Origin of the sequence: Bacillus cereus group sp. BfR-BA-01522, assembly GCF_022662635.1 — a bacterium.
Lineage (GTDB): Bacteria > Bacillota > Bacilli > Bacillales > Bacillaceae_G > Bacillus_A > Bacillus_A cytotoxicus.
Window position 1 is genome coordinate 287,607 of sequence record NZ_JAKUDY010000001.1, and the last position, 115,343, is coordinate 402,949.

Here is a 115,343-nt window from a genome sequence, read left to right on the forward strand (position 1 = left end):
ACAGCGATGGATTGTATAAAATAGGAAACAGCAAGCCATATTGTTTGGCTTGCTGTTTTATGATGAAGATTATGCACTTTGCTTTAACTGCTTATCTTTCACACCGAAAGAGTACTTCAGCATTGGCGGTGTAATCATTGTTGTCAAAATAACGACGATTACAATGGCTGTAAAGTAGTCTTTTGCTAATAATCCAGACGTTAATCCTTGCCCGGCGATAATAAGAGCAACTTCTCCACGTGAAATCATACCAGATCCAATGATTGTAGAGGACTGTAAATCAAATCCTGTTATACGTGCCCCAAATCCACAGCCGATTAGCTTTGTTAAAACAGCAATTACCGTTAAGGCTAAGATAAACCACACCTTATCTCCAATACCTGCAAATGTAATGTTCATGCCAATACTTACAAAGAAAATAGGAACGAACATTGCATAGGCAATTGGTTCTACTTTCTTTTCGACTTCATGTTTATAATCTGTTTGAGAAATCGCGATACCTGCTGCAAATGCACCGATAATACCTGCAATTCCTAATATTTCACCGAAATACGCAAATGCAAAACAAATAATAAGAGCTGCGCTAATAATGGATTCTGAGACGCGCAGTGGTGATAACCAGCGCATAATCATTGGAACGCCTTTCCAACCAATTAAAATAATAGAGGCAAAGAAGACAACTTTCTTCAAGACAACCATTGTTAAGTTTACATCATCAGCACCTAAGAAGCTCATTGCAAATGCTAATAAAATGACAACTAAAATGTCATCAAATACAGCCGCGCCAAGCATCGTTGTACTTTCACGTGTTTTCATCTTCCCTAAATCTCTAAGTGTTTGGACAGAGATACTTACGCTTGTCGCACATAGCAGGAGGCCTAAAAAGACTGCGTGTGCTTGATCCATACCGATTACAAGACCAGCTACATAGCCGCCTACAAATGGAAGAACAATCCCGCCGACAGCAACTGCAAAAGAAGAATTGCGATTTTCATTCAGTTCTTTTAAATCCGTTTCCAGTCCAGCCATAAACATAAGAAGGATAACGCCGACTTCACTTAATTGTGTAAGTAAATCTGAGTTGTTTACCCATCCTAATACTGCAGGACCGATTATAATACCGACAAGTAATTTTCCAAGCACAGACGGTTGCCCAAGTCTAACACTAATATCCCCTGCGATTTTTGTACTTAATAAAATTAAGGCAATTTGAAAGAAAAATTCCATCTCATCTCTCCTTTTCGTTTTTTGTTTTATATAACGATTTCTCGGAATTTGCTTAATGTAAGATTGTATGTACACATTAAACAAGGGTTCTTAATACAGGTTCTTTTGAACTTGTAATTTGAACCTGTAACAAATATATAATACATTTTCAAAAAAATCAATGTTAATTTTAAAGATTTTCATAGTTTTCATGATTTAGTGATAGTATCTTTTTACGAAAAAATTCATGTTCTTATATGTATGGAACGTCTTTTCATAGCAGATAATAACCCTTAAATGGAATGGTTTTATAAAAAGGATACTATGCTTATGTAGATATTCTTTAATCGGTAGAAAGGGAGGATATTGAATTTGAGCATGTCAGAAAATACATTATCAATTTTTGCGTTAGGCGGAGTGAATGAGATAGGGAAAAATATGTATGCCCTTCAATATAAAAATGAGATTGTAGTAGTAGATTGTGGTTCTAAATTTCCAGATGAAAGCTTATTAGGCATTGACCTCATTATTCCAGATATTACATATTTACAAGAAAATAAAGAAAAGATTCGAGGACTCTTTGTTACACATGGACATGAAGATCATATTGGGGGAATACCGTATATATTAAAACAATTAAACATCCCCATTTATGCAAGCAAATTGACGCTCGGCTTAATCGAACTGAAATTAAAAGAACATCACTTACAAAATCAAACAAAACTGATTATGATTGATTCTGAATCTGAAATTGAGTTGGAGACAATGCGTCTTACTTTTTTTAAAACAAATCATAGTATTCCTGATTGTCTCGGGATTGCATTTCATACAGATGAAGGAATAGTCGTACATACAGGGGACTTTAAATTTGATTTAACACCTGTAAATGAGCAATATCCGGATATTCATAAAATGGCGAATATTGGGGAGAAAGGAGTACTAGCGTTACTCTCTGAAAGTACAAATGCGGAGCGAGCCGGATTTAGCCCCTCAGAGCGCTTGGTAGGTGAACGAATAGAAGAAGCGTTTCAGAAAGCGCCAAGAAAAGTGATCCTCTCCACTTTTGCTTCGAATGTGAATCGTGTGCAACAAGTAGTGAAAGCTTGTTTAAAAACAAAAAGGAAATTGGCGTTACTAGGAAGAAGTATGGTAAATGTAGTATCTGTCGCAATGGAGCAAAGATATTTAACGATTCCTGAAGGAATGTTAATTGAAGCGGATGAGATCAATAGGTTAGATCCAGAGAAAGTAGCAATTCTCTGTACAGGCAGCCAAGGGGAACCGATGGCAGCACTTGCTCGTTTAGCTAGTGGAAGTTATCGTCAAGTGGAAATTTTGCCGGAGGATACGGTCATTATTGCGGCAACGCCTATACCTGGAAATGAACGTAACGTGTCACGTATTATCGATAATTTATTTGTATTAGGTGCCAATGTGATTTACGGTACGGGAAGTTCGACAGGGATGCATGTGTCCGGGCATGCATATCAGGAAGAATTAAAACTAATGTTAACTTTAATGAAACCGAAATATTTCATTCCAATTCATGGTGAATTTAGAATGTTACACCATCATAGTTTGTTAGCGGAGTCTGTTGGGGTTCAAAAAGAGAACATTTTTATCATTAAAAATGGGGATGTAGTGGATATAAGGAAACAAGTCGCCTATCAATCAAGAAGGATACCTGCTGGGAACATATATGTAGATGGACTGGGAATTGGTGATGTAGGAAATGCTCTTTTGCGTGATCGCAAACAACTTTCGGAAGATGGTATGCTTATTATTGTAATTACTTTGAGCAAAACAGACGGAGATATGATTTCAGAACCAGACATTATTTCACGTGGTTTCATATATGTTCGTGATTCAGAAGAATTTCTGAAGGAGATTAATCACTCCGTTGTAGAAACGATTCAGCGCCTGCAGCAATCTTATACGGGCCAATGGTCGATTTTGAAAAAGGAAATAAGAGAAAAGTTAGGTCAATTCATATATACGAGTACAAAACGAAAACCAATGATTCTGCCGATTATTATTGAAGTGTGAGGAAAATAATATCAACAATATGATGAGTAATGGATTCCAAGAAAAGCTTGTGAATCCATTGTCCTTTTGACATGAAATAAGGAATTTAAGTTTATCCTGCTATTTTCGGGCAGTAAGACTCCCACCTCAAGATTCAGAAAGAAGCAAGGAAGATAGGTGGGAGTAGGGCTGCCCGTAACAGCGCGATTCGTGAGGGCTCATAATCAACAGGGATGAAGAAAACCCCGCTGATTAAAGTTTCACTTTATTTTACAAGCTCGGGTTTATAATGAAAAATTGATTATTAGGTAAAATAAATATGAAATGGGATAAATTAAATGAAATGCAACAAATCGAAATTGATAAAGAGGTTTTTTTATCTTTTGATGCCCAAAAACGTTTTAATATTAACGGCAGTGATTATCCACCGCAGTTATTTAAAGAATTACTTATAGCTCTTACAAATTCGTTCCACAATTCAAAGCAAAATGATATACATCCAGTTATAAAAATTGACGATATAAAATCAAGCTGCTCTTTGTTTGAGACGTATGATGAATTATTAGAACCTGATAATCGTTTATTTGTAGACACTCATATTTCAGACAAAAAGCGAAAGGAAATTTGGGTACGATATATTGTTTTAAAAGAAGAAATCATTGCTTTTTTAGATACCTCTGTCCTTGGTAATTTGAGTAAAGGATCGGATGGCGTATTAATTTGTCAATCGGGTATATATTTTAGAGAAACTTTTGTACACTTGTATTTTCTATGGCATGTCTTTAGAAATATCCCTATTACATTGAATTTAAACGAGTTAGAAATTGGAAAAGGAAACATATTTCATCTTCAACATGCTAGAATGTCTAGCCAAGAGATTCTATTATTCATCAAAAATTTAAAACAGCATGTTAATACGTTATATGAGGAAAACAGGTGTTTAACCACTTAATATAATTTAATATTTTATTTAATCTAATATAAAAAAACATAATCCTTTCTATATATATCTACAAAAAGAATAGCTTCTTTTTCCTTTATATAGATACAAATTTCATTTAACTTGAAATACATAAGGCTAATCTCTATAGGTATTTGAATTTAAAAGCAAAAAGGAATAAAATAAATTATATATCATACGTACTCTATTTCTTAGAAAGAAGGGATGATCATGAAAATAAAAATAGCTAAATCAATTGAAAGTTTACAAGCGAAAACATTTGAAATGATGACAAATTCTGTTTCTCTTAAATCTATTTTACGTGGAGCTGGTGTAACTTTTGTAATTATTTTTGGATCAGCCTGGGCTAAACAATCTACTTTCTTTTCATTGAATTCTTTGATGATAATATTCGGCTTCTTTTTAATTTTTATGCCATATATCTTTAATGATGCTGGGAAGACTGGAATATGATTTGATTTCCAATACTTAGCCATCGATTTTAAAAATTTTATGATACCCCAAAACCAAAAAATCCTTCACATAATATATGAGAGAAAAGGATAGATAAAGGCATTTTAGCCTTATCTATCCTTTTCTGTACTACAAATGATTACGTTTATTACTACTTCAAAACTTCTATTACTATTTTTATACACCATAACGAATTTAATTAGGTTGTGGTGTACTTTAAAGGCGGTAAACTATCATATCTTAATAGTTCAGAATGTCTTCTAATAAAAGGAATAATCCACATTAATCCAGTTTCTATTAGCGCAACAGACATAAAAAGAATGATAGTTAATTCAGGTTGTGCTGAAGGTGTGTTTGTAGTTGTAGACTTTAAAGCAGAAAAGATATTTCTTGAAGCTACAATTATATTATTAACCATGTGAGCTATTATAGAAAGGAATAAACTTTTAGTTTTCAAGTACATTAAACAAGAAATAATCCCAAATATTGTGGTTCCAAATACATTGTTTAAATGTAAAACACCGAAGCAGATGGAAGAGAATATAACTGTTTTTTTATTCCGAATTTATATGTAAAACGACTAAGAATAAAGCCTCTAAACAAAATTTCTTCACAAATAGGAGCGATGAAAGAAAGAATTATAGCTTTCATTCAAACAAACCACATACTTTGGGCTTTAACTATTTCGTTTGTATCCTCTAGCGAAGTGCTCTTGGGTATTAATGAGAATATCATTCCGATTAGCGATCACATATCTAACCCGAAAATCATAGTCATAATTGCTAATGCAAAAATTTTTCTGAAAGAAAAGGAAGATAGTTTTGACAAGTAAGTTCTAAACGAGATATTATATCTTTTAAACTTAAAACCAATCCAAAACATAGGAATAGCATAAATTGAAATAATAAGAGCAATATTCAACTTTACATCTTTGGGAATTTCTGTGAATAATAAAGGCAAAATAAATATCATTATTACAAAAGAGATAATAGCCCACATTAAAATGAAACTGGTTTTCATATGTTCGAAAATTTTATTTTTCCTTCAATATGTATTTTTAGATTACAATATTGTATATGAGGAATATTTACAATCGGTAAGGCAAACAAAAAATTCTATTTTTATTGTTATAAGCCGTGGTTTATTGATCATTATCCCACTTTTATGAATTATACCAAAAGCTATTTGAGGTAAATGGAATATGGCTTGTCATGCCTGTTGCTGAATTATTAACAGCTATCATCATACTTTGTATGAATCGTATCTCTCATCCAGTAAGGATACGAAATATAAAAAAGAGAACGTGCAGTGTAATAAAAAACCCCTTCACGTTAAGGGGTTTTTTCGTTTTTGAGGCTAATGGCAAAAGAACCATCGATTTCTTGAACAGAAGCAAATGCGATGCCTTTTATTGTATCAAATCCTTTTGCTTTTAATTCTTTTTTTAGCCAATCTACATTTTTATGGATTAGTTTTAAATTGTCATATTGAATTTGTTCATCAACAATAACTGCTACTGGTAAGCCAGCGTATGGAACATCTATATGTATATCTTTTGGAGTAAGCGGGATGAGTTCTCTTTTTGGTAAAATACTAATAGAGCCATTTGCCTCTAAAATCGCATATTCAATATCACTGACATTGGGATATCCAGCTACTCTTAAGTTAGAGAGTAGTTCTGCAATCGGATATCTGCTTTCTTTTAAGTTTTTAAATAAAATATTTCCATGTTTGATGAGAAGTGTTGGATGTCCAAGAATAAAAGGATTCAGTTTGTTTAACAAGCTAAGCTTTGTAATGAGAAGATGGAGAAATGTAACAATGATAATGCCCATAATGGCCTGAAATAGGTTGTCTATTTTAATCGCTCCGAAAGCTAAATAAGATAAAAAGATGATAGCGCCAAAATCATGCGGTGTGAGCTGTGCTAATGCTGACTTTCCTAATAGTTTAATCACTATAATAAATAATATATATAAGAAAGTTACTGTACTTAAAAAAACAAACAACGTTGATCCCCCTTAAGACAAATTTGCATGATAAATGGTAGACACTTTCTTTACTATGCCCTGCATAGATGATAAATATTACATTTTGAGAGTTGATTTATTTTGTTGGGATTTTATATATGAAAATATTAATAGTGGCACTATAATGAAAAGTAGAAAAATAGGAGATTAATCGTAAATGTTAACAAAGAAAAAAAGTATAAAATATAGCCTGATTACAATGTTCATTATCATTGGTTATATAAGCTTCTTGCAGTACGAAATATATAGGCATGGACATATGGAAGTGAAAAATGATGCAGATTATATGATTGTGCTTGGAACGAGTGTGAAAGGAAGTAAACCATCATATGCGTTACAATATCGAATTGATGCCGCGGCGAACTATTTAAAACAGAATGAGCGAACAATCGCAATTCTATCGGGAGGACAAGGGAAGAAGGAACATATTTCAGAAGCATTAGCAATGAAACGTGGACTTATGAAACAGGGCATTTCAGAGGAAAGAATGATACTGGAAGATCGCTCGACAAATACAGATGAAAATATTACGTTCTCTAAAGAGCTGATTCCACCGGATCGAAAAAAGGGTCTTCTTGTTACAAATGATTTTCATATGTTTCGTGCTAAGAAAATTGCTGAGAAACAGGGCTTACATTTAGAAGGGCTTTCTGCTAGAACCCCGAAACCAATTGTCATCAAATCGAATATTCGCGAATATTTTGCAATCACAAAATATTGGATGTTGAATCGAATATAATACCTTATTATGATGTCACTTTACTTGGAAGGAAAAAATAGTTTTTGCTACAATTTAAGTGTTAATTTTTCATTAGGAAGAGGGGCGATTTTGATGAATGAAATGATACAGAAAATGAAGAGTCATACGTCAGTACGAAAATATAAAAAGGAATCGGTTCCTAAAAATATAATAGAACGAATGGTACAGGCAGCTCAGCATGCAGCATCATCTCATTTTGTTCAAGCGTATTCCGTTCTCTATGTAACAGATGAAACATTAAAAGTAAAGCTAGCAGAGCAATCTGGAAATCGACATGTGCAACATTGCGGAGCATTCGTTGTTTGTTGTGCCGATTTAAAACGTTTAGAAATTGCTTGTGAGAAACATGGAGCAGAGATCAAGCACGATAGCGTAGAAGATTTTATCGTTGCTACAGTAGATGTATCATTATTTGCTCAAAACTTAGCGCCTGCTGCAGAATCATTGGGATATGGTATTTGTTATATTGGGGGTATTCGAAATAACCCAGAAGAAGTGAGTGAGTTGCTTCATTTACCAGATAAAGTATATCCAGTCTTTGGGATGACAATTGGAGTGCCAGATCAAGAACATGAGGTAAAACCGCGCTTGCCAGTCGAAGCCATTTTACATGAAAATACATACGATGTAGCGAAATATGAATCATTATTAGAAAAATATGACGAAACGATGAGTGCATATTATAGTGCTCGATCTAGCAATCAAAAAAATGTAACATGGACAGAATCGATGAGCACATTCATGTCAAACGAAAAACGAATGCATATGAAGGAATTTTTAAATAAAAGGGGTTTAAATAAAAGGTAGTGTGATAAGAGCTTACCTCAAAAGTATAGATTTTGAGATAGGCTCTTTTTATAAGTGCTAGTCCTATTTCTATTTTGGGTAGCGGAGAAATAAGAAAAAAGGGCGCTCAGCTGAGTGCCCTTTTAATATCCAAATCCGCCGCCCCAGCAGCTGCATCCGATAATAATTAAAAGGATAAACAGCACAACGAGTAAAGCAAATCCGCCACTAAAACCAAAGCCACTAGCTTCATAACCCATGATTTTTTCCTCCTTTCCCAATGTGCATTTGTATAACAAGGGGGGTACTTCATACGTTATGTTTGTTGACCAAAAAGGAGCAGGTCCATTTAAAAAAATGAATGGGATAAAGCAAAACTTTTTGAATCGATGGGGATTTTTTATTCTGACTGATTCAAAACTCAACTTCCAGCTGGATGTTTTATTTTTGCGCAGAATAATGAAAAAGTTCTATCTCATGCAAATGTATTAGCCACGAATAGAATGATACAATATAAGGCTGAATGAAATGAAAAAACAACTATTTCTTCCCATACGTTTAGAGAATTTAATGAAGAGCAGTGAGTACAATAAAGGGTGTTTCTATAACTATGAATTTTAATTTATAAATTTTTAAATAAATTCTTGTTTTTTTATTTTTTTATATGAGCGGATGTATTATACTTTAAAAGTAATAATATGGAAAAGGAGTTTTTATTATAGATATGGAGATGAGACAATTACAAGAGAAAATAGAAAATCAGAAGCAAGAGCTAAGTGTACTTGTGGCTCAATATGGATTAGCGCACAATAAAGTGTTGTTGTTTAGTAGAGAGTTGGATGCATTAATTAATAGATTTATGAATGAACAGAAAGAATCGTATGAAATATAGTTCTAAATAAAGAAAGACACTCTTTAGAGTGTCTTGATAGGAAACTATTGTTTACAAGCCTCAACATCAATGCCAGCGGCAATTAATTTCTTTTCGCCTTCTCGTTCAATTATTTTTTGTAATTTTGATAAGAAGGAATCGAAGTTTGTGTGCTTAGCAACTTGAAATGTCATTTTATGTTCAATAGGGAGCCAAGTGCGAATATCTGCTTCATTATGTTGGATCTTTACTTCCAGTTTATCTAAAGCATTTGCAACTTTTGCTTCATATGTTTCTTTTTCTTCAAATTCCATCCATAAATGATACAATTCTTCACCAAGAGGACCTTCTAGTGTGTGTTTAATATTTAACATAGCTTGTTGTTCATTTTCTTGTTTTTTTAATTGTAATTCTTGACTATTCATTGTATCAAAAGCGGGAATATCTCCGGCTTCTGCTTCCACAAGATCATGAATAATGACCATTTTAAGTAATTTTTCCATATTTACTTCTTTATCCAAATAAGGCTGAACTAAGATTGCCATAAGCGACATGCGCCATGTATGTTCAGCAACACTTTCTTGACGACCGTTTGAAAGCCAGCTATGTCTCATTTCATATTTTAATTTTTCTGCAAGTGCAATGACTTGTAAAACATTATTTTCCATATGGTTCCTCCTTATATGGTTATATTGTAATTTTAATATAAAAAAGAAATGTGTCAATTTTATGAGGTTATTGCGATAAATAGATAAGGGAAGTATAATAAGAAAGGAATGAGAAAACGTGTTATCAAAATAAAAAAATGAAAAAATAGAAAAAGGAAGGGGCGGAAATATGAGGGAAGAAAATCAACTATTAGCTAGACCACAAAAGAAAAAAAGAAAATTTGATATTTCTAGCCCATTTGGGATTATAGTAGCATTGGCTGTTTTAATTACGGCTATTATGCTTGGCGGAGGTGGAATGAAAGGATTTAAAAATTTCTTGGACGTTTCATCTATTTTAATTGTTGTAGGAGGAACAATCGCAACAATTATTATTGCTTATAGATTTAGTGAAATAAAAAAATATGTAAAAAGTATATTTTCTGTATTGCATAGAAAAGAAGAGGATTTAGAACAATTAACTGAGATGTTTGTGGAGTTTTCCAAAAAATCGAAAAAGTATGGGCTGTTATCATTAGAAGCGGATGGAGAACAGATAGATAATGCGTTTATTCAAAAAGGAATTCGCTTAATGCTAAGCGGGTACGATGAAGATGAGTTAAGAGAAATATTAACAAAAGATATTGAAACAGAAGTATATGAATTAAAAAAAGGTGCAATATTGTTAGATAAAATTGGTGATTTTGCACCAGCTTGGGGAATGATTGGGACATTAATTGGTCTCATTATTATGCTGCAAAATCTACAGGATACGACTCAAATTGGAACAGGGATGGCAGTTGCGATGTTAACAACACTATATGGATCTGTTATTGCCAATATGATTGCTATTCCGTTTGCTGAAAAAGTGTATCGTGGTATTGAAGATATATACATTGAAAAGAAATTTATTATAGAGGCTATTTCAGAAGTTTACCGTGGACAAATCCCATCTAAATTAAAATTGAAACTTGATACGTATGTATATGAAACGAAAATAAAAAAAGAAAAACGCGCAGCGTAGCTTTTTAGGAGTGGGATAATGATGAAACGACCGCCAAAAGGCTCGCCACGATGGATGACGACCTTTACTGATTTAACAATGTTATTGCTTACTTTTTTTGTATTATTAGTTGCGACATCAAAACAAGATACAGTGAAATTATCAAAAATGCTTGAGAAGTTTAGCGATGCAGAACAAGTAGATGCGGAAGTGATGGAAAATACAATACCGGATATTTCTCATGAAAAAAATAGTGAAAAAGTATCGTCTAAAAAAAGAATGGATAATTTGTATAAGAAGTTAAAAGGTTATGTAACAGAGAATGGAATCCAGGAGGTACAGGTATACCGCGAAGATACAGGGGTTAGCATTGTTATTGTTGATAATTTAATATTTGATACTGGTGATGCAAACGTAAAACCAGAAGCGAAAGAGATTATTAGTAGATTAGCAGGATTTTTTCAATCTGTTCCGAACCCAATTGTTGTAGAAGGACATACGGATAGTAGACCGATTCGTAATGCGAAATTCCCATCAAATTGGGAGTTATCTTCTGCACGCGCTGCGAATATGATTCACCATCTGATTGAAGTATATGAAATAGATCCTAACAGGTTAGCAGCGGTTGGATATGCCGATACAAAACCAGTCGCGCCAAATGATTCGCCAGATAATTGGGCAAAGAATCGTCGTGTTGTTATATATGTGAAAGAATAATATATTTTCTATTTCAGCAAAAAAAATAAAAATACAAAAATTCTTTAAAAAAATATTAAATTTTATCGTTTTATTTTGTATAATGAGTGAGAATGATAAGCTGAAATATTATGATATATTTATACATAGAAGGAGAGAATTAAAAAGAATGGCACATAAAATTTTGGTTGTAGACGATGCAATGTTTATGAGAACAATGATTAAAAATTTATTAAAAAGCAATCCGGAGTTTGAAATTATCGGTGAAGCAGAAAATGGAGTAGAAGCAATTCAAAAATATAAAGAGCTTCAACCAGATATTGTTACATTAGATATTACAATGCCAGAAATGGATGGATTAGAGGCATTGAAAGAAATTATGAAAATGGATGCGAATGCCAAAGTTATCATTTGCTCTGCAATGGGACAACAAGGCATGGTATTAGATGCGATTAAAGGCGGCGCAAAAGACTTTATTGTTAAGCCGTTCCAAGCCGATCGTGTGATTGAAGCATTAACAAAAGTAGTAGCAGGTTAATTTATATAGGAAGGGGTGCCACAAAGAATCGAACAAGAGAGGTAGAGAAGGGTGGTACCCTCTTTTTCTGTTGTTTTTAAAACATTAAATTGTGATACATAAATGAAGTGTTTGACAAGGCAGGGGGGTTGAAAATGCAAACAGATTTATTAAATATATTTTTTGAAGAGGCAGAAGAGCATTTACAATCATTAAATGAAAATGTCTTAAACTTAGAACAAAATCCTGAAGATATGGATGTTGTCGGTGAAATTTTCCGTTCTGCTCATACATTTAAAGGCATGTCTGCTAGTATGGAATTTACAGAGATGGCTGATTTAACACATAAGATGGAAAATGTTCTTGATGAAATTCGTCATGGAAATATGGCAGTTAATGCTGATATTATAGATGTTATTTTTGAATGCATTGATAATTTAGAAAAAATGGTCGCTGATGTACAACAAGGTGGTGTAGGGAATTTAGATGTTACGGCTACAAAACAGAAGTTAGAAGCTTTGTTAAATGGTGATGTAGTCAGTACAACAGATAACCAGCAACAAATCGAAGTACCTGAGAAGGAAACAGTTTCGCATGAGATTCATATTACAATTGAACAACAAGCGATGTTAAAAGCAGTGCGAGCCATTATGTGTATAGAGGCATTGCAAAATTTAGGAGATATTGAAAAAACAGTTCCGAGTATAGAGGAAATTGAAGCAGATGCTTTTGGATTTGAGTTCACAGTCTATATGAATACAGAGCGGAGCGAGGAAGAGCTAACGCAAGCTGCACTTCATGTTTCTGAAATTGAAAAAGTGGAAGTGAAACAGGAGCAACCAGTCGTAGGAGCACAAGCTGAGAAAGAAGCGAAGCAGAGTGCCACATCTTCTTCACGACTAGCTAACAAAGGAACATCTTCTAAAGGAAATGCAAAGGGAAAAAACACGAAAGTAGAAAATCGTTCTATTCGTGTTCAGTTAGAAAAGATAGAGCGATTAATGAATATGTTTGAAGAAAGTGTCATTGAACGTGGACGCATCGATGAATTAGCAGAGAAGATTCAAAATAAAGAACTAATAGAGCATTTAAATCGTTTGGGGGACATTTCGAAAGATATTCAAAATGTATTACTAAATATGCGCATGGTACCGATTGAGACGGTCTTCAATCGTTTTCCACGCATGGTGCGCATGCTAGCGAAAGATTTAGGAAAAAAAATTGATTTACAGATTACGGGTGAAGATACAGAAGTCGATAAGATTGTCATTGATGAGATTGGAGATCCGCTTGTTCATTTAATTCGTAATGCAATAGATCATGGCATTGAAACGGTTGAAAAACGTCGTGATGCAGGGAAGAATGAGACAGGAACAATACAATTAGAAGCTTTTCATAGTGGAAATCACGTTGTCATTCAAATTACTGATGATGGAAACGGAATTCATAAAGGAAAAGTATTAGAGAAAGCAATTAAAAATGGAGTTGTAACAGAAGCGGAAGCGAATAAATTAACAGACCGTGAAGTATTTGATCTTATTTTTCAACCTGGATTTAGTACAGCGGAAGTTGTTTCCGATCTTTCAGGAAGAGGTGTTGGATTAGATGTTGTAAAACATACACTCAATAGTCTCGGCGGCCATTTAATTGTTGATTCAGAAGAAGGAAAAGGTAGCACATTCCGCATTGAGCTTCCTTTAACACTATCTATTATTCAATCTATGCTTATTCAAACGAATGAAACGCGCTATGCGTTACCGCTCGGTAATATTGTTGAAGCAATTCGAATTCGAAAAGAAGATATACAATCATTGCAAGGGAAAGATGTTTTAAATTATCGCGATCAAATTATTGAAGTGAAACATTTAAGTGTGATTTTCGGTGAAAAAACTGCAGATGAGGTATTTGCATCATATGATAGCCAAATGATTCCAGTTTTAATCGTGCGCAATACGCATCGCAGCTACGGACTTATCGTAAACACAATTATCGGTCAAAGAGAAATTGTCTTAAAGTCATTAGGGGACTTTTTTGCAGAGAGTGCAAAGCATTTTTCAGGTGCAACAATTCTTGGTGACGGACGGGTAGTCCTCATTTTAAACCCTGAAGGTTTATAATAGAAAGGAAACTCCCCAATGTTTAAAGTTGGGGAGTTTTTTGTGACTGAAAGAATAAAGTACATATTTATGTTTACAATTTTCATGATAAGTTTGTTAAAATATAACGGGTGCAAAAGAGAATTTTTATAACAAATGGAAATGAGGAGGCGAGAAAAATGTCTGAACAGCATACAAAAGAGGACAAGGCTACGTCTGTGCTCAAAAAGGAAAATCAATTACTCACATCCCAGGAATATGATATTCTTGGAGAAATTGCAAATATATCATTTGGTTCAGCCTCAACAGTATTATCTACCATTTTAAATCGGCAAGTTAGTATTACGACTCCCCATGTGGAAGTGGTAGATTTATATGATACGAGAGATATCGAAGTTCCACATGTTGTATTAAATATTCAATTTACAAAAGGTTTGGATATGGAAAATCTTCTTGTTCTTCAGCAGGATGTCGCTTTAGCTATCGCTGATTTGATGATGATGGGAACAGGTGAAGTAGAAGAAGGAAAAGAGCTTGGTGAACTGGAATTAAGTGCAGTCCAAGAGGCAATGAATCAAATGATGGGCTTTGCTGCAACATCTATGTCAGAGTTCTTTCAAGATACAGTTGATATGTCACCACCGACGATTAAGGTTGTGAAATTATTTGAAGAGATAGAGAAAATATCAGGTGTGGATGAAAGTAATACAATTATTAAAGTGTCATTTGACCTGAAAATCGACCATCTTGTCAACTCTAAACTTGTACAAATCGTTTCAGTTGAACATGCGAAACAAATGATAAGTAAATTGTTACAACTGTCTGGGGGAGGAGAACAAGAACTTATAGAAGAAGTGCAAGAGGAAGAAAACAAACAGGAATTAGTAGAAGAGCCGCCTTTCCAAGAGAAGTTAACACAAGAAGAGAAAGATGTACTCGGAGAAATTGCTAACATTTCAATTGGCTCAGCTTCCACGGTATTATCGACATTGTTAAATCAACCTGTTAGCATTAGTACACCGAATGTAGAAACGATTGATGTTCGTTATTATGATGGGGTACCTGTTCCGTTTGTTATTTTAAATGTTGATTTTGTTGAAGGATTAAAAAGTGAAAATGTCTTTGTCTTTACGAAAGATGTCGCTTTAACAATGGTAGATCTTATGATGATGGGAACAGGTGAAATTGATTCAGAGCAAGAATTGACAGAAATGGAACTAAGTGGTGTTAAGGAGATCATGAATCAAATGATGGGGCATGCTGCAACGGCCATGTCAGAGATGTTTATGGAAAAGATGGATATCACGCCACCAACTGTAAAGTTTGTTACATTAAAAGAAGAGATGGAGTATTTAGGAAAAGAAGCCGATTCTGATGAACTTGTCCAAATTACATTTAATCTTGAAATCGGAGATCTCGTTCAATCCAAAATGTATCAAATTTTACCGCTTTCAGAAGCAAAAGAAATGGTAAAACGTCTTTTACATGTAGATGTAGAAGAAAGCATTGAACTGGAAGAAGAAGCGAGTATCAAGGAAGAAAACGTGGAAGAGATTCCAGAACCAGCGGTAGAACCAATTGAACTACTAGAGATTCATACGGGCGAACCGGAATATATAGATACATCTATCCTCCAAAATGTTGAAATGAATGTGCGGTTTGTATTTGGTAGTACAGTGAGAACAATTGAAGATATATTGAGTTTACATGAAAACGATGCGGTTGTACTAGATGAAGAGGTGGATGAACCAATTCGAATTTATGTGAACAATGTATTAGTTGCATATGGTGAACTTGTAAATGTTGATGGATTTTTTGGCGTGAAAGTTACAAAGTCGTTATAAGACGTTACAATAGGAGCTTGAACAAATAGATGAATAGTATGAGATATGTTCTCGTTTGCTGGATGATATTACAGCTACTTCTCTTATTTCCAATCCAAAGTAAAGCAGAAGAGGGTATACAAGAAAGTGATATCGGAACAACTAATCAACAAGATGTGCAAAATAATAAACAACCGAGAGAAGAAATAGAATACCAAGAAAAGCAGCAAGAGGAGCAAGAACAAAAGATTGAAACAGAGTTAGGTGTAGTGACGGTGAGTAAGCAGCAGCTTATTCCAAGAGAAAAGCTAGAAATTGCGATTGAACCAAAAGAACAAAATGTAAAAAGTATAACCGGAGCATTGCAATTGCAAGTGAAAGAAGGACAATATGAGCAAAAGAGGCCGTTAACGTTTCAGTATGAAGAAGAAACGAAAAAATGGGTTACGTCTTATACGGTTGGAGCTTATGATTTAGAAGGAGAGTGGCATCTTCAACTCATGCAGCAGTACGAAGACGAAGAGAGTAAAGGAATCATAGAAAAAGAAACACGAATTCCACTCGTTAACATTAAAAATGAAGCTCCGACTTTAGACAAAGAATTGCCGAGGTTAGAACAACTTATTGTTGCAAATGCAAAGGATGGGGTAATAGAGCGAAAAAATGGTGATATGATAGAGATTCGTGTGGAAGCCTCCGATGCAGAATCAATAGTAAAAGAAGTACGTGTTATATTAAAAGGGGAAGAACCGAATAATGATATTACTTTTTTACTAGATTATCAAAAGCATAAACAGGATTGGCGGAAAGTTTATGAAGTAACAGAAGCGATGAAAGCGGGGAGATACCATCTTCATCTTGAAATCGTTGATGCTGTTGGTAACCGATTTGTGCACGAAAGTTCGTATATTATCTCCGTTTTAGAACAAGTATCTAAAGAGAGCGAAGAGCCAAAAGAACAAGTTCAAGAAGAGGAGCAAACGGAAGAGCCGATCAAAGAAGAGAAAGTTGCTGCAAAGGAAGAGATGATTGACCCAATTGCTGATGTGCCGAAGAAACAGGAGGAGCCAAAACAGCCTGAGCAAGAAGTGAAACAAGTGCAGCAAAAAAAAGGTGAAAAGGACAATCAAACAGTTTCTAAACAGAAAAAACAAGTCGAAAGTAAAAAAGAGAAAAAGCAGCCAAAAGAAGAAGGATTGGAAGCTTCACAAATCTTTCTGATAATGGCGGGCTTGTTCGCGTTATTCTTTGTTGTAAAAAGTAATAAAGAGTGGAGCTAGCATAATAATGAAATGCGAAAGTGCTTAAAAAGGAGCATGGAAATGGAGATGAAGCGCATTGGTGTTGAAAGTAAGACGTTACACCCGTTCAAACAGCCTGCAACTATTTCTAAACAGGAAATACATAAAGAGCGAAAACAAAGTAATCTAGCAATTACAACTCAATCTCAAATTATTACAAAGAATCATGAAATCGGTATTTTACTTGCAAGCCTTGATGATGGAAAAGCGCTAACAGCATTTCTCACCAAGGAAATAGATACGATACTTCAGTTGTTCTCAAAACTTCATGCATTAGCGCAGGAAGGGAAACAATCAGAAGGAATGTATGAACAGATCATGAGAAGTATGGAAGGGATTATAAAACAAGCGCATATAAAAAGAATTCCTTTATTAGATGGAACATACGATTTCGCTGAAGTGAAGCTTACCTTTGGAAAGAAAGTATCTATACCATTATTAGATGTAAGCGGGCTTCTTTCTTTGGCAAGGCAGAATCATTCGCAAGACAATTTGAATATGATTATGAGCGTTATTACGACGTATATAGCAAAACTCTCAAATGAAACTTCAGTGATAAATGGCGTCCATCCTTCTCAAAACCGTGATGCAAGTGTATGGCGTGCATTAGCCGAAATGAATATGACACAGTTATCACAGCAATTCAAGAAAGCGATGCAAGAACATAAGTGGTCGATTACGATTTGTTTTTTACTTATATGGATTGTTTGTCTTATTTTCATACGGTTATTATAGATAAAAAGGTCGCTGCTTTTTTAGAAAGCAGCGACCTTTTTATATTTTTTCATAAAAGAATGTATCAAAGCGCTGAAGATTATAGCGTTCAGGATTTAAAATTTGTTCTGTACTACCGACAAATAATACACCGCCTTTTTTTAAGGAACGACTAAATTTTTCATAAAGTAGCGCTCTTGCTTCTTCAGTAAAGTAAATCATAACGTTGCGACAAATAATTAAGTCGAAATTTGTATCAAAACTTTGCGTTAATAAGTCGTGCTGTTTAAAGGTTACATGCTGTTTTATGCTAGGATTTATTGTATATATATCATTTTCTTTTATAAAATGACGATTTTTGAAAGAGTCTGGTAACTCTTTCAAAGACCGTTCGGTATATTGCCCTTGTTTTGCTTTTTCTAAAATATGAAAATCGAGATCTGTTGCTTGAATTTCAAATCGAAAAGCTGGCAATCGCTCTGATAAAATGAGCGAAAGGGTATACGGTTCCTCACCAGCTGCACATGCAGCACTCCATGCTTTTAACTTTCCGGTATTTTGTTGGAGCAGCTTTGGTAAAACTTTTGTTTCAAGCGTTTGCCAACGTTCTTTATTGCGAAAAAATTCCGATACATTGATCGTAATGTGATCGATAAAATTTGTAAACAATTCTTGCTCGCTTCGCAGAGCATTGATAAAATGAGTGTAATTTTCAAAGCCTTTGCGAGAGAGGAAAGAATCAATTCTCCGCCTCATTCTATCCTGTTTATATAAGGAAATGTCTATATGGAATTGTTGTTTCAAATTTGCTATAAAATAATCATAATTCTGTTCATTTATCATCGTTACATAGGCACAACATATCGTATTGTGCCTCCCCCTTTTTTACATGTATTACATCATGCGGATTTTTTGTTGGAAGCTTTTTTTGGTTTGCTTTTCATGTAAGCCTGGTAAATCATAAATCACTGCATCAATTCCTGCATCTTTTGCAACATCGACAGGAATGACAGAAGTATGTTTATCTCCATTATAGAAGCAAAGAACTAATTGACTGTCTTCAACAATTTGTTTGACAAAAGATATATATTCTGACCGATATATGGAATTATAAGGATAATCGAAAGTAATATACTCTGCTCCGTGAGTTTTTAAATAGTCGACGACTTCTTGGAATTCATCTGTTAATAAATGAAAGGGTTGTAATGTGTACAAACATAAATTTTGAGCTAATCGTTCATTTTCAACAAAGAAGCGAAGTACTTCATTTTCGATAGATTTATAGCATAATATGTGAATTTTGTGTTTATGAGCATAGTCTAATAAAAATTTTTTTATTTCTTCTCGATCTAATGCTGTTAATTGATTTGAACCACAGAGAAAAATATTCATAAATTTGTGCCACCTCATGCTAAATTGTAACATATCTTCTACAAAAAATAACTGCAAAATATCATTATAAAGAGTATAATTATAAATAATTAGATTTTATGATTAAGTAAATACAAAAATGAAAAAATGGATACATAGGTGATACATATGCTACGATCGATTTCGCATAACCCAATTTTATCGCATGTACCCCTTGCTAACCAAATGCCGAAAGAAGCAAATGCAAGAGCGGGACTAGGTTTTTCAAATCATTTGCATGTAGATCAAAAGAAAGACAAGTTATTAGAACAAATGGAAGAGCTTGTTGATAATATTGGGGAAATTAAAGAAAAACTTGAATTAGAATTAACACTTGATAACGTAATGGAATATAAAAATACGGTGAAGTCATTTTTGAATTTTTACGTTGATCATGTATTACAGTACAAAGATGTCATGTCGCGTCATCCAAGGTACGGTTATTCGCAAAAAATGACGATTGTAAAGCAAGCTGAAATGGGTTTAAATGAATTAGAAGACGTGATGAATGTTATTAACACAAAAACAGGTCATTTAGAAATGTTAAATCAAATTGGTGAAATTCATGGTTTGATTGTGAATTTAGTATTATAAAAAAGGAAGGAAGTTATATGTACATACAATTATATGAAAAGCTCATTGTCATTCAAAAGGCATATGAGAATATTAGTGTGCTTGGGGAAAAAATTTATGAGAATTTAAAACAAAGAAATGTAAGTGCTGTGCAAAAGTTGCAAGTAGAGCAACTGCAGTATATAGATGGTGTGAAGCAATTGACAATTTCTTTTCAAGGTATGATTGTTCAGTTGTGCAAAGAAAAGGGGATAGATTCATACCGTATACGCTCGCTATTTTCTTATTTCTCTGATGAAGAAATTAAGAAAATAGAAGAATTACAAAAAACATTAACTTTGCTAGAAGAAAATGTAAAAATGAGTTTATTAAAAAACCAATATTATTTAAACGTATTATTAAAAACTACAGAAAGTATTGTCGATTCAGTTTCTGAATACAATTTAGAAAGAAACCATAATTCACAAATATTTATCAATGAATTATTGTAAGGGAGAAGTGAAATAATATGCGGTTATCAAATTATAATATACCGTTATCAGGTATGTTAGCGGCACAAGTAGGTTTAAAAACAACGCAGCAAAACCTTTCGAATATTCATACACCAGGTTATGTGCGTCAAATGGTGAATTACGGAGCTGTTGGGGCAAGTAATGGCTATACACCAGAACAAAAAATAGGATACGGTGTTCAAACTTTAGGAGTGGACCGTATTACAGATGAAGTGAAAGCAAAGCAATATAATGAGCAATTTTCTCAGTTTTCTTATTATGAATATATGAATTCTACTTTAGCGCGAGTAGAGTCTATGGTTGGGACAACTGGAAAGAATTCATTATCTAGCTTAATGGACGGTTTCTTTAATGCGTTTCGTGAAGTTGCTAAAAATCCGGTACAGCCAAATTATTATGATACACTCATTGCAGAAACTGGAAAGTTTACGAATCAATTAAACCGTCTTGCGAAAGATTTTGCTCAAGCTGAAACGCAAACAGCAGAAGATATTGAAGGGCATGTAAATGAATTGAATCGCCTTGCTGTAAATTTAGCAGAAGCCAATCGGAAAATTGGTCAAGGTGGTACGCAAGTGCCAAACCAGTTGTTAGATGAAAGAGATCGTATTATTACGGAAATGTCTAAGTATTCCAATATAGAAGTGTCTTATGAATCTATGAATCCTAATATCGCGAGTGTTCGAATTAATGGTGTATTAACGGTAAATGGTCAAGATACATATCCTCTTGAATTGCAAAAAGACCATGAGCCAATGAGCGTGCAAATTTATGGCACAGATATTCCATTAAACGGGGGCATGATTCAAGCGGCAATGGATGCAAAAGAAAAGATTGCCGGCTATAAAAAAGATTTAGATGAACTTATGAGTACTGTAAAAGAGAAAGTAAATAGCATGATGGAAAAGGACTTCTTTGTTGGCGATTACGCAAGTGATATGCAGTTAAATCCAGAGATGAAAAATGACGTTTCAAAAATGAAAATTTCTGCTGAAACAGCAAATAAGCTAGCAGAAATTACCGAGGAAGAGTATAAAGATGGTCTTTCTTATAAACAAGCATTAGATCAACTGCTCGTTAAAGTAGCGTCTGATAAAAGCGCTGCGAATGCTTTTAAAGACATTCATCAAGACTTAATGCAAGGGATTGAGCAAGCGAAAATGGGCATTGAAGGCGTCAATATGGAAGAAGAAATGGTGAACTTAATGGCATTTCAGAAATATTTCGTTTCCAATTCTAAGGCGATTACAACGATGAATGAAGTGTTTGATAGTTTATTCTCGATTATACGATAAGGAATATCTAATAGATTGAAATATATGAAGAGGGAGATTATATGAGAGTATCTACATTTCAAAATGCAAGTTGGGCAAAAAATCACTTAATGGATTTGAGTGTGCAACAGCAATATCATCGCAACCAAGTGACTTCTGGTAAAAAGAATTTACGAATGAGTGAAGACCCACTAGCAGCAAGTAAATCATTTGCGATTCAGCATTCACTTGCAAACATTGAACAAATGCAAAAAGATTTAGCAGATTCGAAAAATGTATTAACGCAAACAGAGAATACGTTGCAAGGTATTTTTAAGTCGTTAACAAGAGCAAATCAATTAACGGTGCAAGCATTAAATGGAACAAATGGTCCAAATGAGTTAAAAGCAATTGGCGCTGAAGTGGACCAAATTTTAAAACAAGTTGTGTATTTAGCCAATACAAAAGAGCAAGGCCGCTACCTTTTTGGAGGAGATCGTGTGCAGCAAGCGCCATTTACAGAAGATGGCACATATCAAGGCGGAGAAAAAGATGTAACGTGGACATTAAATGATGGCTACGAAATCAAGGCATTTCGGAATGGAAAAGGGTTATTATCTCCTGCAATTGAAACGTTAGTAAAAATGAGAGATGCACTGCAAAATGGCGACCAAGAAGCTTTGCAACCGACCTTGGAGGAGAATAAACAAAATTTAGATAGAGTGTTAAATCGTACAACTGAAGTTGGTGCAACGATGAACACAATGGAAACGTTTCAAACGATTTTAAATGAACAAAATTTAGCATTGCAAGAAAATCGCAAAGAAATTGAAGATGTTGATTTAGCGGTAGCGATTTCTGATTTAGCATATATTAATGCAACATATGAAGCGACATTAAAAGCAGTTAGCACCATGAGTAAACTGAGTATTTTAGATTATATGTAAAGAAAGAGGAGTGAGGAAATATGGCAGGTACATCTATATCTAATTTTGGAGATCGGCAACAGATTTGGAACCTTGGTAACAATATCATTGATACGAAAAATCTTGTCGATTTAGAGATGACAGCGTTAGAAATGAAAAAAACGCCATATAGTAATGAGAAAAATCAACTTTCACAAGATAAATTATTATATACAAGTTTAAAATCTGAATTTAAATCCTTTACACAAACGTTTAAAGACTTAGCAGCTTTTAAAGGGAATGAAAAAAAGGTTACAACATCTCAAGACGGCTATATAAATGTCAAAGCAGATAGTAATGCAATTGCAGGGACATTTCACTTGCAAATTATGCAACTTGCACAGCGCCATCAAATTTCATCAGCTATAGATCAAACAATTGATATGAACGAAAAAATCGGGGTAGATGATACGTTACAAATCGGGGATGAAAAACTAAAAGTAACAGCTGATATGACATATAAAGATTTCATTAATCGAATTAATGATGGAAACTATGGGGTATCAGCTTATACGCTTGGCGGTAGAATTTTTATATCTGCTAATAAAGAAGGAACACAAAACGCAATTCGCTTAGAAGATGGAGCATCAAAATTATTTCAGAAGCTAGGATTCTATAAAGAAGAGTCTGGCACAAAAATTATGAATACAGTCCCTGGGGCGGAGGCACTGGATGCTAAATTTAGCATTAACGGTATTGAAGACACAAGTCCTACAAATACAATTGAAGCACTTCCAGGTGTGAAAATTGAATTATTAAAAGAAACAGAGGGGAAAGCTGGCGATCAACCAACTGAAATAAAGTTTACAGTTAGTGATTCGAATATAACAGATGCCGCAAATATGATAAAAAAAATGGTAGCTGAGTACAATAAAGCAGTTTCTACAGAAGATATTTTTGCCGGTAAGGGCGGTGCGTTTCAAGGACAATCGATTATGCAAAGTATTCGCCAAATAATGAATGACGTTGTGACATTTTCGCAAGATGGCAACTATTTATTTACATTTGGTATTCAAATCAAACAAGATGGAACGCTGCAAGTAGATGACGAGAAACTGACGAAAACGTTAAAAGAGAAGCCGGATGTCGCGAAACAATTTTTCTTTAGTTCGAAAGGGTTAGGGAAAATGATGGAAGAACCTTTAGACAAACTTTTTGGTGATAAAGGTGTTGTAGCGGAGCGCGTCAAAAATATTGATTCACGCGTAAGTGATTTAGATAAAAAAATTAATGATATTGATATACAGAATCAGCAAAAACAAGATGATATTATTAAGAAATATCAAAAGTTAGAAAGTACATTAGCTCTTCTTGATAGTCAATTAAAAACAATTAAAGCAATGACAAAACAAAAAAGTGATGATTAATGAAAGATAAGGAAGTGGAAGTATGCAAGCGTGGCAACGTTATATGCAAAATGACATTATGACGAGTAATCCAATTAAAAATACAATTTTTATTTATGAAAGATGCATCGTTGAGTTTCGAAAATTAGAAGACTTATTGAATACGTTTCAATTTCAAGAAGGAGATGTGCTTCTTGAAAAATTAGAGCGTATTTTTGAAGAGTTAAAATTACAATTAAATCCAGAAATTACAAAAGACTTATATGATAGTCTTTTCGGCTTATATGATTGGATCAGTGTGCAAATTCAAACAATGAAAATAACGCGAGAAGCAACCGAGATTGATGCAATTGTGAAAGTGTTGCAAGATTTAATAGATGGCTATCGCGGGGCGTTAGAAAATGCACAATGATATTTACCAAATGTTTATCGGTTGTTTTAATGAAATAGGTGAGCTAAAGGTAACAGAGGAAGAGTTTGCGGAAAAGAGTGAAATGCTAAACCGCTGGATGATGACGTTAGATGAGAAAGAGCGAGCGGAAGTTGCGGAAAAAGTGAGCCCATATATTATAAAAGCAGCGCAGCATATTCGAGATAAACAAAAGATTTTAGAAGAAATGATTTTATCGAATGAAGGACAAATGAAAGCAAACTCAGTTTATGGGAAATATTAATTTGGTTGTATAAATAAAAAACAAAGGATTCACTTCATCCATTCGTAAGCGAATCCTTTGTTTTCAACGAAATAGGATTCCGCTGATAGAGGTTTCATTTTATGTGCATAAATAGATAGTTTTTTATGTTCTTTTTTCTATTTTTTTATTTTTATAAAGACAATATTAGAAAAATGACATAAAATATTGAAGAGTACATATTAAGATATTATTTTAATAATCAGATACATATAAAAAAATGAATTATGAAGTGAAACTTCCATCAGTGGATGATTGTACTGAGGCAGAGAATGATACAAAGAAAGGGTGTGGAATATGCCAGATTTCATAAATGATGTAGGTCATTATATGAATTATTTAGTCACAAAACGAAATGCGATTTCTAGCAATATTTCAAATGCAAATACACCTGGCTATAAAGCACAGGAGGTTACATTTTCTGAACAAATGCAAAAAAGTAGTACATTATACAAAAAAAATGCAGCGGATTTGAACACAAATCCAGAGCTGTACCGAACAAATGCTATGCATTTACCAACAACGAGTACGAACAATACAGGGACTATGCATGTACCAACAGCAAGTACAAACAATACATATGCAAAGATTCAGAAAAAAATGATGCAAACAAATAACGATGGAAATAGTGTTGATGTCACAACACAAATGTTAGATTTAATGAAAACAAATCAATTATACGGTATTTCAATCAATGCAATTAATACGCAGTATACGATTGATCAAGCAGCACGAGGACGTTAAGGATAAAGGAGAGACAGTTTATGTTTCAAGCAATTCATGCAAGCGGATCAGGATTAACAGCCGCACGAAAATGGATGGAAGTTACTTCTAATAATATCGTGAATGCCAATACAACCGGAGCGCCAGATGGAGCACCGTACCGTCGCCGCAGCGTTGTATTAGAGTCAGATCATGACTTTGCTAGCATGTTAAAGGGAACTACGACAAGCGGCGTGAAAATTAAGAGTATCGAATCAGATGCGAATGAAAAACTTGTCTACAATCCAGCGCATCCACATGCAAATGCAGAAGGATATGTACGGTATCCCAATATTGACGTGACAGCAGAAATGACAAATATGATCGTTGCGCAAAAGATGTATGAAACAAATGCAAGTGTATTAAATGCAAATAAAAAAATACTCGATAAAGATTTAGAAATCGGCCGAGGATAATAGAGGAGAGGGAGATTATGAAAATTGTACCATTGATCAATAGCCAGCCATTTGGGACCATTCAACCCATTCGTACGCCAGATACTTCACAAGCGCCTACTGTTGAGGGGAAAAGATTTATTGATTTATTGGAAGATATGAATCAAACGCAAAACAATGCTCAAACAGCAGTGTATGATTTACTGACAAAAGGTGTTGGTCAAACGCATGATGTGCTCATTCAACAGAAGAAAGCAGAAGCACAAATGAAAACAGCAGCTGTTGTGCGTGATCATTTAATCGAAAATTATAAACAACTACTTAATATGCAAATTTAGGAAAATGGACGGGTGTGTTTAAATGGAAAAGATAAAGAATGTTTTCCAATCGTTAAAAACATGGCATAAGATGGTAATTGGTGCCGCACTTTTAGCGATTGTAACAGGAGTGCTTCTATACTTCACCTTGCCAGATAAATACGTTGTTGTATATCAAAATTTAAATGATGCAGATAAGCAAGAGATTACAGCAGAATTATCAAAGCTAGGTGTAGATTATCAGCTAGCCAATGATGGGTCGATTCAAGTTCCGACGAAAGATGCCCCGTGGATTCGAAAAGAAATGAATGGAATGGGGTTACCGTTTAATTCGAAAAGCGGTGAAGAAATTTTATTAGAAAGCTCTCTTGGCTCTAGTGAACAAGATAAGAAAATGAAACAGATTGTTGGTACAAAGAAACAACTTGAACAAGATATTGTAAGAAACTTTGCGACAGTGGAAAGTGCAAATGTACAAATTACATTGCCGGAGAAAGAAACAATTTTTGATGAAGAAAAAGCGAAGGGAACAGCAGCGATTACAGTAGGGGTAAAACGCGGGCAAATGTTAACAGAAGACCAAGTTGCAGGTATTCAGCAAATGATTAGTGCAGCGGTTCCTGGAGTAAAGCCAGAAGAAGTTAGTGTAATTGACAGTAAAAAAGGGATTATTTCAAAAGGTGCAGAGGCATCCAAGCATGCAAGTTCATCGTCTTATGAGAAAGAAGTAGAAATGCAGCAACAAATTGAAAATAAGCTAAAACAAGATATTGATGCAACGTTAATGACGATGTTTAAGCCAAATGAATTTAAAGTAAATACGAAAGTAACTGTCAATTATGATGAAGTGACACGACAAACTGAAAAATACGGTGATAAAGGCGTTCTTCGTAGCAAACAAGATCAGCAGGAACGCTCTACAGCTCAAGAAGGTGCAGAACCAAAAGAAGGCGCAGGTATTACAGCAAATGGTGAAGTGCCAAACTATGAAACAAGTAGTAAACAAAATGGCAAAGTCATTTATGATAATAATAATGGAAATAAAATAGAAAACTATGAAATTGATAAAACAGTTGAAACAATAAAAAAGCATCCAGAGTTAACAAAAACAAATGTAGTTGTATGGGTTGATAACGATACGTTAGTAAAGCGTAAAATGGATATGACTACATTTAAAGAAGCAATTGGAACAGCAGCAGGTTTACAAATTGATCCAAATGGTCAATTTACAAATGGACAAGTCAATGTTGTTACGGTTCAATTTGACCAACCAAAAGTAGAAAAAACAAAAGAGCCAGAAACAAGTGATTTTAACTGGTGGCTAATCGGAGGAATTGCTGGAGGGCTTCTTGCACTTGGTGGTTTCGTATGGTATTTCTTAGCAAGACGGAAGAAAAAGAAAGAAGAGGAATTAGAAGAGAATGCAGCGTTAGCGGAAGAAGAAGTAGCAGCTGCTAGTGAAACGATTCTGGAAATTCCAGAGGAAAAATTAGAACCAGAGCCAGAAGAAGAAACAGAACCAACATTGGATGAACAAGTAAAAGAAGCTTCGCAAGAACATATTGAAGGCACTGCAAAAGTGATTAAAAAATGGCTAAACGGACAGTAAGGGAGGAAAAGCGATGTTTGATGAAATATCCTCCAAAGAAAAAGCTGCCATCCTCATTCGTACATTAGACGAAGAGGTGGCAGCGAAAGTCATCGAATATATGACGGCTGAGGAAAAAGAGGTATTGCTTCGCGAAATTGCTAAGTTTCATGTATATAAACCTGAAATATTAGAAAATGTTTTAGGGGAATTTTTATATGAATTAAATGTGAAAGAACTAAATTTAGTTACACCAGATAAAGAGTATATTCGCCGCATCTTTAAAAATATGCCGGAAGAAGAATTAGAAAAACTATTAGAGGACCTTTGGTATAATAAAGATAATCCTTTTGAGTTCTTAAATTCCATTACGGATTTAGAACCGCTTTTAACAGTATTAAATGATGAATCACCGCAAACGATTGCCATTATTGCCTCTTACATTAAACCGCAGCTCGCTTCGCGATTAATTGAGAGATTGCCAGATTATAAGCGAGTAGAGACGGTAAGGGGTATCGCCAAACTTGAACAAGTGGATAGCGAATTAATTAGCCAAATTGGTGAACTCTTAAAAACGAAATTAAATAATATGGCATTTAGCGCCATTAATAAAACAGATGGCTTGAAGACGATTGTGAACATTTTAAATAATGTTTCCCGAGGTGTTGAAAAAACAGTCTTTCAAAAGCTGGATGAAGTGGATTATGAACTATCCGAAAAAATTAAAGAAAACATGTTTGTCTTTGAAGATCTACTTGGTCTTGACGACCTTGCACTTCGCCGCGTTCTAGAAGAAATTACAGATAATGGTGTAATCGCAAAAGCATTAAAAATTGCGAAAGAAGAAATCAAAGAAAAATTATTTACATGTATGTCTTCAAACCGTAGAGATATGATTCTCGAAGAATTAGATGGCTTAGGACCGCTTAAAATGACGGATGCTGAGAAAGCACAACAAATCATTACCGGTACGGTGAAAAAGCTAGAGAAAGAAGGACGAATTGTTATTCAAAGAGGTGAAGATGATGTCCTTATTTAAAAACAGAATTCCTAAGAATTCTGTTTCTTTTTCTAAAGAAACGTATGAATTACAATTTCCAAAACCAGATCCTATCTTGGTAGAGCATGAAGAAGTAAATGTCGATCATGCAGAATTACGTGCGCAGCAAGAAGCGCTGCATATAGAAATGAATGAGTTACGCAATCAGAAACAACTGCTAGAAGCAGAGCGCAATCAGCTTCAGGTCGAAAAAGAACAGTTTCAGCTACATGTTCAAGAGCAAATGAGACAACTGGAAGAAGCACGCAATCAGTTTCAAATCGAGCAAAAGGAAACAGCATATGAGTGGGCTGAATTATTATGGGAGCAATCGTTGCAACTTGCTGAAAAGATTGTAAATCAAGCGGTTGAGACAAAAGAATTAGACATACTTCCTATTTTAAAAGGAATTGTTCAAACGCTCCCAACCTCATTTGAAAAGTTAGTTATCACAGTTCATCCAGAAACATTTGAGCGCATGGAAGAAGAAAAGGAAAATACAAAAGAATATTGGCTATTAGAGCTTGTCGAATGGAAATATGATTTTTCATTGCAATTTGGTGAATTTGTCATTGAGGAAGAAAAAGAGTTTTTCGAATTTAAATTTAAACCTATATTTGAAAAACTTCGTCAAAAGTGGGAAGAACAAAAGATATTTGAGGAGCAAAATGTATGAGCAGATTGATGAATGAACATCGGAAGTGGAATGCATTTATCGAAACGCCGTTTTATACGAAAACAGGAAAAGTACATAGCGTGCAGGAACAGTTCTTTATTTCTAAAGGACCAAAAGCGAAAATCGGCGATGTTTGTCTTGTAGGAGAACATCGTGTGTTATGTGAAGTCATTGCGATTGAAAAGGAAAACAATATGTTGCTTCCATTTGAACAGACTGAGAAAGTATGCTATGGGGATTCTGTTACGTTAATTGCAGAAGACGTTGCAGTGCCTCGGGGAGAGCATTTACTAGGGAAAGTATTAAGTGCAAATGGTAAGATTTTAAACGAATCAAGCGAGAATGTCCCGCTTCAAAAAATGAAACTAGATGCACCGCCAATTCATGCGTTTGAGCGTGAGGAGATTACCGAAGTATTCGAAACAGGAATTAAATCGATTGATTCGATGTTAACGATTGGTATTGGTCAAAAAATTGGGATTTTCGCTGGTTCCGGTGTTGGGAAATCGACATTATTAGGAATGATTGCCAAAAACGCGAAAGCTGATATGAATGTCATTAGTTTAGTAGGAGAGCGTGGGCGCGAGGTAAAAGATTTCATTCGAAAGGAACTTGGCGAAGAGGGCATGAAGAAAAGTGTAATTGTTGTAGCAACTTCAGATGAAAGTCATCTCATGCAGCTTCGTGCTGCAAAACTAGCAACGTCTATTGCTGAATATTTTCGAGATCAAGGAAATAATGTTTTACTTATGATGGATTCTGTAACACGTTTTGCTGATGCAAGACGCAGCGTTGATATTGCAGTGAAAGAATTGCCGATTGGTGGAAAAACACTTTTAATGGAAAGTTATATGAAAAAATTATTGGAGCGTTCTGGAAAAACAAAAAAAGGATCTATAACGGGAATTTATACCGTTTTAGTTGATGGGGATGATTTAAATGGTCCCGTACCAGACTTAGCTCGCGGTATTTTAGATGGGCATATTGTATTAAAAAGAGAGCTAGCAACGCTTAATCATTATCCAGCTATTTCTGTATTAGATTCAGTAAGTAGGATTATGGAAGAAATCGTTTCGCCAGATCATTGGAAACTTGCGAATGAAATTAGAAAAATAATGTCTATTTATAAAGAAAACGAATTATATTTTAAATTAGGAACGATTCAAGAAAATGAAGAAAATGCTTACATTTTTGCATGTAAAAATAAAATAGAAGATATTTATACATTTTTAAAACAAGGTCGAACAGACAGTTATCCATTTCAAGAAACGGTACAAGCAATGGCTCATATTGTATAAAAGTCTTAAGGGTGCAATTGTATCTTTGTTTTTGAATATTTCACAGATTTTTTTTGAAAAAAACTATATAATAGAAAAAGGGAGCGTTATAATAGAAAGGGGCTATGAAAACAGGTGAATAAGCAGCAGTATGATACGATTAAATGGCAAATCAATCAAGAAAAAGAGCATATTTTGAAAGAAGTATATGAATTAACAACAGAAAAAAGAAAAATCGAACAGAAAAAAGAATATGATCTTTATGTTGTTCAGTCGCGCAGTCACATTGTTCAAGCTGAGAGACAAGTTATGGTTGGCATGCTTTCTTCTCATACTTTTTCACCTGAAAGAATAGAAGAATGGAATAGAAAAATACAAAAGATCGCTGGATTTATTAAGAAAAATGAAAGTTTTTTAGAACAAATAAAAGAAAAAGAACGTATCATTGATGAAATGTATCAAGAAGAATGTAAAAAAATCGCAAAAGAGCAAGAAAAATTAGAAGAAAAAACACTTCTTGATTTAAAAATGTGTATGAATAGATGAGGTGAATGTAGTGATTGATGCAGTATTGCCGGTACAAACGAGTTTACCTCCACAATCTAAAGAGCGAATCGTACGGCAAAAAGATGAGAATTCTTCTTTTGTAAGCAAAATGAATGAACAAGGTGAAAAAAAAACGACAACGAAGCGTGTAAAACAAGATGAAGTAAGAAGAGAAGAAGTGGGAGAAACGCCACTTGTAAAGAAAAAGGTAAGCAAAGAGAAAGAGCATGCCGCTGTGGAAACAAAAGAGCAGAAAACAACAACAGAATTACTGCTCGCTGTGTCAGAACAAATGGTTGCAATTGAGCAGTTACGTGTTCAACCAGAATTGTTATATCAATACATACAAAAAATACAGACGTTATACGAAACATACGGGAATATAAAATTAGAACAATTACCCCAAGCTGAATTACAAGAGTTACAAGCGTTTCTGGCTAACATAGATAGTAAGAATGCAATATGTTTAGAAGATACAATTCAAACGGTTTTAGAGAAAGTAACAATGCCGAATAACTTGTTACAAGTAGCGAATATGGTAGAGACAGAAACTTGTGATATTACAAAGAAGCAAGATGATATAGAGAAGGTAGAGGAACCGAACGTAGTGCGTGAAGAGCAACCAAAACAGGAGTTGCCAGAAATAGATTCTGTACGAACAGGAAGTGAATCGTTTGGTAAGCTTCATGTACAGGGGGCCGATCAAATGTACAAACAAAGTGGACAGGGAGAAAAAGTGACTCTTTCTGATTTAGGGAACAAGATGCGGGCACAAGTAGAGGCATTGCAAAAATTTGTTGTGAAGCAAGAGCGCGTGTTATTCCAATTAAACCCTGAAAAATTGGGGACGCTAACTGTGTTTATGAAAAAGCATGGAGAGCAAATTGAGGTGCATGTCGAGCTTGAAAAACATGATTCGAAAAAACGAGTGGAAATCATCTTTGATGAATTAAAACTAAAATTAAAAGAAAAAAATATTCATATTCAGCTTACTTATACAAATAAAGATGGAGAGCGAAAAGAACAAGAACAGCAGCAAAGGCAAAAACAAAGAAATACTTCTGAAAAGAAAAGAGTAGAAGAAAGCCGAAAATTTGCTGGACTATTGGAGGAATAAAGTATGCCAACAGTTGGATTACATACAACAAATACAAACCATCTTCCATTGCAAGCAGGAGTACAGACGAAGGATACAAAGGCCGTTAGTGGAACAGATGGGACAAAATCAGCAAATACGCAGCAAACACCTGGTGTTATGGGGAAGGACGATTTTCTTAAACTGTTTCTAACGAGCTTGCAATATCAAGATCCCTTTAATGCGATGGATATGAATCAAATGATGAATCAAATGTCACAGATGTCAATTATGGAACAAGTACAAAATATGACAAAGGCTGTAGATTCTCTTCGTACAACGATGTATACGACAGCGCTTGATGGAGGAATGAAGTTTCTTGGTAAGTATGTAAGAGGTGTTGATAATAATGGTCAGAAAGTGTCTGGTCAAGTAGATATTGTTCGCCTCGCTGCAAATAATGAAGTGCAACTTGTAGTTGACAAGCACGTTGTTTCGCTTCGCTTTGTTGAAAGTGTTTCTGATGAACCAATTTCTGAAACAAACTTAGTAGATGAAAAACAAGAGGGTACAGAAGAAACAGAAAAAGTGAAAGCAGAGCAAAAATAAGGAGGTATAGGAAAGATGATTAAATCATTGTATACAAGTATTACTGGAATGAATGCAACGCAAAATGCATTAAGTGTAACATCAAATAATATTGCGAACGCACAAACAATTGGCTATAAAAAACAAAAAGCAGTGTTTGATGACTTATTATACAATAATGCAATTGGGTCTAGAGGCGATGAAAATTACGCTGGAACGAATCCGAGAAGTATTGGTAACGGTGTAAAATTAAGCGGTACAGTTACAGATTTTAGCGATGGTACCATTTCATTAAACGGCGGAAAAATGCAAACAGCAATTGAAGGAAATGGATTTTTTGTTCTAGGTGATATAAAAGGTGGAAATATGGAATTTACACGAAAGGGTACGTTTGATATATCGTCTGATTATTATATTGTGAATTCAGAAGGGAAATATGTATTTGCGTATCCAGTTGATCCAGCTACAGGTCAAATAGATTCATCTGGTATTCCAGGACCGCTTCAAGTGCCAATGGGCACAGCAGTTGGCGGAATTCAAACAACAAAAGGAATCATTAAAGGGAACATTCCAGCGAATGAAACAGCAAAAGTGACACAAGAATTACCAATCTATGATGATGCCGGAAATACGTGGACGATGCGCGTAGAATTTACCAAAACGGGTGAACATCATTACAGCTACAAAGTACAATTACGTAACGATTCAAAAAAAGGTAACTTTGAGGATGTTCCAAATGGAACAGGTGAACTGAATTTTAATGACGTTGGAAATCCTGAGCCAAAACAACAAGGTGCGGATGTTCCGTTTAACGGTGGCAATATTCATTTAGATTTTAGTTCGATTACAAATCATCCAACAGATAAAACGTTATCTCCAGAAGGTGTAGACGGACGAGCTGCTGCAACAGTAAAAGATTGTTTCATTTCTGATGGTGGTTACGTAATGGTAAAATACTCTGACGGTAGTTTGAAAGCAGCTGGACAATTAGCAATCGCAATGTTTCCGAATAACGGTGGATTAATGAAAACAGGTAATGGAAACTATACAGCGACAAATTCAACGGGAATTTTAACATTAGGTGTATCTGGTCAAAACGGTTCCGGTCAAGTGCGCGGTAGTGCACAAGAAGCTTCAAATGTCGACTTATCTGTTGAGTTTGTTGATTTAATGCTATATCAACGTGGTTTCCAAGGAAATGCAAAAGTAATTAAAGTATCAGATGAAGTATTAAATGAAGTTGTCAATCTAATTAGATAGTGGATAAGTGTATCATATATCCAGTAGAGAGGGTTTCACATTTATATGACAAGACAAGAACGCATTTTACAATTGCCTTTTTTTCAAGATAAACAAGAACTTGCTCAGCAAATTATTCAGTTCGAGCGAACAGAGCATATATATTTACCGGATCAATTTATAATTAAGCAAGTTCCGCCGTACACATTTGGAGAAAAGAAGGCAGCGATTGGGCGCATTCATGAATTTTATTTTGTGGGCATTTGTCGTGAGAATCAATGGAAATATCAAGCATTTAAAGATGAAATGAAATGCCGTGAGTTTTTCGTTTCATTGCCTAACATTACAGATCAACAACTTGCTTTTTGGTTTAACAATATTGAACTATTAAAGACCGCGTAAAATCTATTCTGTAGTAGAAGGAGTGAAAAGGCATGGCATCAAATAAATATCGCGTTACATTTATTTCACCAAGTGAAAGCGAACAGCGCACTGTGATGACAGCAAATAGTTTACCGGATTTGATTCGAAAAGTAGAAAATATTATTGCTGATCCAAATGGTTACTTTGAAAATGATAAAAAGAATAACTGTTATTTCAAAGTAATGAAGGAAAATGTCACGTTTATTCAATATGAATTGCTATTTTCTCATAAGGAAATTCATATGGAAAAATTAAAACATATTGCACCAGCTATTTGGCAGAAGCTTTTTCAAAAAGTAAAGGACCCGGAACTATATGCGCTGTCCCTTCTCGATAGCGATGTAGAGACGAAAGAATATATCATAGCGCAAATGGACTTAGAATTTCGAATAAGAGTAGAGAAAGAGATTGCAAAAAGATGGGAAACAGCACCATCGGAGATTGTTGAGGCACAAGAAATATTATTAGAAGAGCTCTCTTCTTTTATTCAAGAATAGTTGTAATAGAAAATAAGACATCTATCTGTATATTCTTGCTATTCGGATAGATGCCTTTTATACTTAATGAAGCCTAATAAATATATATATAGAATTATCGAAAGGGGAGTGACACTTATATGTCACAAGCGCAAAGCATTTTATTAGAGAGCGGAACAAATGAATTAGAAATTGTTACATACACAGTTGGCGAAAACTTATTTAGCATTAATGTGATGAAAGTACGCGAAATTATCAATCCATTTCCCGTTACTTCTGTGCCAGAATCACATCATGCCGTAGAAGGTGTCGTTCAAGTGCGCGGTGAAATTTTACCGGTTATTAATCTTGCAACAGCGCTGAACTTAAAATCGACAAAACCACTTGATCAAACAAAGTTTATTATTTCGGAATTAAATCAAATGAAAGTTATTTTCCGCGTAGATGAAGTGCATCGTATTCAGCGCATTTCTTGGGAACAAATTGATGAACCTGCTTCCTTATCAATGGGACTTGAAGAAACAACATCCGGTATTGTGAAACTAGATGGAAAAATCATTTTACTATTAGATTATGAAAAAATTGTTTGTGAAATTAGTAATTCTGGTTATGAAGCGCAAAAACTAACAGGGCTTGAACAAAAAACAGATCGCAGTGAAAAAATTATTTACATTGCTGAAGATTCAGCAATGCTTCGTCAAATATTAGAAGAAACATTATCAGCAGCTGGATATAAAAAAATAAACTTCTTTAGCAACGGGGCCGAAGCATTAGCACAAATTGAAAAATTAGCAAGAGAACAAGGCGAGAAAATGTTCGAGAATATTCATCTGCTGATTACTGATATTGAAATGCCGAAAATGGATGGACACCATTTAACAAAAGTAATCAAAGATCATGAAGTGATGAGTAAATTACCAGTCGTTATTTTCTCTTCTTTAATTACAAGTGAACTGTACCATAAAGGAGAAGCTGTTGGAGCGAATGCACAAGTAAGTAAACCGGATATTCAAGAGTTAATCGGTTTAGTTGATAAGCTCGTTTTATAAAGAAAAACTTCTATGAGAAAATAGTATACGCTCGATCTTATCGTAACCTCTCAGTTCAATAGGAAGCTGGGGGGTTTTTTATCTGAAGCACAAAAAGACGATTTTTCTATTTGAATTGAAAAATAGCATGTTCGCGCTGCGTAAAACCGCAAGATTTTTTCGGTGAAGCTGTAAGAATTATATTATATAATTTACATGAAAAGATTTTTTATGTAAATAAGAAAAAATATTTCAAGTTTAATAAAATGTATAACAATAAGAATATGATTTATTCTATTTTGATAGTTTTTATACATTTTTGTATGTTTATTATTTGACAGACAATTTCGAAATGTTATATTATGGATTTGGGAATTTCAATTTCTAGAAGAAAATGGAGTAAATATAAGAATTGTGAAAAAATGAGAGGGGAGTGACGCAGATTATGTATCACCATAAAGCAATTAATGTATTACATCTTTTAAAAAACATGTCAAATCATAAAAAAAATAATATACATTTAGAATCAGAATTTAAAAAAATAGAGCAACAATTTCAAGTTGGATATGAAGAGTTGATTGATTTATATAATAAAATGGTATTATTTCAAATGGATATCGAAAAACATGGTGGAATGTCAATATACGAAAAAACAAATATTATATGGTTAAAGTCTGAACTGGAGCTATTGTATGCAGTCTATCAATTTTGTCAGCGACATCAGCTAAATATCGTGAATATTTCAAAGTATATAAGTAAAAAAGAGTTGAATCTGTTTCCAAAAACAGAAAGTCAATTGCAAAATACGTATTATAAATTGAAAAAAGAAGAACTACCATTTGCCGATATAAAAAAACAAAAGCCAGGGCGTAAGCGTAAATACGTGCCGCTTCCAGAACAAGTGCTAGAGCGGGAACAAGAGCAGCAAAAAGCAGCAAGCGAAACAATTTCGAAAGTCGAGCTGGAACACAATCTCGTTACTGTATTATCAGGAATTGCGAGTAACTTTGAAACAATTAGTGAACATCATGAGATGAAAGAGCGGGAACTACATCAGTTTATGGAAGGGATTTATAAGCTTTCTAGTATTGCTTCAAAGCGTATAAAAGAAGAAGAGAATGCAAATAGTTTAGAAGATGAAATTGCATCCTTGCGAAGAGAAAATGAACGACTGCAGCGTGAAAAAGAAGAACTTATTAACGATATGAAAGAAATGACGCATCATTTAATTCATTTCATCACAAGTTCGGATATTGATCAAATTCGTTCGCTTCCGTATTTTGTAAGTGTATGCAAGCAAGATTTACATAAACTAGGATTATATAACGCGCAAGACGGAAAAATGAAAATTATGGTTGATCGAAGCGGACAAGTGATGACAATGTCACGTTAAAAAATTGGGTACAAAATAAAAGGGAGATACATAGCGGATATGTATTTCCCTTTTATTTTGTAATTACGATTGGAGCAATTTTATAATCATATGCGGGACTTGATTTGCTTGTGAAACCATGGTTAGCGCCACTTCTGTTAAGAGTTTATCTTTCACAAAGTCACTCATTTCTTCCGCTATATCAGCATCTTCTATGCGAGAGGCGGCATCTGTAAGTGCGATACTTTGCGTATGCAAATTTTCAATTTGAAACTGCAATCGATTCATCATCGCACCAATATCGGCGCGGTGCAGCATTATATTTTGTAAAGCTGCTTCTATTTTTACAAGGACAGCCCTTGCTTCTTGTTCTGTTGAAATCTTGATGTCATTTTGACGAGAGGAAAGGGGAGAGTGGTTTTCTTTTTTTGAGATATGAATTGTATGTCCGAGGTCATCAAGTGCAACATGACGAGCTTGTCCATTAAATACAGGTAAGTCGTTATATTCCGTTGTTTCATCAATATAACGAACTTCTTCATATAATGTTTGAAACTCCTGATTGAGTGCCTCTCGATTTTGCTTTGAATTTGTACCATTTGCTGATTGCACGGCTAAATGACGCATGCGCTGTAATATATTTGTTACGGTTTGGAGCGCCGCTTCTGCCACTTGCAACATCGAAATTGCATCCTCATTATTTCGAATTGCTACGTGCATACCACTCGCTCTCGCATGCATACGAGTTACAATCTCAACATTAGCAGGGTGATCAGAAGCATGATTCAGCTTCTTACCGGTTGCTAAATGCTCCATCGCAACATTCATACCATTTTCATTCTCATATAGCGACCATCTAGCATTCATACTGAAAACATTCGTACCAATACGCATAATAGACACTCCTTATAAATTGATATAAAGTTGATGTTCGAAAACGAATAAACGGCTAATGTTCACATTATCTTTTTGATTTCATATATAGGAAGAAGACAAAATAGATCGTGACTTCATCTAAAAACTTTAATGTTTATCTATATAGAAAAAATAAACCTCTCCGCAAGCAGAGAGGTTTATGTATACATACTCACGAAATGGATTATTGTAATAATTTAGATACCATTTGTGGAGTTTGGTTTGCTTGAGAAAGCATGCTAATACCAGCTTCGTTCAAGATTTTGAACTTCGTCATTTCAGACATTTCTTTCGCCATATCAGCGTCTTCGATTTGAGAAGCAGCTGCAGCCATGCTAGTAGATTGGCTTTTTAAGTTTGTTACGTTAAAGTCTAGGCGGTTTAATGTAGCACCTAGAGTTGCGCGGCTAGATGCGATTTTTTCTAAGGCAGCATCAATTGATGCAATTGCTGCATTAGGATCGCCAATTGCTACCTTTGATGGGTCAAACGCCTGACCTAGGGCTTTAGCAGCGTCTTGAACATCGGACAGCACAGGGGTAGCAGCGGAGGCTTTAGTATTGTAGTCCTTAAGTGCGTCAGTTACCGCTTTAACATCAGCATCAGACATGAAGGCTTTAACTTTTTTGAATTCCTGCATAGCATTTTGAACTTCAGTCTCTACATCGTTGACGCTAGAAGCAGATGTATTTGCAAGAGCAGAAAATATATTTGCAACATCATTAACTGTTTGTTGTGATGTACCGCTAATAATTTTCAAGTCATCAATTTGTAATCCTGTTGTAGAAACGTCTGTTAATTGAATGTCAATTTTTTTACCTTTATCAGCGTTATCTAATGTTTGAATTGCAATAGTTTGGTTGGAGCCATCTAATAATTTTTTATCGTTAAATTCAGTGTTTGCAGAGATATAATTGATTTGCTCTTTTAATGCATCGAATTCTTTATTTAATGCTGCTTGGTTTCCATTAGTATTTGTACCGTTTGCAGATTGGTTTGCAAGGTCACGCATACGAAGTAAGATGTTTGATACTGAGTTCATTGCTGAGTCAGCTGTACGGATTAATGACATACCGTCTTGTGTGTTGTTAGCAGCTACGTTTAGACCGCTTTCACGTGCACGCATGCGAGTTGCGATTGCAAGACCTGCTGCATCGTCAGCAGCGTTGTTAATGCGTTTCCCGCTTGATAAACGGTCCATTGCAGTGCTCATTTTTGCTTGGTTTTGGCGCATATATTCTTGTGTGCGCATACTGTTAATGTTTGTATTAATTCTCATGTGAAAGAACCTCCATTTTTTTATATTGATTTTTCTGCAAATTGAAAAACAGCAATATACAAAAAAATCGATTTCGAGATTTATTGTAATCCTTGCTATGATAGGTGTCAACTAAAAATTCGGATTAATGAATATGGAAAAATAGTATTTTAACAATTTAGCCATTTTTTTATTACAATTTTATCAAAAAGGATTATTGCAAACTTTTTTAAAAAACTCTAATATTAGATTATCTTTGTTTACCAAAAAGGTGATATTATGGAGATTGGGAATATAGTAAAAGAAGTTCTTTCTTATAAGAAGGGACAAATCGAGAGAAAGTTAAGCAGTCCGCAAGCATTCGTTAGCAGTCGCTTTCAAGAAACGTTGCAAAGTGCTGTAGTAAAGGAAGGAAAAGCGAATGAGCAGACTAAAACGAAAAGTGAACAAGTAGAAGATAAAAATCCGCCTGTGGAAACGTCTAAGCGAAAGGAAGCTGAGCCGGTTCAAGTTGCACAGAAAGAAATGGTACGGCGTTTCCCAGAATTGCGTGATGAGACTGCTGATATGTGGGGGTTAACGAAGAAGTATAATATTCAAAAAATACGTTCCGAACATGAAGGGAAGTATATGGATATTATTGATCGGGTGAGTCGTACATATGGAATTCCGAAAACATTAATTCAAAAAATGATTGAAGTAGAATCGGACTTTAATCCGAAAACGGTATCCCACGCTGGTGCGAAGGGATTAATGCAGCTCATGCCAGAAAATGTGAGAGAACTTGGTGTGCAAAATCCATTTTCACCAGCGGAAAGTATTGAAGCTGGGGTAAAAGAGCTCGCTGGGTATTTGAAAAAAAATAACGGCGATCTCGTTTTAGCGCTTGCTTCTTATAATGCTGGCCCCGGCAATGTAAGAAAGTATGGAGGTGTGCCTCCGTTTAAAGAAACAGAAGGATATATTAAAAAAATATTAAATATCGATGTTTCAAAATAAAAAATTTCATCACATACAAGAAAGATATGAAATTGTTGTGAACATGATAGGGGAGTTGGCTAGATTTGAAATTACAAGATGATATTCCGTTAACAATTTATTTTGAAATTGGCAAAACGAAAAAGAAAATTGAAGATCTGCTTCATATTACGAAAGGGACATTGTATCGTCTTGAAGATTCAACGAAAAATACGGTTCGTCTTATGCTGGAGAATGAAGAGATTGGTACCGGGAAAATTTTGACGAAAAACGGAAAAATGTACGTTGAAATTGTTGAATTGAAAGGATAGGGAAGGGGATTTTCATGAGTGGCGATAAATTAAGCCAAGAGCAAATTGATGCGCTGCTGAAGGCGATGAATGATGGGTCGGAGATGCCTGTTTTCGCGCAAGAGGCAGATAAGAAAGAGAAATTTCAAGAATACGATTTTAATAGGCCAGAGAAATTTGGTGTGGAGCATTTACGAAGCTTACAAGCGATTGCAGCGAGTTTTGGAAAGCAAACGTCACAGTCGCTTGCGGCGCGGATGCGCATTCCAATTGAACTAGAGCCATCAACTGTAGAACAAGTTCCATTTACAAGTGAGTATGTGGAGAAAATGCCGAAAGATTATTATTTATATTGCGTGATTGATCTTGGATTACCGGAGCTTGGGGAAATTGTAATTGAGATGGATCTTGCATTTATTATTTATATTCATGAATGTTGGCTTGGCGGGGATAGTAAGCGTGATTTTTCTATACGTAGACCGCTAACAGCGTTCGAGTTTTTAACACTTGATAATGTTTTCTCGATTCTTTGTAAAAATTTAGAGCAATCATTTGAAAGCATTGTAGCGATTCAGCCGAAGTTTGTGACGACGGAGACGGATCCCAATGCATTAAAGATTACGACAGCGAGTGATATTATTTCCTTACTTAATGTGAATTTGAAAACAGAGTATTGGAATACGACCGTTCGCATTGGGATTCCGTTCTTATCTGTTGAAGATATTATGGATAAGTTAACATCTGAAAATATTGTGGAGCATTCTTCTGATAAGCGGAAAAAGTATACGTCAGAAGTAGAAGCAAAGGTTCATCAAGTGTATAAACCGATTCATATAGCGCTAGGTGAACAGAAGATGACAATTGGCGAGCTGGAGCAAATTGAAGAAGGTGATATTATCCCGCTTCATACGAAAGTAACCGATCAATTGTGCGGTTATGTTGACGGGAAACATAAGTTTAATTGCTTTATCGGAAAAGATAAAACGCGTAAAGCATTTTTGTTTAAAAGTTTTGTAGAATAGGAGGGATTGTATGAAGCATGAAGTGTCACCTGTATCATTAATGAGTTTAGAAGAATACGCAATTCAGCGGGAGGAGCAAGCGAAAGCACATATTGATACCGTTTCGGATATTTCAATTGAGCTCGGTGTGAAACTTGGGAAAGCGTCGGTTCAGCTTGGCGATGTGAAGAATTTAAAAGTTGGTGATGTACTCGAGGTTGAGAAAAACCTTGGTCATAAAGTCGATGTATATTTAAGCGATATAAAAGTCGGCATTGGAGAAGCAATTGTGATGGATGAACAGTTTGGTATTATTATTTCAGAAATTGAAGCCGATAAGAAACAAGCTGCGCTTTTAAAGGCGCAAAGACAAGTACAGGAAAAAGAGTAGAGGAGGAGTCATATGTCGTATATGACGACCTTATTGCAAGTTGTATTACTGTTTGGTGTTCTCGGGTATGGTGCGTACTATATGACAAAGAGGACGCGCAAACAGCAGTTTTTTAAACAAGGCGAGAACGGTCATATTCAAGTAAAGGACGGCTTGTATTTAAATCACCAAACGAGCGCCTTTTTATTTGAAGTGGACGGAAAGCAAGTGTTCACTGTTGTAAGTCAGAACGGTGTACAATCTGTGCAATTAACAGGAAATCAGTTTCAACAAGCGCTAGAAGATGCGGTAAAGAGTGAAATGAAAAAAGTAGAGGATCCATCATGAGAATAAAGAAAAATTTATCGTTAGTTGCGGTCATTTTTGTATTTTCTATTATTTTTTCTATTATTTTTGCAAATCCAGCGTATGCGGAGCCAAATGGCTTTATTGATTTTGAAAATGGGAAAGAGTTTACGAGCAATTCAAGTGTACAGTTATTTGCACTTGTAACGCTTTTATCACTATCTTCTTCTATTGTTCTTCTTTTCACGCACTTTACATATTTTATGATTGTCCTTGGGATTACAAGACAAGGGCTTGGCGTCATGAATTTACCACCAAACCAAGTGCTTGTTGGTTTAGCACTCTTTTTATCGCTATTTACGATGCAGCCGGTGTTAGGGCAATTAAAAGGTGATGTGTGGGATCCGATGACGAAGGAGAAAATAACAGTTAGCCAAGCGGCTGAAAAGACCGCGCCTATTATGAAGGAGTATATGGCTAAGCATACGTATAAGCATGATTTAAAAATGATGCTGAAAGTGCGCGGAGAAGAGTTGCCGAAAAATATGAAAGACATTTCGTTATTTACGCTCGTTCCATCGTTTACATTAACGCAAATTCAAAAAGGTTTGCTGACGGGGATGTTCATTTATTTAGCGTTTGTCTTTATCGATTTAATTATTAGTACGCTATTAATGTATCTTGGGATGATGATGGTGCCGCCGATGATTTTAAGTTTACCGTTTAAAATACTCGTTTTCATATATTTAGGTGGATATACAAAAATCGTCGATATTATGTTTAAAACGGTCGCCTAAAGCGGGCAAGATTTTGATGTTATGTGATAGGAGTCATATAAATGAATACATCACCAATTATAGATATTTTCCAATCCTTTTTTTATAAAGGAGTGATGATACTATTGCCGATTGCAGGCGTTAGTATGGTTGTTGTTGTCGTGATTGCTGTTATAATGGCGATGATGCAAATTCAAGAACAAACGCTGACCTTTTTGCCAAAAATGGCGAGTATTGTGCTTGTGATTATCATTTTAGGTCCGTGGATGTTTCAAGAATTAACGACACTTATTTTAGATTTGTTTGATAAAATTCCGTCGCTACTGCGCTCGTATTAAAGATGGGTGAATGAAATGAATATGGAGTTATGGGCAGCTACATTTTTTGCATTTTGCCGTATTACGTCATTTTTATATTTTTTACCGTTTTTTTCAGGGCGTTCTGTTCCAGCGATGGCAAAGGTTACATTTGGATTAGGGCTTTCGATTACAGTGGCTGACAAAGTGGATGTTTCTCATATTCAAACCGTATGGGATGTAGTAGCATACGCCGGAACACAAATTGTAATCGGTTTAGCGCTGTCAAAAATCGTCGAAATGCTGTGGAACATTCCGAAAATGGCAGGTCATATTTTAGATTTTGATATTGGATTGTCACAGGCGAGTTTATTTGATGTGAATGCCGGGGCACAATCGACTTTATTATCAACGATTTTTGATATATTTTTCCTCATTATTTTTATTTCATTAGGCGGCATTGATTATTTCGTTGCCACGATTTTAAAGTCGTTTCAATATACAGAGGCGATTTCAAAATTGCTCACAACAAACTTTTTAGATAGTTTGCTAGCGACATTATTATTTGCGATTACATCAGCGGTAGAAATTGTTCTTCCGCTCATGGGGAGCTTGTTTATTATTAACTTTGTTCTCATTTTAATTGCAAAGAACGCACCGCAATTAAACGTCTTTATGAACGCATATGTCATTAAAATTACGTGCGGGATTTTATTTATTGCGATGAGTGTACCAATGCTCGGCTATGTTTTTAAAAATATGACGGATACGTTGCTTGAGGAATATACAAAACTATTTAACTTTTTCTTAACAAAGTAGGGGGCGCATATGGCAAAGGATAATAAAACAGAAAAGGCCACCCCGCAGAAGCGCAAAAAATCGCGTGAAGAAGGGAATATTGCCCGAAGTAAAGATTTAAATAATTTATTCTCGATTCTCGTACTAGCAGTTGTCGTTTATTTTTTTGGAGATTGGCTTGGCTATGAAATTGCCAATTCTGTTGCGGTGCTGTTTAATCAAATTGGTAAAAATGCCGATACGACGGAGTATTTCTATTTAATGGGAATACTGCTTCTGAAAGTATCAGTACCCGTTTTCATCCTCGTTTATGCGTTTCATCTGTTTAATTATATGATCCAAGTTGGTTTTTTATTTTCGTCTAAAATTATTAAACCGAAAGCATCGCGCATTAATCCGAAAAATTATTTTACGAGATTATTTAGCCGGAAAAGTTTAGTCGATATTGTAAAGTCATTGTTTTATATGGTGTTAATCGGCTATGTTGCGTACGTTCTGTTTAAAAAGAATTTAGAGAAAATTGTCAGTATGATTGGGTTTAACTGGACCGCATCACTAACAGAAATTATTAGCCAAATTAAATTGATTTTTTTAGCCATTTTAATCATTTTAATTGTTCTTTCTATTATTGATTTCATTTATCAAAAATGGGAGTATGAGCAAGATATTAAAATGAAAAAAGAAGAAGTAAAGCAAGAGCATAAAGATAATGAAGGAGACCCGCAAGTAAAGGGAAAGCGAAAAAACTTTATGCATGCTATCTTACAAGGAACGATTGCGAAGAAAATGGATGGTGCAACGTTTATTGTTAATAACCCAACACATATTTCCGTAGCGCTTCGCTACAACAAACATGTGGATGCTGCGCCAATTGTTGTCGCAAAGGGAGAAGATGAGCTCGCATTATATATGCGTACGCTTGCTAGGGAACAAGAAATACCAATGGTAGAAAATCGCCCGCTTGCTCGGTCCTTATATTACCAAGTGGAAGAAGATGAGGCGATACCAGAAGATTTATATGTAGCTGTCATTGAAGTTATGCGCTATTTAATTCAAACGAAACAAATTGAAGTATAAAAGCGCGTTTGGAGGCGATCTCTTTGTTTAAGATAGATTCTGCAAGAACCTATTTTTCTATCTTTTTAGCAGCGTCATTCGTCGTGGCGCTCTTAATTCCACTTCCGCCCTTTATACTTGATATAATTATCGTCTTTTTATTAAGCATGGCAGTGCTTATTTATATGCGAGCAACAAGTATTAAAGAGTGGGACGAATTAAAGTCATTTCCGACCATGCTGTTATTAATCGGGATTTTCCGCGTATCGATTAACGTTTCGACAACGCGGGCGATTTTAACAAACGGGAATGCAGGTCATGTTATTGAAGAGTTTGGTCAGTTTGTAATTGGTGGGAACTTATTAATTGGTATCGTTATTTTTACGGTGTTAATTATTTTCCAGTTTATTGTTGCAAATGGTGCATCTCGTACCGCTGAAGTTGCAGCTCGTTTTACACTGGATTCTTTACCAGGGAAGCAAATGTCTATTGATGCTGATTTAAACCAGCGTATTATTACAGAAAAAGATGCACAAGACAAACGAAAAAAATTAAATATGGAAACAGAGTTTTACGGAGCGATGGATGGTGCCGGAAAGTTCATTAAAGGGGACGTTATTTTCGGGATTGTCATTTTATTCGTGAACATTATTTTCGGCTTAATTGTCGGCATGATGCAGCAGGGGATGAGTTTTTCTGAAGCTGCGCTTCATTATACGCAGTTAACTGTCGGCGATGGAATCGTCAACCAAATCGGTTCATTAATGCTTGCGATTTCAACAGGGATTATCGTAACGCGAGTATTTGACGGTTCACCTGATACAGTAAGTGAAGGAATCTTTAAAGAGTTAATGGCGCATGAAGTTGTTGTCTATGCGCTTGGCGGTCTCTTTATGGCAATGGGGATCTTTACGCCGCTTCCATTCTTACCATTTGCGCTTGTTGGTGGCGGAATTATTTTCTTAGGCATTCGCAATAAAAAACGTATGGAAAAAGAAAAAGAAGCGGAAATGCAAAAAGAATTAGAAATGATTCAAAACGATGAAGATCAGCTAAAGCAAGTGGAAGATTCATTCGGTGTATTTACAGATAAATATCCAATCATCGTCGAACTTGGCTTGGATTTAGCGGCGCTAGTTAAGCAGAAGATTAATGGGGAAACAGCCCGTGATAAAGTTGTTCTCATGAGGAAATCGATTATTACAGATCTTGGGATCAATGTACCAGGAATTAACTTTAAAGATAATACGAGCTTTAGACCGCGCGGGCGCTATATGATTCGAATTAAAGGAGCGAAAGTTGCTGAAGGGGTGTTGAAATCGGGTTATTTATTAGCGCTGAAGACGCCTAATGTGATGGCTGATTTAGATGCAGAACCAGCAAAAGATCCAATATTTGGTGAAGATGGATATTGGATTTTAGAACATATGGTACAAGATGCACAGATGAAAGGGTACCAAGTATTAGAACCACTCAGCATCTTAATTACACATTTAGATGTTATTATACGTCGCAATCTTCATGAGTTAATTCAGCGTCAACATGTGAAAGATTTAATTCAATCGCTTGAAAACGACCACGGTGTTCTATTAGAAGAAATTAAGAAGAAAGAAATTGATTTATCACTTGTTCAAAACGTGATTAAGCAGCTTTTAAAAGAAGGAATTTCAATTCGGGATTTACCAACAATTATGGAAGGGATTATTGATGGAAAAGAAGTTTATCAAAATCACGTTGATGGGGTTACTTCATTTGTGCGCGAATGTATTTCAAAAGTCATTTGTGAACATGCGAAAAATCCTGATGGGAAAATTTATGCGGCGCTATTCTCTGATTCTCTTGAGTTAGATGCAGATGTTGTGAATAACTCCTATCAAGGTTATTTATTAAACTGGGATTTAGAATTGGAAACGCGCGTTATAGAACAAGTACAGCACATCTTTAAACAAGCGCGTTTAATGGGAAGAGAGCCCGTTTTATTAACGCGCCGCAAAGATTTTCGATTTGGGATTGTAAGACTTCTTGAACGATATCAAATAGAAGCAAAGGTGTTATGTATTAGTGAACTTGCGCCAGAAATTGTTGTAGATCAAATTGCTTATATCGAATAGTAAGGAGGTGAGATTGTGGAAATGAACGAGAAAAAAGAAGCGCTTAAGCTCATTAAGGCTGCTTCAAAAAACGAATTATACCGCAAATTGTTTGAGCAATATGGTGATAATTATTATTATGTCGTCGATGAAAGTGTAAAGCGAAGTATTCCGTTCTTTTGGAAAAAGAAATATGAAATGTTGGTTGCTTTTCCAGAAGATAAGAAAAAGGAAGAGGAGACAAAAGTGCCAGAATTTCATGAACAATTGATGGGGGCTGTTCATGAAGGTTCAACGGAAGTTACGCGGGCAAACGATATTGGAGAGGTGCTTCATAATTTAGAACATCGAGTGACTTCGATTCCGTACGCAGCCATTCAGATGGGAAATAGTGAGGAATGGGCCAGAAAGAAACAGCGATTATTACAAATGTTCGAGCGAGGAATTACGGTTGTGAAACAGACGGCGCAAGCGCAGCATCCGAAAGGAAAGCCGCAACATATGACGCCTGCTGAACAGGAGCGCGAGGAAGTTCTCGTGAAAGAAAGGACTAAACAATCTGTACCATTTATTATTCAAAAAGTGATTCGTCTGCTAGAACAAAATGAAGTTGAACCATATTTTATTAACGCATATGCGGAAAAAATGAAAATGAAGTTTAAACATGCGACGATGATTACAGAAGAAGAAGTGATCACGTTTATATTGGAAGATATGGAGTCGCATTTTTATACAGAAAATATATTTGAAAAAGATGTACAAACGATTGCTTTAATTGGACCAACAGGAGTGGGAAAAACGACAACAATTGCCAAAATGGCTTGGCAGCTTCATGGTCAAAAGAAAACGGTTGGTTTTATTACAACGGATCATTCCCGAATTGGAACGGTGCAACAGTTGCAAGAGTATGTGAAAGCAATTGGGGCAGAAGTAATTGCAGTTCGTGATGAAGCGGCTATGGAAAGAGCTCTTACGTATTTTAAAGAAGAGGTACGCATGGATTATATCTTCATTGACACAGCTGGGCAAAATTATCGTACAGCAGAAACAGTCGCAGAAATGATTGAAATGATGAAACGAGTGAATCCTGATTCTATCTGTTTAACATTATCAGCGTCGATGAAAAGTAAAGATATGATTGAAATCATTACGAATTTTAAAGAAATTCATATTGACGGAATTATATTTACAAAGTTTGATGAAACAGCAAGTAGCGGTGAGTTGTTAAAAATTCCAGCAGTCTCATCAGCTCCGATTGTCTTAATGACAGATGGGCAAGATGTGAAGCAACATATACATATCGCTACAGCAGAACATTTAGCAAAACAGATGTTATATACATCATAAGAAAAGAGGTGTAGAATAAGGCACTTGTCTTATTCAAATTCGTATGAACGGTATTTATATAGGTTCTATGGGTATGATGAATTACATACAGTGCATTAATGTACATGCAAATAACGTAGCAAACGCACAAACACCTGGTTTTAAAGCGGAAAATCTAACTTCTAAAGTATTTGATTCACAAAATACGTACCGTCTTGGAGATGGACCAAGTACATCGGTTGGTACAACGGATTATGCAGTTGTGCCAGCCGCAACACATGTGAATTTAATACAAGGAAGTGTGCAAATTACAAATCGTCCTACAGATTTTTACTTAGATGATGGGACATCGGGAACTGCCTCATTTTTTGTGACTTCCAAAGGTGGAGAAACATTTTTAACGAGAGATGGTCAGTTTACAATAAATGAGGATCGCTATTTACAAACATCATCGGGTGCTTATGTCCTTGGAGAGAATCATGAGCGTATTCGTATTCCGGAAGGGACAAAGGTCAAAGTGCAAGAAGACGGTATGCTATATGACGCGGTGTCACAAAATCATATTGCTCGTTTGCAAACGAAGATGGTAAATACGGAAGTAAATGCACGCCTTGTGCAGCGAGAAAATAAAAGCTTTACACTCGCAGAGGGGGATATTGCTGATTTGCCAAATGGAACAGGAGCGGTTCGTAACTACATGCTAGAAAATTCAAATGTAGATATGACGAAAGAAATGGCAGATATTATGACCAATCAAAAGATGGTCCAAGCTTCACAACGTATTATGACATCATTTGATAAAATTTATGAAAAAGAAGCGAATGAAATATTACGTTAATTTAAAAATCCCATTCTTTAGTAGAGAAGAATGGGATTTTTTCATAAATCATTCGTATTAAATATGAATGATTCGTTTTGCTTTTTCTGCTAGTTGTAAATCATGCGTTACAAATACAACCGTTTTGCCGTTATCGTTCATTTTTTTTAAGAGGTCAAATACTTGATCTCGATTTTTTTCGTCTAAATTACCTGTTGGTTCATCCGCGAAAACATAGTTGCACTTTTTAATAAGGATGCGAGCTAAAGCAATTCTTTGTTGTTCACCACCGCTTAATTCAAAGATTTTCTTCTTTTCATAGCCAACAAGATTTACTTCTTGTAAAGCGGCTTTTATTTTTTCACGTTTATTCATATGAGGCTGATACTTTAAAGCAATCAATAAATTTTTTTCAACTGTTTCATTTTCAATTAATGCATAATTTTGGAATAAGTAACCAAATTCGTTCCTTTGTAAGAGTAAAATTTGTTTTTTAGTAGGATTTGTAATCTTATCAATAATAATATCACCAGCGTCCGCTTTTTCTAATAGCCCCATTATGTTTAATAATGTTGTTTTACCACGACCGCTTTCTCCAACAATAGCAACAAAATCTTGATCTTCAATTTTTAAATGAAAGTTTTCTAGTATTTTTTTTCCGCGAAATTGTTTATGAATATTTTTTAATTCAATCAATGTTAATGCTCTCCTTTTATAATGGAATGGAATGTGTTATTACTAATTTTTTGATCAAATACAGTTCCAAAAACAAATTCTAAAAGTATGACAAACAGTCCTGTTAAGAAAGGGAGTATGTTACCAAGATAGACATACATGCTGATCGTTGGAATAAAGTTAATCGCAAATAGCAACAAAATAAGCGAAGTATTTCTAGCAAAAGCGCTATATCCAAATAATTTTTGTACATATAGTTTAAATTTATTTTTTTGATAATATGTTGCTACTACATTATAGGTTAAGAGCAAGTTGGATAAGATGAGTGTCACAATAAAAATTGTTATCTTCTCTTTCTCTCTTTTTAAATCTTGAATTGCTTGACCGTGCTTATCATAGAGTGAATCTACATGTTGAATGGATGACTGAACGTTGCTGTTAGAAATAGTCGGCAAAATGGTGCTATAAGCATCATGATTGTCGGAATAAAAATAGAAACATCTTGAAACATAAGATAAATAGAAGGAATTATCGAAATAACCAGTATCGATAATTGCAATTGGATCGGTAACGATATTGTTATGTTCTACTTCCGCATTTGGATCATAAGTAAAGTAGTTTTGGTGATCTTTCACGTAGATCACATTGACAGATAGATCTTGTTCCTTCGTTGTATTTTTCGCTTTCCCTAGTGCTTCATTATAAATATTTTCGACTTCCACTTGTTGAAAATAAAAATGCTGCCGGTAATTTTTCTTAATTTCTTTTTCAAACTTCCTTAGTTTTTCTGGAACAAGTATATTCATGACATTCTTTTTTCTTATTATTTTTTTATCCATTGTACCATCTACGGAATCAATCGGGTTATAGTGTAGATAATTTTCATTGATTGTTATGCTTTTTCCATTTGGAGAGAGAGCCGGGTCCTCACCATTTGCATTTAAATGATATGTGTATTCACCGTTCACTTTATAATAGTTTGAAGCATCTATGAGAAAGCCTTTATGCTCTTTTTCCATTTTTGTATAGAAGTCTTTTATCAGCTTACCTGTTTGATATTCTATTTTTCTATCATGCTCACCATTAAAAGTTACCGAAGTAGCGTACATGTTTTTTGTCTGTTTCCATGAAGATAAACTAGCTAATTTTTGATTTAGCTCGTTTGCTAGTTCGTTCCATTGATGAACAGAGAAAAGAAGAACGAAAATAAAGGTGAGCTTTAGGCCATAATTTAAAATCATAATAAGAGTATAAGGCTTTTCTCCTTTTATTTTGGAGACATTGGTGTTATTAGAAAATAGAAAAACAATCATAAAAATAGCAGGGATTGTTAATGTGAACACAAATAAAAGTGTAAAAATCCAAAATAGGCATGTTAAGTACAAAAAGTAATTTGTACCATTATGTAAAAGGGAATAGATGCTAGCTAACAAATATCCTGTGAAACTAGCAAGTACGATAGGCTTTGTTAGCAATAAGAAAACATGCGCAATGATTCTCGAGATAGAATATCCAAATACTCTTATAATGCTTAATTCTTTTAATCGATTTATTAGATAATGAGCAATGGCAATGTAAAGGCAGAGAATCACTAAGCCAATGATTATCATTTGGGATACATTGAAATGAAACATAGAAGGATGATTCTCACTAAACACTTCTGCATTCGCAACTTCTTTATTTAACTCGGTTACTAAATCGTGAATTTTCTGTTTATCTTGGGTAGAAACATAATATAGACCATTCCCACTGAAATTTGTATTGGAATCTAAATGCTTAATTGTCATGTTTAATTGTGGATCAATTTGTTTGATTACACCACTTTGCTGTTTATCTTTGCTTTGCGATGTACTAAGAAATTCCCCTGAATGTAGCGTCGGTAATGTTCCTTCCTTTATGTCCACTTGGTTATGTAAACTTACGTCTGTTGTATATATCGTAAGATTTTTTTCACTTGTAAAAATGTACTTTGAAATACTAACATCATATTTTTTTGCTATTTTTTGAAAGAATGCAATGTAATTTTCTGAATGTGGCTTTGCATCTTGGAAATTTAATAAAATACTTGTTGTATTTTTATATAATAGTTGATTTGTTTTGTATTCTTTAAAGGTGTCCAATCCGAAAATTCCTAGTAGGAATAATAAAGTGGTAAACAAGATATAAATGATTTTTCTCATAATTATTTCTCCCTAAAATGAACTTTTTCCCAATCATATCATTAAATATGTGGAAAGAGAAGCCGTGATCAAGTGATTCAGAAGAAAGGAATCGTAATAGTGAAAAACAAGAGGAGCAAAACTCCTCTTGTTTTTTTCGTTATTATTTATGATCGTAGTATGCTTTATTTGTACCTTCAGATGTCCATGGTAGTTGCGCTGTACTAAACACATTTTTTGCTTTCCATCCGCCACTTTTGTAATCACCTTTTCCATTTACAACAGAAGCATGGCCTTGTGCAGAGTAATGTTTATAAGATGAGTACACATTTTTATCTTTCTTTCCACGAATCCAATAGCCTCCGTCAACTTTGCCAGACGTTACTGATTTGACAGTACTATTTTCATCTTGAACATAACTAGCTGTTAATTGATCGTTTGCTTTTACAATTTCGTATTTCCCAAAAGATTGTTCAGCAGCTAATGCTCCTCCTGCTCCCAATAAAGCAAATCCAGCTGCTAGCGTTCCAATAGCGACTTTTTTAAACATAAAAATTCCCCCTTAACTAAGTGTAAGAACTGCAAATCAAACATACCATGTTGTATACATAATTTTAATATGTGAACGGTTGATAAAAAACGAATGGAATATTCTGTTTATTTTTTATAAAAATTCCAAATATTATTGACTATTTTCTTGCTTCTTTCTATATTAGTAGATATCACAATGGCCACTAAGAAATGACAAAGCAGTTTTTAATCCGTGGGGACAATCTAAGCGGCTGATGAGCCCTACCAATCGGGCTGTTACTGCCTTAATTTCGTTCATGTTATAACAGGAAAACAGAGGCAAAAAGATAGGGAGGAGGCAGGATGATGAGTAGAGCAAAAGTACAATTCGCGATGCAAGATGATGAAACATTTCGCCAAGGCGTGAAAGATTGTTTGCCAACTGTACTAGGATATTTAAGTATTGGTATTGCAGCTGGTGTAATCGCCAAGACAGCTGGCTTTTCTATTATAGAAATCGCTTTTATGTCGACGCTTATTTATGCTGGTTCTGCACAATTTATACTAGCTGGTATGTACGCTGCTGGAGCTTCGGCATCAGCTATTATTTTTACCGTTTTCTTTGTGAATTTACGTCATTTATTAATGAGTGCTGCGCTAGCTCCATATTTTTTACAAGTACCATTCATTAGAAATATAGTAATTGGTTCACAAATTACAGATGAAACATTTGGTGTTGCTGTGCAGCACGGAGTGAAAAAGGGATATATAGGAGAAAGCTGGATGTTCGGGTTAAATGTAACAGCATATATGAATTGGATTATCGCTACGATTATTGGTGGGCTTTTTGGAGAGTGGATACCAGATCCGCATACGTACGGGATGGATTATGCCCTCCCTGCGATGTTTATCGGCTTATTTGTTCTGCAATTCATAAGCAGCAAACCGAAACGAATGATCCATCTTAGTGTTGCTGTAGCTGCAATCATGATTGCATATAGCGCTCATTTCTTTATGCCAGCGAGCATAGCTGTCATTATCGCAACGCTTACAGCAGCAACGATAGGAGTGATGATTGAGAAATGGAAATTAGATTAGATGTGTTGTTTCTTTTAATAGGAGCTGGACTTGTTACATTCATTCCACGCGTCCTGCCCCTTATTGTATTTCAAAAATTTCAAATTCCAGATTGGGTATTAAAGTGGTTACAGTACATACCGATTGCAATATTAGCTGCTCTTCTTGCGCAAGTATTACTGATGAATGAAACGATGCAGTGGGACTATATGATTGCTGCAATTCCGACATTTCTCGTCGCTATTTATACAAGGAGCTTATTAGGAACCGTATTAACAGGAGTAATTGTGATTATTTTGTTACGTTTGTTTTTATAACAAGGAATTTTAAGGAATGATATCGAAACATGTAGTAATAAAGCTTAGAATAGGGGTGGTGTTATGATTCTTTTCACAGTAGGTATTGTTTTATTTACATTATTTATTTTCTTTCTCATTGGTTTTATTACCTTTACAATGTTTGTGAACAAAGCAACACCACAAATATATTATACACCTTGTAATGTGGCATCTGGGCAGTCTTATAGAGAGAAGAGTAGAAGAAAGAAAAGCTGATGGAGGCTTTTCTTCTTTTCTTTTGAATTTTTTTATAATTAAGTTAGTTGTATAACTAACTTATAAGGGAGAGATTTAGTTGGCAAAACCGAATGTCATTCATAAGCAACAATTGTTGCAAGCAGCAAAAACATTAATTGCGGAGCGAGGAATGGAGAAATTAACGTTAAAGGCTATAGCAGAAAAGGCAAATGTGACACAAGGGACGGTTTATTATCACTTTAAAACGAAAGAGCAACTATTACTTGAGGTGACAGAATCATTTTGTCAGTCAGCGTGGGAGGAGATGGATGAAGGGTTTCAGGTTGAAAAAGCTCTGCAATCAGCAAAAAGTAGGTGTACAAAAGACTCTGTGTATCATCATTTATTTTTTCAACTATTGGCAAGTAGTTTACAGAATGAATCGATGAGAGAAACGATTGGAGAACTATTACATTATGAAAATGAAAAACTACAGGTAGGATTACAAGGGATGTGGGAAAAATCACCGATTGAAGGAATTACATTTGAAACTTGGAGTATCATGTGTAATGCCCTTATAGATGGATTGGCACTACAAGCGTTATATAATCCAAAGTTTTCTACAGAAGAAGCATATAATGGGGTAAACAAATTAATACAACATGTAGGAGTATAGATAAAGGAGGAGAAAACATTGAACGGTAAATCATGGATTACAATTATTTTTTCAATTGGTGTTTGGTTTATGGCTTCTCTATTTTTTATCTTATTTGGTTCTTACGTATTAGTTGAAATCACATCAAGCTTATTTCTTCCTATGCTTCTTATTTTGGAGATTGGTACAGCAATAGCATTATATGTAGTGTTACGGTTTTATCAAAAAATAGATTCTTCCCGATATGCCGCTATAAAACTAGGGATTTTTGGAACGGGAATTGGTTTGCTTCTCGATTCCTTTCTTTTATATTATGCTTCGACGCTCTTTCCGCAACTATCACTACAGCAAATGATTTCTTTCACAATCTGGATGGTTTTTGCATATGTACTGTATTTATTTATACCTGTTTGGATGGAGCGAAAACGGATAAAAGAGCTATCTTAAGTGGATAGCTTTTTTACAAGTTTACATATTAGAAATAGCTTGCAGCAACATTCCAAAGAGAAAACTGATAAAGGAAAATACACCGACACATATGGAAACAATTCGATTATTTCGCCATTCTTTCACACAAACGATAAATCCTAAAATGCAAAGAAAATACCAAATAGGAAGGAAAAGAAAATCACTTATGTAATTTGGAAGCAGTGTATAAAAGTGTGTTAACACTAAAATCCAATGCATGAGAACAAGGGACATCACAATAAGAGAATATCGATAAGGACGACCTAAATAGGTTCCCCTTTTTAACGTGATACATATAAAAGCAAGTGCTAATATGACAATGAAAATAATGAAGGTAAGTAAAAGTAATGTCATAGATATATGAAAACTCCTTTAAGAGAGGTTTTATTTAGTATATTACGTATTCTTTTGAAATGAAATAGATGTTTCAACAAGATATATTCGTGCCGTTCGTTTCAGAATAATAAGAACCCCCACTTCAAAATGATTTGAAGTGGGGGTTCTTATCTTTCCTCTAAGCTCTTAACTGGAACAGTTAATTCATGTTCTGGATTTGCGGCATCATAAATGCGGGCTGTTTCACTGTTTTCATCAACATGTTGAATCATAACAGGCATACCTTGAAAACTAACATTTGCTTGTTCTGCGGATTCGGAAATCTCTTTTGCACGTTGTACATTCATTTTACATTCCTCCCATCTTTACTATTTTTGCTAAAGGGAAGGAATAATATACCAAATTGAGACATATTTAAAGCTTTTGTATGGATTGTAATGTTTCTTTAATAAATCGAGAAAGTGTCGAATTAGGAAATGATTGTAAGAAAATGGGATCGAATTGTATAATAAGTGTAACACAATTTAACCTTAAGGGGGAGAGAGTATAATGGGAGATGTAAGTATAGAACAAAATGATCCGAGGATAAAAATTGCAACGAGAAACATTCTTTTCATGATGGTTGCAAAAATTATATCTTTATTAGGAGCAGGGATTTATACGTTTGCAATGGGACTATATGTTTTAAAAACAACGGGTTCAGGAATAGGATTTGCAACTACGCTTATTTGCGGATCTGTTCCAAGAATGGTATGTGGCCCTATTGCCGGGGCAGTGGCGGATCGCGTTAACCGGAAATGGCTCATTGTCGGCATGGATTTGTTAAGTAGTTTGACGATGTTTACGATGTTTATTCTCGCTACTACATTTGAACCATCACTTTTCTTCATTTATATTTCAGCAGCGCTATTATCCGTTTGTGCAAGCTTTTATTCTGTTGCACTCACCTCGTCCATCCCGCATTTAGTGAATGAAGAAAGAATTCAAAAAGCGAATGCTTTAAATCAAACAGCGGATTCTTTATCAAGAATTTTAGCTCCAATCATTGGAGGAATGATATTTGGATTTTTTTCAATCACATCCTTTTTTCTCTTAAATGGTATCACATTCTTTTTAGCTGTTATTGTACAGTTATGTATCGCATTTCATTTGTATAAAAAGGAAGACACAGAAAATGATGAACCTTTCTTAACGAGTATAAAAGGAGGATTTACATATGTAAGACAGCAACAAGAAATATATGGATTAATGAAAATTGCGCTGTGGGTTAACTTTTTTTCGAGTGCACTTTTCGTTTCACTCCCATATATAATTGTTCAGAGCTTACATTTATCTGCAAAGCAACTGGGGATAATAGAAGGAATGTTAGCAGTTGGAATGTTAATTGGAGCGGCTGTTTTATCCGTTCGTAAGGAAATAAGTAATCCATTTCGCTCTGTTTATATTGGTTTATTTATATTTGCGAGTTTAAGCTTATGTACGGTAGTTCCATTATTAATAACGATTCCAAAAGTAGCAAGCTTTATTTACTACATAATTTTTGTCCTTCTTAGTGGGTTTTCTATGATGATTGTAAATATCCCGATGCAAGTACATATTCAAAAGACAATCAACCAAGCATACTTAGGTCGCGTGTTTGGCCTTCTTGAAACGATTGCGACCGCAATTGCACCACTTGGAATGATTATATATGGATTTTTATTAGATAGATTGCCAACGAGTATTGTCGTGATAACGTTAGGAACAGGGCTATTTTTCGTTGTATTCGTAGGAATTAAACAGCATGGGACGAAAAACAGAGTGAATATGTCAGCTTAAAATAGAAACATTTAGTTTGGATATGTAACGTTGCTTATGAGCATCTCGTAATCTTTTTTCGTTTTGAAAGTAGGATGTATGTATGTTACATTTAAAATGAAAAGCGTTGTAAAGAAAAAAGGAGAAAACATCATGAGAAAAATAAGTTTTGTTACGTTATTTCTGTTCGCTATCATGGCAGGATGTAGCAGTAACTATGATACGTATATTGAAACGGGTCTGACATCATTGCAAAATGAAAAATATAGTGATGCAGTGATGTGGTTTGAAAAAGCAGAAAAAGAAAAATCAGGAAGTGAAGCGAATTCATATAAAGAAGTTGCTCAATTTATGGACCACGGTGCAAATGCATTAAAAGATGGAAAGTATTTAGAAACAAAAGACGATGCAAATAAAGTGTTACAAATGAATATGGATGAGACGCTTGAAAAAGCTGTGAAGTCTAATGCCGAAAATATGCTTCAAAAGGCGAAAGATATTGAAGAAAAAGTAAACGCGAGGGCAGAAAAGAAACGAAAAATTGAAGAAAAAGGAATTGATAAACTGATTAAAGCGGTAGATAGCGTTGATGAGTTAAAAGAAAAGCAGAAAAAAGTTGGAGAAGCATTGGATAAACTTGAGAAAACACATGAAAAAATAGAAGCGAAAAAGAATCAATAGACTCATATGTTAAAAGTTGTGAGGCTGTCATTTATTATGACAGTCTCTTTTTGAATATTATTTGACATTTTTTGTAATTCGAAGATATATAAAGGGATATTTGTTAAGATGAATTTGTGAGACAGTTTCTACAAATCATAAGGGGGTTATGAAATGGGGAAATTAGATGGAAAAATTGCTTTTGTTACTGGTGCTGCAATGGGAAATGGTGCGGGAATCGCTCATGTATTTGCAGAATTAGGAGCGAAAGTATTACTCGTTGATATTTCCGAAAAGGTTCATGAAACAGCAAAGGAAATTGTAAGTAACGGGTTAGAGGCAGCTAGTTATCAAGTGGATGTAACGGATTTTACAGCCGTTAAAGAGATTGCAAAAGATGCATATGAAAAATATGGGAAGATTGATATATTGGTCAATAATGCGGGAGTCATTCGGCTTGCAAATTTCTTAGATATGTCGGATGAGATGCGTGATTTTCAATTCCAAGTAAATATTAATGGTGTGTGGAATTTTGCAAAGGCTGTTTTACCATATATGATTGAGAAAAATTACGGGAAAATTGTCAATATGTCGTCTGTAACAGGAACGTTAGTGGCAGATGAAGGAGAAACAGCTTATGCGACAACGAAAGCAGCCATTTGGGGATTTACAAAAGCGTTGGCGCGTGAAGTAGCAAAACATAATATAACTGTGAATGCAATTTGTCCAGGTTATATTATGACACCGATGGCCGAACAAATTGCAAATGAATCTGATCCAAATAAACCAAATACTGTTATTGATGGAATTGCATCAGGCGTTCCATTAGGACGATTAGGAAGAATTGAAGAAGTTGGACAGCTAGCTGGTTTTCTTGCATCGGATGAATCGAGTTACATAACCGGAACACATATCGTCATTGATGGCGGCAGTACATTACCAGAAACTATTTCTGTTGGTGTGGAATAATATACAAAGGAAAGAGAAATCTTTCTATTCGAAAGGTTTCTCTTTATAATAATTAGGAAATTCAATTTTGTTACAAAAAGTTGAATTTCCGACATTTTGCGAGAAAAAGGATTATAATAAAATCATAACCTATTACAAGGAAGTGTAACTATGAGTACTGTAGCAATTGTATATGGTATTATTCTTTCTGCTATTATTCTTTTATTTATTTTTGGAGTTTCACGTTATATTCACAAATGGAAAGAAGGGATTGCGAAGTTAAATCATATCGAAGAAGAATTCGCTGATTTCATGTTACATCACGGGAAGTAAAGAGGTTCATTTTTTAGAAAAATAATGTGAAGAATATCACAAAACATGCTTGGATGAGAAGGCATGTTTTTTTGTTATGCAAACGATTATAAGGAAGCAATTGTAATTATGTACGTTCAATCGATAGTATTTATTAAATCTGTAGTGACAAATGAAGCGTTCAGAAAAAAGTTATAATAAAATAATTTTATTATGTAAATAAAGAAGAGTGAGTCAATCTAACAATGAAATCATCAACTGAATATTTTGTAATTTTTTATCAAAAAAGCAGGAAAGAAGGAAGTGATTAGAGAAGTAAGGCTTTGCAAGATAAAATGGTGTGATAAAGGAGGCTGTTTGTATGTTTGAGGAAGAGAAAGAAGGGCTTATTGAAGTTCATAATGTGTATGAAGTTGTACCGCCAGATGGAACAATTATTGGCATGGCAACACCGGAAGAAATGGAAGTTGCAGCTGAATTAGAATTACAACATTATGCCTATTCTCGTTTATTAGAAGCGAATGTTCAGTTAGACGGTTCCTCCTATAAAGATGTACTTCAGGAGTTTCAGGAGTATGAAAGAAAATCCATGCATTTTTGGCGCTCATTACATAAGCGTTTAGCGGTACCGTGGGCATGGGTACTTCGCGTTGATGTTGCAAACGGCCCGATTTATGTAAATAACGGAAATTCGTATTACGATGATAATGAAGATGATGAATATGATGAATATGAGGAAGATTACGAATAGATGTAGGGGGAAGCAGAAGAACTGCTTCCTTTTTTATTTGTCATAATGATCACCTTCTAAGCTTGAAATATTTTTTGACAAACGAGTAGTAAACACCAAACGCCCACGCCAAGTAGTACAGATATATGAAGGGAGAAGGAGTGTTTTAAACCAAGATACACCACAAATAAAAGCAGCGCTGATGCAGGAAAGCCATATAATACACCAATTGCAAATTGACTTAAATCTTGTTTACTCCCGCCTTCAACAGAAAGCCAAAATAAGCTAAGCAAACTAATAAGGGGAAGAGCAGCAATGAAACCGCCAATTGTACTATAATGTTTCGCTAATTCTGTTACGCCCCCGATCATGAGAGCTGAAACAATGACTTTAACGAGGAAATGCATATTGGGCCTCCTTTGCAAGTATGGAAAAAGCTTGTTCAATTATTTGCTGTTCTTCTTTTGATAATTGGGATTCCAATATTTTTAATTTCTTTTCATCTAATAAAGTATGTTTTATGAGTGCTTCTTTCCCTTTAGCAGTCAATGCGAGATTCACGACTCGTTCATCTTTTTTATTCCGTTCCTTTAGAATAAGGTCTTTTTGAATGAGCCTTTTTACATGTTCGGATGCTGTATTATGAGAGAGATTTAGTTCAGATGCAATTTTGCTAATTGTTGTTTCTGCTTCTCGGGAAGTGATTTGAAGAATTCGAATCGCTTGATGAGATAGATTATTTTCATATTCGCATCGTAAATGGTAATAAATCGTTTCCCAGTTTTGATTGATATGTTTCATAATAAGAAAGTCCTTCCATTTTTTATTATATCGTATAATAAGATATAATCGTTTGTAAAGATGTAAATGTCTTTTTATTATAGAAAAAGTTTATTTTTCTTGAATTTTAAGGTACTCTTACTGTAAGGGCATACATATAGTAAGAGAGAGGATGATATCATTGAATACATTTAAATGGATTAGTCATGAAAAAATGTATGTAGATCAAATACATGTTGAAAAATGTGGTCCTCTTTCAGTTGGGGTTTATGGCGGGAATCAAGAAAGTGATGCGTATGAAAGAGGAGATGCAGTACTAGCTTGGTGGGATACGCAATTTGAATTTGTGATGATTTTTGATGCCCATCATAAAACGAAAACGATTCAATATATTATAGATGCAATTTCGGAGAGAAGAGAAAAGTTACAAGAATTGTTCTCATATCCTGTCCATCTGGCATTTCATCATACACATATGTATTTATTAGCACTCTTTACCGATGAATGGTTTATTGAGAAATGTGAACAAGAGAATGAAGAACTAGCTTGTTTGATTTGTTTACGAAAAGGTGAGTTCTTGTATTGGTTATCAGTAGGAGAGTGCTTTGCCTATTTATTTCACTCTGAACGAGAGAAGAACGGGAAAGGAAGGCTTAACCAGCCTAAATATTATGAATGTATAGGAAGAAGAAATATTTTTGCAGCGAATACACCTTGTTTTACTTCAGGAGTTCGTGGTTTAGAACGTGGAGTGAATCATATTGTAATGGTAACAGATGGAATTTTGGATTGCGATAAAAAAATGTTAGAAGATGATCAATCATTGTTTGAGGTATTACATAGCAGGGGATGCTTGCAAATTGAACCTGTGTTACAGAATGTTCTGAAATGGAAAGGTAGAGATTGCGCTACCATTATTGGATGGTCGATTGATACAGAAAAGAACAAACGTATAAAGGAATATAAATAGAAAAAGGAGCTCAGAGTATGTAAAAATCTGAGCTCTTTTTTTGTTTACCGAATGCGAATATGATAGCTTTTTAACCATTCGTTCGTTTGTAGCATATATTCCATTGTACTTCTCGCATCCAAATCATTGATTTCTTGATTCGTTTGATTTGCAATTGCAAGCAATGCGGAATGATCGATAAGTGAGAAGATTGGATTGTTTTTATTGCTACACATATCAAGCGTTAAATTGCGAATGGCTTGCAAGTAATTCGGATCTTGTGAAGTTGGATAAGCGCTCTTTCTTCGGTTGCGAACGTCATCTGGTAGAACGCTTTGTAATGCCCGACGTAAAATGCCTTTTTCAATATGATCAATCCGTTTTACTTCAAAAGGTACGTTCCATAAATATTCTACGAGTCGATAATCACAAAATGGTACGCGCACTTCAAAGCCAACCGCCATGCTCATGCGATCTTTTCGGTCCAGTAAAAACGGTAAAAATCTTGTTAAGAATAAATAAAACATTTGGCGTTGTTTTGCTTCTTTTTTATTTTCATCAGGGAGGATCGGAACTTCCTGAATGGCCTCTTGGAATCGATTATGAATATAATGATCAAGATTGGATTGTTTTTTTACTTCATTTTGTAAGAGGAAGGAAGAGTTTTTCCAGTTGGTGAGCCAAGGGAACTGATCTACATATAATAGTTCTTCTTGATGAAACCAAGGATATCCGCCAAATACTTCGTCAGCTGATTCGCCAGAAAGAGCAACAGTAGCGTCTTTTTTCATTTCCTGAAATAGTAAATATAGTGAAGTTTCTATCTCGCCGGCACCCGGTAAATCTTTTGCATAAAGTGGTACGAATAAATGATTTGCTAATTCTTCTGCATTGACAATAATATCGTGATGAGTTGTTCCGACATGTTCAGATACCCGTTTTACCCACGGGGCATCTAGACCAGTGCGAGAAAAAGTTAATTCAAAATCTTTGGCGCTGTTTACAAAGTCGATGGAATACGTATGAAGTGTTTTATTTTCCTTTGCAAATTCCTTTCCTGCTAGAGCAGTAATACCACTAGAATCTAAGCCGCCAGATAACATACAAACGAGAGGTACATCAGCAATGAGTTGTCGTTTTACAGTGTCTTGTAGAATGGAAAGAATATGTGAGGCTGTTTCTTCTGGAGTATCTGTATGTTCTTTACTTGTTAAAGTCCAATATCTTTTTACTGCCTTTTTATCTTCTGTAAATGTGATATAATGTCCGGCGCGCACTTCTTTTATATGTTTCAACACACCGCATCCTGGAGTTCGAAATGACCCGAGCCCAAATATTTCATTAATACCACTTTCGTCAATTTCAGCAGACACGGACGGGTGAGCAAGTAATGCTTTAATTTCTGAGCCGAAAATAATACTATCGTTGCGCTCTGTATAAAAAAGTGGTTTGACACCTAAATGATCTCGCGCTAAAAAGAGTTGCTGTTTTTGATCATCCCATATTGCGAAAGCAAAAATACCATTTAAATGTTGCACGCAGTCTTCTTTCCATTCCAAATAAGCATGGAGCAATACTTCTGTATCTGAACATGTTTCAAATGTGTGCCCATTCTTTTGTAAGATTTCTCTTAGTTCTCGAAAATTATAAATTTCACCATTATATGTGATGGCAAATGTATCATCACCAGCCTTATATGTTTTTGGCTGCGCTCCACCTTTAGGATCAATGACAATTAAACGACGATGTGCGAATGCTGCTCGCGGGGATAGCCAAAAGCCTTCTGCATCTGGGCCACGGTGTTTAATACGGTTTGCCATAGCCTGCAAAATATGCTGTTGATTTGAAAGGTCTTCTCTCCAATCGACCCAACCTGTAATTCCACACATATGTCTCATCTCCTAATTATAAAATAGTGATAGATTAATAAAATGAAATGTATAGCTAGATAAAATCTAACTTTATAAATAGTATACGAGATGAAATAAATTGTAGACTTGAGAAAATATTCTCAGAAATTTTTAGTAGAAAAGTAATCATGTTGTGTAATATACAAGATTGCATAGGAGTGTCCAAACAAAAATGGCATAAGATGCATTACATATAGTATGTTTTTATTTTGTCTAAACTTTACAATCTGTATAGATTATAAAAAAGATATCAATTTTATCCCGTTATTTTAGGACAGTAAGACTCTCGCCTAAGTTTTAGAGTGGGAGTAGGTGGCTCGTTTTATGATGATGAACTTTCTCGTTATCGAAGGCAGAATATGAAAAGGGGGTTGTTGGTTATTTGATTGATCAATATAAGAATATACACATTCAATATGAGAATTTAGATTCATTTCATCTTATATATGATGAACCGTTTATGTTGTCCGTCATGTGGAATGGGGTGAAATATGAATTTTTAATTAGAGTGAAGTCAAACTCTTCTAGGATGATCGTTTTAGGATCTGGAGCGGGAGGATATCATGAGAATCCAATTGGGCCACCGATTTTTCAACGGCATTCTTGGATCAATGATTTACATGATACTGTTATTTATTATAATGATCCTACTTTATATTTAGGTAATATTTTGCTAGGGTGGGGGCAAGGAACAAAAGAACGATATTATTTAAAAGATATTGCAACCATTCTTACAAAGTTAATCGAAAAAACAAAGGTACTTCATAAAAATGTGCTGTTTTTTGGTAGTTCAGGCGGTGGATTTATGTCTTTCATGTTAGCTGGGTTTCTTAAGGATACAGTGGCTCTTGTTAATAATCCGCAAACCTGCTTAACAAAATGGATTTCAGGACCAGTACAAAATGTATTTCGTCATAGTTATTCTGGTTTATCTGAAGAAGAAATTATAGAAAAATATCGAGAAAGAATAAATGTAATAGAATTTTATAAAAGTATACAATACGTTCCAGAAATACATTATGTACAAAATGTAGCTTGTGAATTTGATGTTGTGAACCATATGATCCCCTTCATTGAAGGGCTGAAGAATATAAAAGATAATCACGTGATCAATCATGTCTATTTTGATTTATATCATAAAATAGTAGGAGATACGATGCTCGCAAATCATGTGGCATTAGGAAAAGAAGAAACGATTCATTATTTAAATCATTTACATGAATTTAGAGCTAATAAAAGAAGAAGGGACTGGCCTTGATTAGCAGGCTAGTCCCTTCTTTTTAAAAGGTAGTTACGAATAGGGCGTGAGGGTGCTGCGTCTTATATTCTTCTTTCCATGGAATGTTTAATTGCTCCCATGTTTTTCCGCTATCTATAGATTGAAAGACGCCATTATTATTTAAAGCATAAAACGTATGAGGTTCTGCTGGATTCGTAGCAAGCATGGAAATGACTGTGCCGATTGCAGGTGGTAAGCCTTTATGTACTTGTTCAAATGAGGTATCCTTCGTTTTTCGGTATATATAGGATTCATAAGGAATACGGTGGTGAGCTAAGTCGGCACTTGGTGCGGCAGAAACAAGGATTGTATCACAATCAGCTGGGTCAATTGCCATACTATATAAATAATGATGTTCTAACCCTTCACTGCATGAAATCCAAGTATTACCATTATCGTAACTTTCGAGATATGCTCGTTCAGGTCCGTTCATAAATCCATCACCACATGATGCATATAGGCGGTTAGGGGCATCATCGTGCATGAGTAACTGATGGGCGTCGATTGGAGCACCGAATTTTTTATCGCTCCATGTCTGTCCATGATCATTACTTTGAATAACGGCGCCAGCTTCGATAGATACATGTATTGTATTTTCATTATGGGGGTCTATTGTAATCCATCGTACATGATGCGTAAAGGGACGAGGTGGAAAAGCCCATGTATAGGAAGATAATAATGATTTCATCGTTTTTAGTTCTGTCCACGTTTCTCCTCCATTTTCTGAACAGAATAACGCACTAGGTTCTGTTCCAACATAAATAGTGCCGTAACCGTTCTTTTGTTTTGCGGAGCTTATAGTAATAGAAGTAATAGCAGAATGAAGAATTCCATCTTCTTTCGGAAAATCAAAATAGCGATAGGCATCGCCAATCGGTCTCCAAGAATCTCCTTTATTATCGCTTACCCATAATCCTCGTCCAAAAGTACCGCAGTAAATACGATTCGGTTGGAATGGGTCAACTGCGATACAAGTGGGTTGCATATGTTGTAAGTGGCATTGAATTTGGAAGTCCCCATCTTTCTCTTCAGCAACAATAATTTCACGCTCCATACAAAGAAATAATCGCTTCAAATGAAACGCCTCCTTTTTTAGTTGTACATTATTAAACAATATGAGAAAGAAAGGGAAGTAGTCTTGTTTTTTTGAGAAAAAGGAATCGAGCATGAAAATGACGAAGAGGGTATAGGAAGGGTGTAACAGATACATTACGATAAGAATAAGTGCTATGAACGTAAGGAACAAATATGTGAAAAGAAGAAGTCAATATACAGCATTCAATGATTCGAAGACAATTTGCAAAGTATGAAAGAAAAAAGATGCGAAAAAGTGTCATAACATTTGCCTTGCAACATACATATATATAATGTGGCCACAAACAGTTTGGAAGGTAAATATTTCATGAAATTATTTTACTTATAAAGTTTCACCTTTTATAGTCAAATCGATAATTGATAAAGATTATCATCTATAATCATTGTAGAAAGGAGTTTTTTTAAAAGTGTGTAGTCAACTCCGTTTTGCTATTGAAAATCGAAAAAAGCAATTGATTGATCAGTTAATTGGGGCAGGGGTATTTAAAATTCTCAATCGCCAATTATATGAGCTTTCATTAGAGGAACTAGAAAAAGAATACAAGAACATTAAGAAATACGCTGAAATTCAGGCATAGTTATATAGATATAGAATAAGTCAGAAGAGCCGTTTATGTTGGATGCAGCATAAACGGCTCTTCGTTATTTTGTAGAAATGATGTTTTGAATTTCTTTCATTGGGCGTAACCAGTTTTGTGTGATCATTTTCTCTAATTTCTCTTCATCTTTCTCTTGTAAAGCTTTAATCATGAAATGATGCTCTTCAATCGATTGCTTTGCTGGAGTAAGAGCTTGAAAAAATATATATTCAAGGCGTAATACATGAAGGTGAAGGTTGGCTAAGAAAGGTTCGATATATGTATTTTTTGATATTGCTACTATTTTATTATGAAATGCTACATCTAATTGTAACGTTTTTTTTGTATTTTTCTCAAGCAATGCTGTTTGAAATGTAGAATTGATTTGCGAAAGCTCTACAATATCAGTCTCATTGATATGCTTCATAGCTTGTTTTCCAGCGATTGTATGAAGCCCAGCGATTGTTTCATACATGATAGGTACGTCTTCTAATTTTATTGGTGCAATTTTTGTTTTTTGTCCCGGTACCATCTCGACTAGTCCTGAAATTTCTAATACTTGAAGTGCTTCCCTAACAGGTGTTCGACTTACTCCTAAAGCTTTAGCCAGCTCTCCATCATGAATCTTTTCATCAGGTTGTAAGACCCCTTCAATAATCCAGTCTTGTAATTGATTTAAAACGAGTGATTTAGCGGATAATCTTTCTTGTTTTTGATAATTTTGAGGAATAGGCATAATGAAGAAGAACTCCTTTCGCTATTTACTTCCTATTTTCTTTTTTGTTTGAACAAGCCGTAATTTTGGTTTCCCTTCATCAGGTTTTTGGCTCAATAAAAGTACCATTACGATCACGCAAATTGCGCCTAGTAGTTGAAATGATTGAAAGGGAACATGCAAAATAAGAACACTTGAAAGAATTGCTGCAAGAGGTTCTGTGCAACCAAATAATGTTGTTTCTTTTGGAGTTAAGTATCGTATGCTGTCTAAATATAAATAAAATGCAATAAGTGTACCAAAGATGATAACGAATGCGATCAAAAGTAAGTTTTGAATGTGGAGATATTTCATGCTAGATAGTAAGATAAATTCATTTGTAGAAAAGAAGTGTAACATGGTTACACCAATCCCCCCGATGATCATTCCCCATCCCACAATAACTGCTGAAGACCATCTATCTAATAACTCTTTTGAATATAAACTATAAAATGCTAATGATAATCCTGATAAAATACCCCAAATGATAGCAGGAGCAGAAACAGAAAGGGTATGAATAGAACCATTTGTTAATAAAAAGAATGTTCCGATTAAAGAAAGTGTAATGGAAATAAAGTCAATGATTTTCGGGCGAATCTTCCATTTGAAGATTAAGTATACAGTGATGAAAATAGGTGCTAAATATTGTAATAATGTTGCAATTGCAGCGTTTCCTTCACGAATAGATGCAAAATAAGTATATTGTACAGCTAGCATACCTAGTAATCCGAATAAAATCATTTTATTCGCATCACTTTTTTGTTTCCAAATCCCGAATATTTCATGTTTTTTACTACGAAATGATGCAAATAAGAGCAATAGAAAGCCTGATATAAGTAGACGAATTGTTACAAGCCATTCGGCAGATACACGTTCTTGTTGGAAAAGCTGTTGTGCAGCAGTCCCAGATAATCCCCATAAACTGGCTCCTATAATCACCATTATAATTCCTTTTAACCTAGCTGAATTCATAATAAAAGCCTCCTTTCTAGAGGAAATGCAGTGAAATATGTAATACAATATGCAATATATCACGAATAATAATAAAAATAAATGGAATTTTCGAAAAAATAAATTAGATAATAGATGGAGAGATGGTAAATGATTGGAGGGGGAGATTTGATGATCGGTGGTTTTATCATTTGTTTTTTGTTAGGTATGTTCATCATCATGTTAGGATACCAAATTCACATAAAAAAGAGATTATTTCTTCTAGCAGGATATCAAGAAGAAACGTTTGTAGGAGATAAGGAAAAACTTGCAAAAATATCAGGTTTTTTTTCTTATACAATCGGCATTGTCACAATCTTATTACCATTTGGCTTAGAAACAATTGGTGACAATGCTGGAATTGGCTATGCGGCATTTGTTGTCATCAGCACAATTGTAATTATAATATGGGGAAATGTAATCAATAAGCCGAAAAAAGAAAAATGAGAACAAGCTGGTTCCTCTCCTAGGGACCTAGCTTGTTCTCATTTATAGTTATAAAGGTTTCATATGCATTTTTGGAAATTATAAATAAAAATATAAGATTTTTTATAATTTTCATTGCGAAAAGGACAATCTACTTTTACAATAGAGAGGGTCATATATATTATATTAAAAGAATAAATCGAAATAATGTGAAAATTTTAGTTTGTCTTTGCTAACTGTATATCGTATACAAGTAAGACGACACACATCATGTTATCGACTTGTAAGGAGAGAAGCAAATGAAAAGTGTAAGATTACCGACGATTCCAGAAATCATCATTTTGTTATTACTGTTTCTTGCTGTCGTCTTTTCTTTTCAAACGATTTTTAATCTCCCTATTCAATTAGCGCTATTTATTTCATGGTTTTTAGTGATTGCGCTAGGACTCAGATTAGGATTTCGTTATCAAGAATTACAAGATGCAATTATAAAGGGAATTGCTAATGGATTAGAAGCCGTTCTTATTTTAGTTGCAGTAGGGGCACTCATTGGGACATGGATTGCTGGTGGCATTGTGCCAACATTAATCTATTATGGATTAGAGTTTATTCACCCGAGTATATTCTTATTAGCAACGTTAATCATCTGTTCCATTACTTCGATTGCAACAGGAACATCATGGGGAACAGTTGGAACAGCTGGTATCGCGATGATGGCAATTGGAGAAGGGCTTGGATTGCCACTTCCATTAGTGGCTGGGGCAGTGCTGTCGGGTGCTTATTTTGGTGATAAACTATCCCCACTTTCAGATAGTACAGTACTTGCTGCTTCTATGGCAAAAGTAGATGTAATTGCACACGTTCGAGCGATGCTTGTACTAGACGTCCCAGCTTATATCATTACAGGAATTATGTTTACAATTGCTGGCTGGATGTATGGTGGAGATCATGTTGATTTAAACAAAGTAGAGTTTTTAAAAGGAGCTTTATTGAAGCAGTTTGATATTAACATATGGATGCTTGTTCCAGCGTTTATTGTTATTATGCTATTGGCAATGAAGCGCCCATCTATGCCAACAATTGCAATGGGAGCACTTCTTGGAGCGATTTGGGCTACGCTTTTTCAAGGTATGCACTTTGGGGAGGCAATTGGAACAGCATATAATGGATTCTCAATTCAGTCAGGGATTGAATTTATTGATAAGTTATTAAACCGTGGTGGTATTAACGGTATGCTCGGTTCAGTAGCTGTTATTATTTTTGGATTAGGATTTGGCGGCTTACTTGAAAAACTAGGTGTTTTAAAAGTAATCGTATCGAAATTTGAGAAGAAATTAAATTCTGCCGGAAATGTAACGTTGTCTACATTAATTGTAGCTTTCTTAGCAAATGTATTTGGCTGTGCGATGTACGTATCGTTAATTTTGACTCCAAAAATTATGCAAGAAAACTATGATAAATTAAAATTAGATCGCCGCGTATTAGCTCGTAACTCTGAAGTAGGTGGAACATTAACAGCTGGTATGGTTCCGTGGTCTGATAATGGTATTTTTATGGCCGGTATTTTAGGAGTAGCGACATTATCATACATTCCATTTATGTGGCTAAGCTTCGTATCTTTAGCTTTAGCAATTATTTATGGATATACAGGTAAATTTATTTGGTATGTAGATGATGCTGAAAAAGGAAAGCAAGTATCATAAATAAAAAGTCACCTTCTGCTAAGAGCAGAAGGTGACTTTTTATATTCTAAGGAATCATTCCATTTTATTTAGGTACTGAAGTGAGAATTCTTATCATTTGATTGGAATTCTGCTAAAATAAGAAATGTAGATATTTTATTTTCAAGGGGATGAAAAAATGGAGTATAGAATTGAAAGAGATACATTAGGAGAAATGAAGGTTCCAGCTGACAAATTATGGGCAGCCCAAACGCAGCGTAGTAAAGAGAACTTTCCGATTGGCACTGAGCGTATGCCACTTGAAATTGTAAAGGCGTTTGCTATTTTAAAGAAAAGTGCTGCGATTAGTAATCAAAAATTAGGAAAATTAGCTGAAGAAAAAGCAGAAGCGATTGTACAAGCAGCTGATGAAATTATGGAAGGGAAATGGAATGAACACTTCCCTCTTGTTGTATGGCAAACAGGTAGTGGTACACAATCAAATATGAATGTGAATGAAGTGATTGCGAATCGCGGGAATCAAATTTTGAAAGAAAAAGGGATTGATGTACATATTCATCCAAATGACGATGTAAATATGTCTCAAAGTTCAAATGATACATTTCCAACAGCTCTTCATGTAGCTTGCGTAATGGCAGTGGAAGAGCATGTATTACCAGCTATTGCGAAGTTAAAAGGTACATTAGCAGAAAAGGTAACCGCTTTTCAACATATTATTAAAATTGGTCGTACACATTTGCAAGATGCTACGCCGCTTACATTAGGACAAGAAATTAGTGGATGGCATCGTATGCTTGAAAAAACGGAGCGCATGATTGCAGAGAGTAATACATATATGAAAGAGTTAGCAATTGGTGGTACTGCAGTGGGAACAGGGATTAATGCTCATCCTAAATTCGGTGAGATGGTAGCGGCAGAAATTAGCCAATTTACAGGCAAACAGTTCGTTTCTGCGCCGAACAAGTTCCATGCGTTAACAAGTCATGATGAAGTTGTATTTGCACATGGTGCACTAAAAGCATTAGCTGCTGATTTAATGAAGATTGCAAACGATGTGCGCTGGCTTGCAAGTGGTCCGCGCAGTGGTCTTGGCGAAATTATTATTCCAGCAAATGAACCGGGTAGCTCTATTATGCCGGGTAAGGTAAACCCAACACAAAGTGAAGCTATAACAATGGTAGCAGCACAAGTAATGGGAAATGATGCAACAATTGGATTTGCGGCTAGCCAAGGGAACTTTGAGTTAAATGTATTTAAACCGGTTATTGCCTATAATTTCTTACAATCTGCTCACTTATTAGCGGATGCCATGGTTTCATTCAATGATAAATGTGCAGTTGGTATTGAAGCGAACGAAGAAGTAATTAAGCAAAATGTGAATCGTTCTTTAATGCTTGTAACAGCATTAAATCCGCATATTGGATATGAAAATGCAGCAAAAATTGCAAAGCACGCACATAAAGAGGGATTAACTTTAAAAGAAGCAGCATTACAGTCAGGATTATTAACAGAAGAACAATTTGACGAAATTGTTGATCCGGAGAAAATGATTGCTCCGAAAGAATAAAAATTTTAAATTGAAATATTCTATCATAGAAGCGAATAAGAGCACTGTCCTACTTATAATAAAAGTGAGACAGTGCTCTTATTTTTAATTTACGTGTCTATCTAATATTTTTACATTTGGACATTTGCTTTTTAATTCGGAAAGAAATTCGTTTTCATTTTGCGGTACACAAGCTGTTAAAGTATCAAATAGTCCATATGCAAATTCAAGTCGTTGTCTTGTCCATTTCTCTGAATGGAGCGGTTTACCATAGTATTTTATATGGCGAATGTCTTCATACAAAATTTCTGTTCTTACAAAACCGCAATGAATAATGAGAGAGGAAGAAGTGAATTTGTAAGTAGACCGAAAGAAAGAAATTATATTATATAAGGTCATTCCGAGCATAAAGGTATTAAGAAGTGAATGACTATCTTCTAGAAAGAAAAGAATGATGAAAGCGATTGCAATCGTAGAGAATAAAATAATATGAATCGGATTTTGTTTCACTTTAAATTTCAAATCAATCACCTCTATGTAGTATTAAATCATAACGTGTAGATTAATAATTAAAATATGCATAATTGCATATTTCTTAACTTAAGGTTCATGTAAACTATTTAAGTTAAGAAAAACGATATATACTTCTTTTGTGATTTGGTTATTAGCTTTCTGTATTGAGGGTGATAGAAATGAGTAGTGAAAAAATAATAAAGATCTGTTTTATATATAGTTGTATGCTTATAATTAGTGGATGCACCTATCAATTTCAAGACGAATGGAGTCAGAGAAATCGGAAAAAGGATATGATTAAAATGAGCCAAATTTTAGTAAACAGTGTGAAGAAAAAAACAGTTATGCAAAACGCAAGATGATAATGGTAATCATAAAGAACGAAAAGATGCTTCCTATTTTAAAGAAAGCGTCTTTTTTGTTTGCAAAAATTCGAAGTATGGGATTATTAAAAGAATGACTTCTCTTTATCAATGTTAATTATGTGTAGATATATTTTATAGATGTTTATAAAATAAATAAACGAAACATTGAAATGTTTGTTTTTGTTATGTTAAGATGAAAAGGAAATAATAAACGATATTATGATTTGTTTATACTTAAAGTAAACCATGCGGAGGATTGTTTGGTATGAGTGATATTTCAGAGAAATTTTGGGATGCTTCGATTGAAGAATTAAAGAAAGGATATGTGTTTGAGGAAGAAACAGAAACCTATATTTGTTTAGCGTGTGGAGAGTCCTTTAGAAAAGGAGTTATTTACCAGGAACAGCAAGTTTTATATGAATCGGAAAAGTTTGTACAAGTACACATTCAAAATGAGCATATATCTATGTTCGATTATTTATTGCATCTTGATAAAAAGTATACAGGCTTAACAGATTTACAAAAGAAGATGGTTCAATTTTTTTATATGGGATATAGCGATAAAGAAATTGTGAAAGAGCTGGATGGGGGAAGTACATCGACGATTCGTAATCATCGCTTTACATTGCGTGAGAAAATGAAGCAAGCAAGAGTGTTTTTAGCGTTAATGGAACTGTCTGAAGAAAAGGAAAACGTGCCATCTAAATTTGTACCCATTCATAGAACTGCTACGATGGTGGACGATCGTTACAATATTACCGAAGAAGAAAATGATGAAATATTAAAAATGCATTTTACGGAAGGATTAGATGGTCCGCTTGCTAAATTTCCAAAAAAACAAAAAAGGAAATTAATTATATTGCGTCATTTAATAAAGAAATTTAATCGTAACAAAAAGTATACCGAAAAAGAAGTGAATGAAATTTTGAAAGGTGTATATTCCGATTTTGTAACGTTAAGAAGGTATTTAATCGAATATGGTTTTCTTGATCGGACTGATGATGGAAGCCAATATTGGGTGAAGTTATAATAAGAAAGGAAAGAGGAAAATGAATAAAAGAGCAGAATTAAAAACAACTATACAAAGAGATAGAGGTGGAAGCAGGCATTTACTTAATTACCGATACAAAAAATCAAAAGATATGTGTAGAAAGTACAATGAATGTAAAGATGATGAATGGAAGATGCTTTGAGCTAAATGTAGGTTCACATATAAATCGGGTACTACAAGAGGAATGAAAACAATATGGTGAAGAAGACTTTAAGTTTGAAGGATTAGAGGTGTTGCAAAAGAAAGAAACAGAATCTTTTCACCCGAAAGAAGAATTGAAAAAACTAGAAGAAAAATGGTTGGAACAATTACAACCATTTGGAGAGTGCGGATATAACCGAGCAATCCTAAAATAAAGGAGAAATGAATATTGAAATCATCTGTAGAGAACATGAAAGAAAGTGTAGAATCACAAAATCAAGACATGAAGGAAAAACCAATATGGAAATCGATGTCCATGTTTTTAGTTCCTCTACTGTTAAGTAATGTTTTACAATCAGTTGGACAATTATTTGGTATGGTAGTTGTAGGACGCTGGCTTGGTGAACATGATTTAGCCGCTATTTCAGCGTTCTTTCCACTCTTTTTCTTACTTGTTTCATTTGTAATTGGAATTGGATCTGGTAGTTCCATTTTAATTGGTCAAGCGTATGGGGCTAAAAATGAAGAGCGTTTAAAAGCAATTGTTGGGACAACATTAACGTTTACATTTATTATAGGGGTTATTTTAGCGATTGTTGGAAGTATATTTGCAATGGATATTATGCGCTTTATGGGTACGCCAGCCAATATTATTGATACGAGTGTGCATTATGCACGGATTTTATTTATTTCGATGCCAGTTTTATTTTTATATTTTGCTTATACAACGTTTATGCGCGGAACAGGGGATTCAAAAACGCCATTTTATTTCTTAATTGTCAGTACAGCTTTAAACACGATTTTATTACCGGTTTTAGTATTTGGCTGGCTCGGACTTCCGAAGCTTGATGTGTATGGGGCAGCTTATGCGTCTGTTATTTCAACGATCATCACGTTTGTTGTAATGCTTATGTACTTAAAGAAGAAAAACCATCCATTACAGTTAGATAAGACGGTACGAAAATACCTTCGCATGGATTGGGAGCTGCTCAAATTATTGCTGCGTCTTGGTATTCCAGCAAGTATTAATATGATTTTAGTTTCTTTATCTGAGATTGCGGTTATTGCATTTGTCAATCGCTTTGGTTCGGATGCAACTGCGGCATACGGAGTTGTGAATCAAGTAGCAAGCTATGTACAAATGCCAGCAGTTAGTCTTGGAATTACTGTTTCCATCTTTGCTGCACAATCAATTGGTGCGAATCAGTTTGGACGATTACAAAAAGTCGTTCGAGCTGGTATTATTATGAATTATGTCATTGGGGGCGTCTTAATTGCTCTTATTTACTTATTCGCAAGAGAAATTTTATCGCTATTTTTAACAAGCTCAAGTACAATTGATATTGCGCATAGCTTAGTAATGATTACGTTATGGAGCTATTTAATTTTTGGACATGCGCAAATTATTGGTGCTACTATGCGTGCAAGTGGAACAGTACTTTGGCCGACGATTATCGGTGTCGTATCGATTTGGCTTGTAGAGGTTCCTGTTGCCTATGTATTATCGTACCATACTGACCTTGGCATAGAAGGAATATGGATTGGCTATCCAGCTGCCTTTATTGTGAGCTTGCTTTTACAATATGGCTATTATCGATTTGTATGGAAGAAAAAACGAATTACACGACTTGTGAGTTAGAAAATAGCAATACCCTGTATGGAGGGGTATTGCTATTTTTATAAATAACTTTTTAATGTAACGTCAAGATGCTGCCTACTCAGCTCTCCATTACTCGTGTAAAATTCCCAAGCTTTTTCTGGTTTTCCAATAATCTCAAATGAATTTTCAGTAATGTAAATGGCACAATCATCTTCTAAAGCAATACCTTCTATATTTCCTTCATAACGTTGTAAAAGTGAGTGAAAGGCGATGGCCCGGTCTGGTTGATGATAATGCGGACAAAATCTTTTGTTGATGATTCCCCATCCAAGTGCTTCCGCATAATCATTTCGTTCCTCATTTGAACGAATGCTAGAAGTAAACCAACACATAGCGCCAGCGCTAACTCCTGCAATTAATGTTTCCTTTTGTAATGCAAGCTGTAAACTTTTATCTATTTCATATGTTTTCCAACATTCCATCATATGGATGTAGTTTCCGCCGCCAAGATAAATGAGATCTGCAGCATGAATGAGAGCGTCCTGTTCCTTTTTGCTCGGTGTCCTATTTAATGTGCGTAAAACATGAATCTCACAGTTTAATTGTTTTCCAAAGACATTGAAAAATGATTCAATATAATTTTCATCGTCATGACTCGCTGTTGGAATGAATAATACGTTTGGAGACTGTTTATACGTTAGTTCTACAAGCCTTTCGTTAATAGGAAGGTGATTTCCATTTTGTAAATCACCGCCACCAATTACTGTTAATCTCACTTATGAAGCCTCCTCATGATTTTGTTATATAAAAGCTTCGATATGTAAAGAGAACAATCCTGCTATCAATAAAGTGAAACTTTATTCAGTGGGATTTTCTTTGTTATTTTTAAAGAGGTTCTTTATAGTATATATATGGACTTTTACAGATAATGATGGAACAAATTTTTCAGTTTACATAAAGAGGGTGTGTGTACAATGTCATTACAATCAAAATATATAGCAGGAATTTCTCTTGGTGTGATGGGAATTGGATTTGTTGCTACTATTCCGTTTCAACATGTAGTAGCAGGAGAAATTATGCAAGGTGGTTTTGAAGCAGGGTTAGTAGGGGGACTCGCTGACTGGTTTGCGGTTACCGCTTTATTTCGTCATCCGATGGGACTTCCTATTCCGCATACAGCGCTTTTACCGAAAAATCGCAAACGTATGACAAAAGGTCTTGTTACAACATTAGAAAATGATTGGCTGACAAAGGAAAGTATTACAAGCAAACTGAAAGAGTTGCAGTTAACACAAATGGTACTACAAATTGCAGAAAGAGAACTGCAATCAGAAACGGTCAAAAAAGGATTTGTTACGATTATTGAAAAAGCGATTCGGCAAATGAATACAGAAAAACTTGCTGTTATTGTAGAAAAAGAATTAAAAACATACTTGCATACAATCGATACAGGAAATATACTGCAAATTTTAATGGATCAACTCGTAAGGCAAGAATATGATGAGAAGGCGCTTGATTATATGTTAGCGAAAGCAAAGGAATGGACCGCGCAAGATGAAGCGCGGTATCAGCTTGGAAGCTTAGGGATGAAAGCGATGGAAAATATAAAAGTAGATGGCTTTTTGCAGTTCACATTAAAGTCATTTCTGAACATTGTCGATGAAGAAAAAATCGGAAATATATTGCAGAAATTTGTCATAAGTAACATTCATAGTTTGCAAAATCCTCATAATCGTACGAGACAGCTTATCATAATGAAAATGCGTGAGGAGTTCGTTCAAGTAAAAGAAAATGAAGCAGTATTACAGGAGTTACAAAAATGGAAAGAAACGTGGATTGCGAACTGGAATGCAGCTGAAAAAATAAAAGAACTATTAGACCAAGTACAAGAAAGAGCAGTAACTTTTATTAAAAAAGAAGAATTTACAGATCAGTATTTGTTGCCGTTTATGATGAAGCAGCTCAATAAAATAAAAGAAGATGCAGAAGTAGTGCAAAAAATGGAGAATTGGTTGCAAAAGCAAATTGTGAAACTTGTGGAAAACAATCATTCAAAAATTGGACAACTTGTGCAAGAGAACTTAGACAAATTAGATGATCAAACACTTATTACAATGATTGAGAAAAATGTAGGGAAAGATTTGCAATGGATTCGTGTCAATGGTGCTGTATGTGGCTTTGTAATTGGACTTGTGATAGAAGGGGTCAAAGCTTTCGTATAAAGGAGAGCTTCAGTGATTCTACCAACATGCTTAATCGCTGGATATTATTTTCCGATTGAAGTTATGCCGACAACAGTAAAAAAATAGCTGCATGTCTTCCGCAGCGTTGGCTGTTGGATACGATAGAGAAGTTGCAACACGGAATTCTGCTTTCAGAGTTACGGGATAGGTGAGTATTCTTTCTCTTTTTAAATTCAGGAAATTGTTAATTTTCTGCGATGAAAGGATATAATGGAATATACATTTCGTTTAGGAGTACATATAAAGGAGATGAGAGGAACCGTGATTAGCGTTCTTTTTAGTTACGTATTGCTTGGGGGTTCTTTATCAGCACCAGTTGGTCCTATCAATGTTGCGCAAATAAATAAGGGAATAAAAAACGGATTTTTAAGCGCATGGCTTGTAGGGGTAGGTGCGATGTTAGCTGATGTTATGATGATGTTTCTTATTTATTTTGGTGTCTCTACGTATTTAACAACATCTATTGCCAAATTAATGATTTGGGTATTCGGTTTTTTTACACTCTTGTATCTCGGTTATGAAAGTATAAGAGATGCTTCTAAGCAGGTTGACAGTATAGAAAACGAGGAAAAAGAACATCCGATGAAATCATTTGCCGCTGGTTTTTTCATTGCAATTTCTAATCCGCTTAATATTGTATTTTGGATTGGAATCTACGGTGCAGTTTTAACAAGTGCGATTGGTACTGTAGGTAAGGAAAAAGCTTTGCTATACAGCATTATGATATTTGTCGGGATTATGATTTGGGACTTATTTATGGCAACGACGATTCACTTCGGTAGAAAATTTGTTAATAATCGTATCATGAAATGGATTTCTCTTGCAGCAGGAATCATATTAGTTGGATTTGGTATGTATTTTGGATATGAAGCTGTTCAAGGAGTTCAAAAACTCATGTAGAAAAAAGGGATGCGGTGTGAAAGCTGCAATCCCTTTTCGTATATATGCATGTAAAATGTTGTATAAGAGTAAGTGTTCTATATAAAATGGGAATAGAAGAATGAATATATGGTTTAATATTTTTTAATATCGTTTTAGTCGGCGGAGGATTTTGATTTCAAAGAAAGGATTACATGTATGGTAAATAAAACAATGATTAAACGGTTATGTGGAGAAGCTGCATATAAAAAAGGTGAAACGTATTATCGAGAAAATCGGGTACATATTACAAATTATCATGTTGAGAGCAATGGTTATGAGGCAACTGTGAAAGGGACGGAAGATTTTTATGTTGTGATAGAAAAAGCGAATCATGGTAATGTTGTTGGAACGTGTACATGTCCTTCACTTGCGTCTATCCCATTATACTGTCAGCATATTGCAGCTGTATTATTCTCCATCAATCATTTTCAACAAGAGCAATCGCTTGAGATAAATCAAAAATCAAGTTCTATATATACTGAAGATGAGCGATTGGCAAATGGTATGTTGCACCTATTTGACCAAAAGCCGCTACGTCCAAAGAGTAAGCAGCATCGTTTCGATACACGTGAAGTATTAGATGTGGAATTCATTTGTGTGCCGGTATCTTTGAAAAGCGGCGGAGCGGTATTAGGTATCCAATTACGGTTAAAGAAACAATACTTTATACATAAGATTAGAGAATTTCTACATCAGGTCGAGCGAAGAGAAGCTTTTACATGTACAAATGATTTTACTTACATACCAGAAGAACATAGTTTCGAACAAGAAACAGATACAATTATTCAGCGACTTATTCAAATTTATCAAAATGAGAAAATGTACGTAGAATCGTTGCAAATACATTCTGAACAAGATGAAAGTATGATTTTTATTCCGCCCGCTTCTTGGGAGGAGATGCTTACTTTGCTTTCTAAAGCTTCTTTTGTGAGTTTTATACAAGATGAGCAAGTACACAATGGATTTCATATTTCAGGGGGATTGTTACCTTTAACGTTTGCATTTCATAAGGGAGAAAACAGCGGTTATATGTTGAAAATTGCTGGCTTGCAAAAGGTGGACGTGATGAGTGCGTATGGGTATGCTCTTTTAGAAGGAAAGCTATATTCTTTAACGGTAGAGGATTGTAATAGGCTTATTGCCTTAAAAAAGATGATGAACCAGTCCATACGTAATCAATTTCATATTCCAAGTGATAAAATAGAGCCGTTTATCCAAAAGGTTGTACCAGGGTTAATGAAGATTGGGACAGTTCGGATGGATGAAGTAGTATCAGAAAGGTTTGAAATGCCTTCTTTAAAAGCAAAACTATTTTTAGATCGAGTGAAAAATCGCTTATTAGCAGGGCTTGAATTTCAATATGGGAACGTTGTAATCAATCCGCTAGAAGAGGGGCAACCGACTGTTTTAAATCGAGATGAGAAGAAAGAGCGGGAAATATTGCGGATTATGGATGAAAGTGCCTTTGCGAAAACGGAAGGCGGCTATTTTATGCACAATGAGGAAGCGGAATATCATTTCTTATATCATGTTGTTCCAAGGTTAAAAAAGTTGCTTACTGTTTACGCGACGACAGCGATTCAGTTGCGGATTGTAAAAGGGGGCAGTGCCCCTCTTGTACGAGTACGGCGAAAAGAGCGAATAGATTGGTTATCATTTCGATTTGATATAAAAGGAATTCCAGAAGCTGAAATTAAAGGAGTGCTGGCAGCGCTGGAAGAGAAGCGAAAATATTACCGATTGGCGAATGGATCCTTGTTATCACTTGAAAGTAAAGAATTTAACGAGGTCAACCAATTTGTAAAAGAATCAGGTATTCGAAAAGATTTTTTACAAGGAAAAGAAGTGAATGTACCGCTTGTGCGTAGTATAAAATGGCTAAGCTCACTTCAAGAAGGAAACATTTTAAATATGGACCAATCTGTTCAAGATTTGATAGAAAATATTCAAAATCCTAGAAATCTTAAATTTCCTATACCAGAGGGAATAACGACAGTACTTAGAGAGTATCAAAAGTATGGATTTGCATGGATGAAGATGTTAGCACATTATCGCTTTGGCGGTATATTAGCAGATGATATGGGACTTGGCAAAACGCTTCAAAGTATTGCGTACATTGTCTCCGTTTTGCCTGAAATTCGGAAAAAAAAGCTGCCTGTCTTAGTTGTGGCACCGTCTTCGTTAGTGTATAACTGGCTTCATGAAATTCGAAAATTTGCTCCTCATATACGAGCAATGATTGTAGATGGGAAGCAAATAGAGCGCCAGAATAGTTTAAGGAATATAACGAATTTCGATGTGGTGATTACATCGTATCCTTTATTACGACGAGATGTGAGGCTGTATTCAGAGCCATTTCATACATTATTTTTAGATGAGGCGCAGGCATTTAAAAATCATACGACGCAAACTGCAAAAGCGGTGAAAACAATTCAGGCTGAGTACCGTTTTGGATTAACGGGAACACCTGTAGAAAATTCATTAGAAGAGCTATGGTCGATTTTTTATGTCGTTTTTCCAGAACTACTACCAGGAAAAAAAGAGTTCGGCGATTTAAGACGTGAAGATATAGCGAAGCGAGTGAAACCATTTGTATTAAGAAGGCTAAAAGAAGACGTATTAAATGAGTTGCCAGATAAAATAGAACACTTACAATCATCGGAGTTATTACCAGATCAAAAGCGACTTTATGCAGCGTATTTAGCAAAGTTAAGAGAAGAAACGTTAAAGCATTTAGATAAAGATACGTTACGTAAAAATAAAATTAGAATTTTAGCTGGTTTAACGAGATTGCGACAAATTTGTTGTCATCCCGCTTTATTTGTTGATGATTACAAGGGGAGTTCAGCTAAATTTGAACAATTGTTAGAAATTTTAGAGGAATGTAGAAGTACAGGGAAGCGTATTTTAATTTTTTCTCAATTTACGAAGATGCTTTCTATTATTGGTCGTGAGCTAAATCGTCAAGCCATTCCATACTTTTATTTAGACGGGAATACACCATCACAAGAGCGTGTAGAGCTATGCAATCGGTTTAATGAAGGAGAAGGAGATCTATTTCTTATTTCTTTAAAAGCTGGTGGTACTGGTCTCAATTTAACTGGTGCAGATACGGTAATATTATACGATTTATGGTGGAATCCAGCAGTTGAGCAACAAGCGGCGGATAGGGCGTACCGAATGGGGCAAAAAAATACAGTACAAGTGATTAAGTTAGTAGCCCGCGGAACAATTGAAGAAAAGATACATGAACTTCAAGAGAGTAAGAAAAATTTAATTGCTGAAGTGATTGAACCGGGGGAAGAGAAATTATTTTCTATTACGGAGGAAGAAATTCGGGATATACTTATGATTTAAATGTAAAAAAAGCTATGCTTTCACCTAGATGAAAGCATAGCTTTTTTGCTGTAATAATTTTATTTTGTTTTGAACAAAGTAAAGAAATAAAACAAAATTTATTTGTTAGTCCCTTTACTTTTATTTTTATATGGCTTTGCAATTTTCTTTTTTCTTGCGCTTGATTGCCAACGGTTCCATCCTTTGCTTCCTGTACCTTGTCCTACACCTTTTTTCGGTTTCGCTTTCGTTTTACTCACATCATCACTCCGCTATATAAAGACATTATTTAATAATAGTCAATCATTGAGAAAATAATCTTGATAAAGGACTATGTTTGTTTTAAATAAAAAACGACTTGAATGCTACAGTATATCATGAATTTGCAAGTAATATTGAAAGGAATTACAAAGAAAATGAAAATAATAAGAAATACTGCGGATTCTATATTTCGAACGATTATATTAATTGCTGTGTATATGTTCGTTTCGGTCAGTGAAACGTTTTTCGGATTGACGAGGCAAAAGAAGTAAAGATAGCATATTAACAACAATCAATAAAGACTTAAAATAAAGAATTGAAACATATTTTTAAAAATTCATTGACTTTCTTTGTTTTTTGTATAAAATAATCATTAATAAAATGTTTCAGAGATGTGACAACAAAAAAGACTATGAAAGGACGAGTAGTAGTAGGACGTAGTCAAAGCGAGTCAGGGATGGTGTAAGCCTGATACGAAACCTATTATGAAGAACCTCCTGGAGTCGCTAACCGAAATCCAACTATGGAAAGTAGACTTAGCCGGGAACTTCGCCGTTACAAGAAGAACAGTATCGAGATTTGTATCTCCGTACTGTATAAGTGAGCAACCTCTGTTGCTAATTTGGGTGGTACCGCGGAACCAAAGCCTTTCGTCCCAGTTTTTTGGGGAAGAAAGGCTTTTTTGATTGGTTTCTTTCCATTACATCCAAACATTTTAGGAGGAAATGGACATGTATCAATCATTAATGACAGTAAGAGAAACACAAATCGCAATCAAGGAAGTTAAAACATTCTTTGAAGATCAATTGGCAAAACGACTTGGACTATTCCGTGTATCTGCACCATTATTCGTAACGAAAAAATCAGGTTTAAATGATCACTTAAACGGTGTAGAACGCCCAATTGAATTTGATATGCTACATTCAGGAGAAGAATTAGAAATTGTTCATTCACTAGCGAAGTGGAAACGATTTGCGCTACATGAATATGGCTATGAAGCTGGTGAAGGTTTATATACAAACATGAATGCGATTCGCCGTGATGAAGAGCTTGATGCAACACATTCCATTTACGTTGACCAGTGGGATTGGGAAAAAATTGTTCAAAAAGAATGGCGTACAGTGGAATACTTGCAAGAGACAGTACGGACGATTTATGGAATATTTAAAGATTTAGAAGACCATTTATTTGAAAAGTACCCATTCCTCGGTAAATATTTACCAGAAGATATTGCATTTATTACTTCGCAAGAATTAGAAGATAAATATCCAGAGCTAACACCGAAAGAGCGTGAACATGCAATTGCGAAAGAATATGGTGCGGTCTTTATTATTGGAATTGGTGATGTACTTCGCTCTGGTGAAAAACATGATGGACGTGCAGCTGACTATGATGACTGGAAATTAAATGGTGATATTTTATTCTGGCATCCCGTACTTCAATCTTCATTTGAATTATCTTCAATGGGAATTCGTGTGGATAGTCAATCACTTGACGAACAGCTAACGAAAGCTGGAGAAGACTTCAAACGCGATTACGATTTCCATAAAGGAATTTTAGAAGATGTACTACCATTAACAATTGGTGGTGGCATTGGACAATCAAGAATGTGCATGTATTTCTTACGTAAAGCACATATCGGTGAAGTTCAATCTTCTGTATGGCCTGATGAAATGCGGGAAGCTTGTAAGAAGGAAAACATTCATTTGTTTTAAATAGAAAGTATGTAAAGGATAGTTGGTTCAATCATAGAACCGCTATCCTTTTTTATAATCATAAAACGAGTATAAATTAGTGATTGACAGTTATTATATAGGTGTTTTTCTTATGTGATCGGTATTGATTTAGGAATCGTTTCTATGCTGTTGTCTGTAATTGGACTCTTGATAACATATTTTAAATTAGATATGGAGTAAGACGCGGGAACTGTTTGAAGTATTGTACATGCTTTTATAGTATTTAGGATTAATCATATTCCGTATCTAAATTTTTTAGGAATATCAGCACATGATCTTATTTATCTTACTGTTTTGTATCGCACTGATTGAGTAGTTACAGTAAACAGGACAGTTATATGCCCGATTTAAATCAGTAGGGAAGCGAGGGGAAGGTGATAAAAAAGCACATTTTAATGGGATATAAAATGTGCTTTTCATTATGTAATGAAAGAAATTTTTACATGTTTGTGTCGAAGGATAGCAACATGTTTTGTAGAGCCTTTTTATATAGGTTCATCGGAATATGCTGCTGGCTGATATTATAAAATATAGATATACCGTTTTCTAATGAAAGGATAGTCCACGCTATTTCTTTTGCTGATAAAGTAGCTTGATAGTCTGCGTTTTGTATGAAATTTTCAATAGACTTAGAAATTTGTTCTACCGCATCAGCAATCAATCTTGCCCATTTATCTCGCACTGATTCCTCACGCATTGCATATAGAAGAAATTCCATAGTAAGCATGTTCCATGTTTTTGTTTTCTGTCTAAGAGAATGGGAATATTGGTCCATTTTCTCGATAAAGCTTGCTAATGATTGCTCTTTTTCTATCATGATACAAATATCTTGCACATATAGATGCATTTGTCTTTCTACAATTGCTAGAAATAGTTCTTCTTTCGTATGAAAATGAGCATAAACGGCTCCTTTACTAAATCCAGCATGTTCTGCAATCTTATCAACAGAAGCTCCATGGAAGCCTAATTTAGCAAATGTTTCAAAAGCGGATTCTAAAAGTAACTTTCGTGTTTCATGTTTTCGTTGTTCTTGGGTTAATCTTTGGCGGCTCATAATATCCCCCCTCTCTTGACAATTATATCATGAGGTATTAATATACCGAGTGGTATATAAGTTCGAATTCGTATATAATTTGTGAACGATACATAGCAGAAAAAATGAAGTGACCGAGAAGATTCATACTCTTTATCACATATTAACGGGCAATTATTTCTCATCGCCTTTCTTTCATGTACTTAACTTTTTAGATGGAGATTTCACTGCCCTAAAATAGTGGATAAAAAAGTAGGAATCATTTGTTCTATTGTAGTAAGATAATTTAATGGAAGGGAGAAAAGATATTATGGGAAGGAAAAAAGAAGTAACAAATGCCCAAAGACAACGACCGGAAATTTTGGCTCAAACTATTAAAACTGGAATTATTAAATCCAATTTGGTGCCAATGTTTGCTGGATTGACACTCGCTTTATATAAATATAAAATAAGCCCGTTTGAAAAAATACCAGAGATTCTATTTGCTTTTATAGGTTCAATCTTAATAATAGGAGCAGCGGGGGCATTTAATAATTTATATGATCGTGATATTGACTCTATTATGGAGAGAACAAAAAATAGACCAACTGTAACGGGAGATATAAGCCCGAAGACAGCACTATGGCTTGGAATATTTATGACGATTTTTGGTTTAGTATTCCTTGCGCTAACGACATATTTAGCAGCAATACTAGGGTTTATAGGTTTATTTTTATATGTTGTACCATATACAATGTGGAGCAAAAGAAGAACCATTTACAACACAGAAATCGGAAGTGTTTCAGGAGCAATGCCGCCGCTTATCGGTTGGGCTGCTATATATCCGGATGTGACACATCCAGCTATTATCGGTCTTTTTATTATTATGATTATTTGGCAAATGCCTCATTTCTATGCAATAGCGATTCGTAAACATAAAGAGTATGAGGCTGCGAACGTTCCAATGCTTCCAGTAGTGAAGGGAGTTAAAAGAACATATATACAAACAAATGTGTATTTAGTTATTTTAATTATCATAAGTATTCTTTTAGGATCATTAAGTATCGGCCTTATGTTAGTATCGCTTCTATTAAGCATTTTATGGTTGGCCTTAAGTATTTATGGGTATAAAAAAATGGATTCAGAGAAATGGGCAAAATCATTGTTTATTTTCTCACTGTTCCATATGACAATTTTATTTTCCACAGTTATTATCTACTCTCTTGTAGGTATCTTTTTTGGAAGTTAATTTGTAAATCATAAAAAACAATTTCCACTATATAAAAGGGGAAATTGTTTTTTATTATATCAATATTGTTTTCTTACCTTTTTAAATGATATGGAAAACATTTCGTGTTTCATAGTGTAACATAATCATAATTAGCTAGAGAAAAAATAACAACAAAGAAATATTCTTTGCTGTTATGTAGCAAGTTTATTTATTCATTTGTACCAATGGTTCAACTTTTGTCATAAACGCTTGGTGAAGTGCTTCTACACCATCTACTAAATGTAGACGATCAATAACAACAGATATTTTAATTTCAGATGTACTTACCATTTTAACATGAATGTTTTCTTCTTTTAATGTAGAGAACATATGGGCAGCGACGCCTGGATTGGACACCATCCCAGAACCTACAATGGATACTTTCGCAAGATGATTTTCATATTCTACAGATTCATAGTGAAGTGTTTCTTGATTTTGTTTTAATGCTTCTAATGTTTCTCTTAAATCATTTGAATGAATAGAGAAAGATAGATGCACAGTTCCTTCATTTGTAATACTTTGAATAATAATATCAACATTAATATGAGCCTCTGCTAATGTAGAGAAAATCGTTGATAATGAGTCATGCTCTAATCCTTTTATTGTAACGCGTGTAATATTATCTTCAAATGCAATACCTTTTACGATGGATTGTTGTTCCATGTTACATTCTCCCCTTACAATTGTTCCGTTTTCTTGTTCCATACTGGAACGGACTTCTAATACGACATTATGGTTTTTCGCAAATTCAACAGCACGCGGATGTAAGACACCAGCCCCTAAGTTGGCAAGTTCTAACATTTCATCATAAGAGATTTCATCTAATTTATATGCATTATTTACAACGCGTGGATCAGTTGTGTAAACACCAGTTACGTCCGTATAAATATCACATTTCTTTGCTTTAAGAGCAGCTGCTAATGCAACAGCAGTTGTATCAGAACCACCTCGGCCTAGGGTTGTAATTTCTTTTTCTTCACTTAATCCTTGGAAACCAGCCACAATAACAATTGTCCCTTCTTGTAAATAAGATTGGATTCGCTCTGTATGGATATCGGTAATGCGAGCATTTCCGTGCACAGGTTCAGTTGTAATACCAGCTTGCCAACCTGTTAATGAAATCGCTTGATATCCTTTTGTTTGCAATGCCATTGTTAAGAGTGAAATTGTTACTTGTTCACCAGTTGTCAGCAGCATGTCTAATTCGCGCTTACTTGGATTTTCTGTAATAGAAGTAGCAAGTGCAACGAGTTCGTCAGTACTTTTGCCCATTGCTGAGACGACAGTGACGACATTATGTCCTTTTTCGTACTCTTCGATCATTAAATTAGCGACATGTTGAATGCGTTGAATATTTCCGACAGAAGTACCGCCGAATTTTTGCACAATCGTTTCCATCGTTCATTCCTTCTTTCAGCTTATTTTTCACAATACATCAGGAAATGTAATATAGGAGAGTAATATGAAAATCCCCAATATTCCTGTAGTTACCGGACAGAAAAGAAAAAACACCATCTCAAATAGATGAGGATGGTGCTGTTACAGGAAAAGGGAAACAGAAAACGGAGCTAATAAAAAAATCGCCAAAAAAGGAATATCAGTATAAACATGATATCTCTTTTTTGTAGATAGCTCTTCATATATACACGTCTGTATATATGACAGTTCTGTTTCTATTCGAAAACAGCCCCAATCGATAAATGCAGAGAAATTTATCGATTTCGGCAACACTTCCTTTCCTCTAAACTCATTGACATCTCTGTGTCTCCTTTAGAATAATCATAAGTGCTGCAACCTCTATCTCACGTTTTAGGCGAGAGTGTTTCAGTTATGAAGTTGTTGGTAACATGTGTTTTATAATAATTTAAATTTTCCGAGGAATCAAGTTATTTATTTAAATTTAGAAAATTATTTTTTTTAAGTTTGTAAGCAGTGAAAAAGAGGGGAGTACAAATGGAAAAGGTCTGACGTATTCAAGTGCCAATTAGTCAAATAGCGATTTGATTTTCAAATCTAGCATTCAGATAAACTGTTTTTTTTACAATATAATTTTTCATTAAAATAGAGAAATATATCGTTTTATATTAATTTTTAAGATATAGGGCTAGATTAGTTGATTTTAATAACGTATACTTTTATCGTTAGCTAATTTATCTCGTAGCATAGGGTATTTTTATCTCCTTCTTATAAGAAGAGGAGAGTATGAATGAGTTTGATAGATGAAATGCTAGTATTTTATGAAAAAAGGAGGCTAGTTAACACGGGACAAGTAAGTACATAACGTGTTAAGAGTAAGATGAAAAAAGTAATTTCTAACGTTTTAGCAATGACAGCTGCACTACAAGTTATAATGGTTCCAACAACCTCATTTGCGGCAGAAAAAGGATTTTCAGATGTACCAAAGAGTCATTGGGCATATGAGGCAATCAATGATTTAGCAAATCGAAACATCATTGCAGGTTATGACAACGGTAAATTTGGATTGGGAGACAGCGTAACGCGTGAACAAGTAGCTGCACTTATTTATCGTGCATTGAAACCAGAAGCGAAAGCAGAATATAAAAATCCATATCATGATGTAAGTGCAAGTACAACAATGTTTCCAAATGAGATTTTAGCTTTAACGGAGATGGGAATCTTTACAGGGGATGAGAACAAAAACTTTAGACCAAAGGATTCATTAACTCGCGCTGAAATGGCAATGATTTTACAAAGAGCTTATCATTTAAAAGTAAAGGCGAATCATACATTTCATGATGTGGATCCGAATTCTTGGGCGAAAGATGCAATTAGTGCGTTACAGTCTAATGGAATGGCAGAGGGAGATGGAACGGGTGCATTTTATCCGTCAAAAACTGTCACACGTGAGGAATATGCACAATTTTTATTTAATGCGGAACAATCTTATTTAAATTTAGATTTAACATTAGCTTCCAATGTAACAGCAGAAGAAATTGATAATTTTCTTAAGAAATCGCGTTCTGATAGTCCGTTAATTGGCCATGGACAAGACTTTATTGCAGCACAAAATGAACATGGTGTAAATGCTCTTTACTTAGCAGCACATGCAATTTTAGAATCTGGATATGGAAGATCTGAGATTGCATATCGTAAACATAATTTATTTGGACTACGTGCATATGATCGCGATCCATTCTATCATGCAAAATATTTACCAACATACCGTGATAGTATTTCGTACAATGCTAACTACGTGAGAGAACGTTATTTAGAGAAAGGTGCAATCTATTATAATGGTCCAACATTAGTTGGTATGAATGTGAAATATGCATCCGATCCAGAATGGGCTGGAAAAATTGCTGGTTTAATGGAGCGTATTAAGCCGTTTGATCGAAATGATTATAAAAATGCTAACAGATTACCGAAAAACCCACATACTTTAGACGTTGAAGCGTTAGGAAATGAAATTCCATATAAGGATTTAGGAAATAGAGAAATTGCTGTTCAGGCATCTGGAAAATATTATAAAGTGCCGTATCCATACGATTTGAAAATTAAGAGTATCCCAGACATTACACAAAATGAAATGGGAACATTAACGAATGGATCAAAAGTAACAGTTCATCGTGAAGATCCAAATGGATGGGTAGAGTTTTCGATGAAAGATAAGCAAGAAAAATATTGGACATTGAAAAGTAATTTAAAAATGTAATAAACGAAAAAGGTGTTTTCTCCACAGAAAACACCTTTTTGATTTGAAAAATTTGTTATTCTTCAGTAAATATAAATGTTTGTTTCATCTTTTTACTTTTACTTTCTGGATGCCCGTTATAAGTAAATTCTTTTTCTTCCCAAGTCATGACAACTTTAAATGTATGGCTAGTAAAATATAGTGGGAAAACCATATAATCAAAACTTGTATGACTTTTTGAGACATTTGTATGTGGTACAGTAGGGTTAAATGTAGTTTTAGCTGATGGATCATTACCAACTATTTCTATAGATACATTTGATACATCTTTACCGATATTTTTAACGAATAAACTATATGTATCATAGACACCTTGCTTCGGTTGTATCGCTTGTTTGTTTGAGTTGTAAGATTTATCAATTTCGATATACCATTGTTTAGACTTTGAGGCAACAGGAAGTTCTTGAAATGTAAAGGCACTTACTTGTATCGGCAATACTATACAAAGAAGAGTAAGTAAGAAAAATATTTTTCGTTTCATTTTACAAAGCCCCTATTCTTTTATAACTTTATTTGTTAGTATTCTCCATTTTTGTCACAATATACGATATATGTAAAAAGAAAGAGTTGGTTGAGGGAATATGATCTTACTTGCATAGTAAGCAAAAATACATGCATATTTTGATTATAAGGATGAGAAAGTTATGATTATATTTTTGAAGAAAAAGCTAGTTTGCCATAGTTGTTTGAAAGAAAGTGTTAAGGGAGAAGATTTTTTGTTCGGTTGAGCTTACTAAGTCACTCACGAATGCTAGTTGGAGTATTGGATCAATTATTAATCAAAACGGCAAAAAGCAATTTTGTGTGAGCAATGTTATGAGTAGAAAAGAATTGGAAGCAGTGCTGGAGACAACTGGTGATAATTAAAATTATAACATTCATTGTATTTTATATAAAAATACAATGAATGTTATTTTTTGTATAAGAATAAAAAGAATGAAAATAATGGTAAAATAATACTGTCGTATAAAAGAGGGGGAAACATTGGATGAAAAAAGAGTGGCTTGCTAATGTAGATTTAACGAAAAAAATTGATTCAAAATCGAAGTATAATAAGAAACTTAAAAAATATCAAAGACATTTATTGGCATTACAGCAGATTTTAAAAGAAGAAAAAGTAGCTGTTATTATGGTTATGGAAGGCTGGGATGCGGCTGGTAAGGGCGGAGCAATTAAGCGAGTGACCGAACATCTTGATCCGCGTGGATTTCAAGTGAAACCTATTGCTGCACCTGCTCCTCATGAAAAACGATATCATTATTTGCAACGATTTTGGCGGGAAATTCCTCGGTATGGACAAATTGCAATTTTTGATCGTTCTTGGTACGGTCGTGTTTTAGTTGAGCGTGTGGAAGGGTTTGCTACACAGGAAGAGTGGGCAAGAGCATATGATGAAATCAATGACTTTGAGAAAGTATTAACGGATGATCATTACATTATTGGAAAGTTTTTTTATCATATGAGTAAAGATGAACAGTTGAAGCGATTTAAGGAGAGAGAGAATAATCCTCTTAAACGATGGAAAATTACAGATGAAGATTGGCGTAATCGTGAAAAGTGGGATGAGTATGTGGAAGCAATGGAAGAGATGTTTGAAAAAACAAATCAACCGAATGCGAAGTGGCATATTATCGCTAGTAATAATAAATTATATGCACGTGTGAAAACATTGAAAGTCATGATTTCATTAATTGAGGATTATTTTTTAGAACATGGTATAGAACTACCTTCTTATTACTATGAAATAAAAGCGGAGCAGCAAGAGGAATTTGAAATTGTGCAAGATGTAAGTATGAAATAGTACGGAAGAATTTTGTCATGATAAAAGGTGTGCATGAAACATGAAAATGTTTTTTACGCCTATATAGAGATTATTCTTGTGGAAACGATAGAATTATGCTAAAATTTACGTAACTTTAAATGAACGGAGGGGTCTCCTTTGATTTTTATCAGATTACGTCTCAATACTTTGTGCCGATAATTGAATAGTGCTCAAAGCCTCTGTCTGTGTACGGAGTGAACGGGATTAGTCTGCCTATTTTTTAAAGGAACCCTTTATAAAACGCATATGTGAAAAAGAGGGAGGGACGAATACCCCCTCTTTTTGTTTTACCTTTATAAATAGAATGGTTGAATATATGTATGCATATTGGATACGTATATCGTTTGGGGATTTTTGCACATGGAATTTAGAAGAAGCACGATATTCTTCTATTTGTCGTGTATCCTTGTCCGTTTATGAAAACACAGGCAGTGGCCTGTGTTTTTTAGTTTGCGTAATCGAAATGGAGGAACATGTATGGAAGAATTTGTACAAAGAGCAATATTAGTTGGTGTAAATTTAGGGCATGAAAGCGATTTTCAATATTCAATGGAGGAATTAGCAAATCTTGCAGAAGCATGTGATGTGGAAGTTGTCGGGCAAGTTACACAAAATTTACAACGTGTAAATCCTTCTCATTATATTGGAACAGGAAAGATTGGAGAAGTAGCAGCCTATGTGAAGGAAGTTGATGCGAATATTGTTATTTTCAATGATGAGCTATCTCCTTCGCAAATTCGAAATTTAGAAAAAGACTTAGACTGTAAAGTGATCGATCGTACGATTTTAATTTTAGATATTTTTGCCCAGCGTGCAAAAACGAAAGAAGCACAGCTACAAGTAGAAGTAGCTCATCTTCAATATATGATGCCCCGTTTAGTCGGCCTTCGTGAATCGCTAGGAAGACAAAGTGGCGGTGTTGGTACGAAAAATAAAGGTGTCGGTGAGAAAAAGTTGGAATTAGATCGCCGAAAAATTGAAGAGCAAATTTCGGTGTTGAATAAAGAATTAGAAGCACTTGTTGTACAGCGCAAAACGCAGCGAAAACAACGAAAGAAAAATGAAATTCCTGTTGTAGCATTAGTAGGATATACAAACGCGGGAAAATCTACGACGATGAATGCAATGCTTGAAATCTTTAATGGAACTATAGAGAAGCAAGTATTTGAAAAGGATATGTTATTTGCGACATTAGAAACGTCTGTTCGAAATATTGAGCTTCCGGATAATAAATCATTTTTATTAACAGATACAGTTGGATTTGTAAGTAAGTTACCACACCATCTTGTAAAGGCATTTCGTTCAACGTTAGAAGAAGTTGCAGAAGCAGACTTACTCATTCATGTTGTCGATTATTCGAATCCAAATTATGAGCAATTAATTGAAATTACGAATCAAACATTAAAACAAATTGGAGTTGAAAACATTCCGACAATTTATGCATATAATAAATCAGATATGATGGATGTGGAAATTCCAAAAACGAAGAAAGATCGCGTTTATTTATCTGCGAAAAAACAAATTGGTATGGAAGAATTAGTTGAAATGATTCGTTCACATATTTATAAAGAATATACAAAGTGTGAAATGTTAATCCCGTATGATCAAGGGCAAATTGTTTCTTATTTCAATGAGTATGCACATGTTATATGTACGAGTTATGAAAATGAAGGTACGAAACTTTCGCTGGAATGCAAAATAAGTGATTTTGAGAAGTATAAGCGTTTTGCTATTTGAAATAAAATATATTGAATGTATTTCAAATATTCACTTATATTAAAAGTAGTGTGAATAAAATGGAAAGAACGGAAGGGTGACCCAATTACATGAAGTATTAATCCTATTTATGAAAGCAAACAATTGAAGGCTATTTTTAACAGACCATTACGCTGTTATTTGTGATGCCTTTTATTTGCGTTTTTCAGAATAGGATGTACTTCTATAGTTGGCCCAAAGAGAGTAGGGTTTTCTCTTTTTGTGTACACCTATATATGATTTATGCCTCCTATTCTGAATGGATATAGGGGGCATTTTTTGTCTTCTAAATGAGATAAGAGGAGATGTTACTATGTTGTTATTAGAAGCTAATCGTATAAAGTACTATATACAAGATCGCTTGTTACTTGATATAGATCAATTGCAAATTCATCAAAATGCTCGAATTGGGTTAGTTGGTAGAAATGGAAGCGGAAAAACAACGTTATTTCAAATATTAGCTAAAGAAATTGTCCCGGAAGAAGGGAGTATTGTTCAACGTGTGAGGTGTGAACTTCTACCGCAGCTGAAACAAACAGATACAACAAAAAGCGGTGGTGAAGTGACGCAAGAATATATTCAAAAAGCTGTTCTGAAAGATCCGGAGCTTTTACTTGCCGATGAACCAACGACAAACCTTGATACAGGACATATTGAATGGCTGGAGAAGAAGCTTGGAAATTGGAAAGGGGCATTTGTTATCATTTCACATGACCGCGCGTTTTTAGATGCTCTTTGCACAACGATATGGGAATTGGATGAAGGGAAAATAAAAGTGTATACAGGTAACTATAGCGAATATGTAAAACAAAAAGAAATAGAGCGGCAACAAGAACAATTAGCATATGAAAAATATGAAAAAAAGAAAAAGCAGTTGGAAGAAGCGGTAAAGCTGAAAGAGAAAAAGGCGGAACGAGCAACAAAGACTCCAAAGAAGGAAGGGAAGCTAGAACCGAAAATTACAAAGCCGTATTTTGCAAAAAAACAAAAGAAGTTACAAAAAACAGCAACCGCTATGATAACAAGGTTAGAAAAACTTGGAAAGGTAGAAAAAGTAAAAGAGCTTCCGCCGCTTAAGATGGACTTACCGAATGCGGAAACGTTTAAAAACCGAATTATTTTACGAGTGAATGATAGAATAGGTAAAGTTGGGAAACGTGTGCTATGGAAAAAAGCAAGCTTTCATATTCGAGGTGGTGACAAATTAGCAATTATCGGTGCAAATGGGAGCGGGAAAACAACACTCGTAAAACAAATTATGAATCAAGAGTATGGGATTAGATTTTCTCCTGCTGTAAAAGTTGGCTATTTTAGTCAAAATTTAAATATATTAGATCCAGCAAAATCCATTATCGAAAATGTCCAGTCTTCTTCCAAACAGAATGAAACGCTTATTCGAACAGTTCTTGCAAGAATGCATTTCTTTCGAGAGGATGTTTATAAGCTTGTAGAGGTTTTAAGTGGTGGGGAACGAGTGAAAGTGGCATTAACAAAGCTATTTTTAAGTGATATAAATACTTTAATTTTGGATGAACCGACAAATTTTCTTGATATGACAGCTGTTGAAGCGTTGGAATCTCTTCTAAAAGAATACGAAGGGAGTGTCATCTTTGTTTCACATGATCGCCGCTTTATTGAAAATATCGCGACACGAATTTTAACCATTCATAATCAAGAGCTTGAACTGTTTGAAGGAACTTATCAACAATATAAACGAACTCAAGTACAACAAGCTCAAGAGCGTAAAAAGGATACACGTCTTTTACTGGAAACGAAATTATCAGAAGTGCTAAGCCGGTTAAGTATTGAACCGTCCGAAAAATTAGAAAGGGAATTTGAAAAACTGTTACAAGAAAAACGAGAGTTGGATGCGTCTGAATAAGTGAAACATATATTCAAAAATAAAAGTACATCACGATTCGGAAGTGATGTACTTTTTGTAAGTAAAGGATAGAAGAAAAGTTATATATACCAGAGTCTCTTTCTACTCTGTTATATACGCCCATTTATAAGAATATATACCCGCAAATGGACGAACGACAACACCTTTTACGCTTGGACGTTCTAAGTAAATAAGCCCTGCTTGGAAGATTGGAGCAATTGCTGCATCATCTTCAACTAGAATTTTCTCAGCATCTTGGAACGCTTTCCAACGTGCTGGTAAATCAGTTGTTAAAGAAGAACTCGCTTTTTCCATTAATTCATCATATTGTTTGTTGGAATAGTTCATTTTGTTGAAAGGGCCATCTGTTACGAACATATTTAAAAATGTTGTCGGGTCAGGATAATCTGGTCCCCAAGTAGAAAGTGAAATTTCAAAGTCTCCATTTCCTTCACGTTCTAAAAATGCCTTTACTGGAAGTGGATTTAGTGTGATTTTTAAACCAGGTAGATTCTTCTCTAATTCGCCTTTTAAGTATTCGCTTATTTTTTTATCGTTTGACTCATCAGTTGATATGATGGAAAGAGAAACATTTTGTAGATTTGTTTCTTTTTTTGCTGTTTCCCATTGTTTTTTCGCTTCTTTTATATTTGTTTCTACTTTGACATTACTTGTACTACGAAAGTCTTTATTATCGGGTCCTTTTACAAAGCCTTTTGGAATGAAAGCATTTGCAGGAATGGAACCGTTATTTAAAATGGTTGTTGTAATTCCTTTTTTATCAAAGGAAAGAGAAATCGCTTTGCGAGCATTTTTATTTGCTAGTAAAGGATTTTTTTGATTTAATCGAAAAAATGTCACAGAAGGACGTGCCATTTTCTTTAAGCTTGGATCGTTTTGGTATTTATCGACAAATTCTGAATTAATTGTGATACGATCGACTTGTTTGCTTTCAAATAAATTAACAGCTGCTGAAGTGTCTTTCACGATATTGACATTAATTTCTTGTAATTTCACATTTTTATGATCCCAGTAGTTTGGGTTTTTCGTCATTTTATAACTTGTATCATGTTTCCATTCATTTAATACGAACGGTCCATTATATACTGCATTTGCAGCTTCGAGACCATAATTTGTCCCTTGTGCTTCAACTACTTTTTGATTTTGTGGATAAAAGGTTGCAAATCCCATTAGCCCTAAAAAGTATGGAACAGGATGCTCTAATTGTACTTCAAGCGTTTTATCATCAAGCGCTTTTACACCAAATGAATCGAGAGGTAATGCTTTTTTATTTACTTTTTCAGCATTTTTAATATCAAACATAATATGGGCATACTCAGAAGCTGTTTCTGGATTTATTGCACGTTTCCATGCATATTCAAAGTCATGCGCTGTTACAGGATCACCATTTGACCAGTTTGAATGACGAAGTTTAAATATATATGTTTTTCCATCCTCGCTTAATGTGTAAGATTCAGCTGCCCCTGGTACAGGTTTGTTACCTGGTCCAGGCATATACAGCCCTTCCATCACATTATTTAAAGCTGCATAGGAAAAACCATCCGTTGCGATAGAGGAATCAAGAGTAGAAATTTCCCCGGTTTCTACAATGTTTAATATTTGTTTTGTAGCTACTTTTTTCTCGTCTTTGTTCGTTGTTGTTTCTTGTTTTTGACCACAAGCTGTTAAAACGAGTGACAATGTAAGTGAGAGCGCCGCAACTCTCTTTGTTTTTTTCTTCATCGCTTTCATCCTCCCCTTTATCTTTGATTTAGTATAAAAGAAGATAAAGAAAATTTCTATAATTAAATCCAATAAAGTTTATGTGAAAAATATATTTTATGGAAAGTTGTATTGTTGGAAAAAGAGATAAAATCAGTATAGAATAGAAATGTTTCAAAAGTCAGAAGTGATGATACCCGCATAAAAATATATGTTGTAAGGAGGGTGAAATTCAAATATGCAGGCAATTTCAAAAGAAAATGTAGTGACGACGCCAACGATATATCGCATTTTATTTGCAATTAGTTTCGGTCATTTTTTGAATGATTCTATGCAAGCTGTTGTGCCGGCATTGTTTCCAATTTTAGAAAAAACGATGAATTTATCTTATATGCAAGTCGGATGGATTGCGTTTGCGCTAAATATGACGTCATCTGTTATGCAACCGGTATTTGGGATGTATTCAGATAAGAAGCCATCCCCATTTTTACTACCGCTCGGTATGTTCTCAAGCATGCTTGGAATGATTGGTCTTGCATTTGCACCAAACTTTATTATTGTTATTATTTCTGTTTTATTTATCGGATTAGGTTCAGCAGTCTTTCATCCAGAAGGAGCCCGCGTTGCGTATATGGCATCTGGTACGAAGCGTGGATTAGCACAAGCGATTTATCAAGTAGGGGGGAATACTGGTAATTCACTTGCTCCAATTTTTACAGCAGTAATTTTCGTTCCTCTTGGTCAAAAAGGTTCGCTTGGTTTTACGGCTTTTGCAGCAGTAGGGATTCTATTATTAATGTATGTGTCAAAGTGGTATAAAAATGAATTAGTAAGCGGTGCTGTAAAAAGCAAGAAACGAGCTGCACTTGAGGCTGAAAATGCAATTGTAAGTGCGCATATTAAATTTATTATCGTTCTCCTTATCTTTTTAACATTTGTTCGTTCGTGGTATGGAGCTGGTATTGGGAACTTCTATCAATTTTATTTGATTGAGCATTATGGTTTATCGATAAAGAATGCGCAATATTTTGTATTTGCTTTTATGATTTCCGGCGTACTGGGAACATTTTTTGGAGGACCGCTCGCAGATCGATTTGGTAAGAAAAATATTATTGTGTTCTCCATGCTAGGTTCTGCGCCGCTTGCACTTTTATTACCGCATGTTTCTCTTTTATGGGTTGTGCCACTATTTTTATGTATCGGTTTCATTAGTTCCAGTAGCTTTAGTGTGATTGTTGTATATGCCCAAGAACTTGTGCCAGGGAAAGTAGGGATGGTATCAGGATTAATTGTCGGTCTTGCATTTGGTCTTGGCGCGCTAGGTGCTGTCGTTCTTGGGAAATTAGCTGACATATATAGTCTGCAGTTCATTATGGTATTATGTAGTTGTTTACCATTAATTGGACTTACTTCCTGGTTACTGCCGAGTGATAAAAAATCCGTATAGAATAGGGGATGCGCTATGAAACTATGCAAAAATGTTACAGAATTAATAGGGGATACACCTGTCGTGCGATTATCTAAATTTGTTCCGAAAGATGCGGCGGATGTATATGTAAAGTTAGAAATGTTTAACCCATCTCGTAGTGTGAAAGATCGTGCAGCTTATCATTTAATTCATGTTGCAGAGGAGCAAGGCTTTATTCAGCCGGGAGATACGATTATTGAACCGACAAGTGGAAATACGGGAATTGGTTTAGCGATGAATGCAGCGGCGAAAGGATATAAAGCGATTTTAATTATGCCGGATAATATGTCAAAAGAACGAATGAATCTGTTAAAAGCATATGGTGCAGAAGTTATTTTGACACCGGCAGAACAAAGAATGCCAGGTGCAATTGCAAAAGCGATAGAACTGCAAAAACAAATACCGAATAGTTTTATCCCGCAGCAATTTGAAAATCCAGCAAACCCAAATATTCATCGCTATACAACAGCACTTGAAATTTATGAACAAATGGAAGGGAAGTTAGATGCCTTTGTAGCGACTGCTGGAACAGGTGGAACAATTACAGGGACAGGGGAAACGTTGAAAGAGAAATTACCCAATTTACATATTGTAGTAGTGGAGCCGAAAGGATCGCCTGTTTTATCTGGCGGTGTGCCAGGTCCTCATAAACTAGTTGGAACCAGTCCGGGGTTTATTCCAAAAAACTTAAATACAGAAATATATAACGAAATTATTCAAATTGCAGATGAAGAAGCGCTAAGTACGATGAGAAATTTAGCAAAACAAGAAGGGTTATTAGTAGGACCATCTTCAGGGGCTTCCGTCTATGCCGCAATTATGATTGCGAAGCGATTAGGTGCGGGTAAGAAGGTATTGTGTATTGCACCTGATACAGGTGAACGGTATTTAAGTATGGGGCTGTTTGAATAATAGATTGCGAGAGCATGCAAAGTAGAAAAATAAGAGATGTAACAATTTATACCGTTACATCTCTTATTTTTATTTTATAAATTTTCCTAATATCGGTAATCGTTGAATGTGATTACCGAGAATGCGTGAAGCAAGGCCGCTTGTTAATACAAATAAAAGATAGACGAAGCCGCCAACTACGCCGCATATGATTACGATAAGTAATGATTCGATGTAAGACTGTCCAGGTATGAACCATCCTATCATCGCTTTTAATGCCATGACAATAGCGGACATTGCGCCAGAATAAATGATAATAAGACATACTGTTTTTATAGTCTCTTTTATATCAAATTTTGCGAATTTAACGATGCAGTATAACATAATGGCATCTGAAACGAGATATCCGAGAATAGTTCCAAGTACCGCTCCATGTCCGCCTAATACATATAGAAGAGGAGTATTGACAATCAGTTTTACAAGAATGCCTACTGAGAAAGCAATCATTGTTTTTCGTTGATAATCAATTCCTTGTAAAATGGCTGCTGAAACGGTAAAGATTGCGCTTAATACAGCTGATGGTGCATAGGAAATTAAGTATTGTGAACCGCCTACTGCGATATCGTGGCTCACATAAACCATGCGGAATGCATCGTAAGCAATACTAGCTAGACCGAATGCCGCTGGAATGGTGAAGAATAATAATACTTGAAATATCTTTGTAATTTGTTCTTGTAATTCTTCTTGTTTTCCACTTGTAAATGATTTTGTTATAGCTGGAATAATTGTTAATGAAAATCCAGTTGCAAGGGAAGCTGGAATCATAATTAATTTTTGAGCATAGTTCGCTATATAAGCGAAGACAGCATTTGCTGTTGTTAATGGCTCGCCAAGAGCTCTTAAAGCGTCAGCAACTGTGTATTGATCGACTAATGTATAAAGCGGAATAGCGATGCCGACAAATACAATGGGAATTGCATAACGAAGTAATTCCATATAGATACTTTTTAACGGAAGAGTAGATGCTCTTGATTTAAGCTCACCTTTAGGTGGTTTTAGATGATTATATTTTTTCCAATACATGATTAAAATCGAAACGCTAGCAATCGCTCCGACCGCAGCACCAAATGTAGCGACTGCTACAGAAGAAGCGACAGAGCCACCTAGTAACTTTGTAACAACAAAACTACCAGCTAAAATGAAAACGACGCGTGCAATTTGTTCTACAACTTGTGATACGGCGCTTGGCTTCATATGCTGGAAGCCTTGAAAATAACCGCGTGTGACACTCATTGCTGGTACAATAATAAGCGCAAAGCTGAGCGCCCGCATTGTAAGTGTTACATCAGCGATAAACTTTGGATCTGGCGCTTTTGAACGAATGATAAATTGTGATATGTAAGGAGCACCGATAAATAAAATGAAAAAACCAGAAAACCCCATCAATAGCATCAATTTTACACTAGAGTTATAGAGTTTTTTACTTGTACTATAATCACCTAGTGCATTATATTTTGCGACAAATTTTGATACGGCAATTGGAATGCCGGCTGTTGAAAAACTAAGTAAGATACCGTACCAAGAATATGCATATCCATATAAAGCAACCCCTTGTGTACCAACTAATAATTGAAAGGGGAAGAAATAGATAAATCCTAAGATACGTGAAATCATTGTGGCCCCGCTTAGTAAAGCAGTTCCTTTTAACACTTTTGAAGTAGACAAAACACTTTCCTCCCACTTTTGCTCTCATGCAGCCATCTATATTACTATAAACCTGTCATGGTATTTAATAAAGTATAAACATCACTATTGGAATAGGGTTCATAGAAAATTCATATTTTGAATTTTCACAGCAAAAAATAGATAGATTATACATAAAAATTTAGTTGACACCATTTTGAGTATATGATAAAAATGATATTAATCAATTCGGAAACATCATATTTGGGCAATGAAAGGTTATAGTAGTGAAAGTCTTCCTATTTCAGAGAGCTGATGGTCGGTGTGAATCAGTATATAGATTATTCATGAAGTTCGTCCTGGAGCATCTTTCATAAATCTCACGTTGTGAGGAAATGAAAGACGGTAGTGAATACCGTTATGAAATAAAGTGGTGAAGAGTTTTTTCACAACTAGGGTGGTACCGCGATGTTTTAATCGTCCCTACGTATTTGCGTAGGGGCGTTTTTTATTGAAGGTCCTACTGTCGTTGTGTCTTCATAACTAGGGTGGTACCGCGATATTTTAATCGTCCCTACGCATTTGCGTAGGGAGTTTTTTTATTTAAAGAGGAGGAGATTCTACTAGAAATAGCTAATGTTAGAACGCAATGAATAAAGAGAAATAGAGAGGAGATTACAATATGAATTCACCGCAATGGACATCAAAATTAGGTTTTGTATTAGCTGCTGCAGGTTCAGCAATTGGACTTGGGGCAATTTGGAAGTTCCCTTATATGGCCGGGATTGGAGGCGGCGGAGCATTTTTTCTTATTTTTATCGGTTTTACATTATTAATTGGTTTACCGCTCTTATTAGCTGAATTTGTAATTGGGAGGAGTACGCAAAAAGAAGCTGTTGATGCATATAGACAAATTGCTCCTAAAACATTATGGCCATGGCTAGGTAAATTAGGTGTTGTAACATGTTTCATATTACTTTCATTCTATAGTGTAGTAGGTGGTTGGATTTTATTATATTTATGGAATGCAATTACAGGAAGGTTATGGGAAGGAAATGGTGCATATGAAGCAACATTTGGTGAAATCATTTCCAATCCTTATTTAGCAGTTGGATCACAGTTATTATTTATTCTTATGACGATTTTCATTGTAAGTAAAGGTGTACAAAACGGTGTGGAAAAAGTAAATAAATATTTTATGCCTGCGCTATTTGTTTTATTCTTTATATTAATTATTCGTGCTCTTACATTAGATGGAGCTGGAGAAGGAGTTCGTTTCTTCTTGCAACCAGATTTCTCAAATGTGACATCGGAAATTATTTTATATGCAATGGGACAATCGTTCTTTTCATTATCTGTTGGTGTAGCAGTAATGGTAACGTATAGTTCATACTTACCGAAGGAAGAAAGTCTACCGCGTTCGGCATTTTCAATTGTAGGACTAACACTTATGATTACATTGCTTGCAGGACTTGCTATTTTCCCAGTTGTATTTGCATTTGGAATGGAACCGTCACAAGGACCAGGATTATTATTTATCGTATTACCTGCTATTTTCAGTAAAATGGCGTTTGGAAAAGTATTCTTCGTTATTTTCTTATTACTATTCTTCTTTGCAACAGTTACGTCAGCTATTTCTATGTTAGAAATTAGTGTTGCATCGTTAACAGCAAAAGGAAATGGGAGACGCGAGAAGTTTGCAATCATTGTAGGGTTATTGATTTTTGTAGTAGGTATTCCATCGGCATTATCATACGGTGTATTGAGTGATTTTAAGGTTTTTGGAAAGACAGTTTTCGATTTAGCAGATTTTGCAGTAAGTAATGTACTGATGCCGCTTGGTGTATTGTTAGTTTCTATATTCGTTCCATTAAAAATGAAGAAAGATGTATTAATGAGAGAGCTTGGTGTAAGTAAACATAAAGGATATACATTATTCATACTATGGTTATTCTTACTTCGTTATATCGCACCAGTCGCTATCATTATTGTATTTTTAAATGTAATTGGAGTTATTTAAAGAAATGGTGGAATATTCAAATGTATAAAGGTGCAAGAAGGAAACAAATATCATATAATGAAACCATAAATGGTATATTGGAGGTGTTTTTATGGCGATTATGATGCAATTGCCGGACATTGCAGCGTCTCATGCAAAGCCAAGTATGGAAATGGCGATACTTTGCGTGAGGTAGACAATGTATATACAATCGCCAAATTGAGCTCGTATATTTTTGTATTTGGCTTTGCCCTTATTGAAATGAATCATACGAAATAAGGGGCGAGCAAACATGGGATACGTAAAAGCAACAGCTGTTTTACCGGAAAGTTTAATTGCAGAAATTCAAAAATATGTACAGGGTGAAACAATTTACATTCCAAAACAAGAAACTGAACATTATAAATGGGGTACACGATCTGGGGGAAGAAAACAAATCGATATGCGAAATCGAAAGATAAAAGAAGCTTTTGAAAACGGGATTGCTATTTATCAATTAGCGGAAGAATATTTTCTTTCTGTAGAAACAATAAAAAAAATTGTGTATTCCAAATCATAGTAAAAAGCACTGATTATTCTTTTGAAATAATCAGTGCTTTTTTATGTATAGTTTGTTTATGAATTGTTTTTGGTATTTTATAAAAGAAAAGTATTATATACAATAAAAACAGATTGATAATTTGTATGGAGTGATAACGATGGAAGCATTTATTAGAAGTGATCAATATAATTTTATAAAATCACAAACTCATATTCTTGTGCATGGACATGCAACAGCAAACGATAGAGGGGTCATTACGGCTTTGAAATCTCTTGCAATTGAAAAAGTATTACACGCCTTTGAAAATTTAAATAGTGAACAGAAAGAATTAATTGAAACAATTTTGGCAGTTGAAAATAGAGAGGATGCGGAAGCATTTTTGCTTAAATTAAATCCGTATGTTATACCGTTTCAAGAAGTTACTCCACAAGCATTAAAAAAATTATTTCCTAAAGTGAAAAAATTGAAGCTTCCTGAAATGGAAGAAGTAAACATGAAAGAAATGTCATATTTAGGTTGGACTGATAAGGGAACGGGAAAAAGGTTTATTATAGCAAAAAAGAATAATAAATTAGTTGGCGTTCAAGGGACGTTTCAAAGTATAAATAAAAAAGGGATTTGTGCACTATGTCATGGACATGAAGAGGTAGGCATGTTTTTAGTTGAAATAAAAGGAGATGTGCCAGGCACGTTTGTTAAAAAAGGAAATTATATTTGTCAAGATAGTATAGCATGTAATCAAAATATGACTTCGCTAGATAAATTACATGATTTTATCGAAAGACTTAAGAAATAAAGGACGATTCTTTTCGTCCTTTTATCATTTCTTCTGCCAATTTGTTTTTATAAAGTCTTCACGTCCAGACTCTTTTCGTTCCTGAGCATATTTCTTCGGATTTTTCTTGTAGAAATGCTGATGGTATTCTTCTGCTTCATAAAAAGGTGCAGCTGGGCGAATTTCTGTTACGATTGGCTCGTTAAATATACCGCTAGTAGCAAGCAATTGTTTTGACTTCTCAGCGAGTTCTTTTTGGGTTTCGTTGTGATAGAAAATTGCCGTGCGATAAGATGGACCACGATCAAAAAATTGTCCGTCATCATCAGTCGGATCAATTTGCGACCAATATAAGTCTAGTAATTTTTGATAAGGAAAAATAGAAGGATCGAATGTAATTTGAACAACCTCTAAATGCCCGGATGTGCCAGATTTTACTTGTTCATATGTTGGATTGGAAATATGTCCACCAGTATAGCCTGAAACAACTTTTTGAATACCTGGAAGTTCATCAAATGGTTTTACCATACACCAAAAACAGCCGCCGGCGAAGGTTGCAAGTTCGAATGTTTTCTTTGACATGTTTGTAATACCTCCTAAATAGATGTGTTTATTAAGTATTATATAAACTATGTTATTATGCAATAAAAAATATTAAGAAATATCTAACTGAAAATATTCTGATTAGATTTTAAAAATAAATTTTTGGAAAATGTATTGACAATCAAAAAGAGAAAGTTCTATAATACGTTTAATAACTTTTAAGTCAATTCTAAATTTTCTAATTTAACCATATTTTATATGTGAAGAAGAGGAAAGTAGATGATGATGCATGTTTCAGAGAGCTGCCCCGTGGCTGTGAGGGCGGTAACAAGCAAATCATTGAAAATCACCTCGGAGCATCGCTTTCGAAAGGGAATTTGAGTAGAGAGCGACGGGCTCGTCTCCGATAAATGGACGGAGGTCTGATGGGACCTACTGAGCTTATATTTCGTGAGGAATATAAGGAAGCTGAGTGGTAACGCGAAACTCTCGCCTCAGCAATCAAATCTACTAGTGAGTAGAGATTGATTGTTGGGGCGAGAGTTTTTATTTAAAAAAATACAAGAATGTGAAGAAGAGGAAAGTAGACGATACGATTTGTTTCAGAGAGCTACCCCGTGGCTGTGAGGGTAGTACAAATCTATTGATTGAAAATCACCTCAGAGCACTATTCACGAAAGGAAACGAGTAGGGAGTAGCGGAGTTGTTCCCGATAGCAGAACAAAAGTCCATATTTGGACTTACTGAGCTTATATTTCGTGAGGAGTATAAGGAAGCTGAGTGGTACCACGATTCCCTCGTCTCAGCAATGGGTTGCTACAAGTTGTAAAGAATCGATTGCTGAGACGAGTATATTTTTATGAATAATATACAGAAAATTTAGTCTTTATATATTCTTCTCAGCAATCGATTTAAAGATAGATTGCATAAAGAGATGAAAAAGAGGAGCGATGTAAGATGAAAAAGCAGTATATTTATATGAATGGGGAATTAGTAGAGAAGGAAAAGGCTGTTGTTTCGGTATATGATCATGGGTTTTTATATGGAGACGGTGTATTTGAAGGAATTCGTAGTTACGGTGGAAATGTCTTTTGTTTAAAAGAGCATGTAAAGCGGTTATATGAATCTGCAAAATCTATTTTGCTCACGATTCCAATGACAGTGGAAGAAATGGAAAAAGCGGTTGTACAGACGTTACAAAAAAATGGATATGCCGATGCATATATTCGACTAATTGTTTCAAGAGGAAAGGGGGATTTAGGACTGGATCCAAGAAGTTGCGAAAAGCCAAGTGTCATCATTATTGCAGAGCAATTAAAATTATTTCCTCAAGAATTTTATGATAATGGTCTGAGCGTTGTATCGGTTGCATCTCGCCGGAATATGCCAGATGCATTAGATCCACGTATTAAGTCAATGAATTATTTAAATAACGTACTAGTGAAAATTGAAGCAGCGCAAGCGGGTGCACTAGAAGCACTTATGTTAAATCAACAAGGATATGTTTGTGAAGGGTCAGGAGACAATGTTTTTGTAGTGAAAGATGGAAAAGTAGTAACACCGCCTTCTTACTTAGGGGCATTGGAAGGAGTGACTCGCAATAGCGTGATTGAACTTTGTGACAAATTGGGGATTCCATGTGAAGAAAGACCGTTTACCCGTCACGATGTATATGTAGCGGATGAAGTGTTTTTAACGGGAACTGCTGCTGAATTAATTCCAGTTGTAAAAGTTGATGCAAGAGAAATTGGAGATGGAAAGCCTGGAGAGGTAACAAAACAATTAACCGAAGCGTTTAAACGGTTAACGAGAGAACGAGGAGTACGTGTGCCAGGACTAGCAGAGAGTTTGGCGTAAAAGATAGGGGAGGAGTAAAAAATGGAAGATAGGCATACAGTTTGCAAGAAAAAGGAGTTGGAAGAAGGGAAAGAGAGCGGTGCAAGTCATGTTATTCAATGCTTGAAAAAATTAGGTGAAACAACCGTATTTGGTTATCTGGGAGGAGCTATTTAACCAGTGTATAGTGCGTTTTATCTTTTTAGGCGAGAAGACACCCACCTCAAGGAACGTGCAGGGCATAGCCCAATGAGTAGGTGGGTGATGAATCGCCTTCGGATAGGGCGTGGCTTATGCCACGTTAACGATCCGACACACTTAAACCTTTACGAATAAGCTCGTAAACCGCACCTGCAAAACTCGTGATGTAATTTTCTTTTGGTATTTTTCGATTTCTGCCACTAAATCAGCAGGAAACGTAATTAATTTTGAAATACGTTCCATACTACTTCACTTCCATTTCGGTATATACTTATGTTTGGTATATAATTAGTATATACTAAAAGGAGGTGAAATCAATGTTAGTTAACAAAGTGTATAAGTTTCGTATCTATCCAAACAAGGGGCAAGAAATATTAAAACAGGTAGTAGATGTTTTGCAAGTAAATACATCATAAGCAGAGATTGTCGCTTTCATGTATGAAGATAGAGTGACCAATATGTGTCATTCTATTTCAAATACAGCAGCATTTGGCGATCATGTAACAGGATAATCGCAACGGATAAAATGAAATGTGTTCTTATCAAAATTCAGCAAGGAGAATTTAGGGGAAAAGGTTATTAGAATTTTAAACTGGACGTAAGGCGTAGTATGCAATGAAAAAGAAAGAGCAAAAGCATCGGCTGAAAAAGGTAGGAGCAGTACTTCGTGAAAGGATGTCTTGAATTCAGCCGCTAGAAACAAAAAAATAAACAGCAGCGTAAAAATGTATGAGGAAAGGAATTGAAAATATGAGAAGTGACATGATTAAAAAAGGTTTCGATAAAGCGCCGCATCGCAGTTTATTAAAAGCAACCGGGCTCAAAGATGAAGACTTCCACAAGCCGTTTGTAGCGATTTGTAATTCTTTTATTGAAATTATTCCTGGGCATAAACATTTAAATGAATTTGGTCGCCTTGTAAAGGAAGCTGTACGTGCGGCGGGAATGGTTCCATTTGAATTTAACACAATTGGAGTCGATGACGGAATTGCAATGGGGCATATCGGTATGCGCTATTCCCTTCCAAGTCGTGAGATTATTGCTGATTCAGTGGAAACAGTAGTCAATGCGCATTGGTTCGATGGCATGATTTGTATTCCGAACTGTGACAAAATTACACCGGGCATGATGATGGCTGCGATGCGTATTAACATTCCAACGGTTTTTGTTTCAGGAGGACCAATGGCAGCGGGAAAAACGTCAAAAGGAGAGGTTGTTGACTTAAGCTCTGTTTTTGAAGGAGTAGGCGCTTATCAATCTGGAAAAATTTCAGAGGAAGAATTAAAAGATATTGAAGATCACGGTTGTCCATCTTGTGGCTCTTGTTCGGGTATGTTTACAGCGAATTCGATGAACTGTCTATGTGAAGTATTAGGATTAGCCCTCCCGGGAAATGGAAGCATCTTAGCGACAGACTCGCGCCGAGAGCAGTTAATTCAACGAGCAGCGGAGAGTTTAAAAATTTTAATGGAACGTGATATTAAACCGAGAGACATTGTCACTGAAGAAGCCATTGATGACGCGTTTGCACTTGACATGGCAATGGGAGGATCTACAAATACAGTATTACATACGTTAGCAATTGCTCAAGAGGCAGGATTAGACTATGACATGAACCGGATTGATGTAGTTTCAAGGAAAGTTCCTCATTTATGTAAAGTAAGCCCAGCCTCAAATTGGCATATGGAAGATATCGATCGTGCAGGTGGTATGAGTGCTATTTTAAAAGAATTAAGTAGAAAAGAAGGGGTACTGCACTTAGATCGGATAACAGTTACAGGGAAAACGTTACGAGAAAATATTGCCGATGCTGAAATTCAAGACAAAGAAGTCATTCATTCGCTTGAAAATCCTCATAGCCAAGAGGGGGGCTTACGTATATTAAAAGGAAATCTCGCAAAAGATGGTGCTGTGATTAAAAGTGGTGCAACAGAAGTAAAGCGTTTTGAAGGACCGTGTGTTATTTTTAATTCACAAGATGAAGCACTTGCGGGAATTATGCTTGGGAAAGTAAAAAAAGGAGATGTGGTAGTTATTCGTTATGAAGGGCCAAGAGGTGGGCCTGGTATGCCAGAAATGTTAGCTCCAACATCAGCAATTGCTGGTATGGGACTAGGAGCTGATGTAGCACTATTAACAGATGGCCGTTTTTCGGGAGCATCACGAGGTATTTCTGTCGGGCATATTTCCCCAGAAGCTGCTGCGGGTGGGGAAATTGCACTTCTTCAGCAAGGAGATATCGTTTGTATTGATGTAGAGGAGCGTTTGCTTGAAGTGAAAGTGAGTGATGAGGAATTAGCGAAACGCCGAAAAGAATGGAAAAGACCAGAGCCGAAAGTAAAAACAGGATGGCTTGGCCGCTATGCCCAGATGGTTACATCAGCAAATACTGGAGCAGTACTGAAAATGCAAAACTTTGATTGAATGATAGAAAAAAAGGATAAGGAATGATATGAGATGGTGCATAAGGTAAAGGAGAGAGTAAAAATTGAAGATATCCTTATGGCTCATAATTGTTTAAAGGATATTGTCAATAAAACACCACTTCAACGAGATGCAGTTTTATCTGAGAAATATAAATGTGAAGTATATGTGAAAAGAGAAGATTTACAAGTAATCCGTTCCTTTAAAATTCGCGGTGCTTACAATTTAATTCAAAGTTTATCAAAAGAGAAGTTGCAAAACGGAGTTGTGTGCGCAAGTGCTGGAAATCATGCACAAGGCGTTGCATATACGTGTAATTTATTAGAAATTCCAGCGAACATCTTTATGCCAACGACAACGCCAAAGCAGAAAGTATCGCAAGTCAAATTTTTCGGTGGTGATGTGGCAGACATTATGTTAGTTGGTGATACATTTGATAGCTCCTTTCAAGAAGCGCAGCGCTATTGTGAAGAAAATGGAATGACATTTGTACATCCTTTTGATGATCCACACGTAATTGCCGGTCAAGGAACAGTGGCAGTCGAGATTTTACATGATACGGAAAAAACGATTGATTATGTATTTACAGCAATTGGCGGTGGGGGTCTCGCTTCTGGCATCGGTACATATGTAAAGGGAGTGAGTCCAAATACAAAAGTCATCGGTGTGGAACCTAAAGGGGCAGCGTCGATGAAAGAAGCTTTTTTACAAAACGAAAATGTAACGCTAGAAATGATTGATAGTTTTGTAGATGGTGCAGCGGTAAAGAAAGTAGGAAAGCTAACTTTTGAGACTTGTAAAGATGTGTTAGATGATATTGTCTTAGTTCCTGAAGGGAAAATTTGTACAACGATTTTAGAATTGTATAAGAAGAATGCAATTGTTGCAGAACCTGCCGGAGCTCTCTCGATTGCAGCGCTCGATTTTTATAAAGATGAAATAAAAGGAAAGACAGTCGTTTGTGTGTTAAGCGGTGGGAATAATGATATTGACCGAATGCAAGAAATGAAAGAACGCTCTCTCATTTACGAAGGGATAAAACATTATTTTATTATTCAATTTCCGCAGCGATCAGGAGCATTGCGAGAGTTCCTTGATAAAGGATTAGGCCCTGAGGATGATATTACTCGTTTTGAGTATATTAAGAAGCATAATAAAGAAAATGGTCCTGCACTTGTCGGTGTAGAGTTAAAACATAAAGAAGATTATGAGCCACTGATTGCTCGTTTTAAGGAAAATCATATTCAATTTCTGGAACTGAACAAGAATCCTGTTTTGTTTGATTTATTAACTTAATAAATAAAGAGAAAGAGGGCGAAAGTGATAAGCTCTCTTTCTTAGTTTTTATCTTTGTTATTTATGCTAGCTGAATTGTTTAATGAAAATTCGTAATATTAAATCGTTACATAAGTAATAGTAAATACAAAATGAAAGCTTTTGGTCATGATTGTGAATGTCTTATGCTAGAAGACTTCCACCTGAAAGGTTAAAAATAAAGTCTTAGAGAGGAAGAAAGAATGGTTATATTAGGAGCAATTGTAAATGGAATATGTATTATAATCGGCACATTATTAGGGAAAGTATTAAGTAATATTCCTGAAAGTATGAAAGGAACCGTCATGCATGCAATTGGTTTAGCAGTTACTGTACTAGGATTACGAATGGGAATGAAAAGCGAAATTTTTCTCATTGTTATTTTAAGCCTTGTAATAGGAGCGGTAGTTGGAGAATGTCTTTGCTTAGAAGAAAAGCTACAAAAGTTAGGGAATTGGTTAGAAAAGAAAGTTGGTTCCAAAGGAGAAGGAAGTATATCTGTAGGTTTTGTTACAGCTACGCTAATCTTTGCCATTGGGGCAATGGGAGTACTAGGCGCATTAGATAGCGGAATTCGCGGAAACCATAATGTCCTCTATACAAAAGCGATTATAGATGGGTTTATTTCCCTTATTTTAACAACAACACTTGGAATCGGTGTATTATTTTCGGCTGTGCCAGTTATTTTATATGAAGGTGGAATTGCTCTATTTGCAACGAAAATTGATCGTTTTGTACCCGAACAATTAATGAATCAATTTATTATAGAAATGACAGCAACGGGTGGGATTATGATCTTTGCCATTGGACTGAACTTACTCGGATTCATTAAAATCAAAGTTGCAAATCTATTACCTGGAATATTGGTCGTTGGAATGATTGTTTCTATTATATATGGATATAATTTATTTCTATTAAAATAGAGCCTGTAATAAAAGGTTGTAAAACATGACCTTTTGTCACAGGCTGTTTCTTTTCTATTTGTTATAACATACGCATAAACTTACAATACGAAATATTGACCAGGAAAATTTGCTATCTAGTAGTTGCTATAAAATTAATATGAATGTTTCATAAAGTGCACGAAGCCACCTATAAACAAAATTGAAAAACTTCCCATTACAACAAAAATGAGTGTTTCCATAGAAATGTATAGTAGTTGGGAAGCTTCTTTCGGTAGCATCGCAAGAAATGGTTGGGCCCATGGATAGAAAGGACCAAACCGTTCAGAATTTGCAATCATAAGAGCAGGATCGTCGCTATAACATTTAAAGCAATTGGTGCTGCAAAGCTAGACCAAATGGTTGATACCCATAACTGTAAGGCAGTTAAAGGCAAAGTAGCAATACAGCCACCTACAACGCTTTTTATTACTAGAGTTAGCGGGAATGGACCGGATAGATGTAACAGATGTCCAGCAGTAACAAAACTCATAATAAAAAGGACTTGCACGATACTTATAAATGTGAAGGTAAAGAAAAACTTTATGATATATGTATGATATTTTGTTACAGGTTGTGTGAGAAGTTGTTTCCAGCTCCCGTTTGCATGTTCATATCGACAAATAAATGCCGTGAAAATACCTGTTAACAGTGGTAAAAGTAGCATGCTATGTACCGTTATCATGATATTATCAATTAACTCCCAATGTTGATATTCAGAGTAGCGTGAGCCGGAAAACATAGTGAAAACGCTACCTAATAAACCAATTGTGCATGTCACGCTTTGATTTTGAAATAGAATGGCAAGCTATAATTGGAAAGTGACAATGGGTAATGCTGACCAATAATGAAGAATGTGAATCGTACATTAACAAAGGAACAGATTTTTGAAGCGGTATGGAATGAGACTTATATAGAAGGAGATAAATCGCTAATGGTTCATATTCGACATTTACGCGAAAAAATAGAGAGGAATCCAAGTAATCCTCAAATTATAGAAACGATACGCGGGATTGGTTATCGGTGTAAAGCATGATAAAACGTACAGCAATATTACGAAAGTATTTATTGATTATATTTATCGCAATTATATTGTTACCTTTAGTTCTCCCGGTCAGTTCATTTCTTTTTTTGAAAACAATCGAGTGGACAGCAGGAGAGTTTTCTACTTCGTATTCTAGTGAGCGAATAGAAAAACAATGGAGGAAGGAATCGGAAACTTTAGATGAGAATAACCCTAAAGAAATTGTAAAAGCTTTTGAGAGATTTAAAGAGAAATATCCAGAAGGAACAATGTTTTGGGGAGATCGTCATGGAAAAACAAATTTTCAAATACCTGATAATCAAAATATTCCTAAAGTATGGAGTGCAAGCGATGCAATCGAATTTATGAAAAAAAGTTTTGCTGGGGAACCATTTACAATTGTTTCTTATATAGGAAAAGGGAAGAAAGAGGCGTTTATGGTATTTTAAGTTCCAAGGAAATATACGAAGACACCCATTGTTCAAATACGTGAAAGATATGAATTTATTTTTGAAACGATTATTATTGTGAGTTTTACGATATTTGTTATCATCTCGGTTATCTTTTTTCTTAAAATTAGAAAGAGATTATTAACATTACAAAACGCGATGGAACTTCCAGGAGATAAGACTCTTCCATCTAAAATTTCAATAACAAAACAAGATGAGATTGGTTTGTTAGAAGAGTCGTTTAATCATATGATCGAGGCATTACAACAAAGTAGATTAAAAGAAAAACAAGAGGAAGAGTTTCGCCGAAAATTAATAGTAGATCTCTCGCATGATTTGCGCGCACCATTAACGATAATGCGAGCTCAAATCGATTCATTAAAGGGAGAAGTATTTTCGATAAAGGGACAGGAAACGATGGTATTAATGGATAAGAAGATAAATTATATAGCAGAGTTAATAGAGAATTTACTATCGTATTCGCTCATTACAGCTAAAAAATATTCATATCATCAAAGCATACGGATATGACACGTTTAATACGAAAAATTGTTGCAACGTGGTACGATAGTTTAGATGAAGAAGGTTTTGAAGTAGGCATTCAAATTCCTGAAAAACAATTATTTTGGGATATTGATGAAAATTGGTTTCAAAGAATGATAGATAACGTCATCCAAAATGTTGTTCGGCATGCAAGTATCGGAATATATATAGATTATGAAGGGGAAATAATCACAACAGTAGACCGTGGTTCGGGGTTTCAAAATACGCCCTCTAAAAATAAAGGAGCTTGTCTAGTATTGCCGTTATGGCGAAAGAGATGCGAATCGAGTGGAGTATCGAATCTGATAATTCAGGGGCTACATTTCGATTTAAGAAGCAATAATAAAAAGGATAGGGCGTATGGGGGATTTTCAATTTATAAAGAGGATAAAGATTGGTTTTACTTGTTATGAGGCGGTAAGGAAAAAGAAGGAGGGATTTGAGCTGTCGAATACAAGGGGTAGGGAGAAAGCTACTACATCGATGTCTGAATGATATAAGAAAAAATGATTATGGGTATGCAATTATTTGTCAAGCGAGGTCGATTGAATTGTATGAAGAAAGTTATGGTGTCGAATTGATATCCGTAACAATAAGATAATTTGTATACAAGAATAATAGATTGAAGGTTGCGGTGAAAACGCTATTTTATCTGTACAACATTTTATCGGTATAACAATAGATAGGTGAAATGAGATGAAATATAGAATATTAATTTATTATTCAAAATATCGACAACGAATCTGTTATTTCTAGATAAACTTCAGGTAAAACGAATCCTGAAGTTTATCTGTATTTCATTATTTAATCGTCAAGCAGG

The 115,343-nt window shown here is 35.0% G+C and carries 115 protein-coding genes, 12 pseudogenes, 1 riboswitch and 4 other annotated features (1 of these 132 only partly in view); of the genes and pseudogenes, 96 read left to right on the forward strand and 31 right to left on the reverse strand.

Annotated elements, in window-relative coordinates:
* Positions 1–24, forward strand: the final stretch of a protein-coding gene (locus tag MR059_RS01510) for an aspartate aminotransferase family protein (RefSeq protein WP_012093823.1). Its footprint begins 1,332 nt before the window's first position; only the last 24 of its 1,356 coding nucleotides appear in the window; its start codon lies beyond the left edge, outside the window; the stop codon is at positions 22–24.
* Between the two features lie 45 nt (positions 25–69).
* Here MR059_RS01510 and MR059_RS01515 read toward each other — a convergent pair whose 3' ends face one another.
* Positions 70–1,227, reverse strand: coding sequence for a cation:proton antiporter (locus MR059_RS01515; RefSeq protein ID WP_012093824.1), 1,158 nt, complete (start codon positions 1,225–1,227; stop codon positions 70–72).
* 357 nt (positions 1,228–1,584) lie between these two features.
* Here MR059_RS01515 and MR059_RS01520 point away from each other — a divergent pair, with 357 nt between their 5' ends.
* The 3 genes and pseudogenes from MR059_RS01520 to MR059_RS01530 all read left to right on the forward strand — a co-directional run bounded on the left by MR059_RS01520 (position 1,585) and on the right by MR059_RS01530 (position 4,645).
* Positions 1,585–3,252: a ribonuclease J gene (locus tag MR059_RS01520; protein ID WP_396021787.1), complete on the forward strand. Its 1,668-nt coding sequence runs from the start codon at positions 1,585–1,587 to the stop codon at positions 3,250–3,252.
* A gap of 233 nt (positions 3,253–3,485) precedes the next feature.
* A pseudogene (locus MR059_RS01525) lies at positions 3,486–4,183 on the forward strand (hypothetical protein); the annotation flags it as partial.
* Positions 4,184–4,402: 219 nt separating this feature from the next.
* On the forward strand, positions 4,403–4,645 hold the full coding sequence (locus MR059_RS01530; protein ID WP_087094733.1) for a hypothetical protein: 243 nt from the start codon (positions 4,403–4,405) through the stop codon (positions 4,643–4,645).
* Between the two features lie 199 nt (positions 4,646–4,844).
* On the opposite strand, the pseudogene MR059_RS01535 reads toward MR059_RS01530, so the two are convergent.
* Positions 4,845–5,296: pseudogene (locus tag MR059_RS01535) on the reverse strand (lysostaphin resistance A-like protein).
* A gap of 382 nt (positions 5,297–5,678) precedes the next feature.
* Here MR059_RS01535 and MR059_RS01545 point away from each other — a divergent pair.
* A pseudogene (locus MR059_RS01545) lies at positions 5,679–5,922 on the forward strand (MATE family efflux transporter); the annotation flags it as partial.
* 54 nt (positions 5,923–5,976) lie between these two features.
* On the opposite strand, the gene MR059_RS01550 reads toward MR059_RS01545, so the two are convergent.
* Complete coding sequence (locus MR059_RS01550; protein WP_242161423.1) at positions 5,977–6,654, reverse strand: DUF421 domain-containing protein; 678 nt, start codon at positions 6,652–6,654, stop codon at positions 5,977–5,979.
* Positions 6,655–6,832: 178 nt separating this feature from the next.
* Between MR059_RS01550 and MR059_RS01555 the strand changes: the two genes are divergently transcribed.
* Together MR059_RS01555 and nfsA are read left to right on the forward strand one after the other, a co-directional pair.
* Positions 6,833–7,414 carry a YdcF family protein gene (locus tag MR059_RS01555; protein ID WP_012093827.1) on the forward strand — a complete coding sequence of 194 codons (582 nt, stop codon included), beginning with the start codon at positions 6,833–6,835 and terminating at the stop codon, positions 7,412–7,414.
* A gap of 93 nt (positions 7,415–7,507) precedes the next feature.
* Positions 7,508–8,242 carry an oxygen-insensitive NADPH nitroreductase gene (gene nfsA, locus MR059_RS01560; RefSeq protein ID WP_012093828.1) on the forward strand — a complete coding sequence of 245 codons (735 nt, stop codon included), beginning with the start codon at positions 7,508–7,510 and terminating at the stop codon, positions 8,240–8,242.
* A gap of 122 nt (positions 8,243–8,364) precedes the next feature.
* Here the strand turns inward: nfsA and MR059_RS01565 are convergent, their stop codons facing one another.
* Complete coding sequence (locus tag MR059_RS01565; protein WP_081428358.1) at positions 8,365–8,481, reverse strand: YjcZ family sporulation protein; 117 nt, start codon at positions 8,479–8,481, stop codon at positions 8,365–8,367.
* A 58-nt stretch (positions 8,482–8,539) separates the two neighbouring features.
* On the opposite strand from MR059_RS01565, the gene MR059_RS01570 reads away from it, so the two are divergent.
* Positions 8,540–8,713 carry a hypothetical protein gene (locus MR059_RS01570; RefSeq protein ID WP_242161425.1) on the forward strand — a complete coding sequence of 58 codons (174 nt, stop codon included), beginning with the start codon at positions 8,540–8,542 and terminating at the stop codon, positions 8,711–8,713.
* A 232-nt stretch (positions 8,714–8,945) separates the two neighbouring features.
* Complete coding sequence (locus tag MR059_RS01575) at positions 8,946–9,113, forward strand: aspartyl-phosphate phosphatase Spo0E family protein (RefSeq protein ID WP_012093830.1); 168 nt, start codon at positions 8,946–8,948, stop codon at positions 9,111–9,113.
* 44 nt (positions 9,114–9,157) lie between these two features.
* Here MR059_RS01575 and MR059_RS01580 read toward each other — a convergent pair whose 3' ends face one another.
* Positions 9,158–9,760 (reverse strand): HD domain-containing protein, encoded by a 603-nt coding sequence (locus tag MR059_RS01580; protein ID WP_087094736.1) that lies wholly within the window; start codon positions 9,758–9,760, stop codon positions 9,158–9,160.
* A 169-nt stretch (positions 9,761–9,929) separates the two neighbouring features.
* On the opposite strand from MR059_RS01580, the gene MR059_RS01585 reads away from it, so the two are divergent.
* The 8 genes and pseudogenes from MR059_RS01585 to MR059_RS01615 all read left to right on the forward strand — a co-directional run bounded on the left by MR059_RS01585 (position 9,930) and on the right by MR059_RS01615 (position 17,910).
* Complete coding sequence (locus tag MR059_RS01585; RefSeq protein WP_087094737.1) at positions 9,930–10,763, forward strand: MotA/TolQ/ExbB proton channel family protein; 834 nt, start codon at positions 9,930–9,932, stop codon at positions 10,761–10,763.
* A gap of 18 nt (positions 10,764–10,781) precedes the next feature.
* Complete coding sequence (locus MR059_RS01590; protein ID WP_012093833.1) at positions 10,782–11,459, forward strand: OmpA family protein; 678 nt, start codon at positions 10,782–10,784, stop codon at positions 11,457–11,459.
* Positions 11,460–11,607: 148 nt separating this feature from the next.
* Positions 11,608–11,976, forward strand: coding sequence for a response regulator (locus tag MR059_RS01595; RefSeq protein ID WP_242161427.1), 369 nt, complete (start codon positions 11,608–11,610; stop codon positions 11,974–11,976).
* A 134-nt stretch (positions 11,977–12,110) separates the two neighbouring features.
* Positions 12,111–12,788, forward strand: a pseudogene (locus MR059_RS22125) (Hpt domain-containing protein); the annotation flags it as partial.
* A 90-nt stretch (positions 12,789–12,878) separates the two neighbouring features.
* Positions 12,879–14,072: pseudogene (locus tag MR059_RS22130) on the forward strand (chemotaxis protein CheA); the annotation flags it as partial.
* Between the two features lie 158 nt (positions 14,073–14,230).
* Positions 14,231–15,895: a flagellar motor switch protein gene (locus MR059_RS01605; protein WP_012093836.1), complete on the forward strand. Its 1,665-nt coding sequence runs from the start codon at positions 14,231–14,233 to the stop codon at positions 15,893–15,895.
* A gap of 29 nt (positions 15,896–15,924) precedes the next feature.
* The gene (locus tag MR059_RS01610; RefSeq protein WP_242161431.1) at positions 15,925–17,154 is read left to right on the forward strand and encodes a transglycosylase; all 1,230 of its coding nucleotides are present in this window, start codon (positions 15,925–15,927) and stop codon (positions 17,152–17,154) included.
* 42 nt (positions 17,155–17,196) lie between these two features.
* Positions 17,197–17,910, forward strand: a complete 714-nt coding sequence (locus tag MR059_RS01615) for a hypothetical protein (RefSeq protein ID WP_087094740.1) — start codon at positions 17,197–17,199, stop codon at positions 17,908–17,910.
* 39 nt (positions 17,911–17,949) lie between these two features.
* Here MR059_RS01615 and MR059_RS01620 read toward each other — a convergent pair whose 3' ends face one another.
* Together MR059_RS01620 and MR059_RS01625 are read right to left on the reverse strand one after the other, a co-directional pair.
* Complete coding sequence (locus MR059_RS01620; RefSeq protein WP_087094741.1) at positions 17,950–18,732, reverse strand: CheR family methyltransferase; 783 nt, start codon at positions 18,730–18,732, stop codon at positions 17,950–17,952.
* 51 nt (positions 18,733–18,783) lie between these two features.
* A complete protein-coding gene (locus MR059_RS01625) occupies positions 18,784–19,281 on the reverse strand; it encodes a flagellar motor switch protein FliG (RefSeq protein WP_087094742.1) in 498 nt (165 codons plus the stop codon).
* Positions 19,282–19,428: 147 nt separating this feature from the next.
* Here MR059_RS01625 and MR059_RS01630 point away from each other — a divergent pair, with 147 nt between their 5' ends.
* From MR059_RS01630 to MR059_RS22140, 23 genes and pseudogenes are all read left to right on the forward strand, one after another.
* Complete coding sequence (locus MR059_RS01630; RefSeq protein WP_087094743.1) at positions 19,429–19,893, forward strand: YaaR family protein; 465 nt, start codon at positions 19,429–19,431, stop codon at positions 19,891–19,893.
* 17 nt (positions 19,894–19,910) lie between these two features.
* The gene (locus MR059_RS01635) at positions 19,911–20,363 is read left to right on the forward strand and encodes a hypothetical protein (protein WP_087094744.1); all 453 of its coding nucleotides are present in this window, start codon (positions 19,911–19,913) and stop codon (positions 20,361–20,363) included.
* 17 nt (positions 20,364–20,380) lie between these two features.
* Positions 20,381–21,679 (forward strand): flagellar hook-associated protein FlgK, encoded by a 1,299-nt coding sequence (gene flgK, locus MR059_RS01640; RefSeq protein WP_242161433.1) that lies wholly within the window; start codon positions 20,381–20,383, stop codon positions 21,677–21,679.
* A 41-nt stretch (positions 21,680–21,720) separates the two neighbouring features.
* On the forward strand, positions 21,721–22,584 hold the full coding sequence (locus MR059_RS01645; protein ID WP_087094746.1) for a flagellar hook-associated protein 3: 864 nt from the start codon (positions 21,721–21,723) through the stop codon (positions 22,582–22,584).
* A gap of 20 nt (positions 22,585–22,604) precedes the next feature.
* A complete protein-coding gene (locus tag MR059_RS01650; protein ID WP_087094747.1) occupies positions 22,605–23,969 on the forward strand; it encodes a flagellar hook-associated protein 2 in 1,365 nt (454 codons plus the stop codon).
* A 22-nt stretch (positions 23,970–23,991) separates the two neighbouring features.
* On the forward strand, positions 23,992–24,360 hold the full coding sequence (locus MR059_RS01655; protein ID WP_087094748.1) for a flagellar export chaperone FliS: 369 nt from the start codon (positions 23,992–23,994) through the stop codon (positions 24,358–24,360).
* Positions 24,350–24,622, forward strand: a complete 273-nt coding sequence (locus tag MR059_RS01660) for a flagellar biosynthesis protein FlgG (RefSeq protein ID WP_087094749.1) — start codon at positions 24,350–24,352, stop codon at positions 24,620–24,622. Before MR059_RS01655 ends, MR059_RS01660 begins: the two co-directional genes overlap by 11 nt.
* A 315-nt stretch (positions 24,623–24,937) precedes the next feature.
* A complete protein-coding gene (locus MR059_RS01665) occupies positions 24,938–25,384 on the forward strand; it encodes a flagellar basal body rod protein FlgB (protein ID WP_087094750.1) in 447 nt (148 codons plus the stop codon).
* Between the two features lie 20 nt (positions 25,385–25,404).
* Complete coding sequence (flgC, locus tag MR059_RS01670; protein ID WP_087094751.1) at positions 25,405–25,818, forward strand: flagellar basal body rod protein FlgC; 414 nt, start codon at positions 25,405–25,407, stop codon at positions 25,816–25,818.
* Between the two features lie 17 nt (positions 25,819–25,835).
* Positions 25,836–26,135 carry a flagellar hook-basal body complex protein FliE gene (gene fliE / locus MR059_RS01675; RefSeq protein WP_087094752.1) on the forward strand — a complete coding sequence of 100 codons (300 nt, stop codon included), beginning with the start codon at positions 25,836–25,838 and terminating at the stop codon, positions 26,133–26,135.
* 22 nt (positions 26,136–26,157) lie between these two features.
* Positions 26,158–27,723, forward strand: coding sequence for a flagellar basal-body MS-ring/collar protein FliF (gene fliF, locus MR059_RS01680; protein WP_087094753.1), 1,566 nt, complete (start codon positions 26,158–26,160; stop codon positions 27,721–27,723).
* A gap of 13 nt (positions 27,724–27,736) precedes the next feature.
* On the forward strand, positions 27,737–28,741 hold the full coding sequence (gene fliG, locus MR059_RS01685) for a flagellar motor switch protein FliG (RefSeq protein ID WP_087094754.1): 1,005 nt from the start codon (positions 27,737–27,739) through the stop codon (positions 28,739–28,741).
* Entirely contained in the window at positions 28,728–29,417 is a 690-nt protein-coding gene (locus MR059_RS01690; RefSeq protein WP_087094755.1) for a FliH/SctL family protein, read from the forward strand. Before fliG ends, MR059_RS01690 begins: the two co-directional genes overlap by 14 nt.
* A complete protein-coding gene (locus MR059_RS01695) occupies positions 29,414–30,715 on the forward strand; it encodes a flagellar protein export ATPase FliI (RefSeq protein ID WP_087094756.1) in 1,302 nt (433 codons plus the stop codon). Before MR059_RS01690 ends, MR059_RS01695 begins: the two co-directional genes overlap by 4 nt.
* Positions 30,716–30,829: 114 nt before the next feature.
* On the forward strand, positions 30,830–31,240 hold the full coding sequence (locus MR059_RS01700) for a cytoplasmic protein (RefSeq protein WP_087094757.1): 411 nt from the start codon (positions 30,830–30,832) through the stop codon (positions 31,238–31,240).
* The gene (locus tag MR059_RS01705; protein ID WP_087094758.1) at positions 31,233–32,357 is read left to right on the forward strand and encodes a flagellar hook-length control protein FliK; all 1,125 of its coding nucleotides are present in this window, start codon (positions 31,233–31,235) and stop codon (positions 32,355–32,357) included. Before MR059_RS01700 ends, MR059_RS01705 begins: the two co-directional genes overlap by 8 nt.
* 3 nt (positions 32,358–32,360) lie before the next feature.
* On the forward strand, positions 32,361–32,924 hold the full coding sequence (locus MR059_RS01710; RefSeq protein ID WP_087094759.1) for a flagellar hook assembly protein FlgD: 564 nt from the start codon (positions 32,361–32,363) through the stop codon (positions 32,922–32,924).
* A gap of 15 nt (positions 32,925–32,939) precedes the next feature.
* Positions 32,940–34,163: a flagellar hook protein FlgE gene (locus tag MR059_RS01715; protein ID WP_087094760.1), complete on the forward strand. Its 1,224-nt coding sequence runs from the start codon at positions 32,940–32,942 to the stop codon at positions 34,161–34,163.
* Between the two features lie 45 nt (positions 34,164–34,208).
* Complete coding sequence (locus MR059_RS01720; protein ID WP_087094761.1) at positions 34,209–34,544, forward strand: DUF3964 family protein; 336 nt, start codon at positions 34,209–34,211, stop codon at positions 34,542–34,544.
* A gap of 32 nt (positions 34,545–34,576) precedes the next feature.
* Positions 34,577–35,062, forward strand: coding sequence for a LysR family transcriptional regulator (locus tag MR059_RS01725; RefSeq protein WP_087094762.1), 486 nt, complete (start codon positions 34,577–34,579; stop codon positions 35,060–35,062).
* A 119-nt stretch (positions 35,063–35,181) separates the two neighbouring features.
* Positions 35,182–36,090 carry a chemotaxis protein gene (locus MR059_RS01730; protein WP_087094763.1) on the forward strand — a complete coding sequence of 303 codons (909 nt, stop codon included), beginning with the start codon at positions 35,182–35,184 and terminating at the stop codon, positions 36,088–36,090.
* 424 nt (positions 36,091–36,514) lie between these two features.
* Positions 36,515–36,962: pseudogene (locus MR059_RS22135) on the forward strand (DNA-binding domain-containing protein); the annotation flags it as partial.
* A gap of 65 nt (positions 36,963–37,027) precedes the next feature.
* A pseudogene (locus MR059_RS22140) lies at positions 37,028–37,462 on the forward strand (DNA-binding domain-containing protein); the annotation flags it as partial.
* A 63-nt stretch (positions 37,463–37,525) separates the two neighbouring features.
* Here the strand turns inward: MR059_RS22140 and MR059_RS01740 are convergent.
* Both MR059_RS01740 and MR059_RS01745 read right to left on the reverse strand, forming a co-directional pair.
* On the reverse strand, positions 37,526–38,335 hold the full coding sequence (locus MR059_RS01740) for a flagellin N-terminal helical domain-containing protein (RefSeq protein WP_087094765.1): 810 nt from the start codon (positions 38,333–38,335) through the stop codon (positions 37,526–37,528).
* Positions 38,336–38,540: 205 nt separating this feature from the next.
* On the reverse strand, positions 38,541–39,635 hold the full coding sequence (locus MR059_RS01745; protein WP_242161436.1) for a flagellin N-terminal helical domain-containing protein: 1,095 nt from the start codon (positions 39,633–39,635) through the stop codon (positions 38,541–38,543).
* A 258-nt stretch (positions 39,636–39,893) separates the two neighbouring features.
* Here MR059_RS01745 and MR059_RS01750 point away from each other — a divergent pair, with 258 nt between their 5' ends.
* The 12 genes from MR059_RS01750 (at position 39,894) to MR059_RS01805 (ending at position 49,739) form a co-directional block, all read left to right on the forward strand.
* Positions 39,894–40,613, forward strand: a complete 720-nt coding sequence (locus MR059_RS01750) for a lytic transglycosylase domain-containing protein (RefSeq protein ID WP_087094767.1) — start codon at positions 39,894–39,896, stop codon at positions 40,611–40,613.
* Positions 40,614–40,678: 65 nt separating this feature from the next.
* Positions 40,679–40,903, forward strand: a complete 225-nt coding sequence (locus MR059_RS01755; RefSeq protein ID WP_012093869.1) for a flagellar motor switch protein FliN — start codon at positions 40,679–40,681, stop codon at positions 40,901–40,903.
* Positions 40,904–40,917: 14 nt separating this feature from the next.
* A complete protein-coding gene (gene fliM / locus MR059_RS01760; protein ID WP_012093870.1) occupies positions 40,918–41,904 on the forward strand; it encodes a flagellar motor switch protein FliM in 987 nt (328 codons plus the stop codon).
* A gap of 10 nt (positions 41,905–41,914) precedes the next feature.
* Positions 41,915–42,274: a flagellar motor switch protein FliN gene (locus tag MR059_RS01765; RefSeq protein ID WP_012093871.1), complete on the forward strand. Its 360-nt coding sequence runs from the start codon at positions 41,915–41,917 to the stop codon at positions 42,272–42,274.
* A 12-nt stretch (positions 42,275–42,286) separates the two neighbouring features.
* The gene (locus MR059_RS01770; protein WP_012093872.1) at positions 42,287–42,601 is read left to right on the forward strand and encodes a flagellar motor switch protein FliN; all 315 of its coding nucleotides are present in this window, start codon (positions 42,287–42,289) and stop codon (positions 42,599–42,601) included.
* On the forward strand, positions 42,598–43,356 hold the full coding sequence (locus MR059_RS01775; protein ID WP_012093873.1) for a flagellar type III secretion system pore protein FliP: 759 nt from the start codon (positions 42,598–42,600) through the stop codon (positions 43,354–43,356). Before MR059_RS01770 ends, MR059_RS01775 begins: the two co-directional genes overlap by 4 nt.
* Before the next feature lie 41 nt (positions 43,357–43,397).
* The gene (locus MR059_RS01780; RefSeq protein ID WP_012093874.1) at positions 43,398–43,673 is read left to right on the forward strand and encodes a flagellar biosynthetic protein FliQ; all 276 of its coding nucleotides are present in this window, start codon (positions 43,398–43,400) and stop codon (positions 43,671–43,673) included.
* A gap of 15 nt (positions 43,674–43,688) precedes the next feature.
* Positions 43,689–44,450, forward strand: coding sequence for a flagellar biosynthetic protein FliR (locus MR059_RS01785; RefSeq protein ID WP_087094768.1), 762 nt, complete (start codon positions 43,689–43,691; stop codon positions 44,448–44,450).
* Between the two features lie 9 nt (positions 44,451–44,459).
* The gene (gene flhB / locus MR059_RS01790; RefSeq protein WP_012093876.1) at positions 44,460–45,506 is read left to right on the forward strand and encodes a flagellar type III secretion system protein FlhB; all 1,047 of its coding nucleotides are present in this window, start codon (positions 44,460–44,462) and stop codon (positions 45,504–45,506) included.
* A gap of 23 nt (positions 45,507–45,529) precedes the next feature.
* The gene (gene flhA, locus MR059_RS01795; protein ID WP_012093877.1) at positions 45,530–47,596 is read left to right on the forward strand and encodes a flagellar biosynthesis protein FlhA; all 2,067 of its coding nucleotides are present in this window, start codon (positions 45,530–45,532) and stop codon (positions 47,594–47,596) included.
* 15 nt (positions 47,597–47,611) lie between these two features.
* Entirely contained in the window at positions 47,612–48,922 is a 1,311-nt protein-coding gene (locus MR059_RS01800; RefSeq protein ID WP_242161438.1) for a flagellar biosynthesis protein FlhF, read from the forward strand.
* Between the two features lie 43 nt (positions 48,923–48,965).
* Complete coding sequence (locus tag MR059_RS01805; RefSeq protein ID WP_277927642.1) at positions 48,966–49,739, forward strand: flagellar basal-body rod protein FlgG; 774 nt, start codon at positions 48,966–48,968, stop codon at positions 49,737–49,739.
* A gap of 57 nt (positions 49,740–49,796) precedes the next feature.
* Here MR059_RS01805 and MR059_RS01810 read toward each other — a convergent pair whose 3' ends face one another.
* The 3 genes from MR059_RS01810 to MR059_RS01820 all read right to left on the reverse strand — a co-directional run bounded on the left by MR059_RS01810 (position 49,797) and on the right by MR059_RS01820 (position 53,102).
* On the reverse strand, positions 49,797–50,414 hold the full coding sequence (locus MR059_RS01810; protein ID WP_012093880.1) for a putative bacteriocin export ABC transporter: 618 nt from the start codon (positions 50,412–50,414) through the stop codon (positions 49,797–49,799).
* A gap of 2 nt (positions 50,415–50,416) precedes the next feature.
* Positions 50,417–52,573 (reverse strand): bacteriocin-associated integral membrane family protein, encoded by a 2,157-nt coding sequence (locus MR059_RS01815; protein ID WP_012093881.1) that lies wholly within the window; start codon positions 52,571–52,573, stop codon positions 50,417–50,419.
* A 142-nt stretch (positions 52,574–52,715) separates the two neighbouring features.
* Positions 52,716–53,102 carry a lactococcin 972 family bacteriocin gene (locus tag MR059_RS01820; RefSeq protein WP_012093884.1) on the reverse strand — a complete coding sequence of 129 codons (387 nt, stop codon included), beginning with the start codon at positions 53,100–53,102 and terminating at the stop codon, positions 52,716–52,718.
* Positions 53,103–53,455: 353 nt separating this feature from the next.
* On the opposite strand from MR059_RS01820, the gene MR059_RS01825 reads away from it, so the two are divergent.
* The 5 genes and pseudogenes from MR059_RS01825 to MR059_RS01845 all read left to right on the forward strand — a co-directional run bounded on the left by MR059_RS01825 (position 53,456) and on the right by MR059_RS01845 (position 55,756).
* A complete protein-coding gene (locus MR059_RS01825) occupies positions 53,456–54,160 on the forward strand; it encodes an AzlC family ABC transporter permease (RefSeq protein WP_396021788.1) in 705 nt (234 codons plus the stop codon).
* A complete protein-coding gene (locus MR059_RS01830) occupies positions 54,145–54,456 on the forward strand; it encodes an AzlD domain-containing protein (protein ID WP_012093886.1) in 312 nt (103 codons plus the stop codon). Before MR059_RS01825 ends, MR059_RS01830 begins: the two co-directional genes overlap by 16 nt.
* Positions 54,457–54,519: 63 nt before the next feature.
* The gene (locus MR059_RS01835) at positions 54,520–54,693 is read left to right on the forward strand and encodes a DUF3951 domain-containing protein (protein ID WP_012093887.1); all 174 of its coding nucleotides are present in this window, start codon (positions 54,520–54,522) and stop codon (positions 54,691–54,693) included.
* A gap of 79 nt (positions 54,694–54,772) precedes the next feature.
* A pseudogene (locus MR059_RS01840) lies at positions 54,773–55,359 on the forward strand (TetR/AcrR family transcriptional regulator).
* Complete coding sequence (locus MR059_RS01845; protein WP_242161444.1) at positions 55,349–55,756, forward strand: DUF5367 family protein; 408 nt, start codon at positions 55,349–55,351, stop codon at positions 55,754–55,756. The pseudogene MR059_RS01840 and the gene MR059_RS01845 overlap by 11 nt, the downstream one beginning before the upstream one ends.
* A 21-nt stretch (positions 55,757–55,777) precedes the next feature.
* Here MR059_RS01845 and MR059_RS01850 read toward each other — a convergent pair whose 3' ends face one another.
* Together MR059_RS01850 and MR059_RS01855 are read right to left on the reverse strand one after the other, a co-directional pair.
* The gene (locus MR059_RS01850; RefSeq protein WP_242161497.1) at positions 55,778–56,137 is read right to left on the reverse strand and encodes a hypothetical protein; all 360 of its coding nucleotides are present in this window, start codon (positions 56,135–56,137) and stop codon (positions 55,778–55,780) included.
* 143 nt (positions 56,138–56,280) lie between these two features.
* Complete coding sequence (locus MR059_RS01855; protein WP_242161447.1) at positions 56,281–56,460, reverse strand: H-type small acid-soluble spore protein; 180 nt, start codon at positions 56,458–56,460, stop codon at positions 56,281–56,283.
* 202 nt (positions 56,461–56,662) lie between these two features.
* Between MR059_RS01855 and MR059_RS01860 the strand changes: the two genes are divergently transcribed.
* The 5 genes from MR059_RS01860 to MR059_RS01880 all read left to right on the forward strand — a co-directional run bounded on the left by MR059_RS01860 (position 56,663) and on the right by MR059_RS01880 (position 60,581).
* Positions 56,663–57,931, forward strand: coding sequence for an MFS transporter (locus MR059_RS01860; RefSeq protein WP_242161449.1), 1,269 nt, complete (start codon positions 56,663–56,665; stop codon positions 57,929–57,931).
* A 132-nt stretch (positions 57,932–58,063) separates the two neighbouring features.
* Positions 58,064–58,591 carry an outer membrane protein assembly factor BamD gene (locus MR059_RS01865; RefSeq protein ID WP_242161451.1) on the forward strand — a complete coding sequence of 176 codons (528 nt, stop codon included), beginning with the start codon at positions 58,064–58,066 and terminating at the stop codon, positions 58,589–58,591.
* Between the two features lie 153 nt (positions 58,592–58,744).
* A complete protein-coding gene (ucpA, locus tag MR059_RS01870) occupies positions 58,745–59,539 on the forward strand; it encodes an SDR family oxidoreductase UcpA (protein ID WP_087094775.1) in 795 nt (264 codons plus the stop codon).
* Between the two features lie 150 nt (positions 59,540–59,689).
* Positions 59,690–59,851, forward strand: a complete 162-nt coding sequence (locus tag MR059_RS01875; RefSeq protein ID WP_012093895.1) for a hypothetical protein — start codon at positions 59,690–59,692, stop codon at positions 59,849–59,851.
* A 340-nt stretch (positions 59,852–60,191) separates the two neighbouring features.
* On the forward strand, positions 60,192–60,581 hold the full coding sequence (locus MR059_RS01880) for a hypothetical protein (protein ID WP_012093897.1): 390 nt from the start codon (positions 60,192–60,194) through the stop codon (positions 60,579–60,581).
* A 56-nt stretch (positions 60,582–60,637) separates the two neighbouring features.
* Here MR059_RS01880 and MR059_RS01885 read toward each other — a convergent pair whose 3' ends face one another.
* Together MR059_RS01885 and MR059_RS01890 are read right to left on the reverse strand one after the other, a co-directional pair.
* The gene (locus MR059_RS01885; RefSeq protein WP_012093898.1) at positions 60,638–60,967 is read right to left on the reverse strand and encodes a DUF3147 family protein; all 330 of its coding nucleotides are present in this window, start codon (positions 60,965–60,967) and stop codon (positions 60,638–60,640) included.
* The gene (locus MR059_RS01890) at positions 60,951–61,361 is read right to left on the reverse strand and encodes a MarR family winged helix-turn-helix transcriptional regulator (protein WP_012093899.1); all 411 of its coding nucleotides are present in this window, start codon (positions 61,359–61,361) and stop codon (positions 60,951–60,953) included. The genes MR059_RS01885 and MR059_RS01890 overlap by 17 nt, the downstream gene beginning before the upstream one ends.
* Before the next feature lie 151 nt (positions 61,362–61,512).
* Between MR059_RS01890 and MR059_RS01895 the strand changes: the two genes are divergently transcribed.
* Positions 61,513–62,310, forward strand: a complete 798-nt coding sequence (locus tag MR059_RS01895) for a PP2C family serine/threonine-protein phosphatase (protein WP_041809625.1) — start codon at positions 61,513–61,515, stop codon at positions 62,308–62,310.
* A 44-nt stretch (positions 62,311–62,354) separates the two neighbouring features.
* Here the strand turns inward: MR059_RS01895 and asnB are convergent, their stop codons facing one another.
* Positions 62,355–64,178 (reverse strand): asparagine synthase (glutamine-hydrolyzing), encoded by a 1,824-nt coding sequence (asnB, locus tag MR059_RS01900; RefSeq protein ID WP_012093901.1) that lies wholly within the window; start codon positions 64,176–64,178, stop codon positions 62,355–62,357.
* Positions 64,179–64,581: 403 nt separating this feature from the next.
* Here asnB and MR059_RS01905 point away from each other — a divergent pair, with 403 nt between their 5' ends.
* A complete protein-coding gene (locus MR059_RS01905) occupies positions 64,582–65,457 on the forward strand; it encodes a hypothetical protein (RefSeq protein WP_012093902.1) in 876 nt (291 codons plus the stop codon).
* A gap of 22 nt (positions 65,458–65,479) precedes the next feature.
* Here MR059_RS01905 and MR059_RS01910 read toward each other — a convergent pair whose 3' ends face one another.
* Positions 65,480–66,553, reverse strand: a complete 1,074-nt coding sequence (locus MR059_RS01910; protein WP_242161452.1) for a WD40/YVTN/BNR-like repeat-containing protein — start codon at positions 66,551–66,553, stop codon at positions 65,480–65,482.
* A 427-nt stretch (positions 66,554–66,980) separates the two neighbouring features.
* On the opposite strand from MR059_RS01910, the gene fbpA reads away from it, so the two are divergent.
* Positions 66,981–67,151, forward strand: a complete 171-nt coding sequence (fbpA, locus tag MR059_RS01915; protein WP_048722750.1) for a Fur-regulated basic protein FbpA — start codon at positions 66,981–66,983, stop codon at positions 67,149–67,151.
* A gap of 64 nt (positions 67,152–67,215) precedes the next feature.
* On the opposite strand, the gene MR059_RS01920 is transcribed toward fbpA, so the two are convergent.
* Both MR059_RS01920 and MR059_RS01925 read right to left on the reverse strand, forming a co-directional pair.
* Entirely contained in the window at positions 67,216–67,887 is a 672-nt protein-coding gene (locus MR059_RS01920; RefSeq protein ID WP_012093905.1) for a GntR family transcriptional regulator, read from the reverse strand.
* A gap of 21 nt (positions 67,888–67,908) precedes the next feature.
* Entirely contained in the window at positions 67,909–68,877 is a 969-nt protein-coding gene (locus MR059_RS01925) for a DMT family transporter (protein WP_012093906.1), read from the reverse strand.
* 150 nt (positions 68,878–69,027) lie between these two features.
* Between MR059_RS01925 and MR059_RS01930 the strand changes: the two genes are divergently transcribed.
* The 3 genes from MR059_RS01930 to fumC all read left to right on the forward strand — a co-directional run bounded on the left by MR059_RS01930 (position 69,028) and on the right by fumC (position 72,570).
* Complete coding sequence (locus MR059_RS01930) at positions 69,028–69,342, forward strand: DUF3784 domain-containing protein (RefSeq protein ID WP_041810317.1); 315 nt, start codon at positions 69,028–69,030, stop codon at positions 69,340–69,342.
* 278 nt (positions 69,343–69,620) lie between these two features.
* A complete protein-coding gene (gene nhaC, locus MR059_RS01935) occupies positions 69,621–71,024 on the forward strand; it encodes a Na+/H+ antiporter NhaC (protein ID WP_012093908.1) in 1,404 nt (467 codons plus the stop codon).
* A 157-nt stretch (positions 71,025–71,181) separates the two neighbouring features.
* The gene (gene fumC, locus MR059_RS01940) at positions 71,182–72,570 is read left to right on the forward strand and encodes a class II fumarate hydratase (RefSeq protein WP_012093909.1); all 1,389 of its coding nucleotides are present in this window, start codon (positions 71,182–71,184) and stop codon (positions 72,568–72,570) included.
* 84 nt (positions 72,571–72,654) lie between these two features.
* Here the strand turns inward: fumC and MR059_RS01945 are convergent, their stop codons facing one another.
* Positions 72,655–73,071: a PH domain-containing protein gene (locus MR059_RS01945; protein ID WP_012093910.1), complete on the reverse strand. Its 417-nt coding sequence runs from the start codon at positions 73,069–73,071 to the stop codon at positions 72,655–72,657.
* A 621-nt stretch (positions 73,072–73,692) separates the two neighbouring features.
* Here MR059_RS01945 and MR059_RS01950 point away from each other — a divergent pair.
* The 3 genes and pseudogenes from MR059_RS01950 to MR059_RS01960 all read left to right on the forward strand — a co-directional run bounded on the left by MR059_RS01950 (position 73,693) and on the right by MR059_RS01960 (position 76,258).
* Complete coding sequence (locus MR059_RS01950; protein ID WP_012093911.1) at positions 73,693–74,457, forward strand: DUF2087 domain-containing protein; 765 nt, start codon at positions 73,693–73,695, stop codon at positions 74,455–74,457.
* Positions 74,458–74,476: 19 nt separating this feature from the next.
* Positions 74,477–74,834 (forward strand): annotated as a pseudogene (locus MR059_RS22145) (GIY-YIG nuclease family protein).
* 35 nt (positions 74,835–74,869) lie between these two features.
* On the forward strand, positions 74,870–76,258 hold the full coding sequence (locus MR059_RS01960) for an MATE family efflux transporter (RefSeq protein ID WP_200902085.1): 1,389 nt from the start codon (positions 74,870–74,872) through the stop codon (positions 76,256–76,258).
* 38 nt (positions 76,259–76,296) lie between these two features.
* Here MR059_RS01960 and MR059_RS01965 read toward each other — a convergent pair whose 3' ends face one another.
* On the reverse strand, positions 76,297–76,995 hold the full coding sequence (locus MR059_RS01965) for a peptidase E (RefSeq protein WP_012093913.1): 699 nt from the start codon (positions 76,993–76,995) through the stop codon (positions 76,297–76,299).
* A 198-nt stretch (positions 76,996–77,193) separates the two neighbouring features.
* Between MR059_RS01965 and MR059_RS01970 the strand changes: the two genes are divergently transcribed.
* From MR059_RS01970 to MR059_RS01985, 4 genes and pseudogenes are all read left to right on the forward strand, one after another.
* On the forward strand, positions 77,194–78,441 hold the full coding sequence (locus MR059_RS01970; protein ID WP_012093914.1) for a DUF445 domain-containing protein: 1,248 nt from the start codon (positions 77,194–77,196) through the stop codon (positions 78,439–78,441).
* 12 nt (positions 78,442–78,453) lie between these two features.
* Positions 78,454–78,602 (forward strand): annotated as a pseudogene (locus MR059_RS01975) (ABC transporter permease); the annotation flags it as partial.
* 70 nt (positions 78,603–78,672) lie between these two features.
* Positions 78,673–79,362, forward strand: a complete 690-nt coding sequence (locus tag MR059_RS01980; RefSeq protein WP_012093915.1) for a LysE family transporter — start codon at positions 78,673–78,675, stop codon at positions 79,360–79,362.
* 177 nt (positions 79,363–79,539) lie between these two features.
* On the forward strand, positions 79,540–82,740 hold the full coding sequence (locus MR059_RS01985) for a DEAD/DEAH box helicase (RefSeq protein WP_277927644.1): 3,201 nt from the start codon (positions 79,540–79,542) through the stop codon (positions 82,738–82,740).
* A 98-nt stretch (positions 82,741–82,838) separates the two neighbouring features.
* On the opposite strand, the gene MR059_RS01990 is transcribed toward MR059_RS01985, so the two are convergent.
* Positions 82,839–82,979 (reverse strand): DUF3934 domain-containing protein, encoded by a 141-nt coding sequence (locus tag MR059_RS01990; protein ID WP_012093917.1) that lies wholly within the window; start codon positions 82,977–82,979, stop codon positions 82,839–82,841.
* 404 nt (positions 82,980–83,383) lie between these two features.
* Positions 83,384–83,641: a binding site (T-box leader), on the forward strand.
* A 70-nt stretch (positions 83,642–83,711) separates the two neighbouring features.
* Here MR059_RS01990 and asnA point away from each other — a divergent pair.
* Positions 83,712–84,695 (forward strand): aspartate--ammonia ligase, encoded by a 984-nt coding sequence (asnA, locus tag MR059_RS01995; protein WP_012093919.1) that lies wholly within the window; start codon positions 83,712–83,714, stop codon positions 84,693–84,695.
* Positions 84,696–85,155: 460 nt separating this feature from the next.
* On the opposite strand, the gene MR059_RS02000 is transcribed toward asnA, so the two are convergent.
* On the reverse strand, positions 85,156–85,770 hold the full coding sequence (locus MR059_RS02000; protein WP_087094786.1) for a TetR/AcrR family transcriptional regulator: 615 nt from the start codon (positions 85,768–85,770) through the stop codon (positions 85,156–85,158).
* A 289-nt stretch (positions 85,771–86,059) separates the two neighbouring features.
* On the opposite strand from MR059_RS02000, the gene cyoE reads away from it, so the two are divergent.
* Positions 86,060–86,977, forward strand: coding sequence for a heme o synthase (gene cyoE, locus MR059_RS02005; RefSeq protein ID WP_012093921.1), 918 nt, complete (start codon positions 86,060–86,062; stop codon positions 86,975–86,977).
* A gap of 186 nt (positions 86,978–87,163) precedes the next feature.
* On the opposite strand, the gene MR059_RS02010 is transcribed toward cyoE, so the two are convergent.
* On the reverse strand, positions 87,164–88,396 hold the full coding sequence (locus tag MR059_RS02010) for an aspartate kinase (protein ID WP_087098385.1): 1,233 nt from the start codon (positions 88,394–88,396) through the stop codon (positions 87,164–87,166).
* A gap of 223 nt (positions 88,397–88,619) precedes the next feature.
* A riboswitch (Lysine riboswitch) is annotated at positions 88,620–88,806 on the reverse strand.
* 488 nt (positions 88,807–89,294) lie between these two features.
* On the opposite strand from MR059_RS02010, the gene MR059_RS02015 reads away from it, so the two are divergent.
* Positions 89,295–90,671: an S-layer homology domain-containing protein gene (locus MR059_RS02015; protein WP_012093924.1), complete on the forward strand. Its 1,377-nt coding sequence runs from the start codon at positions 89,295–89,297 to the stop codon at positions 90,669–90,671.
* Positions 90,672–90,726: 55 nt separating this feature from the next.
* On the opposite strand, the gene MR059_RS02020 is transcribed toward MR059_RS02015, so the two are convergent.
* Entirely contained in the window at positions 90,727–91,191 is a 465-nt protein-coding gene (locus MR059_RS02020; protein ID WP_242161454.1) for a hypothetical protein, read from the reverse strand.
* 507 nt (positions 91,192–91,698) lie between these two features.
* Here MR059_RS02020 and MR059_RS02025 point away from each other — a divergent pair.
* The 3 genes from MR059_RS02025 (at position 91,699) to MR059_RS02035 (ending at position 96,169) form a co-directional block, all read left to right on the forward strand.
* Complete coding sequence (locus MR059_RS02025) at positions 91,699–92,511, forward strand: polyphosphate kinase 2 family protein (protein ID WP_012093926.1); 813 nt, start codon at positions 91,699–91,701, stop codon at positions 92,509–92,511.
* Between the two features lie 498 nt (positions 92,512–93,009).
* Positions 93,010–94,269 carry a GTPase HflX gene (gene hflX, locus MR059_RS02030; protein ID WP_012093927.1) on the forward strand — a complete coding sequence of 420 codons (1,260 nt, stop codon included), beginning with the start codon at positions 93,010–93,012 and terminating at the stop codon, positions 94,267–94,269.
* Positions 94,270–94,600: 331 nt separating this feature from the next.
* Positions 94,601–96,169: a Vga family ABC-F type ribosomal protection protein gene (locus tag MR059_RS02035; protein ID WP_242161456.1), complete on the forward strand. Its 1,569-nt coding sequence runs from the start codon at positions 94,601–94,603 to the stop codon at positions 96,167–96,169.
* 102 nt (positions 96,170–96,271) lie between these two features.
* On the opposite strand, the gene MR059_RS02040 is transcribed toward MR059_RS02035, so the two are convergent.
* Positions 96,272–97,912, reverse strand: coding sequence for a peptide ABC transporter substrate-binding protein (locus tag MR059_RS02040; RefSeq protein WP_012093929.1), 1,641 nt, complete (start codon positions 97,910–97,912; stop codon positions 96,272–96,274).
* Between the two features lie 217 nt (positions 97,913–98,129).
* Between MR059_RS02040 and MR059_RS02045 the strand changes: the two genes are divergently transcribed.
* Positions 98,130–99,338: an MFS transporter gene (locus MR059_RS02045; RefSeq protein WP_242161458.1), complete on the forward strand. Its 1,209-nt coding sequence runs from the start codon at positions 98,130–98,132 to the stop codon at positions 99,336–99,338.
* Positions 99,339–99,353: 15 nt separating this feature from the next.
* Positions 99,354–100,271 (forward strand): cysteine synthase A, encoded by a 918-nt coding sequence (gene cysK, locus MR059_RS02050; protein ID WP_012093931.1) that lies wholly within the window; start codon positions 99,354–99,356, stop codon positions 100,269–100,271.
* A 69-nt stretch (positions 100,272–100,340) separates the two neighbouring features.
* Here the strand turns inward: cysK and MR059_RS02055 are convergent, their stop codons facing one another.
* Positions 100,341–101,975 carry a putative polysaccharide biosynthesis protein gene (locus tag MR059_RS02055; protein ID WP_242161459.1) on the reverse strand — a complete coding sequence of 545 codons (1,635 nt, stop codon included), beginning with the start codon at positions 101,973–101,975 and terminating at the stop codon, positions 100,341–100,343.
* Between the two features lie 220 nt (positions 101,976–102,195).
* Positions 102,196–102,421, forward strand: a binding site (T-box leader).
* A 194-nt stretch (positions 102,422–102,615) separates the two neighbouring features.
* On the opposite strand from MR059_RS02055, the gene MR059_RS02060 reads away from it, so the two are divergent.
* From MR059_RS02060 to MR059_RS02070, 3 genes are all read left to right on the forward strand, one after another.
* On the forward strand, positions 102,616–103,953 hold the full coding sequence (locus MR059_RS02060; protein ID WP_012093933.1) for a sodium-dependent transporter: 1,338 nt from the start codon (positions 102,616–102,618) through the stop codon (positions 103,951–103,953).
* A gap of 271 nt (positions 103,954–104,224) precedes the next feature.
* Complete coding sequence (locus MR059_RS02065) at positions 104,225–104,491, forward strand: CD3324 family protein (protein WP_012093934.1); 267 nt, start codon at positions 104,225–104,227, stop codon at positions 104,489–104,491.
* 139 nt (positions 104,492–104,630) lie between these two features.
* Positions 104,631–105,269: a FusB/FusC family EF-G-binding protein gene (locus tag MR059_RS02070; protein ID WP_012093935.1), complete on the forward strand. Its 639-nt coding sequence runs from the start codon at positions 104,631–104,633 to the stop codon at positions 105,267–105,269.
* 24 nt (positions 105,270–105,293) lie between these two features.
* Here the strand turns inward: MR059_RS02070 and msrA are convergent, their stop codons facing one another.
* Entirely contained in the window at positions 105,294–105,830 is a 537-nt protein-coding gene (gene msrA / locus MR059_RS02075; RefSeq protein ID WP_087094791.1) for a peptide-methionine (S)-S-oxide reductase MsrA, read from the reverse strand.
* A 215-nt stretch (positions 105,831–106,045) separates the two neighbouring features.
* Positions 106,046–106,291: a binding site (T-box leader), on the forward strand.
* Positions 106,292–106,353: 62 nt separating this feature from the next.
* Positions 106,354–106,599: a binding site (T-box leader), on the forward strand.
* Between the two features lie 149 nt (positions 106,600–106,748).
* Between msrA and ilvE the strand changes: the two genes are divergently transcribed.
* On the forward strand, positions 106,749–107,648 hold the full coding sequence (gene ilvE / locus MR059_RS02080; protein ID WP_012093937.1) for a branched-chain-amino-acid transaminase: 900 nt from the start codon (positions 106,749–106,751) through the stop codon (positions 107,646–107,648).
* Between the two features lie 21 nt (positions 107,649–107,669).
* Positions 107,670–107,801, forward strand: a pseudogene (locus MR059_RS02085) (thiamine pyrophosphate-binding protein); the annotation flags it as partial.
* A gap of 144 nt (positions 107,802–107,945) precedes the next feature.
* Here the strand turns inward: MR059_RS02085 and MR059_RS21760 are convergent.
* Positions 107,946–108,071, reverse strand: a complete 126-nt coding sequence (locus MR059_RS21760; protein WP_277927651.1) for a hypothetical protein — start codon at positions 108,069–108,071, stop codon at positions 107,946–107,948.
* Between the two features lie 74 nt (positions 108,072–108,145).
* Here MR059_RS21760 and MR059_RS02090 point away from each other — a divergent pair, with 74 nt between their 5' ends.
* The 4 genes from MR059_RS02090 to MR059_RS02110 all read left to right on the forward strand — a co-directional run bounded on the left by MR059_RS02090 (position 108,146) and on the right by MR059_RS02110 (position 112,489).
* Positions 108,146–108,244: a helix-turn-helix domain-containing protein gene (locus MR059_RS02090; protein WP_081428362.1), complete on the forward strand. Its 99-nt coding sequence runs from the start codon at positions 108,146–108,148 to the stop codon at positions 108,242–108,244.
* Between the two features lie 334 nt (positions 108,245–108,578).
* Positions 108,579–110,252 (forward strand): dihydroxy-acid dehydratase, encoded by a 1,674-nt coding sequence (gene ilvD / locus MR059_RS02100; protein WP_087094832.1) that lies wholly within the window; start codon positions 108,579–108,581, stop codon positions 110,250–110,252.
* A gap of 33 nt (positions 110,253–110,285) precedes the next feature.
* Positions 110,286–111,548, forward strand: a complete 1,263-nt coding sequence (gene ilvA, locus MR059_RS02105) for a threonine ammonia-lyase IlvA (protein WP_012093940.1) — start codon at positions 110,286–110,288, stop codon at positions 111,546–111,548.
* Positions 111,549–111,769: 221 nt separating this feature from the next.
* Positions 111,770–112,489 (forward strand): DUF554 domain-containing protein, encoded by a 720-nt coding sequence (locus MR059_RS02110; RefSeq protein ID WP_242161461.1) that lies wholly within the window; start codon positions 111,770–111,772, stop codon positions 112,487–112,489.
* A 316-nt stretch (positions 112,490–112,805) separates the two neighbouring features.
* Here the strand turns inward: MR059_RS02110 and MR059_RS02115 are convergent, their stop codons facing one another.
* The gene (locus MR059_RS02115; protein WP_237701321.1) at positions 112,806–113,249 is read right to left on the reverse strand and encodes an ABC transporter permease; all 444 of its coding nucleotides are present in this window, start codon (positions 113,247–113,249) and stop codon (positions 112,806–112,808) included.
* Positions 113,250–113,351: 102 nt separating this feature from the next.
* Between MR059_RS02115 and MR059_RS02120 the strand changes: the two are divergent.
* The 4 genes and pseudogenes from MR059_RS02120 to MR059_RS02135 all read left to right on the forward strand — a co-directional run.
* Positions 113,352–113,543: pseudogene (locus MR059_RS02120) on the forward strand (winged helix-turn-helix domain-containing protein); the annotation flags it as partial.
* Complete coding sequence (locus tag MR059_RS02125; protein ID WP_239431028.1) at positions 113,540–113,980, forward strand: hypothetical protein; 441 nt, start codon at positions 113,540–113,542, stop codon at positions 113,978–113,980. The pseudogene MR059_RS02120 and the gene MR059_RS02125, both read left to right, overlap by 4 nt.
* Positions 113,981–114,058: 78 nt before the next feature.
* A complete protein-coding gene (locus MR059_RS02130; RefSeq protein ID WP_239431027.1) occupies positions 114,059–114,511 on the forward strand; it encodes a histidine kinase dimerization/phospho-acceptor domain-containing protein in 453 nt (150 codons plus the stop codon).
* Positions 114,508–114,936, forward strand: coding sequence for an ATP-binding protein (locus tag MR059_RS02135; protein ID WP_242161463.1), 429 nt, complete (start codon positions 114,508–114,510; stop codon positions 114,934–114,936). The genes MR059_RS02130 and MR059_RS02135 overlap by 4 nt, the downstream gene beginning before the upstream one ends.
* Positions 114,937–115,343 lie beyond the last annotated feature (407 nt).

Coding starts and splice junctions, on each gene's coding strand:
- MR059_RS01515 (WP_012093824.1), bottom strand. CDS start 1,227: ATGGAATTTTTCTTTCAAATTGCCTTAATTTTATTAAGTACAAAAATC.
- MR059_RS01520 (WP_396021787.1), top strand. CDS start 1,585: ATGTCAGAAAATACATTATCAATTTTTGCGTTAGGCGGAGTGAATGAG.
- MR059_RS01530 (WP_087094733.1), top strand. CDS start 4,403: ATGAAAATAAAAATAGCTAAATCAATTGAAAGTTTACAAGCGAAAACA.
- MR059_RS01555 (WP_012093827.1), top strand. CDS start 6,833: ATGTTAACAAAGAAAAAAAGTATAAAATATAGCCTGATTACAATGTTC.
- nfsA (WP_012093828.1), top strand. CDS start 7,508: ATGAATGAAATGATACAGAAAATGAAGAGTCATACGTCAGTACGAAAA.
- MR059_RS01565 (WP_081428358.1), bottom strand. CDS start 8,481: ATGGGTTATGAAGCTAGTGGCTTTGGTTTTAGTGGCGGATTTGCTTTA.
- MR059_RS01570 (WP_242161425.1), top strand. CDS start 8,540: ATGTTTGTTGACCAAAAAGGAGCAGGTCCATTTAAAAAAATGAATGGG.
- MR059_RS01575 (WP_012093830.1), top strand. CDS start 8,946: ATGGAGATGAGACAATTACAAGAGAAAATAGAAAATCAGAAGCAAGAG.
- MR059_RS01580 (WP_087094736.1), bottom strand. CDS start 9,760: ATGGAAAATAATGTTTTACAAGTCATTGCACTTGCAGAAAAATTAAAA.
- MR059_RS01585 (WP_087094737.1), top strand. CDS start 9,930: ATGAGGGAAGAAAATCAACTATTAGCTAGACCACAAAAGAAAAAAAGA.
- MR059_RS01590 (WP_012093833.1), top strand. CDS start 10,782: ATGATGAAACGACCGCCAAAAGGCTCGCCACGATGGATGACGACCTTT.
- MR059_RS01595 (WP_242161427.1), top strand. CDS start 11,608: ATGGCACATAAAATTTTGGTTGTAGACGATGCAATGTTTATGAGAACA.
- MR059_RS01605 (WP_012093836.1), top strand. CDS start 14,231: ATGTCTGAACAGCATACAAAAGAGGACAAGGCTACGTCTGTGCTCAAA.
- MR059_RS01610 (WP_242161431.1), top strand. CDS start 15,925: ATGAATAGTATGAGATATGTTCTCGTTTGCTGGATGATATTACAGCTA.
- MR059_RS01615 (WP_087094740.1), top strand. CDS start 17,197: ATGGAGATGAAGCGCATTGGTGTTGAAAGTAAGACGTTACACCCGTTC.
- MR059_RS01620 (WP_087094741.1), bottom strand. CDS start 18,732: ATGATAAATGAACAGAATTATGATTATTTTATAGCAAATTTGAAACAA.
- MR059_RS01625 (WP_087094742.1), bottom strand. CDS start 19,281: ATGAATATTTTTCTCTGTGGTTCAAATCAATTAACAGCATTAGATCGA.
- MR059_RS01630 (WP_087094743.1), top strand. CDS start 19,429: ATGCTACGATCGATTTCGCATAACCCAATTTTATCGCATGTACCCCTT.
- MR059_RS01635 (WP_087094744.1), top strand. CDS start 19,911: ATGTACATACAATTATATGAAAAGCTCATTGTCATTCAAAAGGCATAT.
- flgK (WP_242161433.1), top strand. CDS start 20,381: ATGCGGTTATCAAATTATAATATACCGTTATCAGGTATGTTAGCGGCA.
- MR059_RS01645 (WP_087094746.1), top strand. CDS start 21,721: ATGAGAGTATCTACATTTCAAAATGCAAGTTGGGCAAAAAATCACTTA.
- MR059_RS01650 (WP_087094747.1), top strand. CDS start 22,605: ATGGCAGGTACATCTATATCTAATTTTGGAGATCGGCAACAGATTTGG.
- MR059_RS01655 (WP_087094748.1), top strand. CDS start 23,992: ATGCAAGCGTGGCAACGTTATATGCAAAATGACATTATGACGAGTAAT.
- MR059_RS01660 (WP_087094749.1), top strand. CDS start 24,350: ATGCACAATGATATTTACCAAATGTTTATCGGTTGTTTTAATGAAATA.
- MR059_RS01665 (WP_087094750.1), top strand. CDS start 24,938: ATGCCAGATTTCATAAATGATGTAGGTCATTATATGAATTATTTAGTC.
- flgC (WP_087094751.1), top strand. CDS start 25,405: ATGTTTCAAGCAATTCATGCAAGCGGATCAGGATTAACAGCCGCACGA.
- fliE (WP_087094752.1), top strand. CDS start 25,836: ATGAAAATTGTACCATTGATCAATAGCCAGCCATTTGGGACCATTCAA.
- fliF (WP_087094753.1), top strand. CDS start 26,158: ATGGAAAAGATAAAGAATGTTTTCCAATCGTTAAAAACATGGCATAAG.
- fliG (WP_087094754.1), top strand. CDS start 27,737: ATGTTTGATGAAATATCCTCCAAAGAAAAAGCTGCCATCCTCATTCGT.
- MR059_RS01690 (WP_087094755.1), top strand. CDS start 28,728: ATGTCCTTATTTAAAAACAGAATTCCTAAGAATTCTGTTTCTTTTTCT.
- MR059_RS01695 (WP_087094756.1), top strand. CDS start 29,414: ATGAGCAGATTGATGAATGAACATCGGAAGTGGAATGCATTTATCGAA.
- MR059_RS01710 (WP_087094759.1), top strand. CDS start 32,361: ATGCCAACAGTTGGATTACATACAACAAATACAAACCATCTTCCATTG.
- MR059_RS01715 (WP_087094760.1), top strand. CDS start 32,940: ATGATTAAATCATTGTATACAAGTATTACTGGAATGAATGCAACGCAA.
- MR059_RS01720 (WP_087094761.1), top strand. CDS start 34,209: ATGACAAGACAAGAACGCATTTTACAATTGCCTTTTTTTCAAGATAAA.
- MR059_RS01725 (WP_087094762.1), top strand. CDS start 34,577: ATGGCATCAAATAAATATCGCGTTACATTTATTTCACCAAGTGAAAGC.
- MR059_RS01730 (WP_087094763.1), top strand. CDS start 35,182: ATGTCACAAGCGCAAAGCATTTTATTAGAGAGCGGAACAAATGAATTA.
- MR059_RS01740 (WP_087094765.1), bottom strand. CDS start 38,335: ATGCGTATTGGTACGAATGTTTTCAGTATGAATGCTAGATGGTCGCTA.
- MR059_RS01745 (WP_242161436.1), bottom strand. CDS start 39,635: ATGAGAATTAATACAAACATTAACAGTATGCGCACACAAGAATATATG.
- MR059_RS01750 (WP_087094767.1), top strand. CDS start 39,894: ATGGAGATTGGGAATATAGTAAAAGAAGTTCTTTCTTATAAGAAGGGA.
- fliM (WP_012093870.1), top strand. CDS start 40,918: ATGAGTGGCGATAAATTAAGCCAAGAGCAAATTGATGCGCTGCTGAAG.
- MR059_RS01765 (WP_012093871.1), top strand. CDS start 41,915: ATGAAGCATGAAGTGTCACCTGTATCATTAATGAGTTTAGAAGAATAC.
- MR059_RS01770 (WP_012093872.1), top strand. CDS start 42,287: ATGTCGTATATGACGACCTTATTGCAAGTTGTATTACTGTTTGGTGTT.
- MR059_RS01775 (WP_012093873.1), top strand. CDS start 42,598: ATGAGAATAAAGAAAAATTTATCGTTAGTTGCGGTCATTTTTGTATTT.
- MR059_RS01780 (WP_012093874.1), top strand. CDS start 43,398: ATGAATACATCACCAATTATAGATATTTTCCAATCCTTTTTTTATAAA.
- MR059_RS01785 (WP_087094768.1), top strand. CDS start 43,689: ATGAATATGGAGTTATGGGCAGCTACATTTTTTGCATTTTGCCGTATT.
- flhB (WP_012093876.1), top strand. CDS start 44,460: ATGGCAAAGGATAATAAAACAGAAAAGGCCACCCCGCAGAAGCGCAAA.
- MR059_RS01805 (WP_277927642.1), top strand. CDS start 48,966: ATGAACGGTATTTATATAGGTTCTATGGGTATGATGAATTACATACAG.
- MR059_RS01815 (WP_012093881.1), bottom strand. CDS start 52,573: ATGAGAAAAATCATTTATATCTTGTTTACCACTTTATTATTCCTACTA.
- MR059_RS01820 (WP_012093884.1), bottom strand. CDS start 53,102: ATGTTTAAAAAAGTCGCTATTGGAACGCTAGCAGCTGGATTTGCTTTA.
- MR059_RS01825 (WP_396021788.1), top strand. CDS start 53,456: ATGCAAGATGATGAAACATTTCGCCAAGGCGTGAAAGATTGTTTGCCA.
- MR059_RS01830 (WP_012093886.1), top strand. CDS start 54,145: ATGGAAATTAGATTAGATGTGTTGTTTCTTTTAATAGGAGCTGGACTT.
- MR059_RS01835 (WP_012093887.1), top strand. CDS start 54,520: ATGATTCTTTTCACAGTAGGTATTGTTTTATTTACATTATTTATTTTC.
- MR059_RS01855 (WP_242161447.1), bottom strand. CDS start 56,460: ATGAATGTACAACGTGCAAAAGAGATTTCCGAATCCGCAGAACAAGCA.
- MR059_RS01860 (WP_242161449.1), top strand. CDS start 56,663: ATGGGAGATGTAAGTATAGAACAAAATGATCCGAGGATAAAAATTGCA.
- MR059_RS01865 (WP_242161451.1), top strand. CDS start 58,064: ATGAGAAAAATAAGTTTTGTTACGTTATTTCTGTTCGCTATCATGGCA.
- ucpA (WP_087094775.1), top strand. CDS start 58,745: ATGGGGAAATTAGATGGAAAAATTGCTTTTGTTACTGGTGCTGCAATG.
- MR059_RS01875 (WP_012093895.1), top strand. CDS start 59,690: ATGAGTACTGTAGCAATTGTATATGGTATTATTCTTTCTGCTATTATT.
- MR059_RS01880 (WP_012093897.1), top strand. CDS start 60,192: ATGTTTGAGGAAGAGAAAGAAGGGCTTATTGAAGTTCATAATGTGTAT.
- MR059_RS01885 (WP_012093898.1), bottom strand. CDS start 60,967: ATGCATTTCCTCGTTAAAGTCATTGTTTCAGCTCTCATGATCGGGGGC.
- MR059_RS01890 (WP_012093899.1), bottom strand. CDS start 61,361: ATGAAACATATCAATCAAAACTGGGAAACGATTTATTACCATTTACGA.
- MR059_RS01895 (WP_041809625.1), top strand. CDS start 61,513: ATGATATCATTGAATACATTTAAATGGATTAGTCATGAAAAAATGTAT.
- asnB (WP_012093901.1), bottom strand. CDS start 64,178: ATGTGTGGAATTACAGGTTGGGTCGATTGGAGAGAAGACCTTTCAAAT.
- MR059_RS01920 (WP_012093905.1), bottom strand. CDS start 67,887: ATGCCTATTCCTCAAAATTATCAAAAACAAGAAAGATTATCCGCTAAA.
- MR059_RS01925 (WP_012093906.1), bottom strand. CDS start 68,877: ATGAATTCAGCTAGGTTAAAAGGAATTATAATGGTGATTATAGGAGCC.
- MR059_RS01930 (WP_041810317.1), top strand. CDS start 69,028: ATGATCGGTGGTTTTATCATTTGTTTTTTGTTAGGTATGTTCATCATC.
- nhaC (WP_012093908.1), top strand. CDS start 69,621: ATGAAAAGTGTAAGATTACCGACGATTCCAGAAATCATCATTTTGTTA.
- fumC (WP_012093909.1), top strand. CDS start 71,182: ATGGAGTATAGAATTGAAAGAGATACATTAGGAGAAATGAAGGTTCCA.
- MR059_RS01950 (WP_012093911.1), top strand. CDS start 73,693: ATGAGTGATATTTCAGAGAAATTTTGGGATGCTTCGATTGAAGAATTA.
- MR059_RS01960 (WP_200902085.1), top strand. CDS start 74,870: ATGAAAGAAAGTGTAGAATCACAAAATCAAGACATGAAGGAAAAACCA.
- MR059_RS01970 (WP_012093914.1), top strand. CDS start 77,194: ATGTCATTACAATCAAAATATATAGCAGGAATTTCTCTTGGTGTGATG.
- MR059_RS01980 (WP_012093915.1), top strand. CDS start 78,673: ATGGAATATACATTTCGTTTAGGAGTACATATAAAGGAGATGAGAGGA.
- MR059_RS01985 (WP_277927644.1), top strand. CDS start 79,540: ATGGTAAATAAAACAATGATTAAACGGTTATGTGGAGAAGCTGCATAT.
- asnA (WP_012093919.1), top strand. CDS start 83,712: ATGTATCAATCATTAATGACAGTAAGAGAAACACAAATCGCAATCAAG.
- MR059_RS02000 (WP_087094786.1), bottom strand. CDS start 85,770: ATGAGCCGCCAAAGATTAACCCAAGAACAACGAAAACATGAAACACGA.
- cyoE (WP_012093921.1), top strand. CDS start 86,060: ATGGGAAGGAAAAAAGAAGTAACAAATGCCCAAAGACAACGACCGGAA.
- MR059_RS02010 (WP_087098385.1), bottom strand. CDS start 88,396: ATGGAAACGATTGTGCAAAAATTCGGCGGTACTTCTGTCGGAAATATT.
- MR059_RS02015 (WP_012093924.1), top strand. CDS start 89,295: ATGAAAAAAGTAATTTCTAACGTTTTAGCAATGACAGCTGCACTACAA.
- MR059_RS02020 (WP_242161454.1), bottom strand. CDS start 91,191: ATGAAACGAAAAATATTTTTCTTACTTACTCTTCTTTGTATAGTATTG.
- MR059_RS02025 (WP_012093926.1), top strand. CDS start 91,699: ATGAAAAAAGAGTGGCTTGCTAATGTAGATTTAACGAAAAAAATTGAT.
- hflX (WP_012093927.1), top strand. CDS start 93,010: ATGGAAGAATTTGTACAAAGAGCAATATTAGTTGGTGTAAATTTAGGG.
- MR059_RS02035 (WP_242161456.1), top strand. CDS start 94,601: ATGTTGTTATTAGAAGCTAATCGTATAAAGTACTATATACAAGATCGC.
- MR059_RS02040 (WP_012093929.1), bottom strand. CDS start 97,912: ATGAAGAAAAAAACAAAGAGAGTTGCGGCGCTCTCACTTACATTGTCA.
- MR059_RS02045 (WP_242161458.1), top strand. CDS start 98,130: ATGCAGGCAATTTCAAAAGAAAATGTAGTGACGACGCCAACGATATAT.
- cysK (WP_012093931.1), top strand. CDS start 99,354: ATGAAACTATGCAAAAATGTTACAGAATTAATAGGGGATACACCTGTC.
- MR059_RS02060 (WP_012093933.1), top strand. CDS start 102,616: ATGAATTCACCGCAATGGACATCAAAATTAGGTTTTGTATTAGCTGCT.
- MR059_RS02065 (WP_012093934.1), top strand. CDS start 104,225: ATGGGATACGTAAAAGCAACAGCTGTTTTACCGGAAAGTTTAATTGCA.
- MR059_RS02070 (WP_012093935.1), top strand. CDS start 104,631: ATGGAAGCATTTATTAGAAGTGATCAATATAATTTTATAAAATCACAA.
- msrA (WP_087094791.1), bottom strand. CDS start 105,830: ATGTCAAAGAAAACATTCGAACTTGCAACCTTCGCCGGCGGCTGTTTT.
- ilvE (WP_012093937.1), top strand. CDS start 106,749: ATGAAAAAGCAGTATATTTATATGAATGGGGAATTAGTAGAGAAGGAA.
- MR059_RS21760 (WP_277927651.1), bottom strand. CDS start 108,071: ATGGAACGTATTTCAAAATTAATTACGTTTCCTGCTGATTTAGTGGCA.
- MR059_RS02090 (WP_081428362.1), top strand. CDS start 108,146: ATGTTAGTTAACAAAGTGTATAAGTTTCGTATCTATCCAAACAAGGGG.
- ilvD (WP_087094832.1), top strand. CDS start 108,579: ATGAGAAGTGACATGATTAAAAAAGGTTTCGATAAAGCGCCGCATCGC.
- ilvA (WP_012093940.1), top strand. CDS start 110,286: ATGGTGCATAAGGTAAAGGAGAGAGTAAAAATTGAAGATATCCTTATG.
- MR059_RS02110 (WP_242161461.1), top strand. CDS start 111,770: ATGGTTATATTAGGAGCAATTGTAAATGGAATATGTATTATAATCGGC.
- MR059_RS02115 (WP_237701321.1), bottom strand. CDS start 113,249: ATGTTTTCCGGCTCACGCTACTCTGAATATCAACATTGGGAGTTAATT.
- MR059_RS02125 (WP_239431028.1), top strand. CDS start 113,540: ATGATAAAACGTACAGCAATATTACGAAAGTATTTATTGATTATATTT.
- MR059_RS02135 (WP_242161463.1), top strand. CDS start 114,508: ATGACACGTTTAATACGAAAAATTGTTGCAACGTGGTACGATAGTTTA.